The organism is Rhodobacter sp., assembly GCA_020637515.1.
Taxonomy (GTDB): domain Bacteria; phylum Pseudomonadota; class Alphaproteobacteria; order Rhodobacterales; family Rhodobacteraceae; genus Pararhodobacter.
Map to the genome: position 1 here is coordinate 2,028,151 of JACKKG010000001.1, position 112,750 is coordinate 2,140,900.

Below are 112,750 nucleotides of genomic sequence, written 5' to 3' on the forward strand. Positions count from 1 at the left end.
CGGCTGGGCCTGGAGGGGAAGGTCCCGGATCACTCGACGTTCTCTCGGTATCGCCATGGCAAGTTTCGCGACAGCAATCTGCTGCGACAGGTCTTCGAGGCCACGGTGGAGCGGTGCCTGAGGGAGGACCTGGTATCCGGCGAGGGCTTTGCCGTGGATGCCAGCCTGATCTCCGCTGACGCCAACAAGGCTCGGTCAATCGCAGCCGAAGACTGGAGCCCTGAGGTCGCGCGCGAGGCTGGGAACCGGGCAGCGCGGGAATATCTGGAAACGCTGGATGATGCCGCCTTCGGCGCCGCGTCACCGACCCAGCCGAAGTTCGTGGCCAAGTCCGACCCGGCGGCGCAATGGACCCGTGCCGAGGAAAGTCGCCCCTATTTTGCTTACGCCACCAACTACCTGATCGACACCAAAAGCTCGGTAATCATGGATGTTGAGGCGACGCGCGCCATTCGCCAGGCCGAAGTCGGGGCGTCGCGCACGATGCTCGACAGAACCGAGAAACGGTTCGGGATCAGGCCGGATTGGCTGGCGGCCGACACTGCCTATGGCAACGCCGAGAACCTCGGATGGCTGGTTGAGCAGCGGAGCATCATCCCCTTCATCCCGGTGATCGATAAGTCGGAGCGGACCGATGGCACCTGGTCCAGATCCGACTTCGAATGGGACGAGGCGAACGATCAATACATCTGCCCCGAGGGACACGCCCTCAGGCAGTATCGCCGGAACTACTCCGATCCGAACCGGGGTCAGGACACCGGCGGGCGGAAGAAATATCGTGCCTCGAAGGCGACATGTCAGGCCTGTCCATCCAAGGAAATCTGCTGCCCGAAAGCGGAGGCCCGATACGTCACCCGTGAACCCCACGAGGAAGCACGCGAGTTCGCCCGCGCATGCCGCAAGACCAAGGCTTACGAGGTATCCCGAGACAAGCGGAAGAAAGTAGAGATGCTCTTCGCCCATCTGAAGCGTATCCTCGGCCTGACCCGGCTACGCCTGCGCGGCCCCAATGGTGCGAAGGACGAATTCCTCCTCGCCGCCATCGCCCAGAACCTCCGAAAACTCGCCAAGCTGCGGCCTCAGTTAGCCAACCCGGAGGCCACGGCATGATCTGAGCGGCCAGATAGACGCCACAAGGCGGCGCGACGGGCGATTGTCCGAACCAAACGGCGACACCCGAGCCTGAGGGCAGCTCAAAACGCGTTCTCAGGCCGACTTTTTCAACAAAATCCGCCCTTTCGGATCATTCCGCGTCCTTCATGTTGCGCAAGGTTTCCTCTCCCATCGCCGAAGCGATCACGGTGTCTACCTCGTCCAGGTAGCTCTCCCACATGGCCTTGCCGTCGAAGCGCGTGTCGGGACGGTGGCCATGCAGCCTGCACAGCGCCCTGGCGGCGCGTTCTCTCGGTGGCTTTGCGGTCCTGGTCATGGTCAAGCATCCCCTGCTCGGCGTCGATTCTGCAAGCAGGGGCAGGGCGCGCTGGGGTGAAAAAGCCGTGCATGTTCGGCGCAGAGAAATTGGCCGCACGTGGACGCCGGTTCCTTGATATTTCAAAGGCTTACAGCGAGCATGCACGGCGCGAACCGAACCTGCACGCCAACGTGCATGTTCCGATTCACGTGCGCTTTGCGCTGTTGCGTGAAAATCCCTTTGAAAACAGCGTTCAAGCCCGGTTTGAGCGCCGCGCCCGGGAGGGCGCTCCACCGTGCCGATGGACGATTTTCGGGGGATTTCTGCAAGTTTCCACCTCGTCGCAGCCCTGGCTGCCGGGGTCCATTAAATCCTTTTTCTTCATGGCTTTAACCACCTGTTCCCGGCTTTTCCCAGCTGTTCCCGCATCTCTGCAAAACTCCCTGTCAACGCACACACGCACAAAAAGTTCTGGCCGCGGTCTTGAACCTCGACGTTGGGTCTCCATCTATGTTAATGTAAATAACATTAACACTAGCAACGAAGGAGACACACATGACCGCCATCGCTTCCTGGCCCGGCCGCGCAGAGACCTGGCTGGACGAACGGGGCAGAGGAGCCTGGATCGCCGCGATGGTCCTTGGCTTCATCGTATTCTGGCCGATCGGCCTCGCACTTCTCGCTTACATGATCTGGGGAAAACAGATGTTTGGAAAGAACTGCCGCAACCGCGCCCACAGCCACCACCGTCAGGCCTGGGCGATGCATCAGCCCTCGGGCAATGCGGCCTTTGACAGCTACAAGGCCGACACGCTGCGCCGTCTGGAAGAGGAACAGGATGCGTTCGCCGCGTTCCTGAAGCGGTTGCGGGATGCCAAGGACAAGGCCGAATTCGACCAGTTCATGGACGATCGGGCCCGCCGCCGGGCCGAGGACGCGCGTCCGGTCGAACCTGCGATGTAACGTGAGGGGCGGGGGGCTGCCGCCCCCCGCTCCCCCGCTTCAAGGGGGCATGCCCCCTTGAAAATCCCCGGGCACCGAGGGTGACGGGTGGATCGGGCGCGGTGGGCCGTCGAGGGCCTGCCGCGCCCGTTTCTAGTGGACGGCCATCAGCCGCAGCGCGTCGAGGATCGCGGCGTGGGTGTTGCGCGAGGCGACGGCGTCACCGATGCGCCAGAGCTGGAAGCGGCCTTGGGGATTGGGGGCCAGGGATTGCGGTTGCTGCGCGACGAGGGCCTCATGGTCCAGTGCGCCCAGGTTCCGCGACAGGGGTTTCAGCGCGAAATAGAGGTCGTCGAGCGGCAGCGTGCCATGGTTGATCACCACCTGATCGACGATGCGCTCTTGCGTCACGGGGCCGTAGTCGCTGCCGATCGTGGCCTTCAGGGCGTTGCCGTGGCGTTCGACGCCGAGGAGGCGCCAGGTGACGGTGAATGTCACGCCGCGTGGTTGCATGGCGCGCATATAGGGCACCAGGTTCATCGCCATGACCTCAGGCGCAAAGGCGCGGTCAGGCGTCATGACTTCGACGGTGGCGCCGGTTTCGGAAATCATTTCCGCGGCTTGCATCCCGGCGTGATCGCCCGCGTCGTCAAACACCAGCACCGAGCGGCCGGGCTTTGCATCGCCGGACAGGATGTCCCAGGCCGAAACGACCAGGTCGTTGCCGGATTGCAAGATGGCGGTGTTGGGCAGGCCGCCCGTGGCGATCACGACGATGTCGGGGCTTTCGTCGAGGACGGTTTCGGGTTCGGCATAGGTGTTGAACCGGAAATTAACCCCCGCGCGCGAACATTCGGCCATGCGCCAGTCGATGATGCCCATCATCTCCCTTTTCCTGGGACTTTGCGCGGTCAGTCGGATCTGGCCGCCCGGCTGGTCCGCGGCCTCGAACACCGTGACGGCATGGCCGCGTTGGCTGGCGACGCGCGCCGCTTCCAGGCCGGCGGGACCCGCGCCGACCACCACCACCCGTTTGCGGGCGGGGGCGGGCGCGATGTCCTGCGGCAGGGTCTCCTCGCGTCCCGAGGCCGCGTTGTGGATGCAGAAGGCCAGACCGCCCTGATAGATCCGGTCGAGGCAATAGTTCGCGCCGACGCAGGGGCGAATGCGGTCCTCGTGTCCGGCGCGGATCTTGCGCACCAGGTGGGGTTCGGTCAGGTGGGCGCGGGTCATGCCGATCATGTCCACCTTGCCCGCGGCAATGGCGTGGCGCGCGGTCGCCACATCCGGCACGCGCGCGGCGTGGAAGATCGGCACGTCCACGGCCTGGCGCACTTCGCCCGCGAAATCGAGATGCGGTGAGGCGGGCATCCCCTGGATCGGGATGACGTCGGTCAGGCCGGGGTCGGTGTCGATATGGCCGCGGATCACGTTGAGGAAATCGACCAGGCCCGATTGCTTGAACCGGCGGCCGACCTCGATCCCCTCGGCGGCATCGATACCGCCAGGCAGGCGTTCATCGGCGACGTAGCGCACGCCCAGCAGAAACGCGTCCCCGACACGCGCGCGACAGGCTTTCAGCACCGCCAGCGGAAAGGCCATGCGATGATCCAGCGTGCCGCCCCAGGGGGCCTCGAGCCGATTGGTCAGGGGCGAGATGAACTGGTCCATGAGGTGGCCGTAGCATTCGAACTCGACCCCATCCATGCCACCCGCCTGCATCCTTTCGGCGGCGTCGGCATAATCCTGGATGACGCGCTCGATGTCCCAGTCTTCCATCTTCTTGGTAAAGGCGCGGTGCGCGGGTTCGCGTTCGTGGCTTGGCGACAGGACGGGCAGCCAGTCGCCCTTGTCCCATCGGGTGCGCCGGCCCAGGTGGGTGAGCTGGATCATGATCGCCGCGCCCTCGTCATGGACGGCGTCGGTCATCGCGCGCAGATGCGGCACGACCTCGTCTTTCCAGGCGAGGATGTTGTTGAACACCGGCGGGCTGTCGCGCGAGACGCTGGCCGAGCCCGCGGTCATCGTCAGCGCGACACCGCCCCGCGCGCGCTCGACGTGATAGGCGCGGTAGCGGCCCTTGGGCATCCCGTCTTCGGGATAGGCGGGCTCGTGCGCCGAGATGAACAGCCGGTTCCTGAGCGTCAGGTGCTTGAGCTGAAAGGGTTGCAGCAGGGGGTCGGTCGACATGGCACAATCCGGGTTGGTTCCGTGGCTCAGATTGGCGCGAGCGGGGGGCTTTCCACAACCGGAATTCTGCGCCAGACTGGCATGACCGGGGTTTATGCGAAATGGGGTGTCATGGCGGGGCTCAGGCGGTCGATTTCATCGCTGGGCGCGCTGGCCACATTCGAGGCCGCGGCGCGGCTCATGGGGTTCACCCGCGCGGCCGAGGAACTGGGGGTCACCCAGGCGGCGGTGTCGCGCCAGATCAAGCTGCTCGAGGCCGAGCTGAACATGCCGCTGTTCGTGCGCGGCCATCGCCGGGTGGAGCTGACGCCCGCCGGGCTGGTGCTGGCGCGCGCGCTGACCGGCGCCTTCGACCAGGTGACCGAGGCGCTGGATACCATCCGCCGCCCGGTGCAGGGAAAGACCGTGACGGTGGGCGCGACGCTGGCCTTCACCCATTTCTGGTTGCTGCCGCGTCTGCCCGCATTTCGCGCCGCGCACCCTGAGGTGCAACTGAGGCTGGTCTCGCAAGACAGCGGTTTCGACCTGCGCAAGGACAGCGTGGATGTGCTGATTCATTACGGGCGCCCGCCGGTGGACGGGGGCCGGTTGCTGGCCGAACTGCCCGAGCGGGTCTTTCCCGTCTGCGCGCCGGCGCTGGCCCGGCGGGGCCTGTCCCTGGACCAGATGCCGCTGATCGCCTGCGATTGGGTCGAGCCGACCTGGCTGGGCTGGCGGCGGTGGGCGCAGCTTGCCGGGTTGCCGCCGCTGGCGCGCCCCAGCGCGCTGCGTTTCAGCCAGTATTCCGACGCCATCTATGCCGCGATCGGTGGCGAGGGGGTGGCCATGGGCTGGCAGGCGCTGGTCGGTGGGCATCTCGAGGATGGGCGCCTGGTGCGGCTTGGTCAGGCCGAGGTCGTGCCCGACGAAGTGAACATGCTGCTGGTCCCCGCGACCCGCAACCCGGGCAAGGCCGCGCGGGTCTTCACCGACTGGCTGGTCGCCGCCTTCGTGGCGGCTCAGCCATAAGCCCAGATCATTCAAACCCGCCGCATTTCTGCGCGTCACAAGGCGCCGCCCCGGTCCTAGCGTGAGCGCACCCAACCCTCACAGGTGTCCGATGAGCCTTGCCGAACCGACCCCCCGTGCCCGTTCCGGCCGCGCCGCCCGCCGGGCGGACCGCAGCGCCCCTCAGGTCGCCCGCGCGCCCTATATCGTGCGCGGCATCCCGACCTATGACATCCTGTCCGAAGAGGCGCTGCTGCGCATCGAACACGCAGCCGACCGGATCCTGGCGGAAACCGGCATCGACTTTCGCGACGACGACGAGGCCCTGGCGCTGTGGCGCAAGGCCGGCGCGCGGGTGGACGGCGTGCGCGTGCGGTTCGAGCCGGGGATGCTGCGCGAGATCCTGAAGACCGCGCCGTCCGAATTCACCCAGCACGCCAGAAACCCGGCCAATTCGGTGCGGATCGGCGGCCGGAACGTGGTTTTTGCCCCCGCCTACGGCAGCCCCTTCGTGATGGATCTGGACCGTGGCCGGCGCTTCGGCACGCTGGACGACTTCGAGAATTTCGTGAAGCTCGCGCAGTCGAGCCCCTGGCTGCATCACTCGGGCGGGACAATCTGCGAGCCGACGGACATCGCGGTGAACAAGCGCCATCTGGACATGGTCTATGCCCATATCCGCTATTCCGACCGGGCCTTTCTGGGGTCGGTCACGGCCGCGGATCGGGCCGAGGACAGCATCGCCATGGCGCGTCTGGTGTTCGGGGACGCCTTTGCCGACCAGAACTGCGTCATCATGGGCAATTTCAACGTCAACTCGCCGCTGGTCTGGGATGGCACCATGACCAAGGGGATGCGCGCCTATGCGCGGGCGGGGCAGGGGACTGTGCTGGTGCCCTTCATCCTGGGCGGCGCCATGGGGCCGGTGACCAACGCCGGCGCCATCGCCCAGTCTCTCGCCGAAACGATGGCGGGTTGCGCGCTGATCCAGTTGGAGCGGCCCGGCGCGCCCGTCGTCTTCGGCAACTTCCTCTCGTCGATGTCCCTGCGCTCGGGGTCGCCGACCTTCGGCACGCCGGAACCGGCGATCGGCAGCATGGTGGTGGGGCAACTCGCGCGTCGGCTGGGCCTGCCGCTGCGCTGTTCGGGCAATTTCACCAACGCGAAGCTGCCCGACGCGCAGGCGATGATGGAGGGCACGATGTCGATGCTGGCCGCCGTGCAATGTGGGGCGAACTATATCCTGCATTCGGCCGGCTTCCTGGACGGGCTGCTGTCGATGTCCTACGAGAAATTCATGCTGGACGCCGATCTGTGCGGCGCGATGCACGCCTATCTCAAGGGGGTCTCGGTCGATGACAATGCCCTCGCGGTTGATGCCTTCGCCGAGGTCGGACCGGGCAATCACTTTTTCGGCTGCCAACACACCCTGGCCAATTACGAGACCGCGTTCTGGGACAGCGAACTCAGCGACAACGAACCCTTTGAAAAATGGGAGGCCGCCGGCAGCACCGATGCCGCGACCCGCGCCAACCGGCGCTGGAAACGGGTTCTGGACGAGTATCAGGCCCCCGCACTGGACCCCGGCATCGACGAGGCGCTGCGCGATTTCATGGCGCGGCGCAAGGAGGCGGTCGCGGATCAATGGTATTGAGCACGGTCCGAGCGGCCAGGCGTGCCGATGGCCGCCCGGCCCCCCGGACCGGCGTTGCCCCCCTTGGCCTTTGGCGCGATTCCCTGCACTGTGCCGCGAACATCACGCGGGAGTGAACGCCATGGCGCGCCCTTGGGCGGAACCGGGTCAGGTCATCGGCTTGCTGGGGGGGTCCTTTGATCCCCCGCATTCCGGTCACGTCCATCTGACGCGCGAGGCGCTGAAACGGCTGGGGCTGGATCAGGTCTGGTGGCTGGTCAGTCCCGGCAATCCGATCAAGTCGCACGCCCCCGCGCCGCTGGACGCGCGCCTCGCCGCCTGCCGGGCACGGATGCGCCACCCGCGGGTGCGAATCACCGATCTCGAATCGCGTTTTGGAACCCGCGCCACCGTTGACACCCTGGCCGCGCTGCAAAGGGCCTGGCCGCGGGTGCGCTTTGTCTGGCTGATGGGCGCCGACAATCTTGCCGGGTTTCACCGCTGGGACCGATGGCCCGAGATCATGGCCCGTGTGCCCGTCGCCGTCTTTGCCCGCCCGGGGCAGCGGCTGAAGGCGCTGACCGCCCCCGCCGCGCGCCGCTTTCAGGCCGCGCGCGTGTCGCCGTCCCAGGGCCATGCGCTGGGGCTGAGGACGCCTCCGGCCTGGGTCTATCTGGACATGCCGATGCGCGCCGACTCCTCGAGCGCGTTGCGCGCGGCGCAGGGCCAGACCCGCCCGCCGCGTTAGGCCGTGCCAGGGATTTGCCCCGGCCGCGTCCGGATTGCGCCCCGAATTAACCCCTTTTTGCGGGCAGATTTCATGTAAGGTTGATACGGGCGCGTGGACACGGTCGGCGGCCCGTATTTGATGAAGGCAAGGTTTGACGATGACCATCGACCGTTCCGCGGTGACGCGGCGCTCTGTGTTGGCTGGCCTGTTTGCGACGGCCGCCGCGCCGACTCTGGCCAACGCGCCCAGCCGGTCGCCGGTGCCGCCGGCCCGGCCGGCAGGGGTTCCGGCGCTGACCGATCTGGCGACGCGCGCGGCCCGGCCCGCGCAACCCACCGGAAGCCTGGTAGACCTGCTGGAACGGTCCGGCCTGTCCGGTGAGACGGCGGTGATCGCGCTGGACGCCGAAACGGGTGCCGTGATCGAGGAACATCGCGCCGATCTGCGCCTGCCTCCGGCCTCGACCGCCAAGGCGTTGACGACGATGTATGCGCTGCACACCCTCGGCGCCGAGCACCGGTTTGTGACCCGGGTCGAACTGTCGGGCGGCACGATCCGCAACGGCACGCTGACGGGCGACCTGATCTTGCGGGGCGGTGGCGATCCGACCTTGCAGACCGAGGGGCTTGCGCGGTTGGCCGACGCGGTGATCCAGCAAGGCCTGCGCCGGGTCGAGGGGCGCTTTCTGGTCGATGAGACCGCCTTGCCCGCAATCGCCGCGATCGACCCCGACCAGCCGGTGTCGGCCGGCTACAATCCGGCGTTGTCGGGTCTGAACCTGAACTTCAACCGCGTCTATTTCGGTTGGGAGGTGCAGGGTCGCGAGGCCCGGCTGTCGATGGACGCGCGTTCGGACCGCGAGGTGCCGCCGGTCTCGGTGATCGACATCCGCGCCGCGCAGCGCGACCTGCCGGTCTATACCCACGACATTCGCGGCGGGCGCGAGCACTGGACGGTGGCCGCCAGCGCATTGGGCCGCACGGGGTCGCGCTGGTTGCCGGTGCGACAGCCCGGGGTCTATGCCGCCGACGTGTTCCGCGCGCTGCTGGCCGCGCGCGGCTGCCACCTGCCCCAGGCCCGCCACAGCACCGCGCCACAGGGCACCGTCCTGGCCGAGGTCCGCTCGGCTCCGCTGACCAGCGTGCTGCGCGAGATGCTGCGCTTTTCCACCAACATCACCGCCGAATGCGTCGGGCTGTCGTCCTCGATGCGACAAGGCGTGCGGCCCCGCAACCTGCACCTGTCGGCCGAGAGCATGAACGCCTGGCTGGCCGATCGCTACGGCGCCGCGGGGCTTGCGCTGGTCGATCATTCGGGGCTGGAAGAGGGCTCGCGCTTGGCGCCGCGGGCCATGGCGACCTATCTGCTGGCCGCCGGGCGCGAGGGGATCCTGCCGACGCTCCTGCGCGAGCACCCGATGCGCAGCGAGGACGGGCAGGTCCTGCAAAGCCCTCCGGTCGCGGTCCACGCCAAGACCGGCACGCTCAACTTCGTTTCGGCGCTGGCGGGCTATGCGCAGCCTCGGGGCGGGCGGGCGATGGTGTTTTCGATCATCAGCGCCGACATGGCGGCGCGCCGACGGATTCGCGACGACGACAGCGAACGCCCGACCGGCACGCGGGCCTGGACCGGCCGGGCGCGGGCGCTGCAACAGGATCTGATCGAACGCTGGGCCGGGCTGCACGGCTAGGCCCGGGGCCGGCCCTGCGACGACACGGATTTGTTTTTCCAAAAGGCTGTGCTAGTCAGGCTCACGGGTTCGTGTCGTGGAGGTGGCCATGCGTCTGGCTGTGGGTCTGGTGGTTTTGGCGGTTGGCGGCGTCGCGCTGGGTTGGTGGGCGCGTCAGGAATACGCGCCGTTCATGCAGACCGTCTTGCAGCACAACGCCGACATGGCGATGGCAGGGTCCGTTCACGGCGCCACCGCGACGGTTTCGGGGCGCGACATTACCGCCACGGGGCTGGCGGACGGTCCGGCGGAACATGACCGGCTGATCGCCGCGCTGGATGCGATCGACGGGCGGCGCGTGGTGCAGGACGCATTGCAGGTGCTGCCGGTGGCCGATCCCTACACGCTCTCGGGGGCGTGGGCCGACGGCGCGCTGGTGGCGCAGGGCCATGCCCCGACCGAGGCCGTGCGCGAGGCGCTGGGCCGGCTCGGCGCGCAAAATCTGACGCTGGCGGCCGGTGCACCCGACGGGCAATGGGTCCACGCCGTGCTGGCCGGGATCGCGGGCGTGCACGAATTGCAGTCGGGCCGGTTCGAGGTGTCGGGGCGTGCGCTGACGCTCACCGGCACCGCGCTGACCCCGGCCGAGGGCGAGGCCGCGCGCGCCGCCGTCGCCGCCGAACTGCCCGAGGGATATACCTCGACGCTGGATCTGACCTATGTGGACGACGGCTCGCCGCCCCGTTACGCGGTGCATTACACCGTGCAATCGGGCCCCTGGGTCGAAGGCAAGTTGCCGCGCGGCGTCGCTGCCGGCGATATCGCCACGGCGCTGGGACTTGCGGATATCGACGCGTCGGCCACGCAGGCCCTGACCGGAGAGCCGGGGCAGGCTTCGCCGGTCCTCGCCCGGCTCGCCCCCTGGCTGCCCGAGGTCGAAACGCTGGATGTCACCGTCGCGCCCGATGGCACGCGGGTCGATGCCGGCTTTGGCGCGGGTGCGGACCTGGATCTGCTGGGCGGGGCGCTGGCGCAGTCGCTTGACGGCGCGATGGACGGCGTGACGCTGAGCCTGCACCCGGTTCCGGCCGAGGGCGAGACCGGCGCCGAGCGGTTCAACGCGCTGAGCGGCCGGACCGAGGTTCTGGCCGGCGGTTACTGGCTGCCCGCGGCCGATTTCACACCGGACCCGCAGAGCTGCGCGACCGAGACGACGCGCGTTCTGGGCGCGAACCGCATCGGTTTCGTGACCGGGTCGTCGCGGCTCGACGCCCATGCACGGTCGGCGGTCAACGCGTTGGCCGGGGTGCTGGGCCCCTGTCTCGGCGCGGCCGGGCTCAGGGCCGAGATCGGCGGGCACACCGATTCGACGGGCTCGAACGAGGCCAACCTGGCGCTGTCGCTTGCCCGCGCGCAGTCGGTGCGCGAGGCGCTGGTCGCGCGGGGCGTGCCGGCCGCGCGGCTGACGGCCGAAGGGTATGGTGCCGCCGAGCCGATCGCGGACAACGGCACGGACGAAGGCCGGGCGGCCAACCGGCGCACGGCTGTGCGCTGGATCGAGTGAGTTAGGTCAGGAGGGCGAGGAATGTTTCGCGGTTGGGGTTTTCTTCTGGGTGAGATCTGGGCGTTGATCGCGTTGGCGGCGCTGCTGGGTCTGTTCGTCGGCTGGCTGATCTGGGCACGCCGGGGTCGGACGACGTCCGCGGCCAGCCAGGACGAAATGGGCCGGCTGCGCGCGGAACTGACGGCCTGTCAGGCCAAGGATCGCAACGCCGCCGCCCGCATCGACGCGCTCGAGGCTGAACTTGCCGCGGCCCGGCACCAGGCGGCTCCGGCCGCCGAACCCGCAGCGCAACCCGAAACGGCACCCGCGGCGGTATTGGCAGCCCCCCGGGCCGAGGCGATCGCCGAGACCCCGGACGAGCCCGCCTCGGAACCCGCCCAAGCGGTCGGCACGCGGCCCGCGCGGCTCGACGCGCCACGCGATGGCGCCGCCGACGACCTGAAGCGGATCAAGGGTATAGGGCCCAAGCTGGAACTGCTGTGCAACCGCCTGGGGTTCTGGCATTTCGATCAGATCGCCAACTGGACGGACGCGGAAATCGCCTGGGTGGATGCCAACCTCGAGGCCTTCAAGGGTCGCGTGACGCGCGATCATTGGGTCGCTCAGGCGCGCGTTCTGGCGGCCGAGGCGCAGGGGTGACGCGATGGTGCGTGCCAGCACGCACCCTACCCAGGGGCCCTGCGGTCGCCGGTTGTTCGTAGGGTGCGTGCTGGCACGCACCCTTGCCCCTCAGGGGTGGGCAAAGCGCGCCCGTGCGCCGCGTTCGATCGCCGCGGCATGCAGCCGGTCGATATTCAGCTCGAACCGCATTTCCTCGAGCAGCCGCAACTCGGCCTGCCGCAGCGAGCCGTCCGACGCCGCGATGTCGCAGGCCAGCGCGTAGGCGGTTTCGTTGAGGCGCTCGGGCAGGGCTTCGCGCACCAGACCGAACAGCGCGTCCAGGCCGTCCTCTTCCTCCATCAGGTCGAACACGGTCTGCGACACGGTCTTGATCCGATCGGGATCGTAGCCGGCGAAGACCGGCAACTGGTTGACCACCTGTTCGATGGCGAGCAATTCCTCGGTGCGGATCGTGGCATCCGACACGGACACGGTGATCATCAGCGCCACCAGGCAATCCTGGGGCGTGAGTGACGGCGGGGCTTGGGTCATCGTTTTGTGTCCTGTGCTTGTTCGCCCCGAGAATATTGACTGGGGCGAGGGCGGGCAATAGGAAGCCCGGGTTCTCCCTTCATGGAAAGACCGTGACATGACCTCTCTGCGCGATGCTGCGATGACCTCCAAGGCCTGGCCTTTCGAAGAGGCCCGCCGCCTGCTGAAACGCTACGAGAAGGCGCCGCCCGAGAAGGGCCACGTCCTGTTCGAAACCGGCTATGGCCCCTCGGGCCTGCCGCATATCGGCACCTTTGGCGAGGTCGCGCGCACGACGATGATCCGCCGCGCCTTCGAGGTGATCTCGGACATTCCGACGCGGTTGATCTGCTTCTCGGACGACATGGACGGGATGCGCAAGGTCCCTGAAAACGTGCCGAACCGCGATCTTCTGAAAGCCAATATCCAGAAGCCGCTGACCGCCGTTCCGGACCCTTTCGGCGAATACGCCAGCTTTGGCGACCACAACAACGCCATGCTGCGCCGGTTCCTGGACACATTCGGCTTCACATACGAATTCTATTCGGCCACCGAATTCTACAAATCCGGCGCCTTCGACGCGGTGCTGCTGCGCGCCTGCGAACGCTATGACGACATCATGGCGGTGATGCTGCAATCGCTGCGCGAGGAGCGGCAGCAAAGCTATTCGTGCTTTCTGCCGATTCACCCCGAGACCGGCCGCGTCCTCTATGTGCCGATGAAGGAGGTCAACGCCAGGGACGGCACGATCACCTTCGACGACGAGGACGGGCGCGAATGGACGCTGCCGGTCACCGGCGGGCAGGTGAAATTGCAGTGGAAGCCCGATTTCGGCGCGCGCTGGGCGGCGCTGGATGTCGATTTCGAGATGTATGGCAAGGATCACAGCACCAATACGCCGATCTACGACCGGATCTGCGAGATCCTCGGCGGGCGCAAACCCGAGCATTTCACCTATGAGCTGTTCCTCGACGAGAACGGCGAGAAGATCTCGAAGTCCAAGGGCAACGGGCTGACGATCGACGAGTGGCTGACCTATGCCTCGACCGAGAGCCTGTCCTATTTCATGTTCCAGAAACCCAAGACCGCCAAGCGGCTGTGGTGGGACGTGATCCCGAAGGCGGTGGACGAATACCACCAGCAATTGCGCGCCTATCCGACCCAGACGATCGACCAGCAACTGGCGAATCCGGTCTGGCATATCCACGCCGGCAATCCGCCGGCTTCGGATATGGTGGTGCCGTTCTCGATGTTGCTGAACCTCGCCTCCGTGGCGGGCGCCCAGGATGCTGCCGGGCTGTGGGGCTTCATCCGGCGCTATGCGCCCGATGCCAGCCCGGCCCTGAACCCGCAACTCGACCAGGCGGCGGAATGCGCGGTGCGCTATTTCCGCGATTTCGTCGCGCCGAAGCGACTGTTTCGGCTGCCGACCGATCAGGAGCGCGCGGCGATGCAGGACCTGGCGGCGCGGCTCGCGGGCTGGAACGGGGGCCTCGATGCCGAGGCGCTGCAATCCATGGTCTTCGCCGTCGGCAAGGACCACGGGTTCGACCCTCTGCGCGACTGGTTCAAGGCGCTCTACGAGGTCCTGCTGGGGGCGTCCGAGGGGCCGCGCTTTGGCGGGTTCATCGCGCTTTATGGCATCGACGAGACGGTGGCGCTGATCGGCAAGGGGCTGGCGGGCGACCTGACGGCCTGAGGGGGGCGGTTTCGCCCTCGGCCGGCAGCCTTCCAGGCCGCAGCCCTCGGGCGACCAGGCGCGGCGCTGAAGCGCCGCGCGGGCCGCGTCACTCCCACCAGCGGTCGATGCGGGCGATGTCCGCGTCCGACCAGCCCAGGTGATGCGCCAGTTCGTGCACGAAGACATGCGTGACCAGCACGTCCAGCGCCACGTCGCCGCGCGCCACCCATTCGTCCAGGATGGCGGCGCGGAACAACCAGATCGCATCCGGTTGCTGCGGGACGTCCATCAGCGATTTCTGCGTCAAGGGGATGCCGTCATAGAGCCCGGTCAGCTCGAACGGGTCCTCGATTCCCAGGGCGTCGAGGGTGGCGTCATCGGCCAGATCCTCGACCCGCAGCACCACTGCGCGCGCGGCACTGGCAAAGGGTTCGGGCAGCCGCGAACGGGCGGATTCGGCCAGGGTCTCGATTTCGGCCAGATCCGGCGCGAACCGCCCCCTCCATTCGCTCTCTGCCATGCGCGCCCTCTCTGTTCCGGCGCCGCGATATGGACAAATCGCGGCCCTTGGTTCAATACCGGCGGCAACAGGAGTTCGCCATGACCGTCACCCGCTTTGCCCCGTCGCCCACCGGTTACCTGCATATCGGCAATCTGCGCACGGCGCTGTTCAATTATCTGATCGCCCGGAAATCCGGCGGTCAGTTCATCCTGCGTCTGGACGATACCGACCGCGAGCGATCGAAGCAGGAATATGTGGACGGTATCCTGACGGATCTGGAGTGGCTGGGCCTGACCTGGGACCGGATCGAACGCCAGTCCGACCGCATGGACCGCTACCATGACGAGGCCGCGAAACTCCGCGCGGCCGGCCGGTTCTACGAGGTGTTCGAAACCCCGACCGAGCTGGACCTCAAGCGCAAGAAGCAGCTCAACATGGGCAAACCGCCGGTCTATGACCGCGCGGCGCTGGATATCGACGAGGGCGCGCGCGCGAAATTGCGCGCCGAGGGGCGGTCGGGCTACTGGCGGTTCCTGCTGGATCTCGAACGCATCGAATGGACCGACGGCATCCTGGGGCCGATCTCGATCGACGCGGCGTCGGTGTCGGACCCGGTGCTGATCCGCGCCGACGGGCAGGTGCTCTATACCTTTGCCTCGTCGGTCGATGACATGGATATGGGCGTCACGCATATCGTGCGCGGCGCAGATCACGTCACCAACACAGCGACGCAGATCCAGATCATCCGCGCCATGGGGGGCACGCCGCCCGACTTCGCCCATCACTCGCTGCTGACCGGCCCGCAGGGCGAGGCCCTGTCGAAACGCCTGGGCACGCTCTCGCTGCGCGATTTGCGCGCCCAGGGGGTCGAACGGATGGCGCTGCTCAGCCTGATGGCTCGGCTCGGCTCGTCGCAACCCGTGGAACTGCGAGCGACCCTCGACGAGATCGCCGAAGGGTTCGACCTCTCGCAATTCGGCGCCGCACCGACCAAATTCGACGCCGAGGACCTCTGGCCGCTGACCCGTCAGCACGTCCAGGCCCTGCCCCTCGCGGCGGTGCAGGACCACCTCGACCGGCTGGGCGTCCCGGCGGATCTCGCCCCCGGCTTCTGGGCCGTCGCGCGCGAGAACATCACCCGCCTGGCCGACCTCGACGGATGGTGGACCCTCTGCCGCGACGGCGCGACGCCGCTGATCGAACCCGGGGACGAGGCCTTCATCGCCGAGGCGCTGCCGCTGCTGCCCCCCCGACCCTGGGGGCCGACCGCCTGGGCCGACTGGACCGGCGCGGTCAAGGCCGCGACCGGCCGCAAGGGCAAGGCGCTGTTCATGCCGCTTCGAAAGGCGCTGACGGGGATGGATCACGGGCCCGACATGGCGGCACTGATGCCCTTGCTGCAAAGGGTGCCGCGTCAGGGCTGACTCCGGGCTACGCCCCATCATCTTGTCTGAAATACGCACGGGGATTTTCAAGGGGGGCGTGCCCCCCTTGAAGCGGGGGTGCGGGGGCGGCAGCCCCCGCCGCCCTCGGCCTCGACTGGCTCGGCCGTGCGTGCAAGCTTGTGGGGCCGGGGATCAAACGGAAAGACGGCGAAAGGTCGATTCCGGGCCCGAGTTGTCGAAGAACGGCACCGATCCGGACGGTCCCTCGCGGACGATGGCCTCGGCCTCGGCCAGGACGACCTCGGTGATGAACGGCAGATCGAGTCCCCGCGCCTCGTCCAAGGCGATCCAGTGCAGGTGGCTCAACTCGTCCGTCGCGCGCGAGAAGTCGTCGGGATCGCCGGCCAGATCCTCGGCCCGGGCCAGGAAAAAGCGCGCGTCGAAGCGCCGGGTCCGTCCGGGCGGGGTTACGGCGCGGAACAGGTAGCGCAGCCGGTCGGCAGAGGGGCGCAATCCGGCCTCGGCAAAGGCGGCCCAGTCGGCGGGCAGGGGGCCGTCCCAGGCCCCGGGGCGTCCCAGGAACAGGCCCGCCTCCTCCCACAACTCGCGGATCGCGGCCAGGGCCATGGCCTCGGGCGGGGGTGGGGCGGCGGTCACCGGCCGCTGAAGGAGCAGCGCGTGCTGGTCGTCGGGCAGCGCGGCGGGCGGCACGACGCGTCGGTCGTCCTCGTCCACTGCACCGCCGGGAAAGACGTATTTCGACGGCATGAACGCGGCCTTCGCCCCGCGTTGCCCCATCAGGACCCGCGGCGCATCCGTGTCGGCGTCGCGCACCAGAACAAGGGTGGCCGCATCCCGGATCGGGCGGTCATGCCCCAGATCCTCAGGGTCGGCGCTCATGCGTCGCCGCCAAAGCCGTGCATCCTGCGCGACCATTGCAGCGCCACCAGGGCCCCCTTGAAGCGCGGCAGCAACCACAGGGCCATGACCAGGGCGACGGTCCAGCACACGCCGATCATCACCCAGGGCGAGGGCGCAAAGGCCAGGTAGATCGACAGATACAGCGCCATCGTCAACTTGCCGACCACCAGGATCGTCAGATAGGCCGGGCCGTCGTCGGCGCGGTGATGGTGGAACGCCTCGCCGCAATCGGGGCAGCTGTCGGCGACCTTGAGAAACCCGGACATCATCGACCCCGTGCCGCAGGCAGGGCAGCGCCGTGCCCAGCCCTTGCGCACGGCGGGCCACAGCGGGCGGTCGTCCACGGCGGGCAGGGTGGAACGGGTTTCTGTCAGGGTCATGGCAAGGCCTCTCTGCCGGGACGCGGCGGGTTCGGGCGGGGGTCGCTGGATCGGCGCCAAAATGGGCGAGGTCAAGGAATAGGTCAAGTTCAGGTTTTCCCGCGACGCTGCGACGGAACGCCCCGCCCCGTGCGTTAGAGAGGTATCAACGCGCCAGGGTTCGACCCGGGCGCCCAGATCGGAGAGACCCATGACCAAGACCACGCTGACCGCCATTGCGCTGATTCTCGCCACGATTCCGGTGACGGGCTTTGCCCAGAACACGACGCCGCCCACGATGCCGGCCTTCGACTTTGCGGCCGCCGATACCGACGGCAGCGGCGGCATCTCGGCCGAGGAATGGACCGCCTACACCGCCCAGATGCGCGCCACCGCCCGCGCCGACCGCGTCGGTGCCCGTGCCGACGCGCTGATGGCGGCGGATGCGAATGGCGACGGGATGCTCAGCCGTGACGAACTGATCGCCGGCATGATGGCCCAGGCCGATGCGCGCCAGCAGGCGCGCGGCGACGGTCAGGGCGCGATGGGCCGCCGGGGCGACGAAGCGCGCGGGATGCGCGGCGGCGACCGGCAGGGTCAGGGTCGTGGCGACCACGGGCGCGGCGAGGGCTGCGAACGTGGGGGCCACGGTGGGCACGGTGGCCATGGCCACGGCGGCCATGACCACGGCGACCGCGGCGGACGCTGGGGCGATCACGACCGCGGCATGATGGGCGAGGGGCGCGGCATGGGCCAGGGTATGGGCCAGGGCATGGGCGACCGTCAGGGCGCGATGCGGGGCCAGGGTCCGATGGACGGCCAGCCCGGGCGCGGTTTCGCGATGATGGATCAGGATGGCGACGGCCAGATCAGCCCGGCCGAACTGGACCAGGCGCAGGCCTTCATGCAGCGCATGATGCAGCGCCGCCAGGGCAACAACTGAGTTGCATGAAAACGGGCCGGGCGCTACCCCCGGGGGGTGGTGCCCGGCCCCGGAAGGCCCGGGGTGACGGATGCCAAGGGATACGACCGCCAGCATGATTGCCTCGCCGGGCCCTGACGATGACGCCTTGCTCGCCCGCTACGCCGCGGGTGACGCTGTGGCGGCGCGGCAGTTGCTGGAGCGTCTGGCGCCGCGCATCCTGCGGTTGGCCCGGCGCCTGCTTCAGGACCCGGTCGAGGCCGAGGACGTGACGCAGGAGGCGATGCTGCGCCTGTGGCAGATCGCGCCGCGCTGGCAGGCCGGCGGCGCGCAGCCCGCGACCTGGCTGCACCGGGTCGCGGTCAATCTTGCCACCGACCGACTGCGCCGACGCCGTGGGGTCGGGCTCGACGAGATCGCCGAACCCGACGATCCCGATCCGGGTGTGGTCGAAGGGATGATGCAGACGGATCGCCTGCGCGCGCTGGACGAAGCGCTGGCGATGCTGCCCGATCGGCAGCGCGTGGCGGTGGTGCTCAGGCATCTCGAGGGGATGACCAATCCCGAGATCGCGGCCACCATGGGAATCGGGGTCGAGGCTGTGGAAAGCCTGACCGCGCGGGGAAAACGGCGCCTGGCCCAGTTGCTTCAGGGTCGGCGCGACGATTTGGGGTATGACCGATGAGCCAGCAGCAATGGACCGACGTCCCGGACGAGGCCGGGCTCGACGCGCTTTTCGCCGAGGCCCGCGCCGCCGACCCCGCGCCGCCATCCGACGCCTTTTTCGCACGATTGCAGACCGACGCGCAGGCCGCCCAGTTGCCCGGGGCAGCGGGTCCGGTCACGCCGGGTCTGTGGTCGCGTCTGGGCGCGATTCTGGCGGGGATCGGTGGGGCGCCGGGTCTGGCCGGGGTCGGCGCGGCGGGTCTTGCCGGCGTCTGGATCGGCTTTGCCGCGCCCGGGCCGACCGCCGATCTGGTCAATTCGTTCTGGCAAGGCGCCGCCAGTGTCAGCCCGCGCGCCAGCGTCTGGGTCGATGGCACCGAAACCGCGCTTGACACCGGCAGCGCCGACCTGCTGTCGGTGATCGACGGCGAAATGCAGTGAGGCCACGATGAGCGAGATACGAACCGTTCCCGACGCAGGTGGCAAGCCGGCCGGACGTGGCCTGCGGATCGCGCTGGTGCTGTCGCTGATGCTGAACCTTCTGGTGATCGGGGTGCTGATCGGCGGGGTAATGCGCGTCGCACGCGTGGAGCCGATGATGGCCACCGACCAGCCGGATATCCGCAGCCTGTGGCGGGTCTTGCCGGACGGCGCGCGGGCCGAACTGCGCAGCATGGCGCGCACGCGCGGGTTTGGCGATGGCGGCCCGCGCCCCAGCCGCGACGAGCGCCGTGCCCGCGCGGCCGAGGCGACGGCGGCGCTGGTTGCGGCCTTGCGTGCCGAGCCGTTCGACCCCGAGGGCTTCGCAAGGCTCATGACAGGCGATCGTGCCGCCCATATCCGCCGCGTGGACGCCGCGAATGCGGCCTTTGCCGCCGAAGTCGCCCGCCTGTCGCCCGGGGATCGCCAGGCCATGGCGGATCGCCTGGCCAACGCCGACCCGCGCGAGGACCGCCGGCGCCACGATCATTGACGGGTTGGCCGGTTCCGAAAGGCCGGTGACGCGAAATCCGTGACGCGAAGCCCGTGGCTTGCGGGTCGAGCCGCCGGATCGGCGCGGATCGATCGGTCGGGCGACGCGGCCGGGGGCCGGCGGCAACCGCCCAAACAGACCGGATTGGCCCTGGATCGCGCGGACGCCCGTGGCCTGGCAGACCGCCCGCGCGCGCGGGGGGCCGCCAAACACGCCCCTGGTCGCCCGTCCTTGCGCTGGTCCAGGGCCGCTTTTCCGTGGCAGGCGATCCCCGCGTGCCGCCCCGGCGCCGGGTCCGGAAACAGGGACCGTATCGCTGGCGCGATCCCGCAGGGCGCGCCGCCCGGTCGATCGGGGCACTAGGCGGCGCTTGAAATCGTGACCTGGTTGCGCCCCTCGGTCTTGGCGGCGAACAGCGCGGCATCGGCGCGGGACAGCGTATTGCGCGCGGTCTGTCCGGCTTCGTCCGGGCCCAGATCCGGCCCCAGGGCCAGACCGACCGAGATCGTCACCTGCACCGCGCCGCGCCCGTCCGGCAGCGGCACGGGTTCGTCGCCGATGATCCGGCACAGGCGTTCGGCGGCGATGCGGGCCGTGCCCAGGGTCGCGTCGGGCAGCGCGATCAGGAATTCCTCGCCACCGATGCGCGCGACCAGATCCGAAGGGCGCAGATTGTCGCGCAGGCGCGCCGCGACCGTTTCAAGCACCGCGTCGCCCGCGCCGTGGCCAAAGGTGTCATTGACCGTCTTGAACCGGTCCAGGTCCAGCACCATGACCGCAAACCGCCGCCCGGTTTCGCGCGCGCGCGCCGCGATCCGGTCCAGATGCGCCAGCGCGTAGCGGCGGTTGTAAAGCCCCGTCAACGGATCCGTCACCGCCAATCTCAGACCGTTCGACACCGCGCGCCGCAGGGCGTCGGCGCGGCGCTTTCGCTGCACATGCAGATGCAGCCGCAACGCCGTTTCCTGAGCGTCCAGCGGCAGCGGCAGCAGGTCGGTGGCGCCGACATCGAGCGCCATCGCGGCCGAATCGGGGTTCGCGTCGTGCAGGGCCAGCGCGATGGCCGCGTGACGGCTGGGTTCGCGCGACCGCAGGTCGGCAACCAGCCTGAGGCCCGAGCCCTGGGGGCCCAGATCGCCCGCGACCATATAGACATCCGGCACCGCGCCGGGGGCGGCGTCGCTCAAGGCCGCGGCCGGCGTCAGCACCGACAGGCGTTCCTTCAGATGTGGGGCCAACGCGGTCCGCCAGGCGATGGCGATCGCCGGCTCGGCCGCGATCAGCCCGACGCGGCCGGGCATGGCAAAGATCGTCTCGTCCTCGGCCAAGGCAAGATCGCCCCAGACTTCAGAGCGCAGGCGCAGCTCGGCCTCGGTCTCGCGGGCGCGCAGCAGGCTGCGGATCCGTGCAAGAAGAATCACTTCGTTCAACGGCTTGGTCAGGAATTCATCGGCCCCGGCCTCGAGCGCCTTCAGCCGGTTTGCCCGATCCCCCGAGGCGGTGATGATCACCACCGGGATATGTTGGGTTTCGGGCAGGCTGCGCAGACGGCGGCAAACCTCGATCCCCGAGATATCGGGCAGCATCATGTCCAGAAGGATCAGCTTGGGTTGTTCGCGCCGGGCGATGTCCAGCGCGTCGCGGCCTGTCGCCGCCTGCAGCGTCTCATGGAAGGCCGCGTTCAGCTTGACCTTCAGGATGATCCGATTTGTGGCCAGATCGTCCACGATCAGGATTTTGCCCGACATTAGCGATACCTTCACTGCTCTCGTCACGTCCGCGCCAGAGGGTGTTGCGTGGCACCTGCATTTGTGGGACGTAAATCCGGTCTAGCGGACAAAGGTTAATGAAACCTTGCGATCCGTTAACGTCCTCGCGAGGTATCCATGTCCGTGACACGCGCCACCGCCGAGACCTTCGCCGCCCGGGTGTTGGCCTGGCTGGCCGAGGATCACGCCCGGATCGGCGGGTTCCTCGGGTGGTCTGGCGAAAGCCCCGACAGTCTGCGCGCGCGCATCGCCGACCCGGGATTGCTGCTGGCGGTGATCGACTACCTGCTGCTGGACGAATCGATGCTGCTGGACGCCTGCGCCGATCTCGATGTGCCGCCCGAAACCCCGATGCAGGCCCGTGCCGCGTTGCCGGGCGGGGCGGATTATCACTGGACCTGACCGATGCCCCCGATTCGCGCGATCCTCTTCGACAAGGACGGCACGTTGTTCGATTTCCAGGCGACCTGGGGCGCCTGGGCGCGGACCCTGTTGCAGGAATTGTCGGCCGGCGATGACGCCAGGGCCGCCCGCATGGCCGCAGTGATGGCGTTCGACACCGGCACCGCGCGGTTCCGCCCCGAATCCCCGGTCATCGCCGGCACCGGCCGCGAGGTCGCGGATCTGCTGGCGCCGCTGTGCGGCCAGCCGGTGGATCAGCTTGAACGCCGCCTCTCGGCCGCCGCCGCCGCCGCCCCCCTTGTCGAGGCCGCGCCGCTGCGCCCCCTGCTTGCGGCGCTCAGGGCGGCGGGGTTGCGCCTGGGCGTGGCGACCAACGATTTCGAATCCGTGGCGCGGCAGCATCTGGCCGGCGTTCTGGACCTGTTCGATTTCGTTGCCGGATTCGATTCCGGCCATGGTGGCAAGCCTGAGCCGGGCATGTTGCTGGCGTTCGCGCGGCATTGCAACCTGACCCCGGCGCAGGTTCTGATGGTGGGCGATTCGCGCCATGACCTGATCGCGGGGCGCGCGGCCGGAATGGCGACGCTCGCGGTGCTGACCGGGGTTGCCGGGGCCGCGGACCTGGCCGATCTGGCCGATGCGGTGCGGCCGGACATCGGCCATATCCCCGAATTGCTGGGTCTTGGCTGATCCTCTTCGCGAATTCTTAAACTTCTCGCGCACAGGCTGACCGGATGGGGGCAGCGGATGGCGCGGATGCACGGTCTCATCAACAAGTCTTTGCAGTGGTTTCTGAGCGACAGCTTCGGTGCCGGCCTGTGGCATGAGATCGCGCGGCATTCGGGTGTCGCGCACAGCCTGGGGGCGGACGGGTTCGAAACCATGCGGCTCTATGACGACGCCCTGACCGAGGCCGTGCTTGCCGCAGCCGCGTCGCTGCTGCGCCGGCCGCGCGATTCGCTGCTCGAGGATTTCGGCACCTATCTGGTGTCCAACGAACGGATGGAGCCGCTGCGACGGCTGTTGCGCTTCGGCGGCGTCAGCTTCACCGACTTCCTGTATTCGCTCGACGATCTGCGCGGGCGCAGCCGGCTGGCACTACCCGAACTGGCACTGCCAGACCTTGTCATCGACGAGGAAGGCGCGGGCCGCTTCACCCTGACCTGCCACGGTTGCGCGCCGGGGTTCGGTCATGTCCTGGTGGGCATCCTGCGCGCGCTTGCGGACGATTACGGGGCCCTGGCCGTGCTGGAACACCACGGCAGCGCCGGCGCCACCGGCGAGGAACAGATCCGGATCGAAGTGCACGATCCCGCCTTTCATGCCGGGCGGCGCTTTGACCTGGCGGTGGAGCAACCGGGATGATGGACGGCGATCTGCGGCAAAAGGGCGTCGTGCTGGGCGTCGCGGCGTTGAGCGGGGTCATGCCCCTGTTCCTGCTGGTTGACGCCCAATGCCGGATTCGCGATGCGGGGCCCACCTTGCGCAAGCTGCTGGGCGACGACGCGGTCGGCCAGCCCCTGACCGCGGTTTTCGCCCTGACCACGCCGGCGTCGGTGTCCTGCGCGGGTGATCTGGTGCGGGCCAAGAGCTTGCGATTGAGCATGCGCGCGCCGCCGGGCACGGCGTTCAAGGGCATCGCCGTGCCGCTGGCCGGCGGGTCCGAGGTCCTGGTGAACCTGTCCTTTGGCTATGCCTTGCGTGACGCGGTGCGCGACCACGCGCTGCTGGCGACGGATTTCGCCCCCACCGATCTGGCCATCGAACTGCTCTATCTGGTCGAGGCCAATCTCGCCGTCACGGGCGAGGTGAAACGGATGGCCTCGCGGTTCGAGGGCGCCAAGGCCCGGGCCGAGGAACAGGCGGTCACCGATGCGCTGACCGGGTTGGGCAACCGGCGGGCGATGGAACTGGCGCTGGAGCGTTTCCTGCACGCGGGCAACGGCTTTGGCGTGCTGCATCTCGACCTGGACTATTTCAAACAGGTGAACGATTCGCTCGGCCATGCGGCCGGCGACCATGTTCTGATCGAGGTGGCGCAACGTCTGCGCGGCAGTGTCCGGGGCGGCGATCTGGTCGCCCGGGTGGGGGGCGATGAATTCGTTATCCTGTTGGGCGGCGTGCGCGACCTGGACCCCTTGCGCCGGATCGGTGCGCTGATCCTGAACCGGATGCAGGCGCCGATCTCCTACGGGGGGGCCCCATGCCGGGTCGCCATCTCGATCGGCGCCGTCCTGGTTCCACCCGAGGCCCCGGCGACGGCCGAGGGGCTGCTGGAGCAGGCCGATGTCGCGCTCTACACGTCGAAACGGGCGGGGCGGTCCCGGATGTCGATCTGGTGTGACGCCGGCCCGCCGCAAGAGGTCGCCGTCAGCGCCCGCTCAGACGCCGACGAACCGATGCCCGCTGCCAACGGAGGACCCGATACCCCGCTTTGACGCCCGCGCGCATCCTTCTCGCCGCCCGGACGGGCGGTCCGGCGGTCCCCCCCACCGTCGCCCGGCGGGCTGCCTGGCCCGCCGCCCCCGGGGGCTCAGGCCTTTACGAACAGCGCGCCGGGCAGCGCGCACAACCGCTCGACCCCGGTTTCGGTAATCAGGATCGGCTCGGTGATCTCGATCCCGCCATCGTCGAGCCAGAGCGCGGGCATGAAATGGAACACCATGCCGGGTTGCAGTTCGGTCGCGTCGCCCTTGCGCAGGGAAACGGTGCGCTCGCCCCAATCCGGGGGATAGCTCAGCCCGATGGAATAGCCGCAGCGGTTGTCCTTGTGAAAGCCGTGCGCATTGAGCGTGCCATTGAACGCGCCGGCGATCTGTTCGCAGGTGTTGCCGGGACGCGCCTGGGCCAGCGCGGCCTCGGTCGCGGCCTGCACGGCGGCCTCGGCGGCGCGGTATTTCGCGGGGGGCTCGCCAAAGAACAGCGTGCGCGACTGCGGGCAGTGATAGCGGCGGTAAACCCCTGCGATTTCAAAGAAATGGGCCACGCCGCGTTCCATGGGCCGGTCGTCCCAAGTCAGGTGCGGCGCGGTCGCGTCCATGCCGGACGGGGTCATCGGCACGATCGCCGGGTAATCGCCCCAATGGCCATCGGCCCCCAGAACGCCCGCGGCGAGGATCTCGGCGACAAGCCGGTTCTTGGGCAGGCCGGGCTCGGCCACCTCGAGGATGCGGCGGTGCATGGTATCGACGATGCGCGCCGCGCGCCGCATCCGGGCGATCTCGGGCTCGGATTTGACCAGCCGTTGCCAGTTCACCAGCCCCGTCGCATCGACCAACGTCAGGCTTTGGGCGAGGACGGCGTGGGCTTTGGCCGAATAATAGTAATTGTCCATCTCGACGCCGACCGGGCCCTCGGCCCAGCCGTGTTCCGCCAGCAGCGTGGCCAGCGTTTCCATCGGGTGTTTCGCCAGGTTCTGGACATAGCTGTCGTCATACCCGTGCACGCTGGACGGGGCCATCCAGACCGTGCGCAAGGCCCCGGCGGTGTCCATGCCGCGTCCCCACCACAAGGGCGCGCCCTCGGGGCCGACGATGACCGCCTGATGGACGTAAAAGGACCAGCCGTCATAGCCGGTCAGCCAGGCCATGTTCGAAGGGTCCGAGACGATCAGCACCTCGATCCCGGCGGCAAACATGGCGGCGCGGGTGCGGGCCAGACGGGCCTCGTATTCGGCGCGGGAAAAATCGGTCACGTCCATCTGGCGCTCCTGTGCACCGGGACACAGTGGCACGCGGCCCGCGCGCGACGAAAGCGGATTTGCGACCTGTTGTCCCGGGGAAGCGACGTCGCGCCCACGCCACCCGCGACGGCGCGGCCGGCCGCGACCCGGTCAGAGATCCAGCCAGATCGTCATCGGACCGTCATTGACCAGCGTCACCTCCATTTCGGCGCCAAACACGCCGCGCCCGACCGGCACGCCCTGGGCCGCGAGGTGATCGGCGAACAGCTCGTATAGGGTGCGCCCTTCGTCCGGCGGAGCGGCTTGCGAGAACCCCGGCCGATTCCCGCGCGAGGTGTCGGCGGCCAGCGTGAACTGGCTGACCACCAGCGCCCCCCCGCCGACATCCGCCAAGGCGCGGTTGGTCTTGCCCGAATCGTCGCGAAAGATCCGCAATTTCAGGATCTTGTCGGCCAGCGCGCGGGCCTTGTCCGGGCCGTCTCCCTGCATGGCGCAGACCAGGATCATCAGCCCGGGCCCACAGGCGCCGACTTCGGCCCCATCGACGGCAACCGACGCCCGGGTCACTCTCTGGATCAGTGCGCGCATTATTTTCCGATCGTCGTGCCGGGCAACGCGTCGAGCACGCCGCTGGTCGAACCGCCATTTTGCGAGAAATAGAAATAGGCGCCCACCGCCAGGGCAACCAGCAACACCGCGCCCGCGATCTTCCAGATCGACCAGGGCCGTTCGCCCTGCACCTTGCCGGTCTGGCCGTTCACCACGAAACGATAGGTCTTGCCCCGGAACTGATAGGCGGCCATCCAGATCGGCAGCAGCACATGCTTGAACTTCTCGTCGGCGTGCTGCGTGTCCAGCGAATGGATGCGCTGCTCGTCGCCGCCGATGTCGCGGCGCACGTCCTGCCGGATCACCTCGTCCATCCGTTCGACGGCCAGGGTGTGGCCCTCGGGCAGTTGCACGGTATAGCCTTCGGCCCGGAAGCCGGACAGGAACTGCGGATCGTAGGGCGCCAGTTCGCCCAGCATCCAGGGCTCGAGCGCGCGGACGTATTTGCGCGGCAGGGACTGCGAGGCCATGATCAGCACATCGTGGAACTGGCGCGCCACGCGGCCCGACACGCGGGTCCAGCGGATCCGGCGCACGCGCTCGGTCTCGGTCTTGCCATTGCGCACGACGGTGCGGGTTTCGTAATAGGCGTCGCCCCGTTCGCCCGAATAGCGCGACTGGGTGTCGGAATCGAAGGTCCAGTAGGGCACATAGAGCCCGTCCAGCCGCGATCCGTCCGAGCGCGCGTATTGCTTCAGCTTGTTTGGGGCGAACCACAGCCGCCCCAGCCAGTTGCGCATCGCCGTGTGGGCCTCGCGCTCGGCCAGTTTGAAAGGCAGCACGGCGGCGGGTTTGATCTGCCGCTGGGTGCCGGTGTCCGTCACCACCGGAGAGCCGCAGAACGGGCAACTGGCGGCATGTTGCGCGGGGTCGAATTCGACCTGGGCGCCGCAATTGCTGCAACTGAGGACGCGGTGTTCCTCCATCGCTTCGGCGGGAACGTGGTCGGCGAGCGCCTCGCGCAGGTCGAGCGCCACAAGCGCCTGATCGCGCTGCGCCTCGGTGTGGGGAATGTCCTGCTCGTGACCGCAGTATTCGCAGGTCAACCGGCGCTGGCCCGGCGAAAAGCGCAGTTGAGCACCGCAATTCTCGCAGGGAAAGCGGTGTTCGTCGGCTATGGCCTGAGCCGCCGGCGGGACCGGCGGCCGATCGTCTTCGGGCGCGCTCATGGATCAGCCCGCGGGCGGCGGCGGGGGCGGCATCGCGGAAAAGAGCGTGGCCAGCGCGGGAACCTCGCCCGCCTTGGTCCACCCGGCCATGCCCTGCGTCCACACCAGGCTGTCGCGGTCGAACTGCCCCTGGCCCATCATCTGCTGCAACTGCGCGGCGCCGAAGGGGCCGGTGGTCTGCCCGTTCACCGCGACGTGGAACTGCGGCGCGGCGGGCGGCGGCGGGGGCGCGGCGGCGGCGGGTTGCTGGGCCTGCGCGCCGGCGCCGCCCATCGCGTTGGCCATGGCCTGCGCCATGCCCATGCCCATGCCCATCCCCATGCCGGCGCCCATCGCGCTGTCACCGCCCGCACCGGCGGCCGTCTGCATCGCCTGCGCGGCCGAGAATTGCGTATACTTGTTCAGATCGCCGACGATGCCCATCGAGCTGCGCTGGTCCAGGACCTTCTCGACTTCCGGGGGAAGCGAGATGTTCTCGATGTAGAGTTCGGGGATCGACAGGCCGTATTCGCCCAGCGTGGGCGCGATCGCATCGGCGACGATCTTGGACAGGTCGCCCGTGTTCGCCGCCATGTCGAGCGCGGGAATCCCCGAGGCCGCCAGCGACTGCGAGACTTTCTGCACGACGATATTGCGGATCTGGCCCGAGATCTCGTCCTCGGTGAATTCGCCGTCGGTGCCGACGATCTCGGTCATGAACTTGCCCGGATCGGTGACGCGGATCGTGTAGCTGCCAAAGGCACGCAGCCTGAGCGCGCCGAATTCCGGGTCGCGCAGCATGATCGGGTTCTGGGTGCCCCATTTCAGGCCGGGGAAGCGGCGGGTGTTGACGAAATACACCTCGGACTTGAACGGCGAGTTGAACCCGTGCGTCCAGTGCTGGAGTGCCGTCATCAACGGCATGTTGTTGGTTTCCAGCTCGTAAAGCCCGGGGCCGAAGATGTCGGCCATCTGCCCTTCGTGAATGAACACGGCGGCCTGCCCCTCGCGGACCGTCAGCTTGGCGCCCATCATGATGTTGTTGCCGTAGCGTTCAAACCGGTAGACCAGCGTGTCGCGGCTGTCATCCAGCCATTCGATGACGTCGATGAACTGGCCCTTGAGGAAATTGAAAACCATCGGTCACTCCTGCGAAAAGTCTCTAAAAGATGGGCTCAACTTGCCCCGGCTGCAAGCGTCGAGGCAATGGAAAAGATGATCGGCCGGGCGCGGCTTTCGGTCATGCCGGGACTCAGCCGGGGGTCGTAATGGATCTTCAGCAGCAAAAGATCCTGATCGGTGAGCAGCGCGAATTCCTGATCGTCGTTGAAGATCGACGGGCGCGCGCGGCCCGAATCGGCGGCCAGGCCCAGGCCCTGGGTCAGTTCCTCGTGGTAGCAGGCTTCGCGCGTCAGGTCGGGGTGCTCGGCGCGGATCACAGCGACGGCCTCGGAATAGGTGGCCGATCCGTCGCGCGAAAAGGCCAGCACCATGCAGAACGTCTCGCGCGGCATGTCGGTGATCAGGCGCACCGCGCTGTCGTCGATGCCGGGAACCAGCGCGCGCAACCGCGCGGCGCTGTCGCGGCGTTCGCTTTCCGACAGCACCAGAACGTGGAAATTGCCCCCCGTCTGGCCCATCGGTGCCAGGCTGATCGCGTGACCCGAAGCGGCGGCGAGCCGACTGGCAAGGGCATTGACACGCGCATGGTCGCGCTGCCGCGTCGCCCGGGGCAGGGTCGCGCCGAATTGCAGGTCGTAGCGCACGGGCCCGTCCCAGCGCCGCAGGACAGCCGGGCTGGACCCGTTCGTGCGTTCGTCACGCAGGGCGACGTCGATATAGGTCTGCGCCAGTTGCGCGGCGCTGATCCGTCCCTCGGTCGCGCCCGAATCCGTGCGCATCAGATGATTCGCGCGGCGCTCGGACTCGATCCGGCCGTAATAGGCGACCAGTTCGGCCGACAGGGGATCGACGGCCAGAACTTCGGGCGGGCGCGCCGGCGCGGCGGCGGCGGCCCGCACCGGGCGCGCCTGATCCGGCCCCAACGAGGTGCACCCCGCGAGCCCGGCGCCGACGGCCAGCGCCAGCGCCAGTCCCAGCCGTCGGGGCCGGGCCCGGACCCCCTCAGGCCGAGGCAGAGGGCGTGGTCTGGGCGGTGTTGGCACGGGCGCGGGCCGCGGCGAGCGAATCGCGCAGTTCGGCCTCCATCTTGCTCAGTTCCTGTTCGGCGGCGGCGCGCTTGGCCTTGCCGGCATCGGCGATCTCGAGGCTGTCCTGAATCGTCGCGATCAACTGGTCGTTGGCGTGTTTCACGGCCTCGATGTCGAAGACACCGCGCTCCATTTCCTCGCGCACAACGCGGTTCGTCTCGCGCAGATTGTCGGCGTTCTTGTTCAGCAGATCGTTGGTCAGGTCGTTGGCGTCCCGGATCGCCGCGGCGGCCTCTTTCGAGCGCTGGATGGTCAGCGCCTGGGCCAGCTGGGTCTCCCACAGCGGCACGGTGTTCACCAGGGTCGAGTTGATCTTGGTCACCAGCGACTTGTCGTTTTCCTGCACCAGCCGGATCGAGGGCAGCGATTGCATGGTCACCTGCCGCGTCAGCTTCAGGTCGTGAACCCGGCGTTCCAGATCGTCGCGCGCGGCGCGCAGATCGCGCAGTTCCTGGGCCTTGATGACCTGCTGATCCTGCGGCGCGGCCTGAACCTCGGCCTCTTTGGCGGGGATCGTGGTGGTGTCCAGTTCCTTCAGCTTTTCCTCGCCGGCGGCGATGTAGAGGGCCAGCTCGTCATAGAAATCGAGGGTCTTTTCGTAGAGAATATCGAGCGATTTGATATCCTTGAGAAGAACCGTCTCATGGCTGAGCAGGTTCTCGGTCACCTTGTCGATCTGGCCCTGGACGGTTTCGTAGCGGGCCATGAAATTCGCCAGCGGCGCGGCGCGGCCGGTCAGGCGCTCCCACCAGCTGCGTTCGCGCCGGGTGTCCAGTTCGCTGACCGAAAAGCCGCGAATCGTGGTGACGATCTGGCGCAGGCTGTCGCCGGCCGGGCCGACATCCTTGTTGCGCACGTCGGTCAGCATGGCCTGCGAGATGGTCTGCAATTCCACCTGCGCGCGGGCGCCGAAGCCGATGATCGAGGCGGTTTCGGTCATGTCGATCTCGGCCATGCGGGTGCGGATGGCCTCGGCCTTGTCGGCGGGGGCCTGGTCCAGCGGCACCAGTTCGCCCGCCGGATCGGGCAAACGGGTCAGCGCAGCCTGTTCAACGGCGTTGGCGAGCTGGGTGGCCTGCTGGCGGATATCGTCGGACATCAGGGGTTTCCTTTCACGGACGTGAGATACGGGTCAATGGGTTGCCGGGGGCCGCAGCCCCTCGCGTTCGAGGCGTTCGCGCAGCACGTCGATCTCGATATCGAGATCCTGACGGTCGTTGGCGCGCAGGGATTCCGTGCGCAGCATGAAATTCTGTTCCAGGTCGTCCAGCAGGGCGACATAATCCTCGCGCGCCTTGGGGTCGCGTTCGCGGGCGTAGAGATCGACGAATTTCACCGTCGCATCCTGGGCGCCCTGCAAATAGACCCCCAGATAGCGGCGCGCGGCGGTCAGGTCGTTGGGATCGTCCTCGACCGCGCGCAACAGGTCGCGCACATGGGCCTGAAAGGTGTTCAGGCGGTCCTCGATCTTGCGGTCGCGGGCGCGCAGGATGGCGTCCGACATCGCCTTGAGATGGGCCTCGGCGCCTTCGACCGCGCGCGCAACGCGGTCGGTCTGGAATTCGTCGATGCCCTCCATCCCCTTGTCGCGCATCGGGTCCATCCCGAACGCGGTGAGGTGAAGGGCCGCGCCCAGAACGCCCAGGATGATCGGCGTGACCAGCCCCCAGGCGCTGCCCCAGCCCGCCAGCCCCAGGCCCAGGCCCATGGTGACGGCTGCGAACAGCTTGCGCGGAATCGCCGGGCGGCGGGCGACCCGGCGCTGGTCATAGGCGTCCTGAGCGATCACCCCCTCGCGGGTCAGCCAGGCCGAAAGCATCAACAGCGCGAACACGCCGAGATGCTGTGCCAGGCCCGCCGGATCGCGGAAAAAGGCGCTGAAGGCCCACAGGAACGGCATGGCGAACAGCAGGTTCACGCGCGCGCCCACCGGGTTCAGGCGTTTCTGCACCACGCGCTTGACGCTCGGGGCCTCGGACCGTTGATCGGCTGGGCGCGGATCGCCACCGGGGCTGTAGGTGCCCCCGAACCGTTTCGCCATGATTCAGCCCCCCACAACCCAGGCGTAGACGATCAACGCCAGCAGCAGCAGATAGGCGGTCTTCTGTAAGGCAGTCGAGGTCACAACACACGTCCCTGTTTCACGCCGCGCCCCAACAGGCGCCCCGGCCACTGGCCCCATATAAGAGCCAATTTGCAAAACTATAAGACGATTGGCGACGAATTGGAAAGACGCCTCGGACAGGCTCAGCGCGTCGGGCCCGGCTTGGTGGGCGGGCGCGCGGATTTCGTGCCCCACGAACGCGGCTTGCCGCGCGATCCATCGGTTTCGGTGCGCGCCCCGCCGTGGCTTTTCATGCCCCAGGATTTGCGCGCCGGTTTCTCGGCGCCGGTCGGGTCGGTTTTGGGGCCGGGCTTGCTGGTGGCGCGGGGGGCGGTCTTCTTGGCGGGCGGGGCGGGGGCGCGGCCGTCGGCGACCTCGTCGGCAGACAGGCCAAGTTGGTCGCGCAGCACCCGGGGGCGCAGTTCCTCGACCGCGCCGGGGGCCAGATCGCCCAACTGGAAGGGGCCATAGGCGGTTCGGATCAGCCGGTTCACGGTCAGCCCCACGCTGTCGAGGGCGCGCCGGATCTCGCGGTTGCGCCCCTCGCGCAGGCCGATGGTCAGCCAGGCGTTCGCGCCTTGCTGCCGGTCAATGGCCACCAGCATCGGCTGGAACCGTTCGCCGTCGATTGTGACGCCCTGTTTCAGGGGGGCCAGCATCGCCTCGGTCGGGGCGCCATTGACGCGCACGCGATACTTGCGCAGCCATCCGGTCGAGGGCAATTCTAGGCGCCGTTTCAGATCGCCGTCATTGGTCAGCAGCAGCAGCCCTTCGGAGTTGAGGTCCAGTCGCCCGATAGACAGCACCCGCGGCATCCCTTCGGGCAGCGTGTCGAACACCGTTTCACGGCCCTTTTCATCCTTTTCGCTGGTCACCAGGCCCAGCGGCTTGTGATACAGCCAGACGCGGGTCGGCTCTTTCGCACCCAGGGGTTTGCCATCGACGACGATCCGGTCGCGCGGCGTCACGTTCAGCGCCGGGCTGTCGATCGGCGCGCCATTGACGCTGACGCGCCCCTCGAGGATCATCGCCTCGGCGCTGCGACGCGAGGCCACGCCCGCCCGGGCCAGCACCTTGGCGATCCGTTCGCCGCCCTGGGTCTGCGGTTTCGGCGGGGTCTTTGCGGCAGGGGGCTTGGTCATCGGGTTCGGCCTGATCTTGCATGAGGGGGCACGCGCGGGCATCAAGGGGCCCATGAACCCGTTCGCAGGCCCCATGTCAATCGCGCTGGAGGAAGCCCGCGCCGCCGCCCGCCGCGGCGAGGTGCCGGTGGGCGCCGTCATCACCGACGCCGCGGGGCGCGTTGTTGCCCGCGCCGGCAACCGCACGCGCGAACGCAACGACCCGACGGCGCACGCCGAGCTTCTGGCCATCCGCGACGCCTGCGCCGCGGCGGGCAACGAACGCCTGCCCGGCCACACGCTATGGGTCACGCTGGAACCTTGTCCGATGTGCGCTGCCGCGATCGGTTTCGCCCGGATCGCGCGGCTCTATTACGGGGCGGCCGACCCCAAGTCGGGCGGCATAGCGCAAGGCCCGCGGATCTATGCCCATGCCCAGGCGCACCACAGCCCCGAGGTTTACGACGGCATCGCCGAGACCGAGGCCACGGCGCTGTTGCAAACGTTTTTTCAGGGGTTGCGGTCGAAACCGTGATCGAACGGCACCCAAGATGTGCCGGCGAAGCGGGCAAGGGGCGCAAATTCTAGCTGCGCCGCCGCCGCCGCGACCCATTTTGCAGTGCAGCGAATCACGATTCGAGAAAGTGGATTGCGTGATTCCATCGATTTCTTTACTCTTTGCTTCAAAAGAAGAAGCCAAAGCAGCGGCCAGAGTGGACCAGACAGAGGGATGATGCGGGCACAGGCACCCGTATCCGCAAACCCCGCGTGTCCGTTCTGAGGCTCTGACGGCGGCAAGAAACGGCAGAGCAGGCATCATGATTGGCACGGTCCGGGACGTGGTCCCATTTCGTCGCAACGCGACCGTCGCGGGCAGGGCAACCCTGCGCGCCGGTTTGCTGGGCGCCATGCTGGCGCTGGTCGCCGGTTGTTCGCAAATGCAGGGCGACGACGCCTCGACCGGGGTGTACCGGCTGTTCAACAGCAGCCGCAACCCGGGCATGGAGACGCTGGAAAACACCGTCGAATATACCATCGTGCCGGCGTCGCGGGCGATGGTGAACGCGCCGCAGGCGTTGGTCGTCTTCGAGCGCAATCTCGGTGGCGCGCTCGAACAGCGAATCGTTCTGCCGAACGCGACCGCGGTGCGCGGCGACAACGTGCTGCATGTCCGCGCCCAGAACGCGCGCAGTGCCGAACTTGGGCGGCTCGATTTCAACGAGGTCGCGACGCGCTTTGGCGGCCTGCCGGCGCCGTTCCAGCAATTGAACGAAGGCAGCCTGTCGTCGGGCAGCGACAGCCTGGGCAACTATGTCTATGCGCGCGAGACGATCGGCACCGACACCAACTGCGTGCTGGTGCTGCGCCGGTTGGGTGTCGGCGCGCGGCCGTTGCCGCGTGGCACGCAGGCGCTGGACGTGATGATGCGCAACTGCGTCAACGGCACCGTGCAAGAGGCCCTGGCGCCGATGGGCGACAGGGCGTTGGCGATTACGGGCGCGGCGGGTTCGGGGCAGACGCTGTCGCCCTACGCGGCGCCACGCGGCTGACACAGTCCTGAAGGTATTGCGAGAGATCAGAGTGATGTGGGGACAGGAACAATGGCCAGAATGATCGGCACGCGGGCGCTTTCGCTCGCGGACAAGGCGAATCTGGCCCTCTGGGCGCTGCTGATCGTCCTGGTCGCGGCGCTGGTCAGCGTGCCGACCTCGATCCAGGTGCAGGCCACGCTGGGCATCGCGGCGGTTCTGGTGGTGATGATCCTGAAGCCGATCGCCATGAAGAACATGGTGGCGCGGTTCGCGATGATGGCCATCGCCTCGACCTTGGTCATGCGCTACTGGGCCTGGCGCGTGACCGAGACCCTGCCGCCGGTATCGGACACGATTTCCTTCGTGCCCGCGCTGCTGCTGTTCCTGGTCGAAACCTATGCCATCGGCGTGTTCTTCCTGTCCGCCTTCATGACGGCCGACCCGATCAAGCGCGGACTGCCGCCCAAGGTCGCGGCGCGCGATCTGCCGACGGTGGACGTGCTGGTCCCCAGCTACAACGAACCGGTCGAGATGCTGGCGATCACGCTGAGCGCGGCCAAGAACATGCATTACCCGGCCGACCGCCGCACGGTGACGCTGTGCGACGACGGCGGCACCGATCAACGCTGCAACCACGAGGACCCCGCGATCGCCGAGGGCGCACGCAAACGCCGCCGCGACCTGATCCAGTTGTGCGGCGAACTGGGTGTGCGCTATTCGACCCGTGCGCGCAACGAACACGCCAAGGCCGGCAACATGTCGGCCGCGCTCGAACATCTCGATGGCGAGATCGTCGTCGTGTTCGACGCCGACCACGTTCCCAGCCGCGATTTCCTGGCGCGCACCGTGGGCTTCTTCGTCGAGGATCCCAAGCTGTTCCTGGTGCAGACGCCGCACTTCTTCCTGAACCCCGACCCGATCGACCGGAACGTCGGTTTTCGCGACGACTGCCCGCCGGAAAACGAGATGTTCTATCACCTGTCGCACCGCGGGCTGGACCGCTGGGGCGGGGCGTTCTTTTGCGGATCGGCGGCGTTGTTGCGCCGCCGGGCGCTGGACGAGGCCGGGGGCTTTGCCGGCGAGACCATCACCGAAGACGCCGAAACGGCGCTGGGCATCCACCGCAACGGCTGGAAATCGCTCTATGTCGATCACGCGATGATCGCCGGTCTTCAGCCCGAGACCTTCGTGTCCTTCATCCAGCAGCGCGGCCGCTGGGCGACCGGCATGATGCAGTTGCTGATCTTGAAGAACCCGTTGACCGGCAAGGGCCTCAGCCTGACGCAACGGTTGTGCTACCTGAACTCGATGACGTTCTGGCTGTTCCCGCTGGTGCGGATGACCTTCATCCTGGCGCCGCTGATGTATCTGCTGTTTGGCTTGCAGATCTTTGTCGCGACGATCCAGGAAGTCGCGGTCTACATGACCAGTTACATGGCGGTGAACTTCCTGATCCAGAACGCGCTCTACAGCCAGGTGCGCTGGCCGCTGATCTCCGAGATCTACGAAACCGCGCAGGCGCCCTATCTGTCCAAGGCGATCTTCAAGACCATCGCCAACCCGCGCGGCGCCAAATTCAACGTGACCGCCAAGGATGAGGTTCTCGAAGAGGATTTCGTCTCGCCCATCTTCAAGCCTTTGCTGTTCATCTTTGCGCTGACGCTGCTGGGCGTGGTCGCGGCGGCGATCCGCTGGGTGATGTTCCCGGGCGACCACAACATCATCATGGTCGTGGGCGGCTGGGCGATCTACAACTTCCTTCTGGTCGGCGCCGCGATCCGCGCGGTCGGCGAACGCCAGCAGCGCCGTTCGGTGCCGCGCGTGCCGGTCAACGTGCCCGCGACGGTCGCGCTGGGCGAACACAACCCCGTCTTCGTGGCGGCGACGGTGGTCGATGCCTCGACCACGGGGTGCCGCATCGTGATGCGCAACCGCACCAATCCCGATGGCACCAGCGGCCCGGTCCCCGACAAGGACGAGACCTTCTACTTCACGCCCGAATTCCCCAAGTCGCCGCATCTTGAGAATGCGGTGCGGGTGCAGGTGCAATCGGTCACCCGCGAGGGTGATTCGGTGTCGATGGGGGTGCGCTTCGACCCGACCCAGCCGATGGCGGTGCGCGAGACGGTCGCCCACATGATCTTTGGCGACTCGGCCTCGTGGGAGGCGGTGCGCGCGCGCCGGCACAGGTCGATGGGACTGTTGCGCGGCATGAGCTATGTGATCGGCCTGTCCTTTACCGGGATCTGGAACACCATGCGCCTGCTCGCCGCCGAACCCGCGCGGCTGCAACGCGTCCGGGCGCGCGAGGACAACGTGGTCGTGGTCGAACAGCAGCCCGCGCATCTGCTGGCCTTTGGCCAGGCCTTTGATCCGCCGCCAAGCGAACGCCCGATTTCGCTGCTTCAAGCCGCCATTGCCCAGAATGCGAGCCGCGCCGACGACGGCCGCGCCCCGGGTGTGGACCTGCAGGGGAGGCCGGTCTGATGCGCCCCGTGTTCCACCCCGTGCTCCGCGCCCTGGCCCCGGTTCGGGCGCTGGCCCTGGCGCCCTTGCTGTCGCTCTGGTTGCCTCTGGCGGCAGCCCAGGCGCAAAGCGTGCAGATCCCGCTGCCGCTGGACACCACCCCCGGCGCGCCCGCGCTCGAGGCGGTGGACCTGGACCGCCTGCAAGCCGATCGGATCGCCGCCGAGGCGCATCGCGGCAACTATGTCGAACCCTCGGACGCCGAGGTGTCGATCATCAGCCCGCTGCGCCCGATCGAGGCCCACGGCCGGCCCGCGGGCAGCGCCATCCGCTTTGACGGCGAGCGCCGGACGCTGCAATTCGCGTTGTTCGTGCCGCAGCCCGACCAGGTGCGCGCGCTCAGGATCTCGACGCTGTCTTCGATCAACGTTCTGCCGGAACGCTCGCATTTCCGGGTCTTCGTCAACGACACGCTGGTCGGCGACGGCCGGCTCGAGAATTTCACCGCCTTTGGCGCGGCCGATTTCCCGCTGGGCGCGGCGACGGTCCTGCCGGGGCAGAACAACGTGCGTGTCGAACTGGTGGAATACCACCGTATCTACTGCGGTCCCGATGCCTCGTTCGCGCTGTGGTCGGACATCGACCTGGCGAATTCGGGCGCGGTGCTGGCCTCGGCCGAGGGGATCTCGGGGCAGGACGGGTTTCTGATGGGGCTGGCCGGTGCCGCTGCGACCGGCGCCGGGATCGAGATCCGTGGCGCCGAGGGTCTGGGCGACTATCGCGACGCCTGGGTGTCGCAGATCACCCAGCGGATCAGCTCGGCCCTGGGCGGCGATCCCATTCCCTTCCGCTTCACCCCGTATTGGAGCGTGCAGGGGCAGCGACGCTCGGCCGCGCGGGTGACGTTCCTGCCGTCAACGCAGAATCGCCTCGGTTTCCGCACCGCCGGCGACGGCGCTCAGGTCATGGTTGTGGAATTCGTGCCTGGCGAGCGCCCGCACGCCTTGCCCGAATTCGAGACCCTGTTGCCGCCGGTCGCCCGGCGCGCGCAGCCGCGGCTGATCGCGACCCAGCGGCCGGTGGCCCTGTCCGAGATGGGCTTTCACACCACCGAGGCCTTTGACCGCTACACGCTGATCCAGCAACGCTTTCGTCTGCCCGACGACTATGTCGTGCTGACCAACGACAAGGCCGAACTGGCGCTGGACTATTTCTATATTCCGGACCTTCCGGCTGGTTCGGCGCTGCTGGTGCACGTCAACGGCACCAACATCCGCCTGCTGCCGCTGCGCGGCGAAGGCGGGCAGGTCATCGAGCAGTTCCCGATCCGGTTCGAGGCCCGGCTGCTGCGTTCGGGCATCAACACGCTGGCCTTCGAGGCGATGGTGCCCGGCGATCCACCCGATCTGCCGTGCCCCATCGCCGAGGCCCCGTTCCTGACCATCGGCGAGAATTCGACCCTCAGCGTGCCCTACAGCCCGTCGATGTATCTGGCCGACATGCACCTGGCCTTTGCCGGGCTGACGCCGGCCAGTGTCACCACCAACGACATGACCGGGCGGTCCTTCGATGCCGACGACGTCGTGACGCTGCGCGCGGCACTCAGCGGCGGCGAGCGGCCCGAGGCGGCGATGCTGGCGCCGCGGCTGACGCTGTTGTCGATCGACGATTTCGGTTCGATTCCGAATGGCGGCTATCGTATCGACCGGCGGGCCGTCGAACAGGCGCTGACCCCGCCGCCTGCCCCCGAGACCGCGGTCGCGGCAGCGACCGTCGGCACCACGCCGGGCAACCTGTTCAGCGCCATGACCGACCGGCGCGGCACCGGCTCGCCCGCAGCCCTGTCGCAAGGCTGGGACTGGCTGGTCAGCGGTGTCGAAGCGGCGCTGCAATGGCTGCAACCGCAGTCGGGCGTTCTGCTGGACGAATGGCTGGTGCAGCAGCACGGGCAGGCGATGCTGGTGCAGCTCGATCCGGGGCGGCCAAACCAGATCTGGATGCTGCGCGCGCCGGGCAGCGACATCAGCGCGATCGCCTCGGCCATCGTCGCCGCGCGCACCACGACCGAAAGCCCGCGCGGGCAGGTGTCGATCCTGGGCTATGACGGGCAATGGCACAGCTGGACCGCGCCCGACCGCCAGCCGGTCCTGCTCGAGCCGATCTCGCCCGGCAACATCCGCCATGTGGTGGGCAACTTCGTGTCGGCAATGCCGATCCGTTACGTCACCGGCCTGTTCTTCCTGGCCCTGATTTCGGCGCTGTTCGCGCTGAGGCTCGTCATCTCTACGCGGGAGCACCGTTCATGAACCGACGCCACTTCCTGTCGATGCTGGGCGCCGCGCCGACCCTGGCCGCCATGGGCGGGCAGGGGGCCTCGGCGCAGGGTCTGCTCAGCAGCGAGGACCTGGCGCAACAGGCCGCGGCGGTCTGGCAGGCGTGGAAGGGGGCGTATCTGCAACCCTCGGGCCGCGTCGTCGATGGGCTGCAACAAAACGCCAGCCATTCCGAAGGGCAGGGCTATGGGGCGGTCCTGGCTGTCGAATTCGCCGATCAGGAGGCCCTGACGCGGATCCTGGACTGGACCGAGGCCAACCTGGCCCTGCGCGGCGATTCCCTGCTGGCATGGCGCTATCTGCCCGACGCGGCAAACCCGGTCCCTGATCTGAACAACGCCTCGGACGGTGACCTGTTCTATGCCTGGGCGCTGGTGCGCGCGGCGGCGCGCTTCAACCAGCGGGCCTATCTGCAACGCGCCCAGCAGACCGCGCAGGCGCTGGTCGCGCGTTGCATCGTGCCCAGCCTTGCCCAAGCGGGCGAAACGATTTTCCTGCCCGGCGCGCAGGGCTTTGTGCACAGCGACCGCATCGTCTTCAATCCCAGCTACATCATGCCGCTCGCCATGCGCGAGGTCGCCGCGGCGACGGGCGTTGTCGAGCTGGCGCAAACCGCGCAACAGGCCGAAGGCCAGTTGCAACGCCTGGCGCAATCGGGTCCGGTGCCGGATTGGGTGCAGGTCACTCGCGACGGCATGAGCCGCGCGACCGATTTCTCGGATGTCGCGGGCTACGAGGCGATGCGCGTGCCGCTCTATCTGATCTGGTCAGGCCTGCGTCAGCACCCGGCGGTGACGCAGATGATGCGGATCTATGACCGCACCGTGCAACCGGGCGTGCCGGTTCCGACGCGGATCGACCCGACCACGGGCGCGGTGCTCGAGGCGTCGAACGATCCCGGATACCGGGCGCTCGCGGGGCTGGTGTCTTGCGCCGGAACCCCTGCGCAGGTCGGCTCGGACATGCCGCCCTTCGATGCCAGTCAACCCTATTACCCGGCGACATTGCAGATGTTCGCGATGATCGCCGCCAATCAGGTGAGTCCCGAATGCGTGCCGATCTGACCCCCTTGTTCCCTGCGATCCGTCTGGGTGCCGCCACGCTGGCGACGGCGCTGGCGCTGATCCTGGCGGCACCGCATCCCGCCCAGGCCCAGGTGCCCGGCACCGAGGACCTGCGCGCGCTGATCTATTACCTCGACCATGACGACCAGCGGTCCGTCCAGGCCGAGATGCGCCGCCTGCGCGCGGCCTTTCCGAACTGGACCCCGCCGTCCGACGTGAACCAGCTCAGGGCGATGGGCACGACGGCGACGGCCACGGTCGATGTGCAGCCGATCTGGGCGCGCATCCAGCGCAATGATTTCGCCGGCGCACGCGCGACGATCGCGCAAGAGCAGGCCCGCGTGCCGGGATGGGCGCCCGACGCCGAAATGCTGCGCGTGCTGGAGTCCGGCGAATCGCAGGCCGCGTTCGAGCAGGCCTATGCCGCGCGCGATCTCAGCGCGGCGGTGGCGGCGGCGCGGCGCACGCCCTCGTTGATGCGCTGCGACCGGATCAACAACGCCTGGCGCCTGGCCGAGCTTTACCAGATCGCCGGGCAGACCCCCAACGCTGTGACCACCTATCGCGGGGTGGTCCAGTCCTGCACCCGCCTCAGCGACGTGGTGCCGACGCTGGAAAAGGCCAATGACGTCGCCTCGACGCAAGAGATGGCCTCGCTTTTCGACCTGGCGCGCCAGAGCGGGCCGGCGAACACCGCGCAGTTGAACGACCTCGAGGCGCGTCTGCGCGCCGGACGCGGGCAGGGCACGACCCGAACCGCGCGCGCGACCCAACCCGCGGCCGCGCCGGCGCCCCGCGCGGCGCCTGCGGCGCCTGCCGCCAGCGCGGCCGTGACGCCCTCGGCCCCGGTGGCGCCCGGCCGGATGCCCGCCACGGGCGACAGCCGCATCGCCAGGGTGCGCGCGGCCAAGGAGCGTGGCGACTGGGCCGGGTGCCTGGCGGCCTCGGCCAATCCGCGATCGCTCGACGTGATGTATGAACGCTCGTGGTGCGCCTACAACCTGGACCGCTCCGGCGAGGCCTTGGCCGGGTTTACCGCCGCCGCGCAAAGCGGCGCCGCGCTCGGCGGGACCGTGCCCCGCGACGCGCGCTTCGGCATGATCCTGTCCTATCTCAACATGAACATGACCGAGGAGGGCGCGCGCCTTGCCGCGGCGACCGACCTGACCCATCAGCAGCGCCAGGAGGTGGAATCGACCATCCTCGACCAGCGCGCGGTGCGGTCCTATCACCAGCGCGACTATGCCCAGACCATCGCCTATCTGAACGCGCTGGAACAGCTCAATGGCAGCTTGCGGCGCGACCTGTCGATGCTGCGCGGTTACGCCTATCTGAACAACGATCAAAGCGACCTGGCCCTGGCCGAGTTCCAGCGCCTGGACGGCGCGTTGAGCACCCCCGAAACCCGCGCGGCGCTGCAATCCGTGCGGGGCATTCGCAGCGGCGGCTAGGCGGGTGGACCTGATCCTTCATATCGGCGCCCCCGGGACCGACGAGGGAAGGATCGCCGCCTGGATCCGACACAACCAGCGCGCGTTTGAGGGCGCGGGCGTCGCCGTTCCCGACCCCGACGGTTTCGTCGCGGACCTGGCGCGGGCGCGCGATACCGGGTCCGGTGCCGACGCGCTGGCGCGCGAAGAGGCCTTTCTGCGCGGGCAGGGGGCCTCGGGCGCGCGTCGCCGCATGGTCGTCAGTGCGCCCGACGCGTTGCTGCCGCGCGCCGATGTGCTCTGCCCCGAGGGGTTTTGCCGGCGCGGTCTGGACGCGCGCCTGGACGGATTGCGGGCCTTGTTTCCGCGCACCCGGCTGACGTTGCTGCTGGCGGTGCGCCGCCCGTCGGATCTGGTGCCCGCGCTTCTGTCCGCCGACGGGGTCCCCGAGGCTGCCCATCTGATGCCCGCCCTGTCGGACGAGACGCTGCCCTGGACCGCGCTGGTTCAGGCGATCCGCGCGCGTCTGCCCGGTGCCCGCCTGGTGGCCTGGCGGCACGAGGACCTGCCGCGCGTCTGGCCGCGAGTTCTGGGGGGCATGATGCCCGCTGGCGCCTCCCTTCCGACGGCCGGCCTGCTGGACCTGGCCGCCGCCGATCTGGGCGCCGAGGCACGGCTGAGGCTGGACCGCTACCTGACGCGGACCGGCCCGGTCAGCGCCGGCACGTTGAGCCGCCTGGTCGGCGTTTTCGCCGACCGTTTCGGACACGCCGGCCGGGTGAGAACCGGCTACCAGGGCGACCTTCCGGATTGGTTGGCACGGCGTCTGGGCGACATGGACGCGGGCTATCGAACAGAATGGGAGGACCTGAGCAACCAGGCTGGCGTGCAGGCCCTGCACCCCCCGCCGGCCGAGGGTGTGCAGCCCGAATTTATCTGACCTTTTATTGTCAGGCAGACATGCGCCCCCGCTGTCTTTGGCCCGGTGCCGCGCCCCGCGCTGATCGAGTCCGCCGGCCGGGTCCCGTTGCCGCGTGGCCATCCTGTCAGTATTGACCGGAGCCGAAGCACACGCGCCGCACCAGATGGTGCCGGTTCCGGCGTTCGTTCCGCGTTCAAGAATACTGCACAAAACGTTGATATATCATACTATCATCGGGTTTCATCGCGATTGATGTCCCCGCTCGCCAGCCTCGTTTTCTTCGTGCAGAGATGGCGCCGCACCCCTGACGGGTGGTCGATCTGGAATGCCTGACATAAACCGATCCGCGCGTCTCCGACCGACTTGCACCGCGCGGTCGGCGGTGTGGTGCCTTTGGCGTGCCGGTGCCGTCACAGGAGCGCGCCCTTGTGCAAGGGCCGGTCGGTCAGCGCGATCAGCGACGGGCGATCGCCAGAGTCGGCCGCGGTCTGCGCCGCTTCGGCCAGCCGCGAGTCCCGCATCGCCCGCCCGATCGACGCCAGGAGCTGCCCGGCGTAGCGCAGGCGATCACGGTCCGGTGGGCCGTTCAGCAGATCGCGCACCAGGCGCAGATCGTCGCGCAGCGCAAGCGGGTCGCCGGGGGCCTCGCGCCCGGCCTCGTCGTCGCGCGTCGCCTCGGGCGCCCGGATCATCGAAGGGGGGACCACGCGCGCCCCGGTCAGGGCGGCGAGGTGCCGCGCCAGGCTGATCGGTTTCAGCAAGAAGGCGTCCGCGCCGGCGTCCAGGGCGGCGTCCTCCATCCGGGTGTCGCCGCTGACGGCGACCAGCCGGTGGGGGCGCATGGAACTGCGCTCCAGCGCCGCGATGAGGTCCAGCCCCGATCCATCGGGCAGGCCCAGGTCGATCAGCGCGATGTCGGGGCGATACACCTTGAGATGCAGCGCCGCGCTGGCCAGCGAGTCGGCGCGGCGCAGCCGGATTCCCACCCGGCGGCAGAGCAGGCGCACGGCCTCGGCGGCGAAACGGCTGTCTTCGACCAGCAGCAGGGTGCGCGGGGCGATGGCCTCGGCCATGAGCGGCGCGAGGGCCGACGGCCCGGCGACCGCGCGGGTGGGCAGCGGCGGTTGGGAACGATGGGGCATGGCAGCGACTCCTTGTCTGCCGCCAGCCTGACAGCCGTTGACTAACGCCCGGTTAAACCCGCCGCGACCTTGCGCCGCTTGGAATCGACCGGGGGCTGGTCTATTCAGGCCGCGACGCAGCAACAGGACATGCCATGATCGGACGCCTCAATCACGTTGCCATCGCCGTGCCGGACCTTCAGGCCGCCGTCGCGCAATACCGCGACACGCTGGGCGCCGAGGTCGGCACGCCGCAAGACGAGCCCGACCACGGCGTCACGGTGGTTTTCATCACCTTGCCCAACACCAAGGTCGAACTGCTGTATCCCCTGGGCGCGGACAGCCCGATCCGGGGGTTCCTGGACAAGAACCCCGCGGGCGGGATTCACCACATGTGCTTTGAAGTGGACGATATCCTGGCGGCGCGCGACACCCTGAAATCCCGGGGCGCGCGGGTTCTGGGCAGCGGCGAGCCCAGGATCGGCGCGCATGGCAAGCCGGTGTTGTTCCTGCATCCCAAGGATTTCAATGGCTGTCTGATCGAATTGGAGCAAGTCTGATGATCTCGCCCGTTTCCGGCTTCGTTCTCTATGCCTTTCTGTGGTTCCTGACGCTGCTGGTGGTGCTGCCGATCCGCCTGAAGACGCAAGAGGATGTGGGCGAGGTCGTGCCCGGCACGCCGCGCTCGGCGCCCGCGGATCCGCAGATCGGCAAGCGCGTCATCATCACCACGATCGCGGCGACCGTGATCTACGCGATCATCGTCGGCATCATCCTGTCCGGTGTCATCACGGTGAATGAGATGGACTTCATGAACCACTGGATGAACGGGCGCTAACGCCCGTTCACACGGTGAAACAGGTGGGTAAAGGCGGCCGCGCCGATCACCGGCATCGCCAGGTTCACCAAGGGCACGCTGAGCGGGATCGCCATCACGATCCCGGCCCCCCACAGGGTGAAAAACCTGTCGCGCCGCAGGGCCGATGCCTCGGCCGGGGACAGGCGGCGCAGCGCAACCATGGTGAAATATTCGCGCGACAGCAGAAAGCCGTTGATCAGCCACAGGCAGATCATGCCCAACCCGCCGGAAAAGACGAACAGCAGCATCCCCAGCAGGTTCAGCAGCACCAGCAGGCCAAAGTAGCGGATCGAATCCAGCAACGCGGGCCAGAAGGCCGCGCGGGGCGCGGGGCTGAGGCCCGGGTAGTGGCGGGCCTCGACTGCGTCGGCCACGTCGTCCAGGAACAACCCGGTAAAGGCCGAGGCGACCGGGACCATCAGGAACACCGACAAGATCAGCATGACCGCGATCGAGGCGACCGAGACCAGCGCCGACAATCCGTTGACCGCGCCGATCCAGGGCAGGGTCAGCGTGTCAGGGGTGACCCACTGCACCACCAGCAGAACGGCCGCATACATCGCGAACAGCAGCGCCACGGCCAGCGCCAGACCCAGCCAGACAGCCCGGCGGAAACGCGGGTCGTCGAACTGGGCCAGCGCCGAAAGGAATGCGCCGACGATCATTGCGCGATCCGGCCGACCCGATGTTCGAGTGCCGGGCGGGAGCGTTCGACCGCCGGGGTCTCGCACGTGCCCAGATGGATGAAGCCGGCGATCTGTTCGTGGGCTTCCAGTCCCAGGCCGGTTTCCAGGAACGCGCGGTCAAAGGCCTCCCACCCGGTGATCCAGGCCGCGCCCCAGCCGCTGGCCAGGGCCGCGTTCACCAGACTGACGCAGACCGCGCCGGCAGACAGGATCTGCTCCAGTTCGGGGGCCTTGTCCGAGGGTTTGGGCGAGGCCACGACCGCGACGATGCGGGGCGCGTTTTCCCAGCGTCGGGCGGATTTCTCGATCTTTTCGGGTGCGATTCCCAGGGCGGGGCCCCGGGTGCGCAGCAGTTCGGCCAGGCGCGGCCGCGCCGGGTCCTCGATCAGAAGCAGGCGCCAGGGTTCCAGCGCACCGTGGTCGGGCACACGCAGCGCCGCGGTCAGCAACTGGTCCAGCGCCGCGCCGTCGGGCGCTGGCGCCTTCAGCGCGTTGGCCGGCTTGGATCGGCGTGTAAGCAGGAATTCCATCACGGGATTGGGTTGGGTCATCGGGCACCTCCAGCCTGTCAGATCGCAACTTGCGGGCCGGGAATCAAGGTCGCTTGCCGTTCCCCGGAAAACCGTCGAGACTGCGCCGGGGTCCGAGGACGGAGGATGACATGCGTATGGCGGATCTGGGCGACCTCAGGCTGCAGTATCAGCTTGATGGCGACCCCGAAGGATCGCCGCTGGTGCTGATCCACGCGCTGGGGACCGATCTGCGGCTGTGGGACAAGCTGGTGCCGCTGTTGCCGCGGGGATTGCGCATTCTCAGGTTCTCGCTGCGTGGCCACGGCTTGAGCGATGCGCCGCCCGCGCCCTATGCGATGGGGGCGCTGGTGCGCGATGCCGAGCGGTTGATGGACCACCTGCGGATCACGGACGCGGTGATCGTCGGCTTGTCGATCGGCGGCATGATCGCCCAGGGGCTGGCGGTCAAGCGGCTGGATCTGGTGCGCGGGCTGGTTTTGTCGAACACCGCCGCAAAGATCGGCACGGCAGCGATCTGGCAGGACCGCATCGCGCAGATCGGCGCCGGCGGGATCGAATCCGTGGCCGATGCCACGATGGAACGCTGGTTCGCCCCCGCCTTTCGCGCCACACCCGAGGCCCGCGCCTGGCGCAATATGGTCACGCGCACGACGCTGGACGGATACCTGGGATGTTGCGCGGCGATTTCGGGGACGGATTTCTACACGCCGACCTCGGGGTTGCGACTGCCGGTGCTGGGGATCGCGGGCAGCGCCGACGGCTCGACCCCGCCCGACCTGGTGCGGGAAACGACCGAACTTGTGCCGGGCTCGCGCTTTGCGCTGATCCGCGACGCGGGGCACCTGGCCTGCGTGGATCAGCCCCAGGCCTATGCCGAGTGCCTGACGTCGTTTCTGCGCGACATCGGTCATTGTTGAAAAAGTGCGATTCAGGCGCCGAAAACTGGGGTCAGATACTATGTCTGACGTTCGACAAGTGACAGTTCAACCGTCCTCGCAACGCCTCGCCGTGCTGTTTATCCTGGCCACGCTGGCGCTGGATGCGATCGGCTACGGCCTCATCATGCCGGTCATGCCCGATCTCTTGCGCAGCGTCACCGGCGGCGATCTGGCCCGCGCGGCGCTTTGGGGTGGGGTGCTGACCGGGGGCTTCGCGGTGATGCAATTCCTCTGCGGTCCGGTGATCGGCAATCTCAGCGACCGCTTCGGGCGCAAACCCGTCTTGCTGGGGTCGCTGGCGGTGCTGACCGGGGATTACATCGTTCTGGCGCTGGCCGCCTCGGTCTGGCTGATCCTTGCCGGGCGGCTGGTGACGGGGGCCGCGTCCTCGACCTTTGGCACGGCCTCGGCCTATCTGGCCGACATTTCCAGCCCGCAACAACGCGCGCAACGCTTCGGCCTGATCGGCGCGGCCTATGGCATCGGCTTCGTGCTGGGGCCGGCGCTGGGGGGGATGCTGGCGCAATACGGCATTCGCGCGCCCTTTGTCGCCGCCGCCGTGATCGCCGGGGCCAACCTGCTGTTCGGTCTGCTGGTGGTGCGCGAGACCCTGGCGCCCCGGCACCGCCGACCCTTCGAATGGCGCCGCGCCAATCCCTTTGGCACGTTTCGCGCCATTGGCCGCCTGCCGGGGCTGGGGCGGTTCCTGGTGATCTACACCGCCTATGAATTCGCCTTTACCGTCTATCCGGTGATCTGGGCCTATTACGCCATCGCCCGCTTTGACTGGACGCCGGGGCAGGTGGGGCTGTCGCTGGCGCTTTACGGTGTGGGGTTCGCGCTGGTGCAGGGCGTGCTGATCCGCCCGGCGCTGCGCGCGCTTGGCCGGGGCGGCACGATCGCGCTGGGGTTGGTCGCGGCGGCGCTGTCCTTTGCGGTGCTGGTCTGGATATCGAACGGCGTGCTGGCGCTGGCGATGGTGCCGGTATCGACGCTGTCGGGGCTGGTCATGCCGGCTCTCAGGGCCGAGATGACCGACCGCGTCGCCCCCAGCCAGCAAGGCGAGTTGCAGGGCGCGCTGGCCTCGCTTCATGCGTTCGGGATGATCGCCGCGCCACTGATCTACACCCGCGTCTTCGCGCTGTTCACTGGCGCGGGCGCGATCCTGGACCTGCCGGGCATGGTGTTCGCCGTGCCCTCGGCCCTGAGCCTGGCCGCGCTGCTTCTGCTGTGGCGCGTGCGTTTCGAAAGGAGTGCCCCATGAACCTGTCGCAACTGGCGCGCGCGCGTGCCGATCAGGGCCGGCCGGTCCGTGTCGCATTGATCGGCGCGGGCAAGTTCGGCTCGATGTTCCTGGCCCAGGCGCCGCATATCGCCGGGCTCAGCGTGACGCATATCGCCGATCTCGACCCGGCGCGGGCCCGCGCCGCGTGCCGCGCCACCGGATGGAGCGCCGAGCGCATCGCCGCCACGGTCTTTGTCGAGGACGGTCTCGATGCCGCGCGCGCACCCGTCGATGTGGTGATCGAGGCCACCGGCGTGCCCGAGGCGGGGCTCAACCACGCGCGCGCCGCGCTCGACGCGGGCAAGCATGTGGTGATGGTCAATGTCGAGGCCGACGTTCTGGCCGGTCCGGTTCTGGCGGCGCAGGCGCGGTCGGCGGGGCTGGTCTATTCCATGGCCTATGGCGATCAGCCGGCGCTGGTCAGCGAACTGGTGGACTGGGCGCGCGCGACCGGGTTCCAGGTGGCGGCGGCGGGGAAGGGGACGAAATACCTGCCCGCCTATCACCAGGTCACGCCCGACGGGGTCTGGCCCCATTACGGCCTGACGCCCGATGAGGCCCGGACCGCCGGCATGAACCCGCAGATGTTCAACAGCTTTCTCGACGGGACCAAATCCGCGATCGAGATGGCCGCGATCGCCAACGCCTGCGGGCTGGACGTGCCGGCAGACGGGCTGGCCTTTCCGCCTTGCGGGGTGGACGATCTGGCGCATGTGCTGCGTCCCCGCGCCGTGGGCGGGCACCTGGATCATGACGGCATGGTCGAGGTCGTCAGTTCGCTCGAACGCGACGGGCGGCCGGTGTTCCGGGATCTGCGCTGGGGGGTCTATGTGGTGCTGAAGGCGCAGACCGACTATGCCGCCGGCTGTTTTCGCCAATACGGCCTGCCGACCGATTCGACGGGGCAATACGCGGCGATGCACAAACCGTTCCATCTGATCGGGATGGAGCTGTCGATCAGCGTGCTGTCCGCCGCGCTCAGGGGCGAGGCGACGGGCCACAGCCGCGCCTGGCAAGGCGACGCGGTCGCGGTGGCGAAACGCGCGCTCAAGGCCGGCGAGATGCTGGATGGCGAGGGCGGCTGGACGGTTTGGGGCCGCGCCTGCCCCGCCGCGCTGTCGGCCCGGCGCGCCAGCCTGCCGATCGGTCTGGCGCATCGCGTGCGGCTGAAACGCGACGTGGCGCAGGGTGAAATTCTGGGCATGGCTGACGTCGATCTGGACGAAACGCAAACCGGTGTCCGGCTCAGACGCGAGATGCTTGCCGCCGCTCTGGCGGGGCGATAACGTCCGACTGTCTGCTCTCGACCCGGTGCGATCCGGGCCCATTATTGCGGGTGAAATCTGCCTTGTGATTTTGATCATGTTCTCGCACAGTCTTGGCAAGGACCTTCAGAGTCCGCGCCCCAAACCCCGCAAGGGACCCAACGGAGAGTGATACGGATGCCCAAACTGCTGACCACCACCGCGATTGCCGCGCTCGCCGCCTCGGCCGGGTTTGCGCAGGCGCAGAACGTCGTGAACGTCTACAACTGGTCGGACTATATTGCCGAGGACACGTTGGCGAATTTCACCGCCACCACCGGGATCGAGACCAACTATGACGTCTACGATTCGAACGACACGCTCGAGGCGCGGATGCTGGCCGGCTCGTCGGGATTCGACGTGGTGGTGCCGACCGGCAACTATCTGCAACGCCAGATCGCCGCGGGCGTCTATCAGCCGCTGAACCGTGACCTGCTGCCCAACTGGGGCAACATGGACCCGCAACTGATGCATCTGGCAGAGGCCTTCGATCCCGGCAACCAGTATGCGGTCATCTACATGTGGGGCACGACGGGCATCGGGTATAACGTCGATGCGGTGCACCAGCGCCTGGGCGACGACTATACGCCGCACAGCTGGGACATCGTGTTCAATCCCGAACTCGCCAGCCAGTTTGCCGATTGCGGCATCGCCATGCTGGACGACCACACCGAGATCCTGCCCGCCGCCCTGCGCTATCTGGGCAAGGACCCGTTGTCCACCGATCCCGCCGACCTGGAAGCGGCGGTCGCGATGCTGGAGCAGGTGCGCCCCTTCGTGCGCTATTTCCACTCGTCGCAATATATCTCGGACCTGGCGAACGGCGAAGTCTGCCTGGCCATTGGTTGGTCGGGCGATGTGTTGCAGGCGGCGGCGCGCGCCGACGAGGCCGGTAACGGCGTGCAGGTCGGTTATGCGATCCCCGACGAGGGCGCGAATCTGTGGTTCGACATGATGGCGATCCCCGCCGATGCGCCGCACCCCGAGCAGGCGCACGCCTTCATCAATTACATGATGGATGCCCAGGTCGCGGCGAACAACACGAACTATGTGCAATACGCCAACGCCAACGCCGCCTCGACGGCCCTGATCGACGCCGAGGTGCTGGACAATCCGGCGATCTACCCCTCGGCCTCGGCCCGCGCCAATTTCTGGACGCTGCAACCGCACGACAGCCGCACCGACCGCCTGGTGACGCGGCTGTGGACGCGCCTGCGCACTGGCCAGTAATCTGATCCCCGCCCGCGTTCCGGCGCGGGCGGGGTGTCTCACCCCGGCGGAGGCCCTTTGATGCCCAGCAACCCGTCCATTGCCGCGAACACCCGCCCCTGGCGCGATCCTGACGCCAAGCCCTTCATCTCGATCCGGAACATCACCAAGCGGTTCGGCAATTTCACCGCCGTGAACGACGTCTCGCTGGATATCTACCGGGGCGAGCTGTTCTGCCTGCTGGGGGGGTCGGGCTGCGGCAAGTCCACCTTGCTGCGGATGCTGGCCGGGTTCGAGACCCCGACCGAGGGCCAGATCCTGATCGACGGACAGGACATGGCCGGCGTGCCCGCCGACAAGCGGCCCACGAACATGATGTTCCAGTCCTATGCGCTGTTTCCGCACATGAGCGTGGAAAAGAACGTCGCCTACGGCCTGCTGCGCGAGGGCAAGTCCAAGGCCGAGGCCTACGCCCGCGTGGCCGAGATGCTGGCGCTGGTGAAGCTGGAGAAATTCGCAAAGCGCAAGCCGCACCAACTGTCCGGCGGGCAGCGCCAGCGGGTGGCTCTGGCGCGCTCGCTCATCAAGCAACCCAAGCTCTTGCTGCTCGACGAACCGCTGGGTGCGCTGGACAAGAAACTGCGCGAGGAAACCCAGTTCGAGCTGGTCAACATCCAGGAAACGCTGGGCGTGACCTTCATCGTCGTGACCCATGACCAGGACGAGGCGATGACCCTCGCCACCCGCATCGGCGTCATGACCGAGGGCGTCATCGCCCAGATCGGCGAGCCGCGCGAGATCTACGAGACGCCGAATTCGCGCTTCGTCGCGGATTTCATCGGCTCGGTCAATTTGTTCGAGGGGCAGGTCGGTCCTGCCGCGCCCGATCTCATGCATGTCGAAACGGTGGATCTGGGTCCTGTCGTGGTGCCGCCGCGCGCCGGTCTGAAACAGGGCCAGACCGTCTGGCTGGCGATGCGGCCCGAACGCGTCTGGCTGACGCGCGAAAGGCCGGCCGACGCCGTCAATTCCGTGCGCGGCGAGGTGCGTGACATGGGCTATGTCGGGCACATGTCCTCGTATGTGGTGCGGCTGGATAATGGCCGGCTGGTGCGCGTGACGCAGGCCAACGAGGGGCGACGCGACAACCCCATCACCTGGGACGAGCAGGTCTCGGTCAGTTTCGAGCCCGCGGATTTCCGGGTGCTGACCGAATGAGCCGGTCCGCCCCCATCGAACCCCCGCCCGTCGCGGCCGCGACCAGCGCCTGGCCGCTGGTGCGCCGCGTGGCGCTGGGGCTGTGCGCGGTCTTCTGGGGGGCCTGGGCGCTGGGGCTGCTGCCCGGGATCGACGGCGTGCGCGGCAACCTGGTCGCGTTGACGGTGGTTCTTGGCGGGTTCCTGCTGGCCGACGAGGTAACCCAAGACCTGGCGCTGCCGCGCCGCTGGCTGGTGATCGCCGTGCCGCTGGTATGGTTCGTGCTGTTCTTCCTGATCCCCTTCGTGGTGCTGGGGCGCATCTCGCTGTCCGAGACGATCATCGCGCGGCCGCCCTATACGCCACTGTGGGATCGCGCGCCGGATGGATCGCTTGAGATCCTGGCGGGGTTCCAGAACTACAGCTGGATTCTGGGAGACGCGCTTTATCGCAACGCCTATCTGTCGTCGATCAAGATCGCCGCGATCTCGACGGTGCTGGCGTTGCTGGTGGGCTATCCGATCGCCTATTACATCGCCCGCTCGCCCGAACCGCGCCGCTCGGTGCTGCTGCTGCTGGTGATCCTGCCGTTCTGGACCTCGTTCCTGCTGCGGGTCTATGCGTGGATCGGGTTCCTCAGGGGCAACGGGGTCATCAACAACGTGCTGCTGTCGCTGGGCCTCATCGACGAGCCGCTGGTGATGATGCAGACCGATTTCGCGGTCTATGTGGGCATCGTCTATGCCTATCTGCCGTTCATGATCCTGCCGCTCTATGCGACGCTGGTCAAACTGGACGACGCGCTGCTCGAGGCTGCCAGCGACCTCGGCGCCTCGCCGGCGGTGACCTTTTTCACCGTGACCCTGCCGCTGTCGTTCCCGGGGGTCGTCGCGGGTTCGATGCTGGTCTTCATTCCGGCGATCGGGGAATACGTCATCCCGGCGCTGCTGGGCGGTCCCGACACGCTGATGATCGGACGGGTGATGTGGGACGAGTTCTTCTCGTCGCGCGACTGGCCGGTCGCGTCGGCGGTGGCCATCGTCATGCTGATCCTGGTGGTGATCCCGATCATGTGGCTGCAATCGGTGCAGAACCGGCAAGAGGAGCAGGGCTGATGAAACGCGGATGGTTCCTGCCCATCGTCACCGTTCTGGGCTTTGCCTTTCTCTACGCGCCGATCGTGTCCCTGGTGGTGTTCTCGTTCAACGAAAGCCGGTTGGTGACGGTCTGGGGCGGGTTCTCGACGCAGTGGTATGGCGCATTGCTGGACGACGGGCAGATGCTGGCGGCAGCCTGGGTCAGCCTCAAGGTCGGCACGATCAGCGCCACGCTGGCGACGGTGCTTGGAACGCTCGCCGCCTTTGTGCTGACCCGGTTCGAGGTGTTTCGCGGCAAGCTGTTGCTGACCGGTATGATCACCGCGCCCCTGGTCATGCCCGAGGTCATCACCGGCCTGTCGTTGCTGTTGCTCTTTGTGTCGATGGAGATGGTGCTGGGCTGGCCGGCGGGGCGCGGGCTGACCACCGTGGTCATCGCCCACGCGACCTTTTGCGCGGCCTATGTCGCGGTGATCGCGCAATCGCGCCTGCGGGACATGGACGAGAGCCTGGAGGAAGCCGCGCGAGACCTTGGCGCGGGTCCGGTGCGGGTGTTTTTCGACATTACCCTGCCGGTGATCGCGCCGGCCCTGGTGTCGGGGTGGCTTCTGGCTTTCACGTTGTCGCTGGACGACCTGGTGGTGGCGAGCTTTGTGTCGGGGCCGGGGGCCTCGACGCTGCCGATGGTCATCTTCTCCAAGGTGCGATTGGGGGTCAGCCCGGACGTGAACGCGCTGGCGACGATCATCATCGGGATCGTGGCGGTGGCGGTGACGATCGCGGGCTTCCTGTTGCGACGTCAGGCGAGGGCGGCCCGGTAGCGGCGGGGGGCTGCCGCCCCCCGCACCCCCCGCTTCAAGGGGGGCACGCCCCCCTTGAAAATCCCCGTGCGTATTTTCGACAAGATGATGGGGCGCGGTTTACCGCTTGTTAACCTTGGCCTTCTTTGTGCTTCAAATATCCTGGGGGTGAATTCGCGGCACGCGAAGAGGGGGCAAGGCCCCCTTTCTGTTTCAGCCGCCGCCGATGATCGCACCCGCCGCGAACACCAGCGCGCCGCCCAGCACCACCTGCAGCGTGGCGCGCAGGAAGGGTGTGTCCATGAACTTGTTCTGGATCCAGGCGATGGCCCAGAGTTCGATGAAGACGACGATCATCGCGATCCCGGTCGCGGTCCAGAAATGCGGGATGAGATACGGTAGCGCGTGGCCAAGGCCACCGACCGCCGTCATCACCCCGGCCGCGATCCCGCGTTTGAGGGGCGAGCCCCGGCCGGACAGCTGGCCGTCGTCCGAGGCGGCCTCGGTGAAGCCCATCGAGATGCCGGCACCGACCGACGCGGCCAGGCCGACCAGGAAGGTGGTGTGCGTGTTCTCGGTTGCAAAGGCGGTGGCGAAGATCGGTGCAAGGGTCGAGACCGAGCCATCCATCAGCCCGGCCAGTCCCGGCTGGACCCAGGTCAGCAGGAACTGGCGTTTCGCCGCATCATCCTCGGCGGTGCGGGCGTCGTCGCCAAGGTGCTGGTCCTCGAGCCGTTGGGCCGAGTTTTCGTGCGCGGCCTCGGCCGCGGCGAGGTCGCCCAGCAGTTTGCGGGTGGCCGCGTCGGTGGTGCGCTGGGCGGCGACCTCGTAGAAGCTGGCGGCCTGGCGTTCCATCGCCTCGGCCTCGCCGCGGATCTGGTCCAGCGTCATGGTCTGTAGCAGCCAGACGGGTTTGCGCGCGTAGAACCCGGCCACATGTTCGCGCCGCAACAGCGGGATCACCTCGCCAAAGCGTTTGCGGTGGATGTCGATCAGGCGTTGGCGGTGGCGGTCCTCTTCCTCGGCCATGCCGTCGAAGACGGCGGCCGAGGCGGGGTAGTCGGCGCGCAGGCGCTCGGCATAGGTGCGGTAGATGCGCGCGTCGTCTTCTTCCGAGGAAATGGCGAGCGCGAGGATTTCCTGTTCGCTGAGGTCGCGAAAGCGGCGGCGGTTGCCAGAGCCTGGGATCATGGGCCTCTCTCCTGGGTTTTGGCCAGTCTAGGCATGGGGTTGGCGGGTGCAAGGGGGCGGGGCGACGCGGGTCTTCAGCTTGCCGTCAGGGTGTGTCCGGACCAGCGGTCCCAGGGCATTTGCCCGCGCCAGCGCCAGAGCGGCCAGACGTAATAGCCCAACAGCAGCGCGACCGTGGCCGCGACCGCGCCCACCACCGCGGCAAAGGGCCACAGCAGCACCGGAACCGGGTTCAGCGCCGAGGCCAGCGCCAGCAGGGTCAGGGGCCCCAGCCGCAGCACCTCGCGGCGGATCGGGTGGCCCGGGCCGGTCAGCCTGAGGCCCAGCAGCGCCATGCCGGCGCTGCGGCTTGCGCGCGCGGTCAACCCGGCGCCGAGCGCGCCCATCACCACGAACACGATCGCCGCCGACAGGTCGGGGACGCGGCGGGGGCGCAGCGCAGGGTCCACCGGCACGCGCACCATCCGGGTCAGGCGCCGCGCGGTGTCGGCGTCGGTGTGGCTGTAGACGGCAACGATCTCGCGCCCGTTGGGCAGGCCGTAGAGGCGACTTTCGCACAGGCGCAGCACGGTGAACTGGGCGGTCTCGGGGTGGTCGAGCACCCCGTCGGGCGGCTGCGCCAGATCGTTGCAGGTGACGGTGCGCAGATGCAGCAGCGGTTGTGGCAGGCGCAGGCCCTGGTCGACAAAGGGCAGGGTGGCCAGCCCCACCAGGATCACCGCCAGCGTATGGTCGAGGGCAAAGGCCAACAGGCGGCGCACCAGAAAGCGCGGCGGCAGGGGCGCGGTGCCGGCGGGCGGCGCGGCCGGGGGCGTCGCCGCGCGCTGCCCCCGGCCCGCTGTCACAGGTTGTCGGGCTGGGGCATCCCCAGCACGTGATAGCCGGAATCGACCATGAGGATGTCGCCGGTGGTGCAGGCGCCATAGCCCGAGCACAGGAACACCGCCGCCCCGCCGACGCTTTCCAGCGTCGCGTTGTGGCGCAGGGGCGCATTCGCCTCGGTATGGCGGAAGGTCTTGCGCGCGCCGCCGATGGCCGCCCCTGCCAGCGTCTTCATCGGCCCCGGCGAGATTGCGTTCACGCGGATCGCCTGCGGTCCCAGATCGTTCGCCAGATACCGCACCGAGGCTTCGAGCGCGGCCTTGGCCACGCCCATGACGTTGTAATAGGGCGTCACCCGGTTCGAGCCGCCATAGGTCAGCGTAACGATCGATCCGCCGTCGGGCATCAGTTCGGCCGCGCGGCGCGACACGTCGATCAGCGAGAAACACGAGATGTCGAGCGAGTGCTTGAAATTCCCGCGCGACGTGTTGATGAACCGGCCGGTCAATTCGGTCTTGTCCGAATAGGCGATGGCGTGGATCAGGAAATCGATGGTGCCCCAGTGGTCCTGGATCCGGGCAAAGGCCGCATCGAGCGAGGCGTCGTCGGTGACATCGACATCGACCAGGAAATCCGACCCGACCGAGGCCGCCAGCGGTTCGACGCGCTTGCCAAAGGCCTCGCCCTGATAGCTGAAGGCCAGGTCCGCGCCCTCGGCCGCCAGCGCGCTGGCGATCCCCCAGGCGATGGAGCGTTCATTCGCCACGCCCATCACCAGCCCGCGCTTGCCCTTCATCAGATCGGCCATGGCCGTCACTCCCTGAGTTTCGACATCACCAGCGTGGCGTTGGTGCCCCCGAAGCCAAAGCTGTTCGACAGGATCGAATCGTGATCGACGCCCTCGCGCAGGGTGGTGGCGATTTCTTCGGGCTTCACCGCGGGGTCCAGATCGGTCACGTTGATCGAGGGCGCGATGAACCCGCCTTGCATCATGATCAGCGAATAGATCGCCTCGTGCACGCCGGTCGCGCCCAGGGAATGCCCGGTCATCGACTTGGTCGAGGCGATGGGCGGCACCTGGCCGTCGCCAAAGACGCGGCGGATCGCCTGCACCTCGGTCACGTCGCCCGCCGGTGTCGAGGTGCCGTGCGCGTTGATGTAAGTGATCGTGCGGTCTCGCGGCAGCGTCGAGAGCGCCAGCTTCATCGACCGCTCGCCACCCTCGCCCGAGGGGGCCACCATGTCGTGCCCGTCCGAGGTGGCGCCGTAGCCTGTGACCTCGGCATAGATCCTTGCGCCGCGGGCCTTCGCGTGTTCCAGTTCCTCAAGCACCACGACCCCGCCGCCGCCGGCGATGACGAAGCCGTCGCGGGTGGCGTCGAAGGGGCGCGAGGCGCTGGTGGGGGTATCGTTGTATTTGGACGACATGGCGCCCATCGCGTCGAACAGGCAGCTCAGCGTCCAGTCCAGTTCCTCGCCGCCGCCGGCAAAGACGATGTCCTGCTTGCCCATCTGGATCAGTTCGGTTCCGTTGCCGATACAATGCGCGCTGGTCGAGCAGGCCGAGGTGATCGAATAGTTCACGCCCTTGATCTTGAACGGCGTCGCCAGGCACGCCGAGTTCGTGGACGACATGCAGCGCGTCACCATGAACGGGCCCATCCGCTTGGGTGCGCCCTTTTCGATCACCGTCTTGTGCGCGACGAACAGGTTCGAGGTGGACGGCCCGCCCGAGCCCATGACCAGCCCCGTGCGTTCGTTCGAGACGTCGCTTTCCGACAGGCCGGCATCGGCGATGGCCTGCTGCATGGACAGAAAGTTGTAGGCCGCGCCAGGCCCCATGAAGCGCAGGTCGCGCTTGTCGATGTGGTCTTCCAGAACGATCTGCGGCGCGCCCTGGACCTGGCTGCGGAACCCGTGTTCAGCATAGTCCGGCGCAAAGACGATGCCCGAGCGCCCGGCGCGCAAACTGGCCTCGACCTCGGCGGCGGAGTTGCCGATGGGTGAGATGATGCCGATCCCGGTGATGACGACGCGGCGCATGGGGACTCCCTGTTGGTTTGCGTCAGGGGTTTACTCACCCTGCTGGGAAAATGCTACCGCATATTCGCCGCGCTGCCCATGGCCCCGGCGACCCCGCGCCCGAATTGACGCCGGCCGCGCTGACCGGGCCCCGCCGCGGGGGGATCGGGCGCCGGTCAGCTTTCCGAAAGCGCGACCTTCATGTCCTTGACGACATAGATCACCTCGCCGTCGGCCTCGACGATGCCGTCGGCCACGCCCATGGTCAGCCGGCGGGTCTGGATGGCCTTGGTGAAATCGACCTTGTAGGTCAGCATCTTGCGGTCGGGGCGCACCATGCCGGTCAGCTTGACCTCGCCCACGCCCAGGGCATAGCCGCGTCCAAGCCAGCCGCGCCAGCCCAGATTGAAGCCGGTCAACTGCCACAGGCCGTCCAGGCCCAGGCACCCCGGCATGATCGGGTTGCCGGGAAAGTGACAGTCGAAGAACCACAGCGACGGGGTGATGTCGAATTCGGCCACGACATGGCCCTTGCCATGCAGCCCGCCGTCCCCCGAAATATCGGTGATCCGGTCCATCATCAGCATCGGCGGGGCGGGCAATTGCGCATTGCCGGGGCCGAACAGTTCGCCTCGGGCGCAGGCCAGCAGGGCGTCCTTGTCGAACCGGGTCGGGTATTGCGGCATTCGTCGATCCTCGTTGGCAGGGTTTTCCCCGTCTAGCACCCTTGTTTCCGCCCTGACAAGGCGAAGGGTGGTCCGGACGGCGACGCGGGGGGGCAGGGCGGGGCAGGGGCATTGAATCCGGCGCCCGCGCGGCTTAAGACAGGGCCATGACGCATGATTTTGCCCCGCCGGGTCCTCAGGCCCAGGAACGCGCCGCGCGCTGGCTCGGTCTTGCGGGCCTGCGCCCGACGCGCCAGCGCCAGGCGCTGGCCGCGTTGCTGGTCGGCGACGGCGAGAACCGCCATGTCACCGCCGAGAGCCTGTTCGCCGCCGCCCGTGCGCGCGGCGCGGGCGTGTCGCAGGCGACGGTCTACAACACGCTCAGGGCATTCTGCGAGGCCGGGCTTCTGGCCGAGATCACCGTCGATGCGACGCGCAGCTATTTCGACACCCGCACCGACGATCACCCGCATTTCTTCTGGGAGGACAGCCAGGCGCTGACCGATGCTCCGGCCGAGGACCTGAAGATCCTGCGCCTGCCGCAGGCCCCCGAGGGTTGCGAGGTGTCGCGCGTCGATGTCGTCATCCGCCTGCGCCGCTGTCGCTGAATGCTGTCCTATCAGCACCTTTATCACGCCGGGAACCTCGCGGATGTGCACAAGCACGCGCTTCTGGCCTGGACGCTGGACTACCTGACCGCCAAGGACAAGCCGCTTACCTATCTGGAAAGCCACGCGGGGCGGGGGCTTTACGACCTGTCCGCGCCCGAGGCCGTGAAGACCGGCGAGGCCGCGCAGGGCATCGGCCGGCTGGTGGAACGCATCGCGCCCGACCATCCCTATGCGCGGGTGCTGGCACGGGTGCGGGCTGCGCATGGCCCCTCGGCCTATGCCGGATCGGCGCTGATCGCGGCGATGCTGTTGCGTGACACTGACAGCGTGCACCTGGCGGAACGCCACCCCCGGGAACACGCCGCCCTCGTGCAGGCGATGCTGCCCTTTGCGGTGCGCGTGCACCAGGCCGACGGCTTTGCCAAGATGCAGGAACTGACCCCGCCGACGCCCCGGCGCGGCCTGTTGCTGATCGACCCCAGTTTCGAAACCGCCGCCGACTACGAGGGAATGCCCCGGTTCATCGGCCAGGTCGCGCGCAAATGGAACGTGGGGGTGATCGCACTGTGGTATCCGATCCTGACGGATGCGCGCCACGATGCCATGCTGGCGGCGCTGGACGCTGCCCACCCCGGCGCGCTGCGCCACGAGGTCCGCTTTCCGCCCGCCCGTCCGGGGCATCGCATGGTCGGATCGGGCCTGTTCGTCGTGAACCCGCCCTGGGGGCTGGCCGACGAGGCCGCGCGCCTTGAGGCGCTGTTCGCCTGACCTCAGGCGTCGAGCAGCGCGCGTTCGTCCGCGAGCCGCAGCGCCGCCTCGGCATGGGCGCGCGCCCGGACGGCCAGCGCGGCCGCGGCCTCGGCCAGTTCGGCGTCGGGGCTTCGCGTCAACGCCGTCAGCGCCGCCAGCAGCGGGCGCACCACCTCGATCATGGCCGCCCCGTCGCGCGCGATGGGCGCAAAGCCCGCTTCGACCAGATCGGCGGCCGCCAGGGCCGGCACGAACACGCGCGGCTGGCTCAGGCCGTCGTCCGGTTCGACCCGGCCCCAGTCCCAGAGCAGGCGCACCAGCGTGCCGATCACCTCGATCGCCGTGCCGGGATCGTTCACCGCGGGCGACAGCGCGCGCGAGGCGATCTCGGACAGCACGGTCAGACCCAGGCCCGGGTCTTGTTCGTAACTGCGCCGCTTGCCGATGACGAAGCAGCGCGCCAGCGCGGCGTCATCGGCCACGCCGCCGACGCGCGCGATGGGGGCCCCCTTCAGCACCACCTCGCCCGGACGGTTCAGCACCCAGACCGGCCCTTGCGAACAGGCCGCCAGGCCGGCCACGTCGATCGCCTGGATCACCCCCGACACCGGCGCGGGCAGGTCGCGCGCGCCCTCGGCGATCACCGTTGTGGCGGTCATCGGACTGGCGCCCAGGGCCGGCTGGCGGCGCAAGTGCCGCAACGAGGCCGAGGCCTGCGCCTCGGCCCGGGACAGCGCGTCGCCCAGCGTGCCCAGCGTCGTCAGGTGGTCGATCCAGCGGATCAGCGCGACGACGACGCCCGCCACCACCAGCAGCGTGACCCCCAGAACCAGGGGCGCGCCCCCGTCAAAGCCGGCGTGGAACAGGATCAGCGCGGTCAGCGCATAGACAAAGGCGCCGATGAACACCGCCAGAACCGTCTGCGTGGTGCCGTCCGCGATCATCAGTTGCAGGACCCGGGGCGTCGCCGTGCCCGCCGCGCCCCGATGCACGGACACCATGGTGCCCAGCGAAAAGGTCGAGACCGCCAGCATGGACGACGCCAGGATGCTCAGCACCGGCACCACGGCCTGGGCGCCGAAACGGCCGCCCAGCGCCTCGGGCACCAGCGGCGCGGCCAGATGCGCGCCGGCGACCACCAGGATCGCCAGCAGCGCGAACATCGCGACCCTGAGCCAGAGCTGCCCGGCCAGCCGCCGGGCCAGGATCAGCGCCCGGAACACGCGCTCAGGCCGGGGCCGGGGCGGCCGGGAAACCGATGCGGTCCAGCGCCGCGATCGCGGCGGCCGGCTCCAGCGGGCCGCTGACGGTCACCTGGCGGCTGTCCATGTCAAAGACCGCGGCCCCGCCCAGAGGTTCGAGCGCGGCGGTGATCGAGGCGCGGCAATGCCCGCAGCTCATGTCGGGAACCGAAAGGGTGAAGGTGTCGCTCATCGGGGCCTCCTGCTTGTCTGGCGACGAAACCCCTGGCGACCGGGGCTGTCAAGCCTTCCAGCCACGGGAAGGGGCGCGAATTCCGTGCCGCCGATTGCCAGCCCGCCGCTTTGGCGCTAAGTGCGGCCCGTCCCCACCCGCAGGAGCCCCCGATGATCCCGACGCCGCATATCGACCCGGCCCAGATGGCCCGACTGACCGCCCGGATGCTTCTGGACGTCGGCGCGGTGCATTTCAACGCGCGCGAGCCCTTCACCCACGCCTCGGGCAACAAGGCGCCGACCTATGTGGATTGCCGCAAGCTCATCAGTTTCCCGCGCATCCGCGCCACGCTGATGGATTTCCTGGCCGCCAAGGTGATGGCCGCCGCCGGATTCGAGGCCTTCGACAACATCGCCGGCGGCGAGACCGCGGGCATCCCCTTCGCCGCGCTGATCGCTGAACGCCTGGCGCTGCCGATGACCTATGTGCGCAAGAAGCCCAAGGGCTACGGTCGCAACGCCCGGATCGAGGGGGTGATGACCGAAGGTCAGCGCGTCCTTCTGGTCGAGGACATGACCACCGACGGCGGCTCCAAGCTGAGCTTCGTCGATGCGATCCGCGAGACCGGCGCCAGCTGCGCCCATACCGCGGTGATCTTCTACTATGACATCTACCCGGAAACCGTGACCCGGCTGGGCGACCACGGGGTCAGCCTGCACTACCTCTGCACCTGGTGGGACGTCCTGGCCGAGGCCCGCGCGCGCGGCGATTTCGACGCCGAAACCCTCGATTCGGTCGAGGCCTATCTGCGCGCGCCCAGGGCCTGGACGCCGCCCGGCGCCTGATCCGGCCCGATCATCTTGTCGAAAATACGCCGGGGGTGCGGGGGCGGCGCCCCCGCGCGCGACACCGGCGCGCGGTCAGGCCCGGGGCACCACCGGCCCCGCGGGCTTCTTGCGGAACGCGCTGGGCGTCATGCCCGCGTTCTTCTGGAAGGCGCGGGTGAAATAGCCCGGCGAGTTGAAGCCGAGCATCTCGGCGACGTGCTTGATCGGCATCCGCGTCTCGGTCAGCAGGCGGCGGGCCTCGAAATGCAGCCGGTCGTCCAGCAGTTGATGCGCGCTCTTGCCGCACGAGGCGCGGCACACCCGGGTCAGGTGGGTCGGCGTGACGCCCAGGGCCTCGGCGTAATCGGCCACCGCCCGGTTCGAGCGGAAATCGCGCTCCAGAAGCGACGAATAGCGCGCCACCAGTTGCTGCGCGGCGGCCGGGCGCTGGGGCATCGTTTCCAGCGCGCGCTCGCGTTCCAGCTGGCGGTCCATCCAGACGCCCAGCAGCCCCAGATGGTGCTGGGCGGCCTTTTGCGACCCCGAGCGCGCGCTTTCCAGTTCGCGCTGGATGGCCTCGAGGATCGCCACCAGTTCCTTTTGCGAGATCGGATCGCGCGGGCGCAGGAAATGCGGCGTTCGCGGCAGGTCGAGCCCGTGGTTGCGCCCGAAGAAGACCGAGCTTCCCTGCACCCGCGCCGCCATCTCGAACCCATACATCGTGCCCGGCGGAATGAAGACCGCGTTGTTGGGCCCATAGCCGCGGGTCGATCCGGCGACGGTGATGCGCCCCTGTCCCTGGGTGAACCACAACAGGACCGGCTCGCGCAGGGCGCGCATGGCCTCGACACGCCAGCGGCCGGCCGCGGCCAATCGTGAGATGGGCGTCAGTCTCAGGGACGACGGGGTATCGGGAATGATGGTCATCATCGGTCCGTGGCAGCGGCGTGCGACAACCCTAGGGGCCGCGCCCCGTGCAACCCAAGGAGAATCACACGCGCCCGTGAACACCCCGCGGCAGGCGTTGCAAAACGGTGACTCTGGACAAGTCAGGGGATAACCCTGTGGATCCAGCCCGTCATGCGGTTGCGAAACCAGCTGCGTTGACGCTTCGCGAACTGGCGCGTGGCCAATGTTGCGGCATCGACGGCCTCTGGCAACGAGATGTGGCCCTTGAGATGGGCGGTCAGTTCGGGTGCGCCGATGGCTTTTGTCCACAGCGCCGACGCCGGCTGGCCGCCGTCGGCGGGCCAGTGGGGCAGGGCGGCGCGGGCTTCGTCCAGGGCGCCCTGGTCCAGCATCTGCGCAAAGCGGCGGGCGATTCGGTCGTTGAGCCAGTCCTTGTCGGGCCGCAGCACCCAGGCGGTGGCATGCGCCAGCGGCAGCGCCGGCGTGCCGGTTTCGGCCTGCCAGTCTGCCAGGCCCCGGCCAGTGGCGCGCAGGACCTCCCAGGCGCGTTGCACGCGGGCCGGGTTCCGGCGGTCGATCCGCTGCAAGGTCGAGGGGTCCAGATCGGCCAGCAGCGCGCCGATCCCCCGGTCGCGCAGGATCGCATCGGCCTCGGCGCGGATCGCGGGCGGGGTTGGCGGAATCTCGGCCAGCCCCTCGGTCAGGGCGGTCAGGTAAAGCCCGGTTCCGCCCACGATCACCGGATTTGCGGGCAGAAACGGCGCCACCTCGCGCAGCCAGTGGCCCACCGAATAGTCGGCGCCCCTGGGCACATGCCCATACAGCCGATGCGGCACGCGGGCCTCGTCGCGGGCCGAGGGGCGCGCCGACAGGACGCGCCAGGCATCGTGCACCTGCAACGCGTCGGCGTTCACCACGGTGCGGCCCTGCGCCTCGGCGATGGCCAGGGCCAGCGCGGACTTGCCGCTGGCGGTCGGCCCGGCGATCAGCACGGGCTTGTCCGGGTCGGGCAGGGGCAGGTCGGCGAACATCGGCGGGTTGGCGGGTTTGTCGTTGATCCTGCCGGGGTTTTCCGACATTTTGCGCGCGATTGAAACCACCCGATTGCCGCCCCGCCGTTCCGGCGCTGGCGCCGGGCAAGGAAAGGCCCCCGATGAGCACATCCGCCCCCCCGTCCTATCGCCGCGTCATGCTGAAGATCTCGGGCGAGGCCCTGATGGGCGACCAGGGGTTCGGCCTGCATCCGCCCACCGTTCAGCGCATCGCGCACGAGGTGAAGGCGGTGCATGACGACGGGGTCGAGGTCTGCATGGTGATCGGCGGCGGCAACATCTTTCGCGGGCTCTCGGGTTCGGCCCAGGGGATGGAGCGGACGACGGCCGACTACATGGGGATGCTGGCGACGGTGATGAACGCGCTGGGGATGCAATCGGCGCTGGAGCAGCTGGGCATCCACACCCGCGTCATCAGCGCCATTCCGATGGACCAGGTCTGCGAACCCTATATCCGCCGCCGAGCCGTGCGCCACCTTGAGAAAAAGCGCGTCTGCATCTTTGCCGCAGGCACCGGAAACCCGTATTTCACCACCGACACCGCCGCGACGCTGCGCGCCAGCGAAATGGGCTGCGAGGGCGTGTTCAAGGGCACCAAGGTGGACGGGGTCTACGACAAGGACCCCAAGAAATTCCCCGACGCCAAACGCTACCAGACCGTCAGCTACGACGAGGCGCTGGAAAAGAACCTGGGCGTGATGGATGCGACGGCGATCGCGCTGGCGCGTGACAACAAGCTGCCGATCATCGTCTTCTCGCTGGACGAGCCGGGCGGCTTCCGCACGATCCTCGGCGGTCGGGGAACCTATACGCGCGTGCAGGGCTGACGCGGCGCTCACACGCTTGGGTGTTTCTTTTTCAGCCCCGCCGGGGTAGATCATGACGCCGACCCCCGCCCCATCCGGCGGGCCCGGCCCGAGACAGGAAGAAAGCATGTCCGACGAGATCGAAATCGACATCGACGACCTCAGCCGCCGCATGGACGGGGCGCTGGCCTCGCTGCGCACCGAATTCGCAAGCCTGCGCACCGGGCGGGCCTCGGGGTCGATGCTGGAACCGATCCAGGTCGATGCCTATGGCCAGATGACGCCGATCAACCAGCTTGGCACGGTGAACGTGCCCGAACCCCGGATGGTGACGATCAACGTCTGGGACAAGGGCATGGTGAACAAGGTCGAGAAGGCCATCCGCGAAAGCGGCCTGGGCATCAACCCGCAGCTCAACGGCACCATCATCATGCTGCCGATCCCCGAGTTGAACGAGGAACGTCGCCGCGAGCTGACCAAGGTCGCGGGCGCCTATGCCGAGCACGCGCGCGTCGCCGTTCGCAACGTGCGCCGCGACGGCATGGACCAGATCAAGAAGGCCAAGAACGCCGGCATGTCCGAGGATGACCAGAAACTTTGGGAATCCGAGGTGCAGGAACTGACCGACAAGCACATCGCGCTGGTCGACAAGGCGCTTGAATCGAAACAAGAAGAGATCATGCAAGTCTGAGTGCCGCCCGCGCTGCCGGGACCGCGTCGCGTTTCAATCCTTGGAGTTTCCATGCCCAGCGAGTCCGGCACGCCACGCCGCATTCCGCGCCATGTCGCCATCATCATGGACGGCAATGGGCGCTGGGCGGTCAACAAGGGGTGGCCGCGCCTGGTCGGGCACCGGAAAGGGTCCGAGCGCGTCAAGGAGATCGTCCGCGCGGCGCCCGGGCTGGGGATTGAATGGCTGACCGTCTACGCGTTCTCGACCGAGAACTGGAAACGCTCGACCGAGGAAGTGCTCGGTCTGATGCGGCTGTTCCAGCGCTATATCCAGCGCGAGGCCGAGGCGCTCTCGGCCGAGGGGGTGCGGCTGCGTTTCATCGGTGACCGCCGCCGGCTGGAGCCCAAGCTTCAGGACCTCATGGCCTGGATCGAGGCACGGACGATCCGCAACACGCGGCTGAACCTGACCGTCGCCATCAATTACGGCGGCCGCGACGAACTGACCCGCGCCGCGCGGCGTCTGGCCCGCCGCGTCGCGGCTGGCGACCTGGACCCCGAGGCGCTGGACGAGACCGCGCTCGATCAGGCGCTGGACACCGCCGACATGCCCGACCCCGACCTGGTGATCCGCACCTCGGGCGAGACGCGGGTGTCGAATTTCCTGCTGTGGCAGGCCGCTTATGCGGAATACGAGTTCACCCCGGTGCTGTGGCCCGATTTCACGCCCGAGACCCTGGCCGATATCCTGCACCGTTATGCCACGCGCGAACGCCGGTTCGGAGGGGTGAGTTGATGAGCGATTTCACCGATCTGAGGGCCCGGGTGGTGTCGGCCGTCGTCATGGTCGCGGTCGGCGCGGGCGCGGTCTGGGCCGGCGGCTGGGTCTTTGCCGCGCTGGCCGTGCTGCTGGCGGGGCTGATGGGCTGGGAGCTGTGGCGCATGATGGCGCCGGCCGATCCCTTTGGTCGGGCCGAGGCCGCGGGCCTCGTCGCGGCGCTGCTGGTGGCGATCTTCACGCTGTATCAACCGGGCTGGATCGGCCTTGGGGGGCTGGCGCTGGGGGCGCTGGTGATGGCCGGTCGGATGCCGCGCGACAAGGGGATCTTCGGCCTGTATTACGGGCTGATCCTGTGGGCGGCGCACGGGTTCATCCTGCTGCGCGAGGGTCTGGGCCTGACCTTCCTGCTGTGGCTGCTGCTGATCGTCATCGCCTCGGACGTGGCGGGGTATTTCGCGGGCCGCATCCTGGGCGGGCCCAAGTTCTGGCCGCGGATCAGCCCGAAAAAGACCTGGTCGGGCACGGTCGCGGGCTGGCTGCTGGCGGCGCTGGTCGGCTGGGGATTTGCCGCGGCGCTGAACCTCGGTTGGGTGCTGGTGCCGCTGTCCGCGCTGCTGGCCTTTGCCGGGCAGATGGGCGACATCGCCGAAAGCGCGATCAAGCGGCGCACGGGGGTCAAGGATTCGTCGGCCCTGATCCCCGGGCACGGCGGGGTTCTCGACCGCTTTGACGCGATGATCGCGGTCGCCGCGCTGGCGCTGATCCTGGCGCTGGCGGGGGCCTTTTCGGGGTTGCACGGCTGATGCGGCGGGTCACGGTCTTCGGGTCCACGGGGTCGGTCGGGGTCAGCACGCTGGATCTGCTGGCGCGGCGCGACGATCTTCGGGTCGCGGCCCTGACCGGCGGGCGCAACGTGGCGCTATTGGCCCGGCAGGCGGTGGCGCACCGGGCCGAACTGGCGGTCACGGCGCACGAAGACTGCTACAAACCCCTCAAGGAGGCGCTTGCGGGCACCGGTATCGCGGTGGCGGGCGGGCCCGGCGCGGTGGTCGAGGCCGCCTATCGCCCGGCCGACTGGGTGATGTCGGCGATCGTCGGCGCGGCGGGGCTGGCGCCCGGCTTTGCCGCCCTCAGCCAGGGCCGGACGGTGGCGCTGGCCAACAAGGAATCGCTGGTGACCGCGGGCCCCCTGCTGCTGGCCGAGGCGCGCGCCCATGGCGCGACGATCCTGCCGGTGGACAGCGAACATTCGGCGGTGTTCCAGGCGCTGGCCGGCGAGGATATCGCCGCGGTCGAGACGGTCACGCTGACCGCCTCGGGGGGCGGGTTGCGCGACTGGCCGCTGGAGCGGCTCAAGCTGGCCACCCCCGAGGACGCGGGCCGCCATCCCAACTGGGACATGGGCCAACGCATCACCATCGATTCGGCGTCGATGTTCAACAAGGCGATGGAGGTGATCGAGGCGCATGAGTTCTTTGCCCTGACGCCCGACCAGATCGCCGTGCTGATCCATCCGCAATCGCTGGTCCACGCGCTGGTCGCCTTTCGCGACGGCGCGGTGATGGGGCACCTGGGCGCGCCCGACATGCGCCATCCGATCGGCTACGCGCTGAACTGGCCGCAGCGCGCGGCGCTGCCGGTGGCGCGGCTGGATCTGGCCCGCGCCGGGCGTCTCGATTTCGCCGAACCCGACCTGGCGCGCTATCCGGCGCTGGCGCTGGCGTGGCAGGTGATGCGCGCGGGCGGTGCGGCCGGGGCGGTGTTCAACGCCGCCAAGGAAATCGCGCTCGACCATTTTATTGCCAGAAACATCGGGTTTCTGGACATGGCCCCGGTCGTCGAATCGACGCTGGCGCGGTTCGCGGATCTGGCCGATCTCGGCGCCGCGCCGCGCTCTCTGGCCGAGGTTCTGGCCATCGACACCGAGGCGCGCCGCCTTGCGGGCGCCGCCGCCGCGGCCCGTCGCGCGGCCTGACGACAACAAAGGACGTTCACCATGGGTCTGCTGCCCGAGTTCGGCAATCTGTTCTTCACCCTGGGCGCGTTCATCGTCGCGCTGTCGATCATCGTCACGGTGCACGAATACGGGCACTACATTGTCGGCCGCTGGTGTGGCATCCACGCCGAGGTCTTCAGCCTGGGTTTCGGTCCCGTGCTGCTGAGCCGGGTGGACCGGCGCGGCACGCGCTGGCAGGTCGCCGCGCTGCCCTTTGGCGGCTATGTGAAATTCCTGGGCGATGCTGACGCGGCCTCGGCCGGTGCGGACGAGGCGGTGATGTCGCATCTCGACGCGGGCCAGCGTCGGCGCACCATGCACGGCGCGCCGCTCTGGGCGCGGGCGGCGACGATCTTTGCCGGGCCGGCGTTCAATTTCCTCTTTTCCATCGCCGTGTTCGCGGGGTTCCTGTGGGTGCAGGGGCTGCCGGCGGACACCCCGCGCGTGGGCGCGGTGCATCCGATGCCGGGCGTGATGGAGCTGCGCCAGGGCGATCTGATCACCGCGATCGACGACCAGCCGGTGCCCGATCTGCGCGCCTTCTACCGGGTCGCCGACGCGATCCCGCCCGAGGCCGTCACCCGCTACGCCATCGAGCGCGACGGTCAGGCGATGACCGTGCAGGGGCCGCACCCGATTCCGCCCCGTGCCGCCGGGATCGCGCTGGCGTCGGCCGCGCGCGACGCGGGGATGCAGGTGGGCGACGTGGTGCAGACGGTGGACGGGGCGCCGGTCACCGCCTTCAGCGAACTGCCGCCCCTGGTCGCCGCGGCCGAGGGGGCGCCGGTCGCGCTGGGCATCTGGCGCGACGGCGCGACGCTGGACCTGAGCCTGACCCCGCGGCGCACCGACCTGCCGCTGCCCGATGGCGGATTCGAAACCCGCTGGCTGATCGGCCTTCAATCGGGGACCTTCTTTGACCATCCCACCCGCGCCGTGGGTCCGATCGAGGCCCTGCCTCTGGCCGCGGGGCAGATCGGCGGCATCGTGTCGAATTCGATCTCGGGCCTCTACCACATGGTCACCGGCGCCATTTCGACCTGCAACCTGTCGGGGCCGGTCGGCATCGCCACCACCTCGGGCGAGATGGCGGCGGACGGGTTGGGCAGCTTCATCTGGTTCCTGGCGGTGCTGTCCACGGCGGTCGGATTGCTGAACCTGTTCCCGATTCCGATCCTGGACGGCGGGCACCTGGTCTTTCATGCCTACGAGGCCCTGGCCGGCCGGCCACCGAACGAGCGCGTGCTCAACCTGCTGATGAGCTTGGGCCTGGTGATCCTGGGGGCGATGATGCTGTTCGCGCTGGGCAACGACCTGTTCTGCTGACGCGAAACCGCCCCGAAGACGCCCCGTTTCCGCCGCATTCCGCCGTCAGGCTGGGGGGACCAGAAAACGGGTTCGCCTCATGTTCTTGCCCTCTCACGCCCCCCGCAGCTTGCGCGCGATTTACGCGGTCTCGTCCGAACGGCTGTGGTTCGGGCTGGCGGTTCTGGTCGGCCTCGTGCTGGCCGGCGAACTGATCGAGGCGATTCTGGCGCACGCCCCACAGGGATTGCCGGCGTTCTGATCGGATCGCCCCGTTTCGCCGATTCCCGACTTGCGACGATGCATTGAATCCCCACCATCTTGCGAAAGTGCGGGTGGGGCGACGCAACGCTTTGACATTGCCGGCCCGTCTCGCTAGTCAGAACAAAACAAACGGCGGTAACACGGGGCTTGGGAATGCGCGTCTCACACGTGAAAATTCTTGCGCGCGTCCTTCTGCGGGCCATGCGCCCGTTGTCGGGTTTTGCAGCGATTTTCCTTTTCGTTTCAGTGGTTTCTTTCGGCGCCTCCTCGATGGCAGGGGCGCAGACCTATCGATTCTCGTCGGTTTCGGTCGAAGGCAACGCGCTGATTGACGACGACACGATCGTCGGATTCGCGAGAATCGCTCGCAACCGCAGCATGAGCGGCGCGGAACTCAACGCCGCCTATCAGCGAGTCGCGGGCACCGGCTTTTTCCGCAGCGTCGATTTCCGCCCCGCGGGCAACCGTCTGGTCATTTCGGTCGAGGAATACCCGGTCATCAACCGCGTCGCGATCGAGGGCAACCGCAGGCTCAACGACGAGCGCCTGTCGGCCGTCGCGCAATCGCGGGCGGGCGGTGTCTATTCGCCCGCGCAGGCCGAAGCCGACGCCAACGCGATGGCGCAGGCCTATGCCGACGCGGGGCGCCTGTCGGCGACCGTGACGCCGCGGTTGATCGAGCGCGCGGGTGGCCGCGTGGACCTGGTGTTCGAAGTGGCCGAGGGGCAGGTCGTCGAGATCGAGCGCATTTCGTTCGTCGGCAACCGGACCTTTACCGAGCGTCGCCTGCGCAATGCGATCTCGACCAACCAGGCCGGGCGGCTGAGCACGCTGTTCCGCGCCGACAATTACAACGCGCAGCGCATCGCGCAGGACCGCCAGACGTTGCAGGACTTCTACCTGTCGCGCGGCTTCATCGACGCGCAGGTGCTGTCGGGCGTGACCGAACTGTCGCGCGAACGCGACGGCGCCTATGTCACCTTCACCATCCGCGAAGGGCAGCAGTATCGCGTCGGTCACGTTACCGTCGTGTCCGAGATCGACGGCATCGACCCGGCCGCCTATCAAGCTGCGCTGACCGACCGCACCGGCCAATTGTTCACGCCGACGGTCATGGAGACCATGATCCAGCAGGTCGAGCGCGTCGGCTATGAGAGCGGGCAGCGTTTTGTCCGCGCCGATACCCGCCTGCACCGCAACGAGCGCGACGGCACCATCGACGTGGAACTGGCCCTTGTGCGCGGCGAGCGGGTGTTCATCGAACGCATCGACATCCAGGGCAACGCGACGACGCAGGATCAGGTGATCCGCCGCCAGTTCGCCGTGGCCGAAGGCGACCCGCTGAACCCCCGCGAACTGCGCGAGGCGGCCTCGCGGATCCGCGACCTGGGCTATTTCTCGGACGTGCAAGTCAACCCGACGCAGGGGTCCAGCGCCGAGCAGGCGGTTGTCGATGTGCAGGTCGAAGAGACCAGCACCGGCTCGCTCGGGTTCGGTCTGACCTATGGGTCCAACGGCGTTGGCGGCAACGTCAGCTACAACGAGACCAACTTCCTGGGGCGTGGCCAGCGTCTGAACCTGACGTTTTCGACGGTGCCCAACCAGCAGGCGTTTTCGGTGGACTTCAGCGAGCCCGCGCTGCTGGGCCGCGACCTGGCGTTCGGCCTGAACATGGGTCTGACCTCCAGCTCGGCTAACGGGGCATCGACCTTCTTCGATTCGCGGTCGCTGAGTTTCTCTCCGTCGCTGACCTTCCCGGTCAGCGACTATGGCCGGATGAGCGTCCGCTACTCGTTGAGCCAGACCGAGATCACCGTGCCGGCCGCCTATGCCGCCAACATCGCGACCCGTGTAAGCGCGGACGCCGGCCGGGCGCTGACCTCGTCGGTGGGCTTCACCTACACCTATGACACCCGCGTCAACGGCCCGAACCCCGACCGTGGCTTTGTGTTCCGCTTCGCGGGCGATGTCGCGGGTCTGGGCGGCGATCGTCGTTGGGCGCGCTCGACCGTTCTGGCGGGCTATCGCCAGCAGGTGATGGACGGTGCGGTGACCTTGAGCGCCGAATTCGAGGCCGGCGCGATCGCGCACCAGTCCGGCCCCAGCCGCATCAACGAACGCTTCGGGCTTAACAGCGACCAGATGCGCGGCTTCGACAGCTTCGGTCTTGGGCCGGTCGCCTATGGCGCCGCGGCAACCGACCGCAACGGTCTGGGCGGCAACTTCTTTGCCGTCGCCCGGTTCGAGGCCCGCTTCCCGCTGGGTCTGCCGTCGGAATACAACGTGCGCGGTGGCCTGTTCCTGGATGTGGGCTCGATCTGGGGCGTTGACAGCCCGGCGATGGCAGCCTGCCCGGGCAATGTGGCGGCGCCGAACTGCTACATCGACGACCAGTCGCTGCGGGCGGCGGCGGGTGTGGCGGTGTTCTGGGGCTCGCCCATGGGCTTGCTGCGATTCAACTTCGCGGTTCCGCTGCGGCGTGCGTCCTATGACCAGGTGCGGCGCTTCGACCTGACCATCGCCTCGCAGTTCTGATGCTTCGGCACGGGTTGACGATCCTTCTGGCGGGGGCGCTGATCGGCGCCCCCGTTGTCGCATTGGCGCAGACCCCCGCCGCGCCGGACAGTCCCACGGTCCAGGGCCTGAGCAGCCTTCCGTTTCGCGTGCTGGATCAGGAGCGGCTGCTCAGGGAATCGCGCATGGGGCAACAGATCCTGGCCGGGATCGACGCCGAGCGGCAGGCGCTCGAGGCCGAGAACCAGACCCTGTTCGACCAGCTTTCGGCCGAGGAACGGGCCCTGACCGACGCCCGCCCGACCCTGACACCCGAGGATTTCCGGGCCCGCGCCGATGCCTTCAACACGCGGGTCGAAACGATCCGCTCTGAACGGGCACAACGCGCGCAGGAACTGGCGCAGCATCAGCAGGCCGCCGAGCAGCGGTTCTTCGACGCGGTTCTGCCGGTGCTGGCCCGCTTCATGGCCGACGAGGGGGTCGCGGCGCTGTTGCGGCCCGAGGCCCTGCTGGTGCGCGCCGACGCGATGGACATCACCGACGAGATGATCGCCCGGCTGGACGCGACGATGCCCGAGGGGCCGCAGCCAGCCGCCACGGGCGATGGCACCGCACCCGCACCCGACACGCCCGCACCCGACACGCCCGCACCCGACACGCCGTCGCCCCCCCAGGACTGACCGCCGCGCGCTTGTGGGCGCAAGGCGAAGTTGATAGGTCTTTGCGATGAACCGGGCCGCCTGCGGCCCGGTGCCCTGTTTCCTGCGGAGTGCCCGATGCCCGATACCGCCCAAACGCGCGACTGGTCCACCACCACCGAGGCCGACCTGGCGCTGATCATGCGCATCATTCCCCATCGCTACCCGTTCCTTCTGATCGACAAGGTGCGCGATATCGTGGCGGGCGAGACCGCAACCGGTGTCAAGAATGTCACCTTCAACGAACCGCATTTTCAGGGTCATTTCCCCGGCGCGCCGATCATGCCCGGCGTCACCATCATCGAGGCGCTGGCGCAGACCTCGGCGGTGCTGGTGGGGCTGACGCTGGACCTGGTGGACAAGGAGCCGCTGGTCTATTTCATGTCCATCGACAAAGCCAAGTTCCGCCGCAAGGTGGTGCCCGGCGACGTTCTGGACCTCCACGTCAAGGTGCTGCGCGGCTCGTCGAAGATCTGGAAATTCGAAGGCCGCGCCTCGGTCAACGGCGAGATGGCCGCCGAGGCCGAGTTCATGGCGATGATCGACCTGACGAAGCGGGGCTGACATGGGCATCGACGCATCGGCACAGATCCACCCCTCGGCGGTGGTGGAAGAGGGCGCGGTCATCGGCCCCGAGTGCCGCATCGGACCGTTCTGCGTGGTTGGCGCCGATGTCACCCTGGGCCGGGGCGTGGTGCTGAAATCGCACGCGGTCGTCACCGGCTGGACCGAGATCGGGGATGAGACGGTGATCTTTCCCTTTGCCACCGTGGGAGAGGTGCCGCAGGACCTGAAATACAGGGGCGAGCGCACGCGGCTGATCGTCGGAAAGCGCAATCGCATCCGCGAGGGTGCGACGCTCAGCACCGGGACCGAGGGCGGCGGCGGGGTGACACGCGTGGGCGACGATTGCCTGCTGATGACCGGGGCGCATGTCGGCCACGACGCCCAGATCGGCGACCGGGTGATCCTGGTCAACCAGGTCGCCGTCGCCGGCCACTGCGTGCTGGGTGACGACGTGATCGTGGGCGGACTGTCGGGTATCCACCAATGGGTGCGGATCGGCAAGGGCGCGATCATCGGCGCGGTGACGATGGTCACCAACGATGTCATGCCCTACGGCCTGGTGCAGGCCCCGCGCGGCGAACTCGAGGGGTTGAACCTGGTCGGCCTGAAGCGGCGCGGCGTGGACAGGGCCGAGATCACCGCCCTGCGCGCCGCCTATCAGATGCTGGCGCAGGGCGAGGGGACCTTCCTGGACCGGACCCGGCGCCTGGCGGACGAAACGGAAAGCGTGCATGTGCGCGAGATCACCGATTTCATCCTGGGCGCGACCGACCGGTCCTTTCTGACCCCGAAATGAGCCGGGTCGCGCTGATCGCCGGTGCCGGGCGCTTGCCGGCCGAAATCGCGGCCGTTCTCGATGCGCCCGTGGTTTGCGCGCCGGCCGGCGTTACACCCGATGGCGTGGCGGTCGAGGTCGTCTTTCACTTTGAACGCCTGGTGCCCTTCCTGCGCGCGCTTGGCGCGCGGGGCGTCGATCGGGTGGTGCTGGCCGGGGCGGTGCACCGGCCTCGGCTGGACCCGGCCTTGTTCGATCGCGATACGGCCGCCCTGGTGCCCGATCTTCTGGCGGCGATGCAGGGCGGGGATGATGCGGCGCTGCGCTTTCTGATCGCTTTGATCGAATCGTTCGACCTGTCGGTTCTGGGGATCGCCGACCTGGCCCCCCAGCTTCTGGCGGGCGAGGGCGCCTTGACCTCGCGCGCGCCCACCGCCCAGGAATTGCGCGACGCCGAGCGTGGGCGCGCGGTGCTTGCCGCGCTGGCGCCGGCCGACGTGGGGCAGGGCTGCGCGGTGGTCGAGGGTCTCTGCCTGGGGATCGAGGTGCTGTTCGGCACCGACGCGCTGCTGGACGACATCGCCCGTCACCGCGCCCTGCGCGAACCGCGACTTGGTGGCGTTTTCATCAAGCGCAGCAAGGACCGGCAGGACCTGCGCGCGGATCTGCCGACCATCGGCCCCGCGACCGTCTCTGCCGTTCGGGCGGCCGGGTTGACCGGGATCGCGGTGCAGGCCGGCCATGTGCTGGTGCTGGAGCGAGCGCAAACCTTGGCCCTGGCCGACGAGGCCGGAGTCGCGATCTGGGGGGCGCCGTGAAGCTGTTCGTGATCGCGGGCGAGCCCTCGGGCGATGCGCTGGGGGGGGCGCTGATGGCAGGCCTCAGGACCCTCGCGCCCGGCATCGCCTTTGTCGGTGTCGGCGGCCCGTTGATGGAGGCCGAGGGCCTGCGCAGCCTGTTCCCCATGGCCGAACTGTCGGTCATGGGCCTGGCCGAGGTGCTGCCGAAATACCGCCAGCTCAAGCGCCGCATTCGCGAAACCGCCAACGCGATCGCGCACGAGGCCCCCGACGCGGTCGTGACCGTCGACAGCCCGGATTTCTGCCTGCGGGTGCTGGCGCTGGCGCGGGCCGCGAACCCGCGGTTGCGGACCATCCACTATGTCGCGCCCTCGGTCTGGGCATGGCGGCCGGGACGGGCGGCGAAAATGGCGCGCGTCGTGGACCATGTGCTGGCGCTGTTGCCGTTCGAGCCGCCCTATATGACCCAAGCCGGCATGAGCTGCGATTTCGTCGGCCATCCGGTCGTCGCCCAGCCACAGGCCAGCGCCGACGAGGCCACGATCTTTCGCGCGGGGGCCCAGGTCCGCGAGGGCACGCCGTTGATTTTGTGCCTGCCCGGGTCGCGCCGGGGCGAGGTCTCGCGCCTGTTGCCCGTGTTTCGCGACGCGCTCGAACGGGTTGTTGCCGGCCATCGCGGCGCGCGTATCGTGATCCCGACCACGCCGAACGTGACCGCGCTGGTCCGCAGCATGACGGCGGGTTGGCGGGGGGTCATCGTCCTGGATCCGACCCTTGCCCCGCCCGCCGCCTACGCGCGCCAGAAACGCGCGGCCTTCCGCGCGGCGGATGTGGCGCTGGCGGCTTCGGGCACGGTGTCGCTGGAACTGGCGGCGGCCGGCACGCCGATGGTGATCGCCTATCGCATGAACGCGATCAGCCAGGCGATCATCGCGCGTCTGTTGCGGGTGGACAGCGTGACGCTGGTGAACCTGGTCAGCGAGACCCGCGCGGTGCCCGAATTCATCGGTCCCGACTGCCGGGCCGAGGCGATCGCGCCGGCGATCGAGACGCTTCTGGGTGCCGGCCGCGCGGCGCAGCTCGCCGCGATGGAGGCCACCATGGACCGGCTGGGTCGCGGCGGCGAGGCTCCCGGTCTGCGCGCGGCGCGGTCGGTTCTTTCGGCGGTCACGCGCGGCCGGGCCTGAGACGCGCCTGACCCGGGCCCGGGCTGCGGCGATCAGGCGCCCCGCCAGATCCAGCCACCGCCCAGGACACGGCCGCCCTCGGGCGTGTAAAAGACGCAGGCCTGTCCCGGGCTCACGCCTTCCTCGGGTGTCAGCAACTCCACCTCGGCGGTGGTGGGGCCGGTGGGCCTGACGATCGCCTCGGTCGGCGGACGGGTCGAACGGATTCGCACCCGCATGGATATTTCGGATATTGAATCAAAGGGTTGATCGCCAAGCCAGTTGATCTCGCGCACCGGAACCTTGCGCGTGGCAAGGGCCTCTTTGGGGCCGACAACGACCTGCTTGCGCTCTGCATCGAGCCCGACGACAAAGAGCGGTTCGCTCAGCCCACCGATCCCCAGCCCGCGCCGCTGACCGATGGTGTAGTGGATCACGCCCCGATGCTGACCCAGGACCTGGCCGTCCAGATCCACGATCTCACCCGGATCCGCCGCGCCGGGGCGCAACTTTTCGATCACCGCCGCGTAGTTTCCGTTGGGAACAAAGCAGATGTCCTGGCTGTCCGGCTTGTCTGCGACCGCCAGACCATGCCGGGCGGCCAGCGCGCGGGTCTCGGCTTTCGAGGTCAGATGCCCCAGCGGGAAGCGCAGGTAGTCCAGTTGCTCTTGCGTTGTCGAGAACAGGAAATAGGACTGGTCCCGCGCCGCATCGGCGGCCATGTGCAACTCGGCCCGGTTCGGGCCCATGTGGCGCTGAATGTAGTGTCCCGTCGCCATGCAGTCCGCGTCAAGATCGCGCGCGGTTTCCAGCAGATCGCGGAACTTCACCCGTTCGTTGCACCGGATGCAGGGCACGGGCGTTGCGCCGGCAAGGTAGGAATCGGCAAATTCCTCGATCACGGCCTCGCGGAACGTGTTCTCGTAATCGAGGACGTAATGCGGAAAGCCCAGCGTTTCCGCCACGCGCCGCGCGTCATGAATGTCGCGCCCGGCGCAACAGGCGCCGGATTTGGCCAAGGCCGCCCCGTGGTCATAAAGTTGCAGCGTCACGCCGATGACATCGTAACCCTCCGCTTTCAGTTGGGCGGCGACCACGGAACTGTCGACCCCGCCGGACATGGCGACCACGACGCGCGTGTCTTGCGGGGCCTTGGCAAAGCCCAATGAGTTCACGCCCGTGTCGCGTGTCATGATGTCTCCGAGATCTTGCGGAAGCGTTAAGACGGTTCGCGCGAAATATAGGAAAATGCGCGGCACTCTCAACCCCTGCCGCCCCGCCGCTTCAACGGGTCCTTAAGGCTGACTTGTCACCGTGGGCCCGGGATGAAGGAAAGGGTGAATTCCATGTATCTGAAACGAATTGACGGGCCGCGGGCGGTGACCTTGCCGGATGGAACGATCTTGAGCCGGGCCGATCTCCCGCCGGCCTCGACCCGGCGATGGGTTGCCAGCCGCAAGGCGGTGGTCGTGCGCGCCGTGGCCCATGGGCTGATCGCGCGCGATGACGCGCTGGACCGCTATGACCTCAGCGATGAGGAGTTCGAATCCTGGACCCGCGCGGTCGCCAACCACGGAATCGACGCGCTGAAGGTCACCGCTTTGCAGAAGTATAGACAACTTTAGCGATAGTGTGCTTGGATGCAGGTCACGGTAACCGTGCGTTAACGATTTTTGCCCACAGTCGGGGCAGTCCAGGGTTAATGCGGAGTCCGAGCCATGCGAGTCCTTCTCGTCGAAGACGATCCCACCACGTCGCGCAGCATCGAGTTGATGCTCACGCATGCCAATTTCAATGTCTACTGCACCGACCTGGGGGAAGAAGCGGTCGAGTTGGGGAAACTCTATGATTACGATCTGATCCTGCTGGATCTCAATCTTCCCGACATGGCCGGGCTCGATGTGTTGCGGCAGATCCGCTTGGCACGCGTCAACACGCCGATCCTGATTCTGACCGGCGAAGAAAGCACCGACGTGAAGCTGAAGGGCTTCGGCCATGGCGCCGACGACTACATGACGAAGCCTTTTCATCGCGACGAACTGGTTGCCCGCATTCACGCGATCATTCGCCGCAGCCAGGGCCACGCGCAGGCGATCATTCATACCGGGCGCATTTCCGTCAACCTGGACGCCAAGACGGTCGAAGCCGATGGCGAGGCGGTGCATCTCACGGGCAAGGAATATCAGATGCTCGAGCTGTTGAGCCTGCGCAAGGGGACGACGCTGACCAAGGAGATGTTCCTGAACCACCTCTACGGCGGCATGGACGAACCGGAACTGAAGATCATCGACGTGTTCATCTGCAAGCTGCGCAAGAAGTTGGCCGAGGCGACCGGCGGCGAAAACTACATCGAGACGGTCTGGGGCCGCGGCTATGTCCTGCGCGATCCGGTGCGCAGCGGCGGTCGGGCGCCGCGGGCGATCAGCGCATAGCTCTGGAAAATTCCGCGCGACGCCCCTATCACGGGGAAAAGCGCGGGAGTATCGAATGCCGCATGAGACACCGGTCGAATCCCTGACGGAAGATCAGGCCATCGCGGAACTGGCGTGGTTGGCTCAAAGGATCGACGACGCCAATCGCGCGTATCATCAAAAGGATGCGCCCGAGCTCTCCGATGCCGAATACGACGCCCTGAAACGGCGCAACGCGGCGATCGAGGCCCGGTTTCCCGATCTGAAGCGCGCGGACAGCCCCTCGGATCAAGTTGGCGCCGCACCGGCCGAGGGATTTGGAAAGATCCGTCATGCTGTTCGGATGCTGTCCCTGGCCAACGCCTTTGACGAACAGGACGTGACCGATTTCGACGCGCGGATCCGCCGATATCTCGCGCTCGACGATCAGACCACGCTGACGTATACGGCCGAGCCCAAGATCGACGGCCTGTCGCTGTCGTTGCGGTATGAACGGGGTCAGTTGATCTATGCGGCCACGCGCGGCGATGGCGAGACGGGCGAGGATGTGACGGCAAACGCACGCACCATCGCCGACATTCCGCAGTCCCTGGACGATGCGCCCGATCTGTTGGAGGTGCGCGGCGAGGTCTACATGACGCACCGCGATTTTACCGCCCTCAACGCGACCGGGGGCCGCAACTTTGCCAATCCGCGCAACGCCGCCGCCGGGTCGCTGAGGCAGCTCGATCCGGAAATCACCCGCGCGCGTCCGCTGAGCTTTTTCGCCTATGCCTGGGGTGTCCTGTCCGCACCGCTTGGCGCGACCCAGTGGGACAGCTTGGAAAAGCTGAAATCGCTCGGTTTTTCCGTCAATCCGTTGACCAGAAAGTGTCACGGTGCGCGGGAACTGCTGGCACAGTATCGTCGGATCGAAGAGGCCCGCCCGGATCTGGGCTACGATATCGACGGCGTCGTCTACAAGCTGGACGACCTGGCCTTGCAAGAGCGACTGGGCTTTCGCTCGACCACGCCGCGCTGGGCCATCGCCCACAAGTTTCCCGCCGAAACCGCCTGGACCCGGCTCGAAGCGATCGACATTCAGGTCGGGCGGACGGGGGCACTCAGCCCGGTTGCGCGGCTTGCGCCTGTGAACGTGGGCGGGGTCCTGGTTTCGAACGCGACCCTCCACAACGAGGACTATATCGCCGGTCGCAATTCTCAGGGCGAAGCAATTCGCGACGGGCGCGACATTCGCGTCGGCGATTGGGTGCAGGTCTATCGCGCAGGCGATGTCATTCCCAAGATCGCCGATGTCGATCTGGCGCGACGCCCGGCCGATGCGCAGCCCTTCCGCTTTCCAGACCATTGCCCCGAGTGCGGCTCGACCGCGGTGCGCGAACCGGGAGATTCCACGCATCGGTGCTCGGGCGGGTTGATCTGCCCCGCCCAAGCCATCGAGAAGTTGAAGCATTTTGTGAGCCGTGGCGCATTTGACATCGACGGGCTCGGTGCGAAACAGATCGAGATGTTCTTTGCTGACGAACTGCTCGCCGTGCGTGAACCCGCCGACATCTTTACGCTGGCCGTCCGCGACGCGGCCAATCTGGCGAAATTGAAGAACCGCGACGGCTTTGGTGACCGCAGCGCCGCGAAGCTTTTCGAAGCGATCGAGGCCCGCCGAGTCATCTCGCTGCCCCGCTTCCTGTTCGCGCTGGGCATCCGCCATCTTGGCGAAGTGGCCGCAGGCGATCTTGCCAGACATTTTGGCCGCTGGCCGGATCTCGCCGCTGCCGCCGATCTGGCGGCCCCGGCTGCCGAATGCCAGATTGCCGCGGACGCCGCCGAATTGTCTGAGCGGACCCGCGCGGCCGAGGAAGGGCGCCGGCCTGAAGTCAAGAAGGCACGCGATGCCGCCTGGCAGTCCCTTGATCCGTCGGCACGCGCGGCGTGGGACGACCTCGTCGGAATCGAGGGGGTGGGCGCGGTGTTGGCCGCATCCCTTCTGACCACCCTCGCGCAACCAAGAGAGCGCGAGTCGATCGACCGGTTGGTGGCGCAGTTGGTCGAGATCACGCCACCCGAAATCCGGACCGAGGCCGGCGCGCTGGCCGGAAAGACCGTGGTGTTCACCGGAACCCTGACCCGAATGACCCGGGCCGAGGCCAAGGTTCGGGCCGAATCCCTGGGTGCGAAGGTGGCCGGTTCGGTCTCTGCCCGGACGGATTTCCTGATCGCGGGCGAGGGGGCGGGGTCGAAGGCAGCCAAGGCCGAAGCCCTGGGGGTCACGGTGATTGACGAGGACGCCTGGTTGGCGATGAGCGGCGGATGACCGGCCGGCCCGAGAGCCTCTTTCCGCTGTTTGGCACATTGGAGGGGCTCGATGGCGTCGGCCCCAAGACATCAAAGTTTTTCAATGCGCTAGGCGTCGAAACGCCCAGGGACCTGCTGTTCCTGTTGCCGCAATCGGGCATTGATCGGCGCCCGTTGGCGTCGGTGCGTGACGGCCCGGTGCCCAGTGTCGTCACCGTCGAGGTCGAGGTCGGCAATCACCTTCCGGCCCGCAGTCGTGGCCGCCCCTACCGGGTGATCGTGCGCGACGAGCGGCAGGAATTCTTTCTGGTCTTTTTCCACCCTCGGGCCGAGTATCTGCAACGGATCTTGCCGACCGGCCAGCGTCGGCTGGTGTCCGGGCGGGTTGAGACCTTTGACGGCGTCTACCAGATGGCGCATCCCGATCATATCCTGACCTTGGCCGACAGGGACGAAATGCCGTTGTACGAGCCGGTCTATCCGCTCGCGGGTGGATTGACGCAAAAGATGATCCGGCGCGCCCTCGCGTCGGCGCTCGAGCGGGCGCCGGACCTGAGCGAGTGGATCGACCCGGCGCTGAAGGCCAAGATGGGGTGGCCGGATTGGCGCGCGGCGATACAGTCCGTTCACGCCCCGAACACCGCCGCCGATCTGGCCCCGACGGATCCGGCGCGGCAGCGGCTGGCCTATGATGAACTGCTGGCCCACCAGTTGACGCTGGCAATTGCGCGATCGTCGCGCCGGCGTTCCGGCGGCATCGCGACCCGGGGCGATGGGCATCTGGTCGCGCGGGTCCTCGACGCCTTGCCCTATGCCCCGACGGGGGCTCAACGACGCGCGATCGCCGAAATCACCGACGACATGGCCTCGGACATGCGGATGAACCGGTTGCTCCAAGGCGATGTCGGGGCCGGCAAGACCCTGGTGGCCCTCGCCGGATTGCTGACTGCGGTCGAGGCCGGCGGTCAGGGCGCGCTGATGGCACCGACGGAAATTCTGGCGCGCCAGCATCTCGCCAGTCTTTCCCCGATGGTCGAGGTCGCACAGGTCCGGATGGATCTGCTGACCGGGCGCGACAAGGGTCGGGACCGCGTTCGCAAGCTTCGCGATCTTGCCGAAGGGCGCACCCAGATCCTGATCGGCACCCATGCGTTGTTTCAGAACGATGTGACGTTTGCCGATCTGCGGCTTGCCGTTATCGACGAACAGCACCGTTTCGGCGTGGCCCAGCGCATGGCCCTGGGGGAAAAAGGGGACCGGGTCGACAGTCTGGTCATGACCGCGACACCCATTCCGCGCAGCCTGGCGCTGGCACAATATGGCGATATGGATCTGTCCCTTTTGGACGAGAAACCGCCGGGGCGCAAACCGATCGTGACCTCGCTTGCCTCGACCGAGCGGCTGGACGAGGTCGTGGCCCATCTCGCGCAGGCCCTGGCCGAAGGGCGTCAGGCCTATTGGGTCTGTCCGCTGGTCGAGGAAAGCGAAACCGTCAACCTGACCGCCGCGCAGTCGCGGTTCGAAAGCCTGCGCGCCGTGTTGGGCGATACGGTCGGCCTGGTGCACGGCCAGATGTCGCCCCTGGACAAGGACGCGGCGATGGCCCGATTCGTTGCCGGCGAAACGCAGGTTCTGGTCGCGACCACGGTTATCGAGGTCGGCGTCAACGTTCCCAATGCCACGATCATGGTGATCGAGCGCGCGGAAAGTTTCGGTCTGGCGCAGTTGCACCAGTTGCGTGGCCGGGTCGGGCGCGGCGCGGGGGCATCGACCTGTCTGTTGCTTTACGATCCTCCATTGGGGGAAACGGCCGCGCGTCGGCTGAAGCTGATGCGCGATACCGAAGATGGCTTTCGCCTGAGCGACGAGGATCTCGCCATGCGGGGCGCTGGCGACGTCATCGGCACCGCGCAATCCGGCCTTCCCAGGTTCCGGTTGGCGGATCTGGAGCGCCAGGCCGCGCTGATGGCCATTGCACAAAGCGATGCGCGCAAACTGTTGGCCGATGACTCCGATCTCGAATCTGCGCGCGGGCAGGCGGCGCGGATTCTGCTGTGGCTGATGGAACAGGACCGTGCGATTCGACTGATTCGGATTGGTTGACCCCTTTTGTTCACAAAAAGTTCTTGCATCATGCGGGGGAAAATGAGAACAAAGAGTTAACAAAAGGGGAGAGGGCCGATGAAACGTTTCCTTCGTCAGATACACCAGCCACGCGATGAACGCCTTGCGATGCTGGGCGACGCGGCGGGCGCGATCGGCCTTTTCATCTTGCTGCTGGCCGTGCTGCACTTGCCCCTGATGTCCTGATCTTTCGCCGACTGCCTTGCGGTCTGGCCAGGCGCCTCTGTCCCGGCGCCCCAGTCCCAGACACGCCACTCAACGCCGCGCTCAGCGCGGCGTTTTTTTTTAACCGGATGTTCAGCGAATCAGGTCAGAGTGTTGCCTGGCGGGCGGCTTCGGCCGTGGCCTGCACCGCCAAAAGGATCGAGGCATGGCGATTCTTGAAGTCTCGGGCCGGCAGCAGGGCTTCGAAACCGTCGAACGGCGCGTCGGGCACCGGACCGTCCGATTTCAGCATGGCCTCGAGCTGCCGTGCCGCGGTTTGCAACTCGTCGGCGGAGCGCCCCAGGGCGGCCGATCCCAGCACGGCCGCCGCGGCCTGGCCCAACGCACAGGCCTTGACCTCTTGCGCAAAGCGCGAGACCCGGCCGTACTGCATCGACAGGTCCACGGTCACCGTCGATCCGCAGAGCGGCGAGCGCAGGCGAACGCTTGCCTGCGGGTCCTTCAACCGGCCGAGATGCGGGATTTCGGCCGCCAATGCCAGGATTCGGGTGGAATACAGCTTGATCAGGTCAGGGGTTTCGGACACTTCAAATCGCTCCAATGCCGTGAAAGGATATAGGCCATGCCCTTCGATCCGCAATCCCTGCGTTACGATGCCAATGGCTTGATTCCGGCCATTGCCCAGGACCATGCCAGCGGCGAGGTCCTGATGATGGCCTGGATGAATGCCGAAGCCGTCGCGCAGACCCTGGCGAGCGGGCGCGTCACCTATTGGTCTCGGTCGCGTCAGGCCTTCTGGATCAAGGGCGAGAGTTCCGGGCATGTGCAGCGACTGGTCGATTTCCGCGTCGATTGCGACCGGGATTGCCTGCTGGTGCTGGTCGAACAGACCGGCCCGGCCTGCCACACGCTGCGCAGAACGTGCTTCTACACCGCCGTGCGGGGCGATGACGAAGTGGAACTGATGCGGCCCGAGGGGTAGGCGCCCCCGTCCGGACGGTCGGGGCCGCATGGCATCACAGGCCGATCATGGCGCGGATGTCGGCCGGCGTCGCGCCCTCGGCCCGAAACAGGCCCAGGGCGCGGGCATCGTCGCGTTTGGCCAGACGTTTGCCTTGTGCGTCGCGGATCAGGCGGTGGTGGTGATACGCGGGCGTCGGCAGGTCGAGAAGGCGTTGCAGCAGGACATGAATCGGGGTCGCGTCGAACAGATCGGCGCCGCGCGTGACCAGCGTGATGCCCTGCGCCGCGTCGTCGACCGTCACGGCGAGATGATAGGAGGTTCCAAGATCCCGCCGTGCCAGCACGATGTCACCGACATTCCGCACCAGCCATTCGGGCGAATACGGATGCCAGCCTGGCCGCAACGGGCCGGTTTCCCGAAACCTGACAGGGCCGACCAGCGCGACCGCCCGGTCCATGTTCAGCCGAATGGCGGCACCGGGGTCCTGGTGTCCCGCCTCGCGACAGGTGCCGGGATAGACGGGACCATCCGGGCCGATCCTCGGCGCCCCTTCCTGCGGGGCGCTGAGGGCGGCGCGGATGTCGCCCCGGGTGCAGGTGCAGCGATAGGTGACGCCCAGCGCGGCCAACCGGGACAGCGCGGCGCGATAGGCCGGCCGGCGGTCCGACTGACGCATCACCGGAACCGGCCAGTCCAGGCCGAGCCAGTGCAGATCGTCATAGATCTGCTGTTCGAACAAGGGTTTGCAACGCGCCGTGTCGATGTCTTCGATGCGCAGCAACATCTGACCCTGTGCCGTTTCGGCCAGATGGGCGGCGGTCAGTGCGGAAAAGGCGTGCCCCAGATGCAAGGGCCCGGTGGGCGAGGGCGCGAACCGGGTAATCAGGCCAGCCACGCCTGAAAGGCCTCTTTCGCGCGGTCGGTATAGGCCTTGTAGCGGTCCTTTCTGCCCTTGCGACCGCCGCGCATGTCGATCGGCGGGAACAGGCCGAAGTTCACGTTCATCGGCTGAAAGGTTCGGGCATCGGCGTCGCCGGTGATATGCGCGATCAGCGCCCCCATCGCGGTTTCGCGGGGTGGGGGCCGCAGCGCGCGACCCTGGATCTCGGCGGCGGCGAGACGACCGGCGACCAGCCCCATCGCGGCGGATTCCACATACCCCTCGACCCCGGTGATTTGTCCGGCAAAGCGCAGGTTCGGGCGTTGGCGCAGGCGCATCTGCGCGTCGAGCAGCCTGGGCGCGTTGAGAAACGTATTGCGATGAATCCCGCCGAGCCGCGCGAATCCGGCCTGTTCCAGCCCGGGGATCATGCGGAACACCTCGGTCTGGGCGCCGTGCTTCATCTTTGTCTGAAAGCCCACGATATTATAGAGCGTTCCCAAAGCGTTGTCGCGCCTGAGCTGCACGACCGCGTAGGGTTTGTTCGCCGGATCGTTGGCGTTGGTCAGGCCGACCGGCTTCATCGGCCCGTGCCTGAGCGTGTCGCGCCCGCGTTCGGCCATGACCTCGATGGGCAGGCAGCCGTCGAAATAGCCGGCGGTCTCGCCCTCGTGAAACTCGGCCTTGGGGGCTGCGAGGATGGCGTCGATGAAGGCCTCGTATTGTTCGCGGGTCATCGGGCAGTTGAGATAGGCCTTGCGCTCTTCCTCGGTCTCGCCCTTGTCATAGCGCGACTGGAACCAGGCCTTGGACAGGTCCACCGTGTCGAAATGGACGATCGGCGCGATCGCATCGAAGAACGCCAGCGAGTCGGTCCCGGTTTCGGTGCGGATCGCCTGGGCCAGCGCGTCCGAGGTCAGCGGCCCCGTGGCCAGGATCCAGTGACCGTCGGTCGGCAGGGTGGTGATCTCGCCGGGTTCGGTTCGGATCAGGGGATGGGCGCGCAGCCGTTCGGTCACGGCGCGCGAAAAGGCCTCGCGGTCCACGGCGAGGGCGCCGCCGGCGGGCAACGCGTGGCGGTCGGCCATGGCCATCACCAACCCGCCGGCCGCGCGCATTTCCCAATGCAAAAGGCCCACGGCGTTCTGTTCGTCATCGTCCGAGCGGAACGAGTTCGAACAGACCATTTCCGCGAAATCGCCGGTCTGGTGGGCAAAGGTGCCGATCACGGGGCGCATTTCGTGCAGCACGACGGGCACGCCGGCCTCGGCGGCTTGCCATGCGGCTTCGGATCCGGCCATGCCGCCGCCGACGATGTGGAGTTCTTCGGTCATGGCCGAGATGTAGCTGCGGCGGGGCGCGAAGGGAAGGGGCCGCGAGCGGGCCATTCCGGGCGGGGCGCGCGGCTGGCGCTAAAGCAGCGCCAGGCGCTCTACCCGTTCCGGATCGGGGAACGGACGATAGAGACCGAAATCCACCCGCGCGATGTGTTGATGCATCTGGTCGTAGCGATGCGTCGCCTCATCCCCGCCCTTGCCCAAAAAGCGGAACGCGGCGTCGAGCTGGGCAAGATCGCGCACCTCGATCTCCAGCAGGAAGTCGGCGCAATCGTCGCCGCCCAGGTTCAGCTTGCGCCGCATCAGGCGCCACCCCTCGATTCGACCGTCATCGCGCAAGAGCGAAAGCCATGCTTCCAGCGCATGGGCGAACACCAGCGCCTTGGTGTCGGATTTCAGGTCGATCATGCAGTGGTAAATGTTCATGGCCGGGCCCCCTGGAGACCCGGCCACTACAGCATCAAACCGTGAACAAGCCGTTACGCGTCGTCGCCCTGTTCGACAACGCGCGCGACCGATACGACCTCTTCGCCCTTGGCGGTGTTGAACACCCGCACCCCCCCGGCCGAGCGCGACCGGAAGCTGACCTGGTCCACCGGCACCCGGATCGACTGCCCGGTCGAGGTCGCCAGCATGATCTGGTCGCCCGGATCGACCGGGAAGCTCGCCACCAGGGCGCCCCCGCGCATCGCCTTGTCCATCGCCATGACGCCCTGGCCGCCGCGCCCGCGCACCGGATAGTCGTGCGACGACGACAGCTTGCCGGCGCCCGATTGGGTCACGGTCAGGATCAGGTCCTCGCGCGCCGACATTTCGGCGTAGCGGTCGGTGCTGAGTTGCCCGGCCTCGACGCCCGTGTCGTCGTCGTCGGCCTCGGGCTCGTCGGTGGCACCGGCCATCAGGCGGCGTTGCTTCAGATAGGCCGCGCGTTCCTCGGGCGTGGCCTCGAAGTGGCGGATCACCGACATCGAGACGACGGTGTCGCCCGTGGCCAGCCGGATGCCGCGCACACCGGTCGAATCGCGGCCCTTGAAGACGCGCACATCGGTCGTCGGGAAGCGGATCGCCCGGCCCATCGCGGTGACCAGCATCACGTCGTCGTTTTCGTCGGCGATGCGGGCGTTCACCAGACTGACCCCTTCGGGCAGCTTCATCGCGATCTTGCCGTTGCGCATCACGTTGGTGAAATCGCTCAGCGCGTTGCGCCGCACGTCCCCGTCCGAGGTGGCAAAGACGATCTGGAGATCGTCCCATTCGGTTTCGGGCGCGTCCACGGGCATGATGGCGGCGATCGACACGCCGGGCGGGATCGGCAGGATGTTGACGATCGCCTTGCCCCGCGCCGAGCGTCCCGCCATCGGCAAGCGCCAGCACTTCAGCTTGTAGACCATGCCGTCGGTGGTGAAGAACAGCAGATGCGTGTGCGTGTTGGCGACGAACAGCGTGGTCACCACGTCGTCTTCCTTGGTCGCCATGCTGGACAGGCCCTTGCCGCCCCGGTTCTGCGACCGGAATTCGACCAGCGGCGTGCGCTTGATATACCCGCCCGAGGTGATGGTGACGACCATGTCCTCGCGTTCGATCAGGTCTTCGTCGTCCAGGTCGCCCGCCCAGTCGATGATCTCGGTCCGTCGCGGCACGGCGAACAGGCTGCGCACCTCGTCGAGTTCTGCGGTGATGATGGCCAGGATCCGCGCCCGCGAGCGCAGGATGTCGAGGTAATCCTTGATCTTGACGGCCAGGTCCTCCAGCTCGTCGGTGACCTCCTTGACGCCCAGCGCGGTCAGACGTTGCAGCCGCAGTTCCAGAATGGCGCGGGCCTGGATTTCGCTCAGGTTGTAGGTGCCGTCGTCGTTCAGGGTATGGCTGGGATCGTCGATCAGCCGGATGTAGGCGGCAATATCGGCAGCCGGCCAGCGGCGCGACATCAGCTTCTCGCGCGCATCCGCCGGATCGGCCGAGGCGCGGATCGTCGCCACCACCTCGTCGACATTCGACACCGCGACCGCCAGGCCGCACAGCACATGGCTGCGCTCGCGCGCCTTGTTCAACTCATAGGCCGTTCGGCGGGTCACCACTTCCTCGCGGAACGCGATGAAATGCCACAGGAAATCCCTGAGCGTCAGCTGCTCGGGCCGGCCGCCGTTCAGCGCCAGCATGTTGCAGCCGAACGAGGTCTGCATCGGCGTGAAGCGGAAAAGCTGGTTCAACACCACGTCCGGCGTCGCGTCGCGCTTCAGCTCGACGACCACGCGCACGCCGATCCGGTCGGATTCGTCGGCGACATGGGCGATGCCGTCGATGCGCTTGTCACGCACCGCTTCGGCGATCTTCTCGACCATCTGCGCCTTGTTCACCTGATAGGGGATCTCGTCCACGACGATCGCATAGCGGTCCTTGCGGATTTCCTCGACCCGGGTCTTGGCGCGCACGATGACGGAACCGCGCCCCTCGAGATACGCCTTTCGCGCACCGCCCCGGCCCATGATCTGCGCGCCGGTGGGAAAGTCCGGGGCCGGCACATACTGCATCAGGTCTTCCGAGGTCAGATCGGGGTTCTCGATCAAGGCCTTGGTCGCGTCGATCACCTCGCCCAGGTTGTGCGGCGGGATGTTGGTCGCCATGCCGACGGCGATGCCGCCCGCGCCGTTGACCAGCATGTTCGGGAACCGCGCGGGCAGGACCGTGGGTTCCTGGTCCTTGCCGTCGTAATTGTCCTGGAAATCGACCGTGTCCTTGTCGATATCGGCCAGCATGTAGTTCGCCGACTTCGCCATCCGCACCTCGGTGTAGCGAAACGCCGCCGCCTTGTCTCCGTCCATCGAGCCAAAGTTGCCCTGCCCGTCCAGCAAGGGCAGGGACATCGAAAACCCCTGCGCCATCCGCACCAGCGCGTCATAGATCGCCGCGTCGCCATGCGGGTGATACTTGCCCATCGCGTCCGCCACCGGGCGCGAGGATTTTCGATAGGGCTTGTCAAAGGTGTTGCCGACCTCGTGCATGGCGAAAAGGATGCGCCGGTGCACAGGCTTCAACCCGTCGCGCAGATCGGGAATCGCGCGGCTGACGATCACGCTCATCGCGTAATCCAGATACGCGGTGCGCATCTCCTGAACGATGGAGACACCGGGCTGCGCGGGGCTCTTGCCGCCGGTTTCCGTCGGGTTTTCGATCTCGTCGCTCACCGGGGCCTCGCGCGTCTTTTCCACAAGATTTTGTTGGCTGTCTTATAGCCGAACCCAACCCGCAGGCGCAATGCCCGCCCCCCCTCCCAAACCGAAAAGGACGCCCGCGACGGCGCCCTCATCATCTTGTCGCAAATACGCACGGGGGGGTTCTCAGGGGGGAGCCGTGCTCCCCCCTGAGGCGGGGGTGCGGGGGCGGCAGCCCCCGCCGCCCGCCTTACAGCGTCAGCGCGGGAATGATCTGCTTCTTGCGGCTCATGATCCCGGGCAGCAGCACCGTGTCGCCCGACACCGTCGCGCCAAAGCTCTTTTCGGCCATGGTCTTCACCAGATCGTTCGGCACCAGCAGCGTCGCCTCCTCGTTCAGGATATCTACCACGAACAGCAGCACCTGGTCGGCGCCATCCTCTCGCGCGACCGCCTCCATCGCCGCCATCAGGCTGTCCTTGCGATCCAGAACCAGCTTCGGTGCGGTGGTTTCCAGCACCGAGACGCGCAATTCCTTGCCGGCGACGGTGTATTCCTTGCTGTCCATGCGCAGCAGCGCGGCGTCCGAAAACGCCGAGATGTCGGACTTCGCCTCGAACAGCGCGGTCGCCAGTTCGGGGATCGCCACGCCCAGGTCGGCCGCCAGGGCCTCGGCCACGGCGCGGTCGTGGGGGGTGGTGGTGGGGCTGCGGAATTCCAGCGTGTCCGACAGGATGCACGACAGCATCGCGCCCTTGATGCCGCGCGGAGCGGCGGCCAGCGCCTCCTGGCCCATCAGGTCGTAAAGGATCGTGGCCGTGCAGGCCAGCGGGCGGATGGTGATGTCGATCGGGCCCTTGGTTTCCAGCCCGCCGACCAGCTTGTGGTGGTCGATGATCTGGCGGATGTCGGCGGCATTGATGCCGTCGGGCAGTTCGGCGGGGTTGTTCGTGTCCACGATCACCACCGGCGTGCCGGCCGCCACGCCCGACACGATCTCGGGCTTGTCCAGCCCCCAGTGCGTCAGCACGAAGGCGGCCTCGGTGTTGGGTTCGCCCAGCAGCACGGGCTTCGCGGGCGTGCCCGAGTGGGTCAGATACCAGGCCCAGGCGATGGGCGATCCGGTCGAGTCGGTATCGGGCGATTTGTGGCCGAGAACGAGCGTGGTCATGGGCGGGGTCCGTGCACTGGGAAGGGTTCGGGCGCGTTATAGGCAAGGGCCGCGCGCAGGGAAAGGGGGCGCCGCTTGCACGCGGGGCCTGTCCGCCGCTAACGTGCCGCCATGCAGCGCGAAGCCGATCTCTACCCGCCCCTGAAGGCGCATTTCGAATCCCGCGGCCTGATCGTCAAGGGCGAGATCGGCGCCGCCGATCTGGTGGCGATGGGCGGGCCGGATCCGGTCATCGTCGAGATGAAGCTGAAATTCTCGCTGGCGCTCTACCACCAGGCCATCGCCCGGCTGTCGGTGACGCCCCAGGTCTATCTGGCGGTGCCGCACCCCGAAGGGCCGGCGGCGCGCCGGATGATCCGCGAGAACACCGCGCTCAGCCGGCGGCTCGGGCTGGGGTTGCTGACGGTGCGCGCGCGGGACGGTTTCGTCGCCGTCCTGGCCGAGCCGGGCCCCTATGCGCCGCGCGTCTCCAAGGTCCGGCGCGCGCGCATCGAGGCCGAGTTCGCGCGCCGTCAGGGCGACCCGAACGCGGGCGGGGCCACGCGCCACGGCCTGGTCACGGGCTACCGGCAGGACGCGCTGCGCTGCGCGGCCTATCTGGCGGAATACGGCGCCGCGCGAGGCGCCGCAGTGGCGCGCGACACCGGCGTCCCCGGGGCCACGCGGATCATGGCCGACAACCATTACGGATGGTTCCGGCGCCGGGAAAAGGGCGTCTACGACCTGACGCCCGAAGGGCAGCGCGGCCTGGCCGACTGGGACGGCGCGCTGCCCGGCTAGGGCTCAGCGGATCACCTCGAAGCGGTCCACATCGACCATGCCGTGGTCGGTGATCTTCAGATGCGGGATCACCGGCAGCGCCAGAAAGGCGAGTTGCAGGAAGGGTTCCTCCAATTCGACCCCCAGGGTCCGCGCCGCCGCGCGCAGCGCCACCAACCCGTCGCGCACGGTTTCGAACGGCTCCAGCGACATCAGCCCCGCCACCGGCAGCGCCAGTTCGGCCAGCACCGCGCCGTCGCGCACCACGACGAACCCGCCCTCGATCTCGCCCAGCCGTTTCGCGGCCAGCGCCATGTCGGCGTAATCCGCGCCGACCACCGCGATGTTGTGGTGGTCGTGGCACACGGTCGAGGCGATCGCCCCGGCCTTCAGCGCGAAGCCCCGCACGAAGCCGTTGGCGATGTTGCCGTTCTTTCCGTGGCGTTCGATCACCGTGATGCGCGCCAGGTCCTGCGACGGGTCGGGCCGCTTGTCGCCGTCGGTCGCGGGGATCGACAGGCGCAGGTGTTCGGTCAGGATCTTGCCGGGCCAGATGCCGATGACCGGCGTTTCGGGGTTGTTGCCGGCGTAGCGGAAGCTTTCGGGCCGGATCGGCGGCACATGGACCGACTGGCGGGCGACCGGCGCGATCACGTCGCGCGCGGCAAAGGCCGCGTCATCGGCCAGCACCCCGCCGCAGAACACCATGCTCGCGTGGCAGGTCGCCGGGTCGTCCAGCACGACGATATCGGCGCGTTTGCCCGGTGCGATCTGGCCGCGATCCTTCAGGCCAAAGGCCTCGGCCGCGGAAAGCGACGCCGCGCGGTAGACCGACAGCGGATCGCGGCCCTTGGCGATGAGCCGCCGGATCATGTAGTCCAGATGTCCGTGTTCGGCGATGTCCAGCGGGTTGCGGTCATCGGTGCACAGGCACAGATAGGCCGACGTCACGGGTGTCAGCACCTCGGCCAGCGCCTCGAGGTCCTTGCTGACCGATCCCTCGCGGATCAGCACGCGCATTCCCTTTTGCAACTTCTCCGTGGCCTCGGCGGCCGAGGTCGCCTCGTGTTCGGTTCGGATGCCGGCGCTGATATAGGCGTTCAGGTCCTTGCCGCCCAGCAGGGGCGAATGGCCGTCGATGTGACGCCCCTCGAAGGCCGTCAGCTTGGCCATGCAGCCCGGATCGCGGTGGATCACGCCGGGATAGTTCATGAACTCGGCCAGGCCGATCACGCGGGGGTGGTCGGCCAGCGGCGCCAGGTCGTCCGCCGTCAGCTCGGCACCGGCGGTTTCCATATGCGTCGAGGGCACGCAGGACGACAGGTTGACGCGGATATCCATCACCGTGCGTGCCGAGGCGTCCAGGAAATAGCGGATGCCGGTCAGGCCCGCGACATTGGCGATCTCGTGCGGGTCGCAGATCGCGGTGGTGACGCCCCGGGGCAGCACGCACCGGTCGAATTCGAAGGGCGTGATGCAGGAGCTTTCGATATGCAGATGCGTGTCGATGAAGCCCGGCACCAGCACCTTGCCGCTGACATCGATGATGCGCGTCCCCTCGTAGCTGGCGCCGATGCCGACGATCCGGTCGCCGCAAATCGCCACGTCGCCCGGGATCATCGCGCCCGTCACCATGTCCCAGACGGTGCCGCCCCTCAGCACCAGATCCGCGGGTTCGTCGCCGCGCCCCTGCGCGATGCGGGTTTGCAGGGTCATGACGACAGCCTCCGCAGGCGCTCGATCAGGCTGGAGGTGTCCCAGCGCCCGCCGCCCATCTGCTGGATGTCCTTGTAGAACTGATCGACCAGCGCGGTCATCGGCAGGGGCGCGCCGATCTCGTTGCCGGTTTGCAGGCAGATGCCCAGGTCCTTGCGCATCCAGTCCACGGCAAAGCCATAGTCGAACTTGCCGTCCAGCATCGTCGCGTGGCGGTTGACCATCTGCCACGATCCGGCGGCGCCGCCCTGGATCACCTCGATCACGGCCTTGCCGTCCATGCCGGCCTTCTCGCCGAATCGCAGCGCCTCGGCCAGGCCCTGCACCAGCCCGGCGATGCAGATCTGGTTCATCATCTTGGCGATCTGGCCCGCGCCCGACTCGCCCAGCCGCTTCACGGTGCGGCCATAGGCCTGCATGACGGGCTCGGCGCGGGTGTAGTCCCCCTCGGTTCCGCCGCACATGATCGAGAGCACGCCGTTTTCCGCCCCCGCCTGGCCGCCCGACACCGGCGCGTCCACGAAACCGATGCCGGCCGCGCGGGCCTCGGCGTCCAGCGCGCGGGTGATGGCGGCCGAGACGGTGGTGTGATCCACGAAGACCGCGCCCGCGTCCATGCCGGCAAAGGCGCCGTCCGCGCCCCGGCAGACCTGGGCCAGATCGTCGTCATTGCCGACACAGGCCATGACGAACGCCGCGCCACGGGCGGCGTCGCGCGGCGTGGGGGCGGCGGCGGCGCCGTGTTCGGCCGCCCAACGGTCCGCCTTGGCGCCCGTGCGATTGTAGACGGTCACCGTGTGCCCCGCGCGGGCCAGATGCCCGGCCATCGGGTAGCCCATGACCCCCAGCCCCAGAAATGCCACCTTGGCCATGCGTTCCCCTCTCTGTCGATGGTTTGAATTGCGCTCGAGCGCCCGAGGCCATAGGAAACGAACCACGTTCCGAGGTCAACACGACGAGGCTGTCCGCAATGCTTTCCACCTTCCGCTGGCTGTTTCGCATCGCAACGGCGCTGGTGGTTCTGGCGGTCGTGGTCGTGGTCGGGGTCTATTATTTCCTGTCGCGCTCGTTGCCCGACTACGACACCACCTGGCGCGTGCGCGGCATTTCGGCCGAGGTCGAGATCGCGCGCAACACCTGGGCGGTGCCGCATATCTTTGGCCAGTCGGACGCGGATGTGTTCTACGGCCTGGGCTTTGCCCATGCGCAGGATCGGCTGTGGCAGATGACCTTGCTGCGGCGCACCGCGCAGGGCCGGCTGAGCGAGATTTTCGGCGAACGCACCCTGCGCACCGACGAGTTGATGCGCCGGCTGGACCTGTATCACCTGGCGCAGGATTCGGTCGCCGCCCAGGATGACGACACGCTGGCCGCGCTCGATGCCTATGCGCGCGGGGTGAATGCCTGGATCACGCTGGTCAACGACCGCGCGCTGGGGCGGGGGGCGCCCGAATTCTTCCTGTTCCCGGGCGAGGTGTCGCTGTGGCAGCCGGCCGATTCCATCGCTCTCATCAAGCTGATGGCGGTGCAGCTTTCGGGGCAGCTCGAGAACGAGGTGCGCCGCGCGCGCCTGTCGGCGCTGATCGGCGACGCCCGCACCCGCGACCTGATGCCCGAGGACAGCTCGCAGGGTCTGGCGGCCTTGCCCGATTTCGCCAGCCTGTTCCCGACCGTGACGCGCACTCAGCTGGCCATGGCCCCGGTCGAGCCCATCGACCTGCCGGGCGGGGCGCTGTCGCCGTTCCGCCCCTTTGCGATGGCGGGCGCGTCGAACGCCTGGGCGGCGGCGCCGACCCGGTCCGCCAATGGCGGCACGCTGCTGGCGAACGACCCGCATCTGGGCTTTACCGCGCCGTCGATCTGGTATCTGGCGCGGCTGAATCTCAGCTCCGGGGCGGTCACGGGGGGCACCATACCGGGCATTCCGGCGGTGCTGGTCGGCCGGTCCGAGGCGCTGGGCTGGGCGCTGACCTCGTCCTATCTGGACGACCAGGACCTGTTCATGGAGGAGCTGGACCCCGACGATTCGACCCGCTACCGCACCGCCGACGGCTGGGCCAGCTTCGAGACCCGCCGCTCGATCATCCAGGTCGCGGATGCCGATCCGGTGACGGTGACGCTGCGCTGGTCGCAGAACGGGCCGATCCTGCCGGGCAGCCATTTCTCGCTGGCCTCGGTCACGCCGCCCGGCCATGTGGCGGCGTTGTCCTGGACGGCGCTGACCGGCGACGACACCTCGATGAGCGCGGCGATCGGCATCATGCGCGCGCAAAGCGTCGATCAGGCGCTGGCGGCGGGCGAACGCTATGTCGCGCCGGCGCAGAACCTGACGGTGATCGACCACGACCATATCGCGATGCAACTGATCGGCCGGATGCCGCGCCGCGACGCCGCCAGCCCCACCCAAGGCAGGATGCCGGCGCCGGGCTGGGACCCGGCGGCGCGCTGGCAGGGGAGTTTCCCCTACAGCTCGAACCCGCGGTTCTACGATCCGCCGACCGGGTTGATCGGCAACACCAACAACAAACCCCTGGATCGTCCCTTTCCGCTGCACGTCAGTTTCGACTGGGGCGACACGATGCGCATCCAGCGGTGGGTGCGGCTGATGCGCCAGCGCAGCGTCCACACGCGCGAAAGCTTCATCGAGGCGCAGCTCGACACCGTCAGCCAGGCCGCGCGCACGCTGTTGCCGCTGGTCGGGGCCGAGCTGTGGTTCCAGGGCGCCCCCGCCGAGCCCGGCACCCCCGAGGCGCAACGCCAGATCGCCCTGCAACTGCTGGCCGACTGGAACGGCGAGATGTCCGAGCATCTGCCCGAACCGCTGATCTACGCCGCCTGGATGCGCGAGTTGCAGTTTCGCCTGATCCGCGACGAGCTGGGGCCGACCGCCGACATGTTCACCCATCTCGAACCCGAATTCATCGAACGCGTGTTCAACAACACCGACGGCGCGAGTGTCTGGTGCGACGTGGTGCAGTCGGCGGTGGTGGAAACCTGCGTCGATATCGCGCGCACGGCGCTGGACGCGGCGCTGCTGGACCTGGAACAGCACTATGGCCCGGCCATCGAAAGCTGGCGCTGGGGCGACGCCCACCAGGCCGCGCACGACCACCCGGTGCTGGGTGACGTGCCGATCCTGCGGCATTTCGTGAACATCCGCCAATCGACCAGCGGCGGCGACAACACGCTGATGCGCGGCCGCACCCAGGGCGGCCCGCCCGGCGCGGCGGAACCGTTTCTTAACGTTCACGGCGCAGGATACCGGGGCGTCTACGACATGGCCGACCCCGAGGCGAGCGTGTTCATCATTTCCACCGGCGAATCGGGGCACCCGCTCAGCCGCCATTACGACGACCTCGGGGTGTTGTGGCGGCGGGGCGAATATATCCCGATGACGCTGGACCCCGATCTGGCGCGCGCCGGCGGGGTCGGTGTGACCCGACTTGAACCTCGCCCCTGAGGGGCGCATATTCCCGTTTTGCATAGCGTTGCCGAGTGTGCCGATGATCTACGAAACGCCCGCCGAATGGACCGATGCCGCGCACAAGCGCGTGCTGCTGTTCGGCATGTCCGGTCTTGGAAAGACCCGCATTTCCTCGATTCTGCGGGACGGGGGGTGGTTCCACTATTCGGTCGATTACCGGATCGGCACCCGCTACATGGGCGAGGCGATCGCCGACAATTTCAAACGCGAGGCGATGAAAATCCCCTTGCTGCGCGAATTGCTGCTTTCGGACTCGGTGCGCATCGCCTCGAACATCACCTTCGACAACCTGGCGCCGCTCAGCACCTATCTGGGCAAGCCCGGCGATCCCGCGCTGGGCGGTCTGCCGTTCGAGGAATATCGCCGCCGCCAGGCCCAGCACCGCGAGGCCGAGATCGACGCGCTGCTGGACACGCCGAAATTCGTGAACCGGGCGCTGGATATTTATGGCTACCGGAACTTCGTCTGCGACACCAGCGGCTCCATCTGCGAGGTGGTGAACCCCGAGAACCGCGTGGACCCGGTGTTGAGCGTGCTGTCGCGCCACCTGGCCCTGGTCTGGATCGAGGGCAGCGAGGATCACACCCAGGCGCTGATCGAACGCTTCGACCGCGCGCCCAAACCCATGTATTACCGGCCGGAATTCCTGATGGAGTGCTGGTCGGCCTATCTGGCGGAAACGGGCCGAATGCCCGGGGCGGTGGACCCGGACGCCTTCGTCCGCTGGACCTATGCCCGCGCGCTGGCGCATCGCCAGCCTCGATACGCGGCCATGGCAGCGCACTGGGGGCTCAGGGTTGCCGCCGACGAGGTCGCCCAGGTGAACACGCCGGCGGATTTCACCGCCCTGATCACCGAGGCGCTTGCCAAGCGCGGGTCCCGGGCAGCCTGAGGACCCGCGCCTCAGACCCCCCCGGAACAACGGAAGACGACCATGCCGATCACCTTGCCCGCCAACCTGCCCGCCTTTGACGTGCTTTCGCGCGAGGGGGTGATGGTCATGTCGGACACCCGTGCCGCCCGTCAGGACATCCGCCCGCTGAAGATCGGGCTGCTCAACCTGATGCCCAAGAAGATCCAGACGGAAAACCAGTTCGCCCGGCTGATCGGCGCGACGCCGTTGCAGATCGACTTTCGCCTGATCCGCATGAGCGAGCATCAGACGAAGAACACCGCCGCCGAGCATATGGAGGCCTTCTACAAGCCCTTTCAGGAGGTGAAGGACGAGAAGTTCGACGGTCTCATCATCACCGGCGCGCCGATCGAACACCTGCCCTTTGAAGAGGTCACCTATTGGGACGAGTTGTGCGAGGTCTTCGCCTGGACGCAGACGCATGTGCAGTCCACTTTTGGCGTGTGCTGGGGCGGCATGGCGATGATCAACCATTTCCACGGCGTGCCCAAGCATATCCTGGACCACAAGGCCTTTGGCTGCTTCCGGCACCGCAATCTGGCGCCGGCCTCGCCCTATCTGCGCGGATTCTCGGATGATGTGCTGATCCCCGTCAGTCGCTGGACCGAAGTGCGCCAGGCCGAGGTGGACGCGGTCCCGGGGCTGACGACCTTGCTGGGATCCCCGGAGGTGGGCCCCTGCCTGATCGAAGATCCCGCGCACCGCGCGCTCTACATCTTCAACCATTTCGAATACGACTCGGGCACGCTGAAAGAGGAATACGACCGCGATGTCGCCGCGGGGAAGGGGATCAACGTGCCGGTCAACTACTATCCGGGCGACGACCCGACGAAGGCGCCGCTCAACCGCTGGCGCAGCCATGCGCATCTGCTTTACGGCAACTGGCTGAACGAGATCTACCAGAGCACGCCCTTCGACCCCGCGCAGATCGGGGTCGCCGACTGACCCTTCGCAGGGGCGTCCGGCGCGCGGGGGCATCGAGCCCCCACGCACCGGGTGGGGGCTGCCCCCACACCCCAGCCGGGCGGGTTTTCCACCCGCCCGGACCCACCCGGAGGATATTTCGGGCACAAAGACGGGGCGGGGGCGGTTTCGTTCCGGCCGTCGCGCTGCTAGGCTGGCGGTTCATCGGAGCCGGGCTCCGCCATTCATCTCCGACGGACAGGAGGTCTCATGACCCAGGGCGCCAGGCAGGCCCAAGCGGGTGACACCGTGCATTTCCATTACACCGGCACGCTGGCCGACGGCAGCGTGTTCGACAGTTCCGAGGGGCGCGAGCCCCTGTCCTTTACCCTGGGCTCGGGGCAGATCATTCGCGGGCTGGACGCGGCGATCGCCGGCATGGCGGTGGGCGAGGCCGCGACCGTGACGATCCCGGCCGCCGATGCCTATGGCGAGGCCGATCCGGCGGCGCGTCAGGCCATTCCGCGCGCGCAGATCCCGCCGCATATCCCGACCGAGCCCGGCACTGCCTTGCAGATGCAGACGCCGCAGGGCCAGACCATTCCCGTCGTCGTGGTCGAGGCCAACGAGGACGAGGTGGTGCTGGACGCGAACCACCCGTTGGCCGGCAAGGATCTGACCTTTGCCGTCGAGATCGTCGCCATCCGTTGACCCGGTTCGCGGCGCGGCGCGAAAGCGGGTTTTCTGCCCGCGCGCGCCGCGCTAAGACCCGGGCATGGCCAAGCTCTATTTTCATTACTCGACCATGAACGCGGGCAAGTCGACGATCCTGTTGCAGGCGTCGCACAATTACCGCGAGCGCGGGATGCTGACCTATCTGTTGACCGCGCAATTCGACAATCGCGCGGGCGAGGGGCGCATCGCATCGCGCATCGGCATCGACGAACCGGCGGATACCTTTGCCCCGGGCGAGGACCTGTTTGCCAAGATCGCGACCCGGATGGCGCAGGGCCCATGCGCCTGCGTCTTTGTGGACGAGGCGCAGTTCCTGTCGCCCGGGCAGGTCTGGCAGCTGGCGCGCGCGGTGGATGACCTGGGCGTGCCGGTCATGTGCTACGGGCTGCGGGTCGATTTCCGGGGCGCGCTGTTTCCGGGTTCGTCGGCGCTGCTGGCGCTGGCCGACGAGATGCGCGAGGTGCGCACGATCTGTCACTGCGGCAAGAAGGCGACCATGGTGATCCGCCAGGACGCCGAGGGGCGCGCGTTGAAAGAGGGCGCGCAGGTGCAGATCGGCGGCAACGAGACCTATGTGTCGCTCTGCCGCAAACACTGGCGCGAGGCGGTTGGCGACTGATCGCGATCGGCCGGCGAGCGCGAAAAGAAAGGGCCGGTCCCCGCGGGTCCGGCCCTTTGTTCATGGAGCGGGCGATGAGATTCGAACTCACGACCCTAACCTTGGCAAGGTTATGCTCTACCCCTGAGCTACGCCCGCTCGATGCCCGCCGGATAGCATTCCGCGGCCGGGGCTGCAAGCGGGTTATCGGCGCAAGGCGAAGGCATCGAGGAACCGTTGCGCATGGTCGGGATCGCCGTCGAGGGTGACCCGCCCCTCGTTGATCGACTGCGCCAGCGGGGCGGGGCCGTAGACGGTGGCGGCCATGGCGTTCGCGTTCGGGGCGACCAGCGTCAAGGTGCCCGCGGGTGGCCCGTCGGCGCAGGGGCGGGGGACAAACCCCGCCGGCGACAGCCGCGTCAGGAAGCAGTCGGGCCCCATGACCATCGCCACCCGGGTTTCGCTCTGGGCGGGTGGGGCGACCATCACGGCCATCGACAGCAGCAGCGCGGTCGGGCTGATGAACTTGCGCGGGTCATGGCCGGGCTGACGCACGCCCCAGACACACAGCGCGTCGATGATGCCGCGGGTGTCACGCCCGGCCGGTGTCAGGTCATAGACCTGGACCGACGCCGGTGGCGGCAAGGTGCGCCGCGTCAGCAGGCCCGTGCGTTCGAGATCGGCCAGGCGTTGCGTCAGCACGTTGGTGGCAATCCCCGGCAAGCCGGCCTGCAACGCGCCGAATCGTTTTGGGCCCAGCATCAGCTCGCGCAGGACCAGCAGCGCCCAGCGGTCGCCGATCAGGTCCAGCGCGTGCGCGGCCAGACAACCCTCGTTATAGCCCTTGCGTGCCATCGCACCCCCGATTTCTTGCATGAAGAAATATGACACTTGCAAAAAACAAGCAACCTGTCTTACGCTGCCCTCATCCCATTTCGCCCCCGGGGACCCCGTTCAACGAGAGAGAAGGACATCATGACCGAGATTTATCACGGCAGCCCCTGCTGGTATGAACTGACCACGCCCGATCCCCTGGCCGACGGGCGGTTCTATGCGGCGGTACTCGGTTGGGATCTGGTCGATGCCGGTGTTCCCGGTTTCGACTATCACATCGCCAAGGCCGGCGCGGCGATGGTCGCAGGCCTGTCCAGACCCATGGCGGCAGGGGTTCCGACGCATTGGCTGATCTATTTCGCGGTCAGCGATTGCGACGCCACTGCGGCCGCCATCGTCGCGGACGGCGGCACGCAGATCGTGGCGCCGATGGACATTCCCGGCACCGGGCGCTTTGCCATCCTCACCGATCCGCAGGGCGCGGCGTTCGGCATCCTGCGGCCGCTGGATGGCGACGGGTCGGGGCTGGACCCGACGAAACCGGGGCACGGCTGCTGGAATGAGTTGATGACCTCCGATCCCGTGGCGGGTTTTGCCTTTTATTCCAAGCATTTCGGCTGGGAACCGGGAGAGGCGGTGTCGCTGGATGCGACCAACGTCTATCAACTGGTGCGCCGGGCCGGCGCCGACATCGGCGGCATGATGGATCTGCCGATGCCGTCGATGCCGCCGACGTGGCTGGCCTATTTCAATTCCCCGAGCATCGACGCCGCCATGGCCGCGATCACCGGCAACGGCGGCGCGATCGTTCATGGCCCGATGCAGGTGCCGGGCGGCGCCTGGATCGTGCAGGCGATCGATCCGCAGGGCGGGTATTTCGCCCTGTCGGGGCCGCGCTGACGCCTACCAGTGCCCGATGTTGGGCAGCGAGGTCCAGGGCTCGACCGGGGTCTTGGCCTCGCCTTTTTGCAGCAGTTCGATCGACACGTTGTCGGGGCTGCGCACGAAGGCCATGCGCCCGTCGCGCGGCGGCCGGTTCAGGGTGACGCCATTGTCGATCAGGTGCTGGCAGGTGGCGTAGATATCGTCCACCTCGTAGGCCAGGTGACCGAAATGCCGGCTGTCCGACGGCAGGCCGTCGTCCCCGTCCCAGTTCCATGTCAGCTCGACCGGGCATTCGGGCTGCCCGGGGGGCGCCATGAACACCAGCGAGAACCGGCCCTGGTCATTGTCGTAGCGCCGGGTCTGTTCCAGCCCCAGCAGCCGATAAAAGGCCATCGAGGCCTCGAGGTCCAGCACGCGGACCATGGTGTGCAGGTATTTGATCGTCATGCGTTGCGTCCTTGGCAATCCTGTGGGGGCAAACGTGAGGGGGCTAAGGTAATCCGCCTTTACCCCGATGTCTTGGGGGCCAGACGCGAAATTTCCGCCGGCTCCAGCGGTTCGCGGTGCAACGCGCCCCGCAGCACCAGGGTCACGGTGGTGAAGCTGACGTAGAGCAGCAGATACCACGAGCCGAACTTGCCCCAGCTCACCAGATCGAAATGGCCCTGGCCGGCGTAGACCCAGGTGCGGGTGACGGTGCCGACATTCTCGGCGATCCACAGGAAAAAGGCGGACAGAAAGGCGGCCAGGGGCAGGGGCATCCAATAGGCGTGGTCGCCCGGAAAGAACCAGATGCGCGTGCGCCCGTAAAGCAGCACGGTCGCGGCGAACAGGCCCAGCCGCAGGTCGGGCAGCCAGTGGTGCGTGAAGAAATTCGCATAGATCGCCGCCGCCAGCAGCACCGTGGCCGGGAACCGCGGAAAGGGGGCGAAGCGCATGTGAAAGATGCGGATCACGCGCGCCATGTAGCTGCCGACGCTGGCATACATGAAGCCCGAGAACAGCGGCACCCCGGCGATCTCGAAGAGGCCGCTTTCCGGATAGTCCCAGGACCCTTGCGCAAGCTTGAACACCTCCATCGCGGTGCCGGTCAGGTGGAACAGGGCGATGACCTTGGCCTCGGCCCAATCCTCGAGCCTGAGCCACAGGAACAGCGCCTGGGTGCCGACCGCGAAGAGAAACAGCGCGTCATAGCGGCTGAGCGCCCAGTCGGGGCGCCAGATCGCGCGGGTCAGCACGATCGCGATCAGAAAGAGCCCGCCGAACAGCGCCGCCCATCCCTGTTTCAGCACGAACATCACAAAGGCCGCGGCGTGGCGGCTCATCCGGGCCCGGGCCCAATCGCCCAGGCGGCGCTCCAGCGCCGGGGTGCCGCGTTCCTTCATCGTGGGCACCCCATCTTCTTGCGGTCAAACCCCGCATTGATGCAATATATAGTCAAGACGAATCCCGGGACAGAAAGAGCAAGATCATGCCGCTGAGCGACGAACAATTGGCCGAAATCACCGCATCGCGGGCCAATCCGCAACTCACATTGCGGTCAGTGGCGCCGGGGATGGAAAGGCACCTCTATACCGCGCAACCGGTGCTGGACCACGGATTCGTGCGCGCCATCGACTATATGGGCGACGATGCGGCCATCGTGCAGGCCGCGCGGGTCAGTTACGGCGCCGGCACCAGGCACGTCCAGAACGACGAGGGGCTGATCCGCTACCTCATGCGGCACTGGCACTCGACGCCCTTCGAGATGTGCGAACTGAAGCTGCACGTGAAGCTGCCGGTCTTCGTCGCACGCCAGTGGATCCGCCACCGCACCGCCAACGTCAACGAATACTCGGCCCGCTATTCGATCCTGGACCGCGAGTTCTACATCCCCGAGCCCGCGCAACTGGCGGCCCAATCGACCGTCAACAATCAGGGCCGGGGCGCGGTGCTCGAGGGGGCCGAGGCCGCGCGCGTGCTGGCGCTGCTCAAATCCGACGCCGCGCAGTGCTACGACCATTACGAGGACATGCTGTCCCAGGACGGCCAGCAGGGGCTGGCGCGGGAACTGGCGCGGATGAACCTGCCGATGAACATCTATACCCAGTGGTACTGGAAGACCGACCTGCACAACCTCTTCCACTTCCTGCGCCTGCGCGCCGACAGCCACGCCCAATACGAGATCCGCGTCTATGCCGAGGCCATCGCCGAGATGGTCCGCGACTGGGTCCCGGCGGCCTTCGCCGCCTTCGAGGACTACCGCATGGGCGGCGTCACACTCTCGTCCAAGGCGATTGACGTGTTGAAACGGATGCTTAAAGGTGAAGAGGTCACGCAGGAGACCTCGGGCATGAGCAAGGGGGAGTGGCGGGAGTTTAGTGAAGTGTGGGGGTGAATAGTTGGTTGCGAAATTCAAAGAGGGTTCACTCACAAAAGAAGAAAAAGCAGTCGTAAAGAAGTTGCTTGAAATAGGCTGGCGAGGCCAAGATATTTTGGCTCTCATCAACATTGGTCGGCGACACACCACAAACAGCGGACGCATTACCGGCGTAAAAAAAGATTCCAAACAAACAATCTGTTCGGACGAGGCACTTCAGAGATTCCTCGCCATTAAGTATGCATTCGATTTAAAAACTGGCCTCAATCCCTACTTGGATGAGCGATTGTGTAAGGCTCGCGAAGCAATGCTAATGGCTGTCCATTTGTTTAATAGCCCGCTAATTAATTTCAAGAGCGAAATTTTCTCTATCTTGTCCAATATAGCTTGGACTTACCTTTGCCATGAGAAGCTCATTAGAGAAAAGGAGGCTATTACCAACTCGGACGGAAAACACATTCAGCTCAGCACAATGGTCGGCAAGTCATCTTTGGCTCTTAGCGAGCCCGTGAAAGCGAATATATTAGATATCAAAAAACTTCGAGACAAGGCGGAGCATAGCTTGCTCGGACGGAGCGACGACCTATGGAGAGGGCTTTTCCAAGCAAATTGTCTCAATTTTGATAAAGTCATGTGTGAGTGGTTCGGAGATCGACTTTCATTACGATCTGAGCTTTCATTCAGCCTTCAGTTCTCACGCGCCAACATTGAACAACTTTCCCAACTAGCGAAATGGGACGTCGCGCCAGATATATCTGCGTTCAATGCATCGCTGAAGGCCGAGCATTCGACAGATGTCGTTGATAGTGCAGATTATGAATTTTCAGTCATTTACACGATGGTTCCGTCGTCGAAGGCTAAGTCTCATTTTCAATTTGTCTGCCCGGATTCCGCTGAAGGCAAAGAAATTTCCAATGTCTTGGTTAAACACAAGGCTGGGGATGAAATGTATCCTTTTAAGCCTAAAGATGTCATTGCTAAAGTGAGCAACGCAATAGGCAAGAAATTCTCAATGACTGATCATACCAATGCTTGGAAGAAACACAAAGTTCGACCGAAGACTGGCGAGCCGGACTCGAAGAAAACGAATTCCAAATATTGCATGTATCATAAGGCGCACGGAGACTATACTTACAACGAGGCTTGGGTGGAAAAGCTGATCAATGAGCACACCGCAAAGCAACCTTGAGGGCGCACGCCGGTTGATCCGCGCCGCACGCCAAAGCCCCGAGGACGCTCCCGGTCCGTCCGACATCGCCAACGCGCCCTCCGGGGGGAGGTCGGGCGCGGCCCGGCGTGCCGCCGGGCGGGACAGTTGGCGGGCGAGGCGCTCTAATGCCCCGGATCCATCCCCGGTCCGCCATGCCTCCCCGCCGCGCCCACCGGGCGGTCTGCCTCGGCATTGGCCATGTATTGGAAACAATCCCGCCTTGACGCCCCGCTTGTTGCGATTTCCCTGTCTTGCCAAACCGGCCCCTGACGGGCGATCATGGCGCGCCGTGCCTGCCGCAAACTCTGGCGTTGCGCGCGCCTCCGCCCCTTTCCGAAAGGACGTCGCCCATGACCCTTGCGTTCCGACTTGCCCTGGCCGCCCTTTGCCTGTCTGCCGTCCCCTCGCTCGCGTCGGCGCACGCGTCGCGCGGCGCGGCCGCGGCGCAACGGGTGACGATCCCCGTCGCCTGTTTCCGCGGCCCCTGGCACGAGATCATCTGGGACCGCCCCGAGGTGCGCTTCACTGACGCCCTGGTCGCCTATGGCTATTCCTATGCCGAGGCCGAGGCCATCGGCTACCGCGCCTGCCGCGACCCGCAAGGGGTGGACGACCCCGACTATCTGGCCGGCGTGGTGCGCGAGATGCTGCGCAGCCATCCGCCGCGCTAGGCCGCGGACGGGCGCGCAATCGCCGATGGCAATCGGCCGAATGGGCCCGTAAAAGGGCGCCATCCGCCCAAAAGGGACGCCCCGATGCCCGAACGCGCCGACACCGACGCCCAGCGAACCGACAGCACGAACCTGCCCGCGCTGGACCGCGACGGCCATGCGGTGCTGGACCTGGACGGCTATATTCCGTTCCTCATCAGCGCCATCGGCAACAAGTGGTCGCGCAGTTCATCGAGCCTGTATCTGAAGGAATTCGGCGTCGGTGTCACCGAATGGCGGATCATTGCCATGTTGGCGATCGAACCGCGCATCACCGCCTATCGCACCTGTCAGGTGATCGGTCTGGACAAGGCCGCCGCCAGCCGCGCGTTGAAGGCGCTCGAGGGGCGCGGGCTGGTGCGGAGCTGGCAGCAGGACCCGCAGAACCACCGCAAGCTGTCGGAACTCACGCCGGACGGCTGGGCGCTGCACGACCGCATCATCCAGACCGCGCGGCGGCGCGAGGCGCTGATGCTGGCCGACCTCAGCCGCGACGAGGTGGCGACGCTGGCGGAGCTGCTGCGCCGCCTGCATCGCCGCATTCCCGACCTGCTGGCCATCGACTCCGAGGATTTCTGACCGGCTCGGCGCCCGGTGGCCGGTGGCGCGGCCCGGCTGTGGGGCCGGTCATGGCGCCTGTCCCAGAAAGCGCGCGCGCAAATCATCGGGGATCGGGGCCGCGATCAGCCCGCGCGCGCCATCCTTGACGGTCCAGACGCGGGTTTCGAACCCCTCGACGCACAGGCGGCCGTCATGGATCAGCCTGTGGCGGATGTCGAAGCTGCGCGTTTTCAGCGCGGCGATCTCGGATGTGATGGCCACGTCGTCGCCATAACGCACCGGAGCCTTGAAGCTTGCGCGGGTATCGACCAGCGGGCAACCGGCGGCCCCGAAATGGACCAGCATCTGTTGCTTGGGCCAGCCCGCGGCCTCGTACAGCATCGTCGTGCCGTGGTCGAACCAGCGAAAGACCTGCGGGTTGAAGACGATCCCGGCGGGGTCGCAATCGCCCCATTCGACACGGCGGGTCAGGGTGTTGGACAGCATCGCTGGCCCCTTTGATCGAACACGCGCCGGGCCTTCATTTCGGTTTTCGGCAGCGTGTCGGGCGCGACCACGGCGACCGTGCAGCGCACTTCGCAGCGGCTGCGGATCTCGCGCGTGACCGCGTCGGCCACGCCGGCGTCGGTATGTTCGACCACGACGGTCATCACGTCCAGCCCGTCGTCCCGGGTGGACAGGCGGATCTGGAATTCGTCGCCGGTGCCCGCGATCGCGCGCACGGCTTCCTCGATCTGGACAGGGAAGAACTTGATTCCGCGCAGGTTGATCAGGTCGTCCGAGCGCCCGGTCAGGCAGCCCATCGCCTTGACGTGGTTGCGACCGCAGGCGCACGGGGCGCGCGACAGCCGGGTGTAGTCGCCGACCAGGAACCGCAGTTGCGCCGAGCTTTCGCTGTTCAGGTTGGTGCAGACGGTCAATCCGCGCGCGCCATCGGGCACCGGTGTCAGGGTGTCGGGATCGACGGTTTCCCAGACCTGGATATCCTCCATCAGGTGGATGAAGGGCGTGTCGCCTTCCTGGTATTCGGGGCACGAGTAGCCGCCGCAATGGGGCGAGGCCTCGGTGCAGCCGTAGAATTCGAGCGACTTCGCCCCCCAAAGGTCCTGGATGCGCGCGAGCGTGCCCTCGACGCCCGAAAACGGTTCGCCCCCCGTCACCAGCCACCGGACCGAGGTTCGGGCCGGATCCTGGCCCATGTCCTGCATCGTGCGCCCCAGATACAGCAGGTATGAGGGCGTGCAGATCAGCGTGGTCGGCTTGAACCGTTCGATCAGCGCGGCGCGCGCGGGCCCGTCCATACCGCCGCCCGGGATCACCGGCAGACCCATGCGCGCCAGCGTGTATTGCACGCCCCAGGCAAAGACATGCGGGCCGAATCCGGTCATCGGCAGGCCGCTGTCGCCCTTGCGCAACCCGCCCGAATAGAGCGCACGCGCGTTGGCCTGTTCCCAGTATTGGCGGTCGAAATGGGTGTAGCGGAAGACGCGCGGCACACCCGTGGACCCCGAGGACGAAAACAGCATCCAGCCGCGATCGCCCCATTCCGCCGTGCCGCAGGTGGTGTAGGTGCCATACGGGGGGTGTGCGGTGGCGTCCTCCATCATCTCGTGCTTGGTGACGACGGGCCAGTTCGCCAGCATCGTCTCCACCGAATCCAGGTCGGTGGGCGCGACACCCAGCCGGTCGAACCGGCGACGGTAAAAGGCGCTGTTCTCATAGAGAAACGGCGCGACGGCGGCAATCTTTTCGTCCTGAACCGCACGGATCCGGTCGCGTGACCAGGTGTCCTTGTCCGACCAGTAATCGGCGCTGACGGGCGCGCCGCGGTCTTCGTGGTGGGTCGCCAGAACCGATTTCCAGGCGGTGCGGGTCGCGTCGGCCCGGGATGACGGATGGGACATGGTTTTCCTCGCTCGTTGCGCTCAGGGACGTCGGATTTGCGCGCCCCGCTGCCGCCGGGGACCGGCGTGGCCCTGTGGGGGATGCCGGCGATCCCGGCGGGCACGCCCATCCGGAAACCCGGTCCGAGGCGCTTGGACCGGGCTTGTGTCGTCTCAGATGTCCTGCCGCGAGCCGCGCTTGATGCCGATATCGCTGCGGTAGCCTTGCGCGGCTTTCGAGATCGGGCTGGGCGCGACGGTGGCGCGGATCCGCACCTGCCGGTGCGGCTCGATGGTGCCCGCGCTGCGCTGCCCGCCGCCGTCCTCGCCCCACAAGAGCACCACCTCGGTGCCGGGTTCGGCATGGGCGGCATCGATCGAGGCCAGCGACATCATCGCGCGTTCGTTTGCAGTATAGGCGGGATAGGTGGCCAGGCCGATCATCGCGCCGTCCTGGTCCGTCACCTTGTCATAATGCATTCGCCCGATTGCGGCCAGGGGCAGGGTGATCGGCAGCGGTTTGTCCTGTGGTTCGCCGCCCTCGAACTGGGCAGCCATGACCGCGAGCACGTCGTCGGCATTCCACACCAGCGTCACCTTTCGGCGGTGGGGGCGGTCCTGCATCGTCTCCAGCGCGGCGCGGCCGATGAAGTCGTGGTCGAACTTGACGATATGGCCGTAGTTCACGTCATAGGGGGTGACGTAGTAATCCGCGATATTCGGCGAATACAGGCTGCCGCCCAGCGACATCCGCATCGAGGCGTGCCTGGCCGAGCACCAGTCGCGATAGCCCTTGGTCCCCGCGCCGGTATAGACGCCCGACACCGGAACCGCCCACCAGCCGCTTTCGATCACCGTGGTGAAATAGGCGATCGATCCCACCATGCGCAGCCCGTAGGGCCGCCCCGCCGTTCGCAGCAGGTCCTTGACCGCCTGGTAGTCGGCCCAGGGACCCGACAGTTCCAGCCCCGGCATGCCGCCCATCGAATGGCGCATTCCGCGCACCTTGTGGGGTCCCAGGCAGAGGATCTCGGACTTGAAGAACCCGATTTCGGGCAGCGGGCCGCCGTTGAGCTCTTCCAGCAGCGCCCAGGCCTTGGGGCCTTCGACCTGGAACCGGTAGAATTCGCGCGCCTTCTTCGGATTGAGCGTCCACATCGGATCGAGTTCGGTGGTGACGTCATAGGCCAGCGCCTGGGCGTTGTATTCCACCCACTCGGTCGTCGCCGGATTGCCGACCACCAGATAGTCGTCTTCGTCCATGCGGTAGAGGATCGCGTCGCCGATCAGGTTCCCCTCGGGCGAGCAGCAGACCAGTTGCTTGGCCGCGCCGATCCCGAAGGTCCGGAAGCTGTTGACCGACAGGAATTGCGTGAAGGCCAGCGCGTCGGGGCCGCGCACGTGCAGCGACATCATGTGATAGGACTGGTCGTGCACCGCGATCGTGTTGCGCCAGGCCCATTGTTCGTCGCGCCATGTGGTGAATTCGGGGCGCACCCCCTCGCCGGGCATCATCTGCGTGTAGATGGTCAGGGCTGCCTTGGGGGCGTTGCGGAACAGATGATCGGTGACATTCGGCACCTGGGCCATCAGATCGCTGAGTGTTTTCGGCTGCGACGGGGTCATGCGATGTCCTGTGGGGAAGGGAACGCCCTGCGCTTTGGTCGGGGTCCTGCGGAATGCGTTGCCATGTCAACTGTCCGAATTTCTGCAAATCCGGGGTTGCCATGTCAACTGTTTTCTCGCGGCAGGCCGGATCGGGCCCGAGGGGGCGCGGCAGACAGGAAAACCCCCCGGATTCGCGGGGAATCCGGGGGGCAGGGCCCCTGGGGCCGAAACTCTGGAGCGGGTAGCGGGAATCGAACCCGCGCGTTCAGCTTGGGAAGCTGACAGGCTACCATTACATCATACCCGCCGCTGTCGCCCGATCTATCCGCGCCTGTCAGGCACGTCAAGAGCGGTGCGCGGCGCTCAGAACGGGATGTCGTCGTCCATGTCCGAGCCGCCGCCGAAGCCGCCGCCCGATCCCCCGCGCGAGCCGCCGCCGGACCCGCCACCAAAGCCGCCGCCCGAGGGACCGCCCCGGCCGCCAGCCCCGCCGCTTCCGCCGCTGTAGCCGCCGCTCATGCCGTCGTCATAGCCGCCGGCGCTGCCGCTCTCGCCGCCGCGACCGTCGAGCAGCGTGAGGTTGCCGGTGAAGGGGCGCAGGACGACCTCGGTCGAATAGCGATCCTGGCCGGACTGGTCCTGCCATTTGCGGGTTTCCAGCTGGCCCTCGATATAGACCTTCGACCCCTTGCGCAGATACTGCTCGGCGATCTTGGCCAGCGGTTCGCTGAAGATCGCGACCGAGTGCCACTCGGTCCGTTCGCGCCGCTCGCCCGAGGCCTTGTCGCGCCAGGTTTCCGATGTGGCGATGCGCAGGTTGACCACCTTGCCGCCGTTCTGGAAGCTGCGCACCTCGGGGTCGCGGCCGAGATTGCCGATCAGAATGACCTTGTTGACCGAACCTGCCATCGGTGCCCCCTGCGTCCGTGTGTCTCGAATCTGTTGGCTTGCAGGGTTACACCACCTCATCCGTGTTTGGAAATGGTTAACGGCAGGGCGCGCTGGGCGGATCGGCGCCAAAGCCCTCCCCGGGGCCCGGCGCGGGCGTGGGCGCTTCTTGGCCTGCGCGCGATTCGGGCGTATAGTGCGACCTGCTTGGGGATAGATGGGACAACGGATGCTGAAGGTGGTGGTGGCGGTCAGCCTGATGCTGACGGCGAGCGGAGCCGAGGCCAACGGCCTCAGGCTGGGCGGTGGGGGTGCCGGCGCGCACGGGGACAGGTTCTCGGCCGCGACCCGGCTGCTCGACACCCGCGCGGCCCGGCAATATTCGGCCTCGAGCCCGGACAGTGCGGCGCCGGCGGTCACCTATTCGGGGCGCTACCAAGGCGAATACCTGACCCTCGCGCGCGAAGCCGCGCGGCATCACAACGTGCCCGAAGAGCTGTTCCTGCGGCTGGTCCACCAGGAAAGCCGCTGGAACCCGCAGGCGGTCTCGCCCGCGGGGGCGCGCGGATTGGCGCAACTGATGCCGGACACGGCCGCCCGCCTGGGGGTGAACCCCGACGATCCGCGCCAGAACCTGGAAGGCGGCGCGCGCTACCTGCGCATGATGTATGAACGCTTCGGCGACTGGCGGCTGGCGCTGGCGGCGTATAACGCCGGGCCCGGTGCGGTCGAACAGCACAATGGCGTGCCGCCCTACGCCGAAACGACGGAATACGTGCGCATCATCCTGGGCGCCGGCTGAACGGGGCCGATGACGCAGGGCACCGCGATTCCCCGGATCGACCTGCGCGCCCTGTTCGCGGGGGACATCGCAGCGCGGTCCGCGCTGCGCCGGGGCGTGACCGAGGTCGGTTTTCTGGTGGTGCATGACACGCCGATCGGTGCCGCCCGGGTGCAGGGCGTTCTTGATGCGTATCGCGGCTTTTTCGCCCTGCCCGAGGCCGAGAAGGCCGCGGTGGACATGGCGCGCACGGGGTCCAACCGGGGCTGGGGCGGGCCACGCAGCGAACAGGTCGATCCGGCGGCGAACCCCGATTACAAGGAAGTCTTCGACATGGGGTTCGAGGTTCCGGGGTCGCCCCTGGCGGTGCACGCGCCGAACCTCTGGCCCGCGCGCCCGGCGGGATTCCGCGCCACGCTCGAGGGGTATTACGCCGAAGCCCGGTCGCTGTCGCTGCGCCTCTTGCGGGAAATCGCCGGGGTGCTGGGGCCGGATACCGGCTTTTTCGATGACAAGTTCCACGCCCCGATGGCCCTGCTGCGCGGGAATTTCTATCCGCCCCGGCCCGACTGGGCCGGCGCGCGCGATTTCGGCATCGGTGCCCATACCGATTACGGCTGCCTGACCCTGCTGGCCACGGACGGCGTGCCAGGGCTTGAGGTGCGGCTCGGCTCGGGCCACTGGCTGCCGGTCGAGGCCGGGCCGGGCGCCTTCGTCATCAATTTCGGCGAGATGCTGGAGATGTGGTCTGGCGGACGGGTGCGCGCGACGCCGCATCGCGTGATCGGCGGCGCGGCGGACCGGTTGTCGGTGCCCCTGTTCTTCAACCCCTCGCCCGAGGTGAACGTGGCGCCGCCCGGGTCCGGCGAAACGATCCGCGCGGTCGATCACCTGCAACGGCGCTTCAACGAGACCTATGTGCACCTGCAACGGGCCTCGGGGCGGGGGAACTGAGGCGCGGGCCCGGCGTCGCCATTTGGCGGTGCAGCCAGGCCGCCTCTTTGCTCAGCGCGCGAATATGCTGAGGATCTCGGCCGGCGGTTTCTTCTGCTTGGCGTGCGCCGGGACCGTCGCCCCGGCCGCCGGATAGCCCACGGGCAGGATCATCACCGGCTTTTCCGAGGCCGGACGTCCGCACAATTCGTTGAGGAATTTCATCGGGTTGGGCGTGTGTTCCAGACAGACCAGCCCGGCGTGATGCAGCGCGGCGATCAGGAACCCGGTGGCGATGCCCACGCTTTCGGGGACGTAGTAATTCTTGAACCGTTCCCCCGTGGGCCGCGTGCCCCAGCGTTGCGCGAAGACGACGATCAGCCAGGGCGCATCGGTCA

At 67.6% G+C, this 112,750-nt stretch carries 110 protein-coding genes, 2 tRNA genes and 2 pseudogenes (2 of these 114 running past the window's edge); 68 read left to right on the forward strand and 46 right to left on the reverse strand.

What is annotated here, in order from left to right:
- A protein-coding gene (locus H6900_09960; GenBank protein MCC0073599.1) for an IS1182 family transposase crosses the window boundary here: on the forward strand, positions 1-1,110 show its 3' portion. Its footprint begins 276 nt before the window's first position; 1,110 of the gene's 1,386 nt are visible here — the last part of the coding sequence; its start codon lies beyond the left edge, outside the window; the stop codon is at positions 1,108-1,110.
- A gap of 133 nt (positions 1,111-1,243) precedes the next feature.
- Here the strand turns inward: H6900_09960 and H6900_09965 are convergent, their stop codons facing one another.
- Complete coding sequence (locus tag H6900_09965) at positions 1,244-1,429, reverse strand: hypothetical protein (GenBank protein ID MCC0073600.1); 186 nt, start codon at positions 1,427-1,429, stop codon at positions 1,244-1,246.
- A 537-nt stretch (positions 1,430-1,966) separates the two neighbouring features.
- Here H6900_09965 and H6900_09970 point away from each other — a divergent pair.
- On the forward strand, positions 1,967-2,374 hold the full coding sequence (locus H6900_09970; GenBank protein ID MCC0073601.1) for a DUF2852 domain-containing protein: 408 nt from the start codon (positions 1,967-1,969) through the stop codon (positions 2,372-2,374).
- 132 nt (positions 2,375-2,506) lie between these two features.
- Here H6900_09970 and H6900_09975 read toward each other — a convergent pair whose 3' ends face one another.
- Positions 2,507-4,543, reverse strand: coding sequence for an NADH:flavin oxidoreductase (locus H6900_09975; protein ID MCC0073602.1), 2,037 nt, complete (start codon positions 4,541-4,543; stop codon positions 2,507-2,509).
- A 111-nt stretch (positions 4,544-4,654) separates the two neighbouring features.
- Between H6900_09975 and H6900_09980 the strand changes: the two genes are divergently transcribed.
- The 6 genes from H6900_09980 to H6900_10005 all read left to right on the forward strand — a co-directional run bounded on the left by H6900_09980 (position 4,655) and on the right by H6900_10005 (position 11,765).
- Positions 4,655-5,551, forward strand: coding sequence for a LysR family transcriptional regulator (locus H6900_09980; protein MCC0073603.1), 897 nt, complete (start codon positions 4,655-4,657; stop codon positions 5,549-5,551).
- 91 nt (positions 5,552-5,642) lie between these two features.
- A complete protein-coding gene (locus tag H6900_09985; GenBank protein ID MCC0073604.1) occupies positions 5,643-7,184 on the forward strand; it encodes a trimethylamine methyltransferase family protein in 1,542 nt (513 codons plus the stop codon).
- 121 nt (positions 7,185-7,305) lie between these two features.
- Complete coding sequence (locus H6900_09990; GenBank protein MCC0073605.1) at positions 7,306-7,911, forward strand: nicotinate-nucleotide adenylyltransferase; 606 nt, start codon at positions 7,306-7,308, stop codon at positions 7,909-7,911.
- Between the two features lie 139 nt (positions 7,912-8,050).
- Positions 8,051-9,583: a D-alanyl-D-alanine carboxypeptidase/D-alanyl-D-alanine-endopeptidase gene (gene dacB, locus H6900_09995; GenBank protein MCC0073606.1), complete on the forward strand. Its 1,533-nt coding sequence runs from the start codon at positions 8,051-8,053 to the stop codon at positions 9,581-9,583.
- Positions 9,584-9,671: 88 nt separating this feature from the next.
- Positions 9,672-11,126, forward strand: coding sequence for an OmpA family protein (locus H6900_10000; GenBank protein ID MCC0073607.1), 1,455 nt, complete (start codon positions 9,672-9,674; stop codon positions 11,124-11,126).
- A 21-nt stretch (positions 11,127-11,147) separates the two neighbouring features.
- Entirely contained in the window at positions 11,148-11,765 is a 618-nt protein-coding gene (locus tag H6900_10005) for a hypothetical protein (GenBank protein MCC0073608.1), read from the forward strand.
- 90 nt (positions 11,766-11,855) lie between these two features.
- Here the strand turns inward: H6900_10005 and H6900_10010 are convergent, their stop codons facing one another.
- A complete protein-coding gene (locus H6900_10010; protein ID MCC0073609.1) occupies positions 11,856-12,377 on the reverse strand; it encodes a tellurite resistance TerB family protein in 522 nt (173 codons plus the stop codon).
- Here H6900_10010 and H6900_10015 point away from each other — a divergent pair.
- Positions 12,376-13,956, forward strand: coding sequence for a lysine--tRNA ligase (locus tag H6900_10015; protein MCC0073610.1), 1,581 nt, complete (start codon positions 12,376-12,378; stop codon positions 13,954-13,956). The genes H6900_10010 and H6900_10015 overlap by 2 nt on opposite strands.
- A gap of 88 nt (positions 13,957-14,044) precedes the next feature.
- Here H6900_10015 and H6900_10020 read toward each other — a convergent pair whose 3' ends face one another.
- Positions 14,045-14,458 (reverse strand): metallopeptidase family protein, encoded by a 414-nt coding sequence (locus H6900_10020; GenBank protein MCC0073611.1) that lies wholly within the window; start codon positions 14,456-14,458, stop codon positions 14,045-14,047.
- 80 nt (positions 14,459-14,538) lie between these two features.
- Here H6900_10020 and H6900_10025 point away from each other — a divergent pair, with 80 nt between their 5' ends.
- Positions 14,539-15,864 carry a glutamate--tRNA ligase gene (locus H6900_10025; protein ID MCC0073612.1) on the forward strand — a complete coding sequence of 442 codons (1,326 nt, stop codon included), beginning with the start codon at positions 14,539-14,541 and terminating at the stop codon, positions 15,862-15,864.
- Between the two features lie 153 nt (positions 15,865-16,017).
- Here H6900_10025 and H6900_10030 read toward each other — a convergent pair whose 3' ends face one another.
- Positions 16,018-16,725 (reverse strand): NUDIX hydrolase, encoded by a 708-nt coding sequence (locus H6900_10030; GenBank protein MCC0073613.1) that lies wholly within the window; start codon positions 16,723-16,725, stop codon positions 16,018-16,020.
- Positions 16,722-17,126, reverse strand: coding sequence for a DUF983 domain-containing protein (locus H6900_10035; GenBank protein ID MCC0073614.1), 405 nt, complete (start codon positions 17,124-17,126; stop codon positions 16,722-16,724). The genes H6900_10030 and H6900_10035 overlap by 4 nt, the downstream gene beginning before the upstream one ends.
- 190 nt (positions 17,127-17,316) lie before the next feature.
- Between H6900_10035 and H6900_10040 the strand changes: the two genes are divergently transcribed.
- The 4 genes from H6900_10040 (at position 17,317) to H6900_10055 (ending at position 19,666) form a co-directional block, all read left to right on the forward strand.
- A complete protein-coding gene (locus H6900_10040) occupies positions 17,317-18,048 on the forward strand; it encodes a hypothetical protein (GenBank protein MCC0073615.1) in 732 nt (243 codons plus the stop codon).
- 94 nt (positions 18,049-18,142) lie between these two features.
- Positions 18,143-18,712: an RNA polymerase sigma factor gene (locus H6900_10045; GenBank protein MCC0073616.1), complete on the forward strand. Its 570-nt coding sequence runs from the start codon at positions 18,143-18,145 to the stop codon at positions 18,710-18,712.
- Positions 18,709-19,134 carry a hypothetical protein gene (locus H6900_10050; GenBank protein MCC0073617.1) on the forward strand — a complete coding sequence of 142 codons (426 nt, stop codon included), beginning with the start codon at positions 18,709-18,711 and terminating at the stop codon, positions 19,132-19,134. The genes H6900_10045 and H6900_10050 overlap by 4 nt, the downstream gene beginning before the upstream one ends.
- Before the next feature lie 7 nt (positions 19,135-19,141).
- The gene (locus tag H6900_10055) at positions 19,142-19,666 is read left to right on the forward strand and encodes a periplasmic heavy metal sensor (GenBank protein ID MCC0073618.1); all 525 of its coding nucleotides are present in this window, start codon (positions 19,142-19,144) and stop codon (positions 19,664-19,666) included.
- A 359-nt stretch (positions 19,667-20,025) separates the two neighbouring features.
- On the opposite strand, the gene H6900_10060 is transcribed toward H6900_10055, so the two are convergent.
- Positions 20,026-21,414 (reverse strand): diguanylate cyclase, encoded by a 1,389-nt coding sequence (locus H6900_10060; GenBank protein MCC0073619.1) that lies wholly within the window; start codon positions 21,412-21,414, stop codon positions 20,026-20,028.
- A 138-nt stretch (positions 21,415-21,552) separates the two neighbouring features.
- Between H6900_10060 and H6900_10065 the strand changes: the two genes are divergently transcribed.
- From H6900_10065 to H6900_10080, 4 genes are all read left to right on the forward strand, one after another.
- Positions 21,553-21,837, forward strand: a complete 285-nt coding sequence (locus H6900_10065) for a DUF3572 domain-containing protein (protein MCC0073620.1) — start codon at positions 21,553-21,555, stop codon at positions 21,835-21,837.
- Positions 21,838-21,840: 3 nt separating this feature from the next.
- A complete protein-coding gene (locus H6900_10070) occupies positions 21,841-22,527 on the forward strand; it encodes an HAD family hydrolase (protein ID MCC0073621.1) in 687 nt (228 codons plus the stop codon).
- 66 nt (positions 22,528-22,593) lie between these two features.
- The gene (locus tag H6900_10075; GenBank protein MCC0073622.1) at positions 22,594-23,202 is read left to right on the forward strand and encodes a heme NO-binding domain-containing protein; all 609 of its coding nucleotides are present in this window, start codon (positions 22,594-22,596) and stop codon (positions 23,200-23,202) included.
- The gene (locus H6900_10080; protein ID MCC0073623.1) at positions 23,199-24,275 is read left to right on the forward strand and encodes a GGDEF domain-containing protein; all 1,077 of its coding nucleotides are present in this window, start codon (positions 23,199-23,201) and stop codon (positions 24,273-24,275) included. The genes H6900_10075 and H6900_10080 overlap by 4 nt, the downstream gene beginning before the upstream one ends.
- Before the next feature lie 95 nt (positions 24,276-24,370).
- On the opposite strand, the gene H6900_10085 is transcribed toward H6900_10080, so the two are convergent.
- From H6900_10085 to H6900_10120, 8 genes and pseudogenes are all read right to left on the reverse strand, one after another.
- Positions 24,371-25,537 carry a M24 family metallopeptidase gene (locus tag H6900_10085; protein ID MCC0073624.1) on the reverse strand — a complete coding sequence of 389 codons (1,167 nt, stop codon included), beginning with the start codon at positions 25,535-25,537 and terminating at the stop codon, positions 24,371-24,373.
- A 132-nt stretch (positions 25,538-25,669) separates the two neighbouring features.
- Positions 25,670-26,107 carry a D-tyrosyl-tRNA(Tyr) deacylase gene (locus H6900_10090; GenBank protein ID MCC0073625.1) on the reverse strand — a complete coding sequence of 146 codons (438 nt, stop codon included), beginning with the start codon at positions 26,105-26,107 and terminating at the stop codon, positions 25,670-25,672.
- 98 nt (positions 26,108-26,205) lie between these two features.
- Positions 26,206-27,246: pseudogene (locus H6900_10095) on the reverse strand (primosomal protein N' (replication factor Y) - superfamily II helicase).
- A 54-nt stretch (positions 27,247-27,300) separates the two neighbouring features.
- On the reverse strand, positions 27,301-28,416 hold the full coding sequence (locus tag H6900_10100; GenBank protein ID MCC0073626.1) for an SPFH domain-containing protein: 1,116 nt from the start codon (positions 28,414-28,416) through the stop codon (positions 27,301-27,303).
- Between the two features lie 35 nt (positions 28,417-28,451).
- The gene (locus tag H6900_10105; protein ID MCC0073627.1) at positions 28,452-29,297 is read right to left on the reverse strand and encodes a DUF2927 domain-containing protein; all 846 of its coding nucleotides are present in this window, start codon (positions 29,295-29,297) and stop codon (positions 28,452-28,454) included.
- 103 nt (positions 29,298-29,400) lie between these two features.
- Entirely contained in the window at positions 29,401-30,585 is a 1,185-nt protein-coding gene (locus H6900_10110; GenBank protein MCC0073628.1) for a toxic anion resistance protein, read from the reverse strand.
- Between the two features lie 33 nt (positions 30,586-30,618).
- A complete protein-coding gene (locus tag H6900_10115; GenBank protein ID MCC0073629.1) occupies positions 30,619-31,527 on the reverse strand; it encodes a 5-bromo-4-chloroindolyl phosphate hydrolysis family protein in 909 nt (302 codons plus the stop codon).
- A gap of 206 nt (positions 31,528-31,733) precedes the next feature.
- Entirely contained in the window at positions 31,734-32,732 is a 999-nt protein-coding gene (locus H6900_10120) for an rRNA pseudouridine synthase (GenBank protein ID MCC0073630.1), read from the reverse strand.
- A gap of 73 nt (positions 32,733-32,805) precedes the next feature.
- Here H6900_10120 and H6900_10125 point away from each other — a divergent pair, with 73 nt between their 5' ends.
- The 7 genes from H6900_10125 to H6900_10155 all read left to right on the forward strand — a co-directional run bounded on the left by H6900_10125 (position 32,806) and on the right by H6900_10155 (position 42,476).
- Positions 32,806-33,246, forward strand: a complete 441-nt coding sequence (locus H6900_10125) for a nucleoside deaminase (protein MCC0073631.1) — start codon at positions 32,806-32,808, stop codon at positions 33,244-33,246.
- Between the two features lie 283 nt (positions 33,247-33,529).
- Positions 33,530-34,261 (forward strand): hypothetical protein, encoded by a 732-nt coding sequence (locus H6900_10130; protein ID MCC0073632.1) that lies wholly within the window; start codon positions 33,530-33,532, stop codon positions 34,259-34,261.
- 51 nt (positions 34,262-34,312) lie between these two features.
- Complete coding sequence (bcsA, locus tag H6900_10135) at positions 34,313-36,730, forward strand: UDP-forming cellulose synthase catalytic subunit (protein MCC0073633.1); 2,418 nt, start codon at positions 34,313-34,315, stop codon at positions 36,728-36,730.
- Entirely contained in the window at positions 36,730-39,015 is a 2,286-nt protein-coding gene (locus tag H6900_10140) for a cellulose biosynthesis cyclic di-GMP-binding regulatory protein BcsB (protein ID MCC0073634.1), read from the forward strand. Before bcsA ends, H6900_10140 begins: the two co-directional genes overlap by 1 nt.
- 50 nt (positions 39,016-39,065) lie before the next feature.
- Entirely contained in the window at positions 39,066-40,106 is a 1,041-nt protein-coding gene (locus tag H6900_10145; protein MCC0073635.1) for a glycosyl hydrolase family 5, read from the forward strand.
- Positions 40,091-41,557, forward strand: coding sequence for a hypothetical protein (locus H6900_10150; GenBank protein MCC0073636.1), 1,467 nt, complete (start codon positions 40,091-40,093; stop codon positions 41,555-41,557). The genes H6900_10145 and H6900_10150 overlap by 16 nt, the downstream gene beginning before the upstream one ends.
- 4 nt (positions 41,558-41,561) lie before the next feature.
- Positions 41,562-42,476: a hypothetical protein gene (locus H6900_10155; protein MCC0073637.1), complete on the forward strand. Its 915-nt coding sequence runs from the start codon at positions 41,562-41,564 to the stop codon at positions 42,474-42,476.
- 704 nt (positions 42,477-43,180) lie between these two features.
- On the opposite strand, the pseudogene H6900_10160 reads toward H6900_10155, so the two are convergent.
- A pseudogene (locus tag H6900_10160) lies at positions 43,181-43,600 on the reverse strand (response regulator).
- A gap of 134 nt (positions 43,601-43,734) precedes the next feature.
- On the opposite strand from H6900_10160, the gene mce reads away from it, so the two are divergent.
- Both mce and H6900_10170 read left to right on the forward strand, forming a co-directional pair.
- The gene (gene mce, locus H6900_10165; protein MCC0073638.1) at positions 43,735-44,139 is read left to right on the forward strand and encodes a methylmalonyl-CoA epimerase; all 405 of its coding nucleotides are present in this window, start codon (positions 43,735-43,737) and stop codon (positions 44,137-44,139) included.
- 2 nt (positions 44,140-44,141) lie between these two features.
- Positions 44,142-44,417, forward strand: coding sequence for a DUF1467 family protein (locus H6900_10170; protein ID MCC0073639.1), 276 nt, complete (start codon positions 44,142-44,144; stop codon positions 44,415-44,417).
- Here H6900_10170 and H6900_10175 read toward each other — a convergent pair.
- Both H6900_10175 and H6900_10180 read right to left on the reverse strand, forming a co-directional pair.
- The gene (locus tag H6900_10175) at positions 44,414-45,103 is read right to left on the reverse strand and encodes an EI24 domain-containing protein (GenBank protein ID MCC0073640.1); all 690 of its coding nucleotides are present in this window, start codon (positions 45,101-45,103) and stop codon (positions 44,414-44,416) included. The two genes, H6900_10170 and H6900_10175, sit on opposite strands and share 4 nt — an antisense overlap.
- The gene (locus H6900_10180) at positions 45,100-45,675 is read right to left on the reverse strand and encodes a nitroreductase (GenBank protein MCC0073641.1); all 576 of its coding nucleotides are present in this window, start codon (positions 45,673-45,675) and stop codon (positions 45,100-45,102) included. The genes H6900_10175 and H6900_10180 overlap by 4 nt, the downstream gene beginning before the upstream one ends.
- 110 nt (positions 45,676-45,785) lie before the next feature.
- Between H6900_10180 and pcaD the strand changes: the two genes are divergently transcribed.
- The 7 genes from pcaD (at position 45,786) to H6900_10215 (ending at position 53,508) form a co-directional block, all read left to right on the forward strand.
- Positions 45,786-46,574 (forward strand): 3-oxoadipate enol-lactonase, encoded by a 789-nt coding sequence (gene pcaD, locus H6900_10185; protein MCC0073642.1) that lies wholly within the window; start codon positions 45,786-45,788, stop codon positions 46,572-46,574.
- 40 nt (positions 46,575-46,614) lie between these two features.
- Positions 46,615-47,859 carry a TCR/Tet family MFS transporter gene (locus tag H6900_10190; protein MCC0073643.1) on the forward strand — a complete coding sequence of 415 codons (1,245 nt, stop codon included), beginning with the start codon at positions 46,615-46,617 and terminating at the stop codon, positions 47,857-47,859.
- Complete coding sequence (locus H6900_10195) at positions 47,856-49,166, forward strand: Gfo/Idh/MocA family oxidoreductase (GenBank protein ID MCC0073644.1); 1,311 nt, start codon at positions 47,856-47,858, stop codon at positions 49,164-49,166. The genes H6900_10190 and H6900_10195 overlap by 4 nt, the downstream gene beginning before the upstream one ends.
- A 156-nt stretch (positions 49,167-49,322) precedes the next feature.
- Complete coding sequence (locus tag H6900_10200; GenBank protein ID MCC0073645.1) at positions 49,323-50,414, forward strand: polyamine ABC transporter substrate-binding protein; 1,092 nt, start codon at positions 49,323-49,325, stop codon at positions 50,412-50,414.
- A 60-nt stretch (positions 50,415-50,474) separates the two neighbouring features.
- Positions 50,475-51,611, forward strand: a complete 1,137-nt coding sequence (locus H6900_10205) for an ABC transporter ATP-binding protein (GenBank protein ID MCC0073646.1) — start codon at positions 50,475-50,477, stop codon at positions 51,609-51,611.
- Complete coding sequence (locus tag H6900_10210) at positions 51,608-52,705, forward strand: ABC transporter permease subunit (protein ID MCC0073647.1); 1,098 nt, start codon at positions 51,608-51,610, stop codon at positions 52,703-52,705. The genes H6900_10205 and H6900_10210 overlap by 4 nt, the downstream gene beginning before the upstream one ends.
- On the forward strand, positions 52,705-53,508 hold the full coding sequence (locus tag H6900_10215; GenBank protein ID MCC0073648.1) for an ABC transporter permease subunit: 804 nt from the start codon (positions 52,705-52,707) through the stop codon (positions 53,506-53,508). The genes H6900_10210 and H6900_10215 overlap by 1 nt, the downstream gene beginning before the upstream one ends.
- A gap of 192 nt (positions 53,509-53,700) precedes the next feature.
- Here H6900_10215 and H6900_10220 read toward each other — a convergent pair whose 3' ends face one another.
- The 5 genes from H6900_10220 to fabA form a co-directional block, all read right to left on the reverse strand.
- Positions 53,701-54,678, reverse strand: coding sequence for a rubrerythrin family protein (locus H6900_10220; GenBank protein MCC0073649.1), 978 nt, complete (start codon positions 54,676-54,678; stop codon positions 53,701-53,703).
- A 74-nt stretch (positions 54,679-54,752) separates the two neighbouring features.
- Entirely contained in the window at positions 54,753-55,523 is a 771-nt protein-coding gene (locus tag H6900_10225; GenBank protein MCC0073650.1) for a hypothetical protein, read from the reverse strand.
- Positions 55,520-56,308 (reverse strand): SDR family oxidoreductase, encoded by a 789-nt coding sequence (locus H6900_10230; GenBank protein ID MCC0073651.1) that lies wholly within the window; start codon positions 56,306-56,308, stop codon positions 55,520-55,522. The genes H6900_10225 and H6900_10230 overlap by 4 nt, the downstream gene beginning before the upstream one ends.
- Before the next feature lie 5 nt (positions 56,309-56,313).
- Entirely contained in the window at positions 56,314-57,543 is a 1,230-nt protein-coding gene (gene fabB / locus H6900_10235; GenBank protein ID MCC0073652.1) for a beta-ketoacyl-ACP synthase I, read from the reverse strand.
- 155 nt (positions 57,544-57,698) lie between these two features.
- Entirely contained in the window at positions 57,699-58,208 is a 510-nt protein-coding gene (fabA, locus tag H6900_10240; GenBank protein ID MCC0073653.1) for a bifunctional 3-hydroxydecanoyl-ACP dehydratase/trans-2-decenoyl-ACP isomerase, read from the reverse strand.
- Positions 58,209-58,354: 146 nt separating this feature from the next.
- On the opposite strand from fabA, the gene H6900_10245 reads away from it, so the two are divergent.
- Positions 58,355-58,795, forward strand: a complete 441-nt coding sequence (locus tag H6900_10245) for a transcriptional repressor (protein ID MCC0073654.1) — start codon at positions 58,355-58,357, stop codon at positions 58,793-58,795.
- Positions 58,796-59,566: a 23S rRNA (adenine(2030)-N(6))-methyltransferase RlmJ gene (locus H6900_10250; GenBank protein ID MCC0073655.1), complete on the forward strand. Its 771-nt coding sequence runs from the start codon at positions 58,796-58,798 to the stop codon at positions 59,564-59,566. It begins immediately after the preceding gene.
- A 2-nt stretch (positions 59,567-59,568) separates the two neighbouring features.
- Here H6900_10250 and H6900_10255 read toward each other — a convergent pair whose 3' ends face one another.
- On the reverse strand, positions 59,569-60,771 hold the full coding sequence (locus H6900_10255; protein ID MCC0073656.1) for a DUF2254 domain-containing protein: 1,203 nt from the start codon (positions 60,769-60,771) through the stop codon (positions 59,569-59,571).
- 4 nt (positions 60,772-60,775) lie between these two features.
- Positions 60,776-60,982, reverse strand: coding sequence for a heavy-metal-associated domain-containing protein (locus tag H6900_10260; protein MCC0073657.1), 207 nt, complete (start codon positions 60,980-60,982; stop codon positions 60,776-60,778).
- A 152-nt stretch (positions 60,983-61,134) separates the two neighbouring features.
- Here H6900_10260 and H6900_10265 point away from each other — a divergent pair, with 152 nt between their 5' ends.
- Positions 61,135-61,809 (forward strand): orotate phosphoribosyltransferase, encoded by a 675-nt coding sequence (locus H6900_10265; GenBank protein ID MCC0073658.1) that lies wholly within the window; start codon positions 61,135-61,137, stop codon positions 61,807-61,809.
- Between the two features lie 75 nt (positions 61,810-61,884).
- Here H6900_10265 and H6900_10270 read toward each other — a convergent pair whose 3' ends face one another.
- Together H6900_10270 and miaA are read right to left on the reverse strand one after the other, a co-directional pair.
- Positions 61,885-62,718 (reverse strand): AraC family transcriptional regulator, encoded by an 834-nt coding sequence (locus H6900_10270; protein MCC0073659.1) that lies wholly within the window; start codon positions 62,716-62,718, stop codon positions 61,885-61,887.
- 122 nt (positions 62,719-62,840) lie between these two features.
- Entirely contained in the window at positions 62,841-63,779 is a 939-nt protein-coding gene (gene miaA, locus H6900_10275; protein ID MCC0073660.1) for a tRNA (adenosine(37)-N6)-dimethylallyltransferase MiaA, read from the reverse strand.
- A 74-nt stretch (positions 63,780-63,853) separates the two neighbouring features.
- On the opposite strand from miaA, the gene H6900_10280 reads away from it, so the two are divergent.
- The 13 genes from H6900_10280 (at position 63,854) to lpxB (ending at position 76,117) form a co-directional block, all read left to right on the forward strand.
- Positions 63,854-64,579 (forward strand): UMP kinase, encoded by a 726-nt coding sequence (locus H6900_10280; GenBank protein ID MCC0073661.1) that lies wholly within the window; start codon positions 63,854-63,856, stop codon positions 64,577-64,579.
- Between the two features lie 106 nt (positions 64,580-64,685).
- Positions 64,686-65,249 (forward strand): ribosome recycling factor, encoded by a 564-nt coding sequence (gene frr, locus H6900_10285; protein ID MCC0073662.1) that lies wholly within the window; start codon positions 64,686-64,688, stop codon positions 65,247-65,249.
- Positions 65,250-65,300: 51 nt separating this feature from the next.
- Complete coding sequence (gene uppS, locus H6900_10290) at positions 65,301-66,026, forward strand: di-trans,poly-cis-decaprenylcistransferase (protein MCC0073663.1); 726 nt, start codon at positions 65,301-65,303, stop codon at positions 66,024-66,026.
- Positions 66,026-66,814 carry a phosphatidate cytidylyltransferase gene (locus tag H6900_10295; protein MCC0073664.1) on the forward strand — a complete coding sequence of 263 codons (789 nt, stop codon included), beginning with the start codon at positions 66,026-66,028 and terminating at the stop codon, positions 66,812-66,814. Before uppS ends, H6900_10295 begins: the two co-directional genes overlap by 1 nt.
- On the forward strand, positions 66,814-67,986 hold the full coding sequence (locus tag H6900_10300) for a 1-deoxy-D-xylulose-5-phosphate reductoisomerase (protein ID MCC0073665.1): 1,173 nt from the start codon (positions 66,814-66,816) through the stop codon (positions 67,984-67,986). Before H6900_10295 ends, H6900_10300 begins: the two co-directional genes overlap by 1 nt.
- A gap of 21 nt (positions 67,987-68,007) precedes the next feature.
- Positions 68,008-69,333, forward strand: a complete 1,326-nt coding sequence (rseP, locus tag H6900_10305; GenBank protein MCC0073666.1) for an RIP metalloprotease RseP — start codon at positions 68,008-68,010, stop codon at positions 69,331-69,333.
- Positions 69,334-69,412: 79 nt separating this feature from the next.
- Positions 69,413-69,574 carry a hypothetical protein gene (locus H6900_10310; protein MCC0073667.1) on the forward strand — a complete coding sequence of 54 codons (162 nt, stop codon included), beginning with the start codon at positions 69,413-69,415 and terminating at the stop codon, positions 69,572-69,574.
- A 272-nt stretch (positions 69,575-69,846) separates the two neighbouring features.
- The gene (gene bamA, locus H6900_10315; protein MCC0073668.1) at positions 69,847-72,111 is read left to right on the forward strand and encodes an outer membrane protein assembly factor BamA; all 2,265 of its coding nucleotides are present in this window, start codon (positions 69,847-69,849) and stop codon (positions 72,109-72,111) included.
- A complete protein-coding gene (locus tag H6900_10320) occupies positions 72,111-72,770 on the forward strand; it encodes an OmpH family outer membrane protein (protein MCC0073669.1) in 660 nt (219 codons plus the stop codon). Before bamA ends, H6900_10320 begins: the two co-directional genes overlap by 1 nt.
- 96 nt (positions 72,771-72,866) lie before the next feature.
- Entirely contained in the window at positions 72,867-73,352 is a 486-nt protein-coding gene (fabZ, locus tag H6900_10325) for a 3-hydroxyacyl-ACP dehydratase FabZ (GenBank protein MCC0073670.1), read from the forward strand.
- Position 73,353: 1 nt separating this feature from the next.
- A complete protein-coding gene (gene lpxA, locus H6900_10330; GenBank protein MCC0073671.1) occupies positions 73,354-74,151 on the forward strand; it encodes an acyl-ACP--UDP-N-acetylglucosamine O-acyltransferase in 798 nt (265 codons plus the stop codon).
- Positions 74,148-74,948: a UDP-2,3-diacylglucosamine diphosphatase LpxI gene (gene lpxI, locus H6900_10335; protein MCC0073672.1), complete on the forward strand. Its 801-nt coding sequence runs from the start codon at positions 74,148-74,150 to the stop codon at positions 74,946-74,948. Before lpxA ends, lpxI begins: the two co-directional genes overlap by 4 nt.
- Complete coding sequence (gene lpxB / locus H6900_10340) at positions 74,945-76,117, forward strand: lipid-A-disaccharide synthase (protein MCC0073673.1); 1,173 nt, start codon at positions 74,945-74,947, stop codon at positions 76,115-76,117. The genes lpxI and lpxB overlap by 4 nt, the downstream gene beginning before the upstream one ends.
- 32 nt (positions 76,118-76,149) lie before the next feature.
- On the opposite strand, the gene mnmA is transcribed toward lpxB, so the two are convergent.
- Positions 76,150-77,289: a tRNA 2-thiouridine(34) synthase MnmA gene (gene mnmA, locus H6900_10345; GenBank protein MCC0073674.1), complete on the reverse strand. Its 1,140-nt coding sequence runs from the start codon at positions 77,287-77,289 to the stop codon at positions 76,150-76,152.
- A gap of 153 nt (positions 77,290-77,442) precedes the next feature.
- Here mnmA and H6900_10350 point away from each other — a divergent pair, with 153 nt between their 5' ends.
- From H6900_10350 to recG, 4 genes are all read left to right on the forward strand, one after another.
- Positions 77,443-77,721, forward strand: a complete 279-nt coding sequence (locus H6900_10350; GenBank protein MCC0073675.1) for a DUF1153 domain-containing protein — start codon at positions 77,443-77,445, stop codon at positions 77,719-77,721.
- 93 nt (positions 77,722-77,814) lie between these two features.
- A complete protein-coding gene (locus H6900_10355; GenBank protein ID MCC0073676.1) occupies positions 77,815-78,528 on the forward strand; it encodes a response regulator transcription factor in 714 nt (237 codons plus the stop codon).
- 55 nt (positions 78,529-78,583) lie between these two features.
- A complete protein-coding gene (gene ligA, locus H6900_10360; protein ID MCC0073677.1) occupies positions 78,584-80,818 on the forward strand; it encodes an NAD-dependent DNA ligase LigA in 2,235 nt (744 codons plus the stop codon).
- The gene (gene recG, locus H6900_10365) at positions 80,815-82,902 is read left to right on the forward strand and encodes an ATP-dependent DNA helicase RecG (GenBank protein ID MCC0073678.1); all 2,088 of its coding nucleotides are present in this window, start codon (positions 80,815-80,817) and stop codon (positions 82,900-82,902) included. Before ligA ends, recG begins: the two co-directional genes overlap by 4 nt.
- Before the next feature lie 331 nt (positions 82,903-83,233).
- On the opposite strand, the gene H6900_10370 is transcribed toward recG, so the two are convergent.
- Positions 83,234-83,674 carry an iron-sulfur cluster assembly scaffold protein gene (locus tag H6900_10370; protein ID MCC0073679.1) on the reverse strand — a complete coding sequence of 147 codons (441 nt, stop codon included), beginning with the start codon at positions 83,672-83,674 and terminating at the stop codon, positions 83,234-83,236.
- Positions 83,675-83,710: 36 nt separating this feature from the next.
- On the opposite strand from H6900_10370, the gene hisI reads away from it, so the two are divergent.
- A complete protein-coding gene (hisI, locus tag H6900_10375; GenBank protein ID MCC0073680.1) occupies positions 83,711-84,070 on the forward strand; it encodes a phosphoribosyl-AMP cyclohydrolase in 360 nt (119 codons plus the stop codon).
- A gap of 34 nt (positions 84,071-84,104) precedes the next feature.
- On the opposite strand, the gene gluQRS is transcribed toward hisI, so the two are convergent.
- The 5 genes from gluQRS to H6900_10400 all read right to left on the reverse strand — a co-directional run bounded on the left by gluQRS (position 84,105) and on the right by H6900_10400 (position 90,592).
- A complete protein-coding gene (gene gluQRS, locus H6900_10380) occupies positions 84,105-84,947 on the reverse strand; it encodes a tRNA glutamyl-Q(34) synthetase GluQRS (GenBank protein MCC0073681.1) in 843 nt (280 codons plus the stop codon).
- Positions 84,935-86,266, reverse strand: coding sequence for a methylenetetrahydrofolate--tRNA-(uracil(54)-C(5))-methyltransferase (FADH(2)-oxidizing) TrmFO (trmFO, locus tag H6900_10385; protein ID MCC0073682.1), 1,332 nt, complete (start codon positions 86,264-86,266; stop codon positions 84,935-84,937). Before trmFO ends, gluQRS begins: the two co-directional genes overlap by 13 nt.
- A gap of 78 nt (positions 86,267-86,344) precedes the next feature.
- The gene (locus H6900_10390) at positions 86,345-86,695 is read right to left on the reverse strand and encodes a hypothetical protein (protein MCC0073683.1); all 351 of its coding nucleotides are present in this window, start codon (positions 86,693-86,695) and stop codon (positions 86,345-86,347) included.
- Positions 86,696-86,748: 53 nt separating this feature from the next.
- A complete protein-coding gene (gene gyrA, locus H6900_10395; GenBank protein ID MCC0073684.1) occupies positions 86,749-89,376 on the reverse strand; it encodes a DNA gyrase subunit A in 2,628 nt (875 codons plus the stop codon).
- 295 nt (positions 89,377-89,671) lie between these two features.
- On the reverse strand, positions 89,672-90,592 hold the full coding sequence (locus H6900_10400) for a manganese-dependent inorganic pyrophosphatase (protein ID MCC0073685.1): 921 nt from the start codon (positions 90,590-90,592) through the stop codon (positions 89,672-89,674).
- Between the two features lie 111 nt (positions 90,593-90,703).
- Between H6900_10400 and H6900_10405 the strand changes: the two genes are divergently transcribed.
- Positions 90,704-91,372 carry a DUF2161 domain-containing phosphodiesterase gene (locus H6900_10405; GenBank protein ID MCC0073686.1) on the forward strand — a complete coding sequence of 223 codons (669 nt, stop codon included), beginning with the start codon at positions 90,704-90,706 and terminating at the stop codon, positions 91,370-91,372.
- A 3-nt stretch (positions 91,373-91,375) separates the two neighbouring features.
- Here the strand turns inward: H6900_10405 and ade are convergent, their stop codons facing one another.
- A complete protein-coding gene (gene ade / locus H6900_10410; protein ID MCC0073687.1) occupies positions 91,376-93,067 on the reverse strand; it encodes an adenine deaminase in 1,692 nt (563 codons plus the stop codon).
- Positions 93,064-93,939 (reverse strand): NAD(P)-dependent oxidoreductase, encoded by an 876-nt coding sequence (locus H6900_10415; GenBank protein MCC0073688.1) that lies wholly within the window; start codon positions 93,937-93,939, stop codon positions 93,064-93,066. The genes ade and H6900_10415 overlap by 4 nt, the downstream gene beginning before the upstream one ends.
- 98 nt (positions 93,940-94,037) lie before the next feature.
- Between H6900_10415 and H6900_10420 the strand changes: the two genes are divergently transcribed.
- From H6900_10420 to H6900_10440, 5 genes are all read left to right on the forward strand, one after another.
- A complete protein-coding gene (locus H6900_10420; protein ID MCC0073689.1) occupies positions 94,038-96,527 on the forward strand; it encodes a penicillin acylase family protein in 2,490 nt (829 codons plus the stop codon).
- Positions 96,528-96,570: 43 nt separating this feature from the next.
- Positions 96,571-97,443 (forward strand): ATPase, encoded by an 873-nt coding sequence (locus H6900_10425; GenBank protein MCC0073690.1) that lies wholly within the window; start codon positions 96,571-96,573, stop codon positions 97,441-97,443.
- A 42-nt stretch (positions 97,444-97,485) separates the two neighbouring features.
- The gene (locus tag H6900_10430) at positions 97,486-98,409 is read left to right on the forward strand and encodes a homoserine O-succinyltransferase (GenBank protein MCC0073691.1); all 924 of its coding nucleotides are present in this window, start codon (positions 97,486-97,488) and stop codon (positions 98,407-98,409) included.
- Positions 98,410-98,637: 228 nt separating this feature from the next.
- Complete coding sequence (locus H6900_10435; protein MCC0073692.1) at positions 98,638-99,078, forward strand: peptidylprolyl isomerase; 441 nt, start codon at positions 98,638-98,640, stop codon at positions 99,076-99,078.
- Positions 99,079-99,142: 64 nt separating this feature from the next.
- Complete coding sequence (locus H6900_10440; protein ID MCC0073693.1) at positions 99,143-99,721, forward strand: thymidine kinase; 579 nt, start codon at positions 99,143-99,145, stop codon at positions 99,719-99,721.
- A gap of 63 nt (positions 99,722-99,784) precedes the next feature.
- On the opposite strand, the gene H6900_10445 is transcribed toward H6900_10440, so the two are convergent.
- Positions 99,785-99,859: transfer RNA gene (locus H6900_10445), tRNA-Gly, on the reverse strand.
- Positions 99,860-99,904: 45 nt separating this feature from the next.
- On the reverse strand, positions 99,905-100,576 hold the full coding sequence (locus tag H6900_10450) for a transcriptional regulator (protein ID MCC0073694.1): 672 nt from the start codon (positions 100,574-100,576) through the stop codon (positions 99,905-99,907).
- Positions 100,577-100,675: 99 nt separating this feature from the next.
- Between H6900_10450 and H6900_10455 the strand changes: the two genes are divergently transcribed.
- Positions 100,676-101,434 carry a VOC family protein gene (locus H6900_10455; protein ID MCC0073695.1) on the forward strand — a complete coding sequence of 253 codons (759 nt, stop codon included), beginning with the start codon at positions 100,676-100,678 and terminating at the stop codon, positions 101,432-101,434.
- Between the two features lie 3 nt (positions 101,435-101,437).
- Here the strand turns inward: H6900_10455 and H6900_10460 are convergent, their stop codons facing one another.
- Positions 101,438-101,866 carry a VOC family protein gene (locus tag H6900_10460; GenBank protein MCC0073696.1) on the reverse strand — a complete coding sequence of 143 codons (429 nt, stop codon included), beginning with the start codon at positions 101,864-101,866 and terminating at the stop codon, positions 101,438-101,440.
- Positions 101,867-101,925: 59 nt separating this feature from the next.
- Positions 101,926-102,804 (reverse strand): DUF817 domain-containing protein, encoded by an 879-nt coding sequence (locus H6900_10465; GenBank protein ID MCC0073697.1) that lies wholly within the window; start codon positions 102,802-102,804, stop codon positions 101,926-101,928.
- 86 nt (positions 102,805-102,890) lie between these two features.
- On the opposite strand from H6900_10465, the gene H6900_10470 reads away from it, so the two are divergent.
- The 4 genes from H6900_10470 (at position 102,891) to H6900_10485 (ending at position 106,277) form a co-directional block, all read left to right on the forward strand.
- A complete protein-coding gene (locus H6900_10470; protein MCC0073698.1) occupies positions 102,891-103,796 on the forward strand; it encodes an FAD-dependent thymidylate synthase in 906 nt (301 codons plus the stop codon).
- 4 nt (positions 103,797-103,800) lie between these two features.
- The gene (locus H6900_10475) at positions 103,801-104,967 is read left to right on the forward strand and encodes a DUF3644 domain-containing protein (protein MCC0073699.1); all 1,167 of its coding nucleotides are present in this window, start codon (positions 103,801-103,803) and stop codon (positions 104,965-104,967) included.
- Positions 104,968-105,338: 371 nt separating this feature from the next.
- Entirely contained in the window at positions 105,339-105,659 is a 321-nt protein-coding gene (locus H6900_10480; protein MCC0073700.1) for a hypothetical protein, read from the forward strand.
- Positions 105,660-105,743: 84 nt separating this feature from the next.
- The gene (locus tag H6900_10485) at positions 105,744-106,277 is read left to right on the forward strand and encodes a MarR family transcriptional regulator (GenBank protein MCC0073701.1); all 534 of its coding nucleotides are present in this window, start codon (positions 105,744-105,746) and stop codon (positions 106,275-106,277) included.
- A gap of 48 nt (positions 106,278-106,325) precedes the next feature.
- On the opposite strand, the gene H6900_10490 is transcribed toward H6900_10485, so the two are convergent.
- The 5 genes from H6900_10490 to ssb all read right to left on the reverse strand — a co-directional run bounded on the left by H6900_10490 (position 106,326) and on the right by ssb (position 110,659).
- Positions 106,326-106,745 carry an acyl-CoA thioesterase gene (locus H6900_10490; protein MCC0073702.1) on the reverse strand — a complete coding sequence of 140 codons (420 nt, stop codon included), beginning with the start codon at positions 106,743-106,745 and terminating at the stop codon, positions 106,326-106,328.
- On the reverse strand, positions 106,727-108,163 hold the full coding sequence (locus H6900_10495; protein MCC0073703.1) for an AMP-binding protein: 1,437 nt from the start codon (positions 108,161-108,163) through the stop codon (positions 106,727-106,729). Before H6900_10495 ends, H6900_10490 begins: the two co-directional genes overlap by 19 nt.
- Before the next feature lie 153 nt (positions 108,164-108,316).
- A complete protein-coding gene (locus H6900_10500) occupies positions 108,317-109,768 on the reverse strand; it encodes an aminomethyl transferase family protein (GenBank protein MCC0073704.1) in 1,452 nt (483 codons plus the stop codon).
- 215 nt (positions 109,769-109,983) lie between these two features.
- A tRNA-Gly gene (locus tag H6900_10505) sits at positions 109,984-110,057 on the reverse strand.
- Between the two features lie 56 nt (positions 110,058-110,113).
- On the reverse strand, positions 110,114-110,659 hold the full coding sequence (gene ssb / locus H6900_10510; protein ID MCC0073705.1) for a single-stranded DNA-binding protein: 546 nt from the start codon (positions 110,657-110,659) through the stop codon (positions 110,114-110,116).
- A 208-nt stretch (positions 110,660-110,867) separates the two neighbouring features.
- Between ssb and H6900_10515 the strand changes: the two genes are divergently transcribed.
- Together H6900_10515 and H6900_10520 are read left to right on the forward strand one after the other, a co-directional pair.
- On the forward strand, positions 110,868-111,440 hold the full coding sequence (locus tag H6900_10515; GenBank protein ID MCC0073706.1) for a lytic transglycosylase domain-containing protein: 573 nt from the start codon (positions 110,868-110,870) through the stop codon (positions 111,438-111,440).
- 9 nt (positions 111,441-111,449) lie between these two features.
- The gene (locus H6900_10520) at positions 111,450-112,373 is read left to right on the forward strand and encodes an isopenicillin N synthase family oxygenase (protein MCC0073707.1); all 924 of its coding nucleotides are present in this window, start codon (positions 111,450-111,452) and stop codon (positions 112,371-112,373) included.
- Between the two features lie 51 nt (positions 112,374-112,424).
- Here the strand turns inward: H6900_10520 and H6900_10525 are convergent, their stop codons facing one another.
- Positions 112,425-112,750: the 3' portion of a nitroreductase family protein gene (locus tag H6900_10525; GenBank protein MCC0073708.1), read on the reverse strand. 370 nt of this gene lie beyond the right edge of the window; only the last 326 of its 696 coding nucleotides appear in the window; its start codon lies beyond the right edge, outside the window; it ends in the stop codon at positions 112,425-112,427.

Coding starts and splice junctions, on each gene's coding strand:
- H6900_09965 (MCC0073600.1), bottom strand. CDS start 1,429: ATGACCAGGACCGCAAAGCCACCGAGAGAACGCGCCGCCAGGGCGCTG.
- H6900_09970 (MCC0073601.1), top strand. CDS start 1,967: ATGACCGCCATCGCTTCCTGGCCCGGCCGCGCAGAGACCTGGCTGGAC.
- H6900_09975 (MCC0073602.1), bottom strand. CDS start 4,543: ATGTCGACCGACCCCCTGCTGCAACCCTTTCAGCTCAAGCACCTGACG.
- H6900_09980 (MCC0073603.1), top strand. CDS start 4,655: ATGGCGGGGCTCAGGCGGTCGATTTCATCGCTGGGCGCGCTGGCCACA.
- H6900_09985 (MCC0073604.1), top strand. CDS start 5,643: ATGAGCCTTGCCGAACCGACCCCCCGTGCCCGTTCCGGCCGCGCCGCC.
- H6900_09990 (MCC0073605.1), top strand. CDS start 7,306: ATGGCGCGCCCTTGGGCGGAACCGGGTCAGGTCATCGGCTTGCTGGGG.
- dacB (MCC0073606.1), top strand. CDS start 8,051: ATGACCATCGACCGTTCCGCGGTGACGCGGCGCTCTGTGTTGGCTGGC.
- H6900_10000 (MCC0073607.1), top strand. CDS start 9,672: ATGCGTCTGGCTGTGGGTCTGGTGGTTTTGGCGGTTGGCGGCGTCGCG.
- H6900_10005 (MCC0073608.1), top strand. CDS start 11,148: ATGTTTCGCGGTTGGGGTTTTCTTCTGGGTGAGATCTGGGCGTTGATC.
- H6900_10015 (MCC0073610.1), top strand. CDS start 12,376: ATGACCTCTCTGCGCGATGCTGCGATGACCTCCAAGGCCTGGCCTTTC.
- H6900_10010 (MCC0073609.1), bottom strand. CDS start 12,377: ATGTCACGGTCTTTCCATGAAGGGAGAACCCGGGCTTCCTATTGCCCG.
- H6900_10020 (MCC0073611.1), bottom strand. CDS start 14,458: ATGGCAGAGAGCGAATGGAGGGGGCGGTTCGCGCCGGATCTGGCCGAA.
- H6900_10025 (MCC0073612.1), top strand. CDS start 14,539: ATGACCGTCACCCGCTTTGCCCCGTCGCCCACCGGTTACCTGCATATC.
- H6900_10030 (MCC0073613.1), bottom strand. CDS start 16,725: ATGAGCGCCGACCCTGAGGATCTGGGGCATGACCGCCCGATCCGGGAT.
- H6900_10035 (MCC0073614.1), bottom strand. CDS start 17,126: ATGACCCTGACAGAAACCCGTTCCACCCTGCCCGCCGTGGACGACCGC.
- H6900_10040 (MCC0073615.1), top strand. CDS start 17,317: ATGACCAAGACCACGCTGACCGCCATTGCGCTGATTCTCGCCACGATT.
- H6900_10045 (MCC0073616.1), top strand. CDS start 18,143: ATGATTGCCTCGCCGGGCCCTGACGATGACGCCTTGCTCGCCCGCTAC.
- H6900_10050 (MCC0073617.1), top strand. CDS start 18,709: ATGAGCCAGCAGCAATGGACCGACGTCCCGGACGAGGCCGGGCTCGAC.
- H6900_10055 (MCC0073618.1), top strand. CDS start 19,142: ATGAGCGAGATACGAACCGTTCCCGACGCAGGTGGCAAGCCGGCCGGA.
- H6900_10060 (MCC0073619.1), bottom strand. CDS start 21,414: ATGTCGGGCAAAATCCTGATCGTGGACGATCTGGCCACAAATCGGATC.
- H6900_10065 (MCC0073620.1), top strand. CDS start 21,553: ATGTCCGTGACACGCGCCACCGCCGAGACCTTCGCCGCCCGGGTGTTG.
- H6900_10070 (MCC0073621.1), top strand. CDS start 21,841: ATGCCCCCGATTCGCGCGATCCTCTTCGACAAGGACGGCACGTTGTTC.
- H6900_10075 (MCC0073622.1), top strand. CDS start 22,594: ATGCACGGTCTCATCAACAAGTCTTTGCAGTGGTTTCTGAGCGACAGC.
- H6900_10080 (MCC0073623.1), top strand. CDS start 23,199: ATGATGGACGGCGATCTGCGGCAAAAGGGCGTCGTGCTGGGCGTCGCG.
- H6900_10085 (MCC0073624.1), bottom strand. CDS start 25,537: ATGGACGTGACCGATTTTTCCCGCGCCGAATACGAGGCCCGTCTGGCC.
- H6900_10090 (MCC0073625.1), bottom strand. CDS start 26,107: ATGCGCGCACTGATCCAGAGAGTGACCCGGGCGTCGGTTGCCGTCGAT.
- H6900_10100 (MCC0073626.1), bottom strand. CDS start 28,416: ATGGTTTTCAATTTCCTCAAGGGCCAGTTCATCGACGTCATCGAATGG.
- H6900_10110 (MCC0073628.1), bottom strand. CDS start 30,585: ATGTCCGACGATATCCGCCAGCAGGCCACCCAGCTCGCCAACGCCGTT.
- H6900_10115 (MCC0073629.1), bottom strand. CDS start 31,527: ATGGCGAAACGGTTCGGGGGCACCTACAGCCCCGGTGGCGATCCGCGC.
- H6900_10120 (MCC0073630.1), bottom strand. CDS start 32,732: ATGACCAAGCCCCCTGCCGCAAAGACCCCGCCGAAACCGCAGACCCAG.
- H6900_10125 (MCC0073631.1), top strand. CDS start 32,806: ATGTCAATCGCGCTGGAGGAAGCCCGCGCCGCCGCCCGCCGCGGCGAG.
- H6900_10130 (MCC0073632.1), top strand. CDS start 33,530: ATGATTGGCACGGTCCGGGACGTGGTCCCATTTCGTCGCAACGCGACC.
- bcsA (MCC0073633.1), top strand. CDS start 34,313: ATGGCCAGAATGATCGGCACGCGGGCGCTTTCGCTCGCGGACAAGGCG.
- H6900_10140 (MCC0073634.1), top strand. CDS start 36,730: ATGCGCCCCGTGTTCCACCCCGTGCTCCGCGCCCTGGCCCCGGTTCGG.
- H6900_10145 (MCC0073635.1), top strand. CDS start 39,066: ATGGGCGGGCAGGGGGCCTCGGCGCAGGGTCTGCTCAGCAGCGAGGAC.
- H6900_10150 (MCC0073636.1), top strand. CDS start 40,091: ATGCGTGCCGATCTGACCCCCTTGTTCCCTGCGATCCGTCTGGGTGCC.
- mce (MCC0073638.1), top strand. CDS start 43,735: ATGATCGGACGCCTCAATCACGTTGCCATCGCCGTGCCGGACCTTCAG.
- H6900_10175 (MCC0073640.1), bottom strand. CDS start 45,103: ATGATCGTCGGCGCATTCCTTTCGGCGCTGGCCCAGTTCGACGACCCG.
- H6900_10180 (MCC0073641.1), bottom strand. CDS start 45,675: ATGACCCAACCCAATCCCGTGATGGAATTCCTGCTTACACGCCGATCC.
- pcaD (MCC0073642.1), top strand. CDS start 45,786: ATGCGTATGGCGGATCTGGGCGACCTCAGGCTGCAGTATCAGCTTGAT.
- H6900_10190 (MCC0073643.1), top strand. CDS start 46,615: ATGTCTGACGTTCGACAAGTGACAGTTCAACCGTCCTCGCAACGCCTC.
- H6900_10195 (MCC0073644.1), top strand. CDS start 47,856: ATGAACCTGTCGCAACTGGCGCGCGCGCGTGCCGATCAGGGCCGGCCG.
- H6900_10200 (MCC0073645.1), top strand. CDS start 49,323: ATGCCCAAACTGCTGACCACCACCGCGATTGCCGCGCTCGCCGCCTCG.
- H6900_10205 (MCC0073646.1), top strand. CDS start 50,475: ATGCCCAGCAACCCGTCCATTGCCGCGAACACCCGCCCCTGGCGCGAT.
- H6900_10210 (MCC0073647.1), top strand. CDS start 51,608: ATGAGCCGGTCCGCCCCCATCGAACCCCCGCCCGTCGCGGCCGCGACC.
- H6900_10215 (MCC0073648.1), top strand. CDS start 52,705: ATGAAACGCGGATGGTTCCTGCCCATCGTCACCGTTCTGGGCTTTGCC.
- H6900_10220 (MCC0073649.1), bottom strand. CDS start 54,678: ATGATCCCAGGCTCTGGCAACCGCCGCCGCTTTCGCGACCTCAGCGAA.
- H6900_10230 (MCC0073651.1), bottom strand. CDS start 56,308: ATGGCCGATCTGATGAAGGGCAAGCGCGGGCTGGTGATGGGCGTGGCG.
- fabB (MCC0073652.1), bottom strand. CDS start 57,543: ATGCGCCGCGTCGTCATCACCGGGATCGGCATCATCTCACCCATCGGC.
- fabA (MCC0073653.1), bottom strand. CDS start 58,208: ATGCCGCAATACCCGACCCGGTTCGACAAGGACGCCCTGCTGGCCTGC.
- H6900_10245 (MCC0073654.1), top strand. CDS start 58,355: ATGACGCATGATTTTGCCCCGCCGGGTCCTCAGGCCCAGGAACGCGCC.
- H6900_10250 (MCC0073655.1), top strand. CDS start 58,796: ATGCTGTCCTATCAGCACCTTTATCACGCCGGGAACCTCGCGGATGTG.
- H6900_10260 (MCC0073657.1), bottom strand. CDS start 60,982: ATGAGCGACACCTTCACCCTTTCGGTTCCCGACATGAGCTGCGGGCAT.
- H6900_10265 (MCC0073658.1), top strand. CDS start 61,135: ATGATCCCGACGCCGCATATCGACCCGGCCCAGATGGCCCGACTGACC.
- H6900_10270 (MCC0073659.1), bottom strand. CDS start 62,718: ATGACCATCATTCCCGATACCCCGTCGTCCCTGAGACTGACGCCCATC.
- miaA (MCC0073660.1), bottom strand. CDS start 63,779: ATGTCGGAAAACCCCGGCAGGATCAACGACAAACCCGCCAACCCGCCG.
- H6900_10280 (MCC0073661.1), top strand. CDS start 63,854: ATGAGCACATCCGCCCCCCCGTCCTATCGCCGCGTCATGCTGAAGATC.
- frr (MCC0073662.1), top strand. CDS start 64,686: ATGTCCGACGAGATCGAAATCGACATCGACGACCTCAGCCGCCGCATG.
- uppS (MCC0073663.1), top strand. CDS start 65,301: ATGCCCAGCGAGTCCGGCACGCCACGCCGCATTCCGCGCCATGTCGCC.
- H6900_10295 (MCC0073664.1), top strand. CDS start 66,026: ATGAGCGATTTCACCGATCTGAGGGCCCGGGTGGTGTCGGCCGTCGTC.
- H6900_10300 (MCC0073665.1), top strand. CDS start 66,814: ATGCGGCGGGTCACGGTCTTCGGGTCCACGGGGTCGGTCGGGGTCAGC.
- rseP (MCC0073666.1), top strand. CDS start 68,008: ATGGGTCTGCTGCCCGAGTTCGGCAATCTGTTCTTCACCCTGGGCGCG.
- H6900_10310 (MCC0073667.1), top strand. CDS start 69,413: ATGTTCTTGCCCTCTCACGCCCCCCGCAGCTTGCGCGCGATTTACGCG.
- bamA (MCC0073668.1), top strand. CDS start 69,847: ATGGCAGGGGCGCAGACCTATCGATTCTCGTCGGTTTCGGTCGAAGGC.
- H6900_10320 (MCC0073669.1), top strand. CDS start 72,111: ATGCTTCGGCACGGGTTGACGATCCTTCTGGCGGGGGCGCTGATCGGC.
- fabZ (MCC0073670.1), top strand. CDS start 72,867: ATGCCCGATACCGCCCAAACGCGCGACTGGTCCACCACCACCGAGGCC.
- lpxA (MCC0073671.1), top strand. CDS start 73,354: ATGGGCATCGACGCATCGGCACAGATCCACCCCTCGGCGGTGGTGGAA.
- lpxI (MCC0073672.1), top strand. CDS start 74,148: ATGAGCCGGGTCGCGCTGATCGCCGGTGCCGGGCGCTTGCCGGCCGAA.
- mnmA (MCC0073674.1), bottom strand. CDS start 77,289: ATGACACGCGACACGGGCGTGAACTCATTGGGCTTTGCCAAGGCCCCG.
- H6900_10350 (MCC0073675.1), top strand. CDS start 77,443: ATGTATCTGAAACGAATTGACGGGCCGCGGGCGGTGACCTTGCCGGAT.
- H6900_10355 (MCC0073676.1), top strand. CDS start 77,815: ATGCGAGTCCTTCTCGTCGAAGACGATCCCACCACGTCGCGCAGCATC.
- ligA (MCC0073677.1), top strand. CDS start 78,584: ATGCCGCATGAGACACCGGTCGAATCCCTGACGGAAGATCAGGCCATC.
- recG (MCC0073678.1), top strand. CDS start 80,815: ATGACCGGCCGGCCCGAGAGCCTCTTTCCGCTGTTTGGCACATTGGAG.
- hisI (MCC0073680.1), top strand. CDS start 83,711: ATGCCCTTCGATCCGCAATCCCTGCGTTACGATGCCAATGGCTTGATT.
- trmFO (MCC0073682.1), bottom strand. CDS start 86,266: ATGACCGAAGAACTCCACATCGTCGGCGGCGGCATGGCCGGATCCGAA.
- H6900_10390 (MCC0073683.1), bottom strand. CDS start 86,695: ATGAACATTTACCACTGCATGATCGACCTGAAATCCGACACCAAGGCG.
- gyrA (MCC0073684.1), bottom strand. CDS start 89,376: ATGCGCACCGCGTATCTGGATTACGCGATGAGCGTGATCGTCAGCCGC.
- H6900_10400 (MCC0073685.1), bottom strand. CDS start 90,592: ATGACCACGCTCGTTCTCGGCCACAAATCGCCCGATACCGACTCGACC.
- H6900_10405 (MCC0073686.1), top strand. CDS start 90,704: ATGCAGCGCGAAGCCGATCTCTACCCGCCCCTGAAGGCGCATTTCGAA.
- ade (MCC0073687.1), bottom strand. CDS start 93,067: ATGACCCTGCAAACCCGCATCGCGCAGGGGCGCGGCGACGAACCCGCG.
- H6900_10415 (MCC0073688.1), bottom strand. CDS start 93,939: ATGGCCAAGGTGGCATTTCTGGGGCTGGGGGTCATGGGCTACCCGATG.
- H6900_10420 (MCC0073689.1), top strand. CDS start 94,038: ATGCTTTCCACCTTCCGCTGGCTGTTTCGCATCGCAACGGCGCTGGTG.
- H6900_10425 (MCC0073690.1), top strand. CDS start 96,571: ATGATCTACGAAACGCCCGCCGAATGGACCGATGCCGCGCACAAGCGC.
- H6900_10430 (MCC0073691.1), top strand. CDS start 97,486: ATGCCGATCACCTTGCCCGCCAACCTGCCCGCCTTTGACGTGCTTTCG.
- H6900_10435 (MCC0073692.1), top strand. CDS start 98,638: ATGACCCAGGGCGCCAGGCAGGCCCAAGCGGGTGACACCGTGCATTTC.
- H6900_10440 (MCC0073693.1), top strand. CDS start 99,143: ATGGCCAAGCTCTATTTTCATTACTCGACCATGAACGCGGGCAAGTCG.
- H6900_10450 (MCC0073694.1), bottom strand. CDS start 100,576: ATGCAAGAAATCGGGGGTGCGATGGCACGCAAGGGCTATAACGAGGGT.
- H6900_10455 (MCC0073695.1), top strand. CDS start 100,676: ATGACCGAGATTTATCACGGCAGCCCCTGCTGGTATGAACTGACCACG.
- H6900_10460 (MCC0073696.1), bottom strand. CDS start 101,866: ATGACGATCAAATACCTGCACACCATGGTCCGCGTGCTGGACCTCGAG.
- H6900_10465 (MCC0073697.1), bottom strand. CDS start 102,804: ATGAAGGAACGCGGCACCCCGGCGCTGGAGCGCCGCCTGGGCGATTGG.
- H6900_10470 (MCC0073698.1), top strand. CDS start 102,891: ATGCCGCTGAGCGACGAACAATTGGCCGAAATCACCGCATCGCGGGCC.
- H6900_10480 (MCC0073700.1), top strand. CDS start 105,339: ATGACCCTTGCGTTCCGACTTGCCCTGGCCGCCCTTTGCCTGTCTGCC.
- H6900_10485 (MCC0073701.1), top strand. CDS start 105,744: ATGCCCGAACGCGCCGACACCGACGCCCAGCGAACCGACAGCACGAAC.
- H6900_10490 (MCC0073702.1), bottom strand. CDS start 106,745: ATGCTGTCCAACACCCTGACCCGCCGTGTCGAATGGGGCGATTGCGAC.
- H6900_10495 (MCC0073703.1), bottom strand. CDS start 108,163: ATGTCCCATCCGTCATCCCGGGCCGACGCGACCCGCACCGCCTGGAAA.
- H6900_10500 (MCC0073704.1), bottom strand. CDS start 109,768: ATGACCCCGTCGCAGCCGAAAACACTCAGCGATCTGATGGCCCAGGTG.
- ssb (MCC0073705.1), bottom strand. CDS start 110,659: ATGGCAGGTTCGGTCAACAAGGTCATTCTGATCGGCAATCTCGGCCGC.
- H6900_10515 (MCC0073706.1), top strand. CDS start 110,868: ATGCTGAAGGTGGTGGTGGCGGTCAGCCTGATGCTGACGGCGAGCGGA.
- H6900_10520 (MCC0073707.1), top strand. CDS start 111,450: ATGACGCAGGGCACCGCGATTCCCCGGATCGACCTGCGCGCCCTGTTC.